Origin of the sequence: Staphylococcus sp. HMSC056G08 (assembly GCF_001812305.1) — a bacterium.
GTDB lineage: Bacteria > Bacillota > Bacilli > Staphylococcales > Staphylococcaceae > Staphylococcus > Staphylococcus simulans.
In genome coordinates this window covers 23,989-132,263 of record NZ_KV808528.1, presented here as the reverse complement: position 1 = coordinate 132,263, position 108,275 = coordinate 23,989, and the positions used below count along the sequence as shown (strand labels likewise).

Sequence of the window (108,275 nt, the reverse complement as noted above, 5' to 3'; positions counted from 1 at the left end):
TATCACCAGTCCTAAATAGTATAGAGCCTTTTATTTGATATCTCGCTTACTACACATATATTACCGCTTCAAAATTTGCTACAATAATAAAGTAAATCAACAAAAATAGAAGGAAGGTCAATGCATATGTATCAATTATTAGCCGTATGTCCAATGGGTCTTGAAGCTGTCGTTGCAAAAGAAGTTAACGCATTAGGCTACGAAACAACAGTGGAAAACGGAAGAATATTTTTCGAAGGCGATGAAACTGCAATTGCCAAAAGTAATTTATGGCTGCGTACTGCTGACAGAGTCCGATTAGTCATGGGACGCTTTAAAGCAACAACATTCGAAGAATTATTCGAACAAACCAAAGCATTACCTTGGGAAACAATCATTACAGAAGATGGTAATTTCCCAGTACAGGGTCGAAGTGTTAAATCAACGCTTCATAGTGTACCTGATGTTCAAGCAATCGTGAAAAAAGCAATTGTTGAACGCTTAAAAGATGCCTACGCACATAAAGGATGGTTAGATGAAACAGGAAGTAAGTATCCTTTGGAAGTCGCAATTCATAAAGACGAAGTACTTTTAACAATTGATACTTCTGGTTCAAGTTTAAACAAACGCGGATACAGACTCGCACAAGGTGAAGCGCCAATTAAAGAAACATTAGCTGCTGCGTTGATTCGCTTAGCTAACTGGGATGGCAACACACCTTTAATCGATCCATTCTGTGGTTCAGGAACAATCGCAATTGAAGCATGCTTAATTGCACAAAATATTGCGCCTGGCTTTAACCGCTCATTCGTTTCAGAACAATGGGATATCATGCCTGATGATCTATACGAACAATTGCGTGACGAAGCAGATCAACAAGCAGATTACGACAAAGAAGTTGAAGTCTATGCGTATGATATTGATCCTGAAATGGTAGACATTGCGATACGTAATGCTGAAGAAGTAGGATTGAGTGAAGTCATTCAATTCGGTGTCAAAGATGTGAATACTTTAGATATCCATACCGATCAACCTATCGCATTAATCGGTAACCCGCCATACGGTGAGCGTATTGGTGATAGAGAAGAAGTTGAAGAAATGTATCGCTATCTTGGTAAGTTGATGCGTCAGCACAAAAACTTATCAGAGTACATTTTAACAAGTAATAAAGAATTTGAATTTTTAACACAACAAAAAGCAACAAAACGTAGAAAGCTCTTCAATGGTTATATAGAATGTACGTATTATCAATATTGGGCTAAGAAAAAGTAAATAGTTTGAAAAATTGGGGTGACTAGGATGAATCAAGAATTTAAACGCGGCATAGTATACTCCATAATTGCCTATATCCTTTGGGGAACATTACCAATTTATTGGTCGTTGCTCAATGATATCAGTCCGTTTGAAATTCTCGCTTATCGTATTATTTTATCCATGATTTTTATGGTTGTATTAATCATGGCAATGGGAAAGAGTTCACAATTTATAAGTGGCATTAAAGCCTTAACAACCAAACAGCTTTGGGCTATTATTCTAGCCGGCTATATCATTACAGTAAACTGGGGCACATTTATCTGGGCGGTTAATAATAATCACGTACTCCAAGCGAGTTTAGGTTATTATATTAATCCACTCGTCAGCATTTTACTTGCGATGATCTTTATGAAAGAAAAATTCAATAAGTTAGAATGGTTAGCAATTTTCCTTGCTTTTATTGGTGTGCTATACATGACGTTAAAAATCGGCGAGTTCCCGGTTGTTTCGATTATTTTAGCAGTGTCATTCGGATTTTATGGCCTGCTTAAGAAAATTGTACCGATTGATGCTTTAAGCAGTATTACATTTGAATGTATCGTTACAACGCCAGCAGCTTTGATTTATATCGTTTATTTATGGATCTCACATCAAACAACCATTGGTATCAACATGCCGACATTCTGGCTATTGTTCTCAGGGGCTATTACAGCGATTCCATTAATTTCGTTCTCTGCAGGTGCAAGACGTATTCCTTTATCATTAATGGGATTCATTCAATATATCGGTCCGACATTAATTTTTATTTTAGGTATTTTTATTTACAGAGAACCTTTTGATACAAATCAATTCGTTACCTTTATCTTTATTTGGGCTGGAATTATCGTTTACAGCTTATCTCGCTACTTACAAATTAAGCATGCGAATAATCCAGGTCTTTAAAATTATGATGCATTTGACTAAATATCAGTCAGATGCATCTTTTTTATTCTCCGCAACATCGATTTTAATCCTTTAGAGTAAAGCGCTTTTAGTATACAATTAAAACAATGTTATTTATAAAGGGGTACATAATCTATGACGAGTAACAACCAATTAGATATTTTATATAAATTAAAAAAAGAAGTCGAAAAATCAAACCATCAAGATTTGGTCCATATTATCAACCAAGTCATTAAAAAAGTTTATCTAGATCAATACACATTAACATTTGTCGGCCACTTTTCAGCAGGCAAATCTACATTAATCAACTTACTACTAGAACAAGAAATCTTACCAAGTTCACCTGTACCGACAACCAGCAACACAGCAATCGTCAGTGTCGCTGATAAAAGTGAAATTATCGCAAACTTAGAAGGTCAAAAATATACACGCTTGAATAATTATGATGAAGTGAAGCAATTAAACAGACAAAATGGGGATGTAGAGTCTGTAGAAATTCGTTTTGAATCTGATAAATTCGAAAAAGGATTCACCTTACAAGATACACCAGGTGTAGACTCAAACGTTTCATTACACCAAGCATCAACAGAACAATTCATGTTTACCAGCAATATTATTTTTTATACAGTAGATTATAACCATGTTCAATCCGCAATGAACTTCCAATTTATGAAACGTTTGAATCATGCAGGCATCCCAGTAGTCTTCGTAATAAATCAAATCGATAAACATAATGATGAAGAGCTTTCATTCGATGCTTTCAAACAAAATATTCAGCACGCGGTAGATGAATGGGACTTAGAACTTCTGAAAACATTTTATGTTTCTAAGTATGACCACCCAGAAAATCAAATTAATGCACTGTCTGATTTCTTAATCGAACAAGATACACATCGCGAGTCTATGGAAGACTATATTGAAAGAATCACACAGTTTATTACCGAAGACCAAAAATCATATATTCAAGCTGAAATGCAGGATATTTTAGCAAACTTAGATATTGATGCTTCACAATTTGACCAAGCTTATTTAAACTTCCAACAGAATCAATCTGTTAGTGAAGAAGCACAGTTGTTAAATGATCCAGATAAGCTCTATAAATATTTAAATTATCAACGCAAAAACATTTTAGAAAACGCATACTTAATGCCGCATGAAATGCGTGAAAAGATTCGTCTCTACTTAGAGAGCCAAGTAAAAACATTCAAAGTTGGCGGATTCTTTAATAAGAAAAAGAAAACTGAAGAAGCTAGGGAAGAGCGTTTACAAAATGTAATGACAGCGTTACAAGATATTGTAAATCAACAAATCAGACAGCCTATGCGAGAAGATATGTCATTCTTAACCCGCTTCATCAACCAAACAGACGTCAACCAATCTATTTTAAATCAGCATTATGAAATACCATCCTCACTTGTCACAGATTTATACCAAGAACAAATGAGTATCAGTAATGCTTATGTATTAAACTTCTGTGACGATGTCGTTAAAGCTATTCATCGATTTATTAAAAAAGAATCTGAACCTCTATTAAAACGTGCTATTGAAAATGCTGAAACACAACATGTCGACGATGAAGAAGAGACGGATCAAAATGATTATGAAAAATATATTGAGTTACGTAAGCTGCGTGAATCACTCATCACAAGAAATTATCAACATTATTATATTCACTTATATGATTCATTAGATAAATTGATTGACCGTACAGAAATCACATATACAAAAGAAGAGCTAGAAACACCGAAAAAACAACTGAACCAAACTAAACAAAAAACTGAGTTAAAATCTGATATCGATATTGAAACAATTAAGCAAGGTATCGATATCATTGATCCTGTTCCTTTATTTGAACAAACCAAATCTGATTTAAAGGCTGCTATTGAACGAATGGATCAACAAATTGTGAAAATCGGCGTCTTCGGTACATTCAGTGCCGGTAAAAGCAGCTTAATCAATGCGTTACTAGGTGAAAATTATTTAGTAAGTTCACCAAATCCTACTACAGCAGCAACAACAGAGCTCTCATATGGTAATTCAAGTGCAATCACTTTAAAACAAGCACCTCAATTACTCGCGGAATTAAATCAATTAGTTGAATCTCAAAAATTCCATTTTGAGAGTTTAGAGGACTTTAAAGCAACAGATACAACAGAATTAAAACATTCATTGAAGAAAGAACAACTTGCTTTTGTTAATGCGGTTAAAGAACAATTAGATTTATACCAAAATATGATTCAAGATGGTTACCATCACGATATCAGTCAGGATGAAGTGAAAAAGTGGAGTGCTCAAGATGAATATGCTGCGTTTGTGGAAACTGTTCATTTAAACTTACCGATAGACTGGTTGAAAAATAAAATTATTGTAGACTCTTTAGGTCTATATTCAAATAACCAACGTCATTCTAATGAAACAGAAAAAATATTAACATCATCTGATTTGATTTTATACGTAAGCTATTTCAATCATTCATTTACTGATAACGACAAAGCATTTATTGAGTATATGAAAGAGATGAATCAACTCAATGAAAATCAAACATTCAAGATGATTATTAATGCAGTAGATTTAGCAGAATCAACAGAAGATTTAGAAGCTGTGGAAGATTATGTCAGCGATGCATTACAACAAGTAAATATGCCTGCTGATATTTATAGTGTTTCTAGTCGACGTGCATTAAAAGAGGGCGATGAAGGGCTAAATAAACTAAAAGATAGTCTAGATTACTTTGCGAAGGTCGAATCTAAGGTTGTTTTACAACAACAAATGAAAGCGCAACTTGAACAAATTAGTGCCTCTTATACACAAATGTCAGAAGACTATCAAAACAACCGTGAAGAAATGGAAACGCGTCAACAAGAAGTAAGAAAGATTGAACAAAAAGGCGCGATTCCAAATACGACTTTAAAAACGACTAAACAACATGTTTATAACGAAGTTGAAGATCAAGTATATCACTTGAATGAACGCTTAAAAATTCAATTGTTTGATGAAGTTCGTACAGTATTCAACGGGCAAATGACTAAAAACAATGACTTTGATGCTGAAAAACGTGATGCAGTTAAAACATATCTTGAACAAATCCATGGCAGATTGTATATGGAACAAACTTTAATTGCTGAACGTATTAAAAAATTCTTTAATAAGCAACTGGAAGATCAACTTGCACCTATTGTTAAGCAATTGAATCAATTGCATATTTTATTGCAGCCACACTTTGAGATTGAAATGGATAAAGATAAAATTACAACGATGCATATTGATTTTAATGAAATGTTCGAACATCTTCCGAAAAAATTGACGAAAAAGCGTTTGTTGCAACTGAAAGCACAAAAAGAACTACAAGAGCAAATCACAATGGAAACGGTTGACTTGTTGCAAAACAACATTAACCAATTACGACAAGAGTTAGAACAACAAGTGTCTAAGATGGGCAAGATTGCAGATCAACAATTAAATGAGATTTCAAATGAAATACATGAACAAGCAAGCGCATTATTAAGCGTTAAAATTGATAATAGCTTGATTCAACAAATTGATGCGGCTAACCGTCAATTAAAAGAAATTATTTAACTTAGAAAGAGGAAGTAGTATGACAAACAAAGTATTGCTGGTAGATGGAATGGCGTTATTATTCCGCCATTTCTATGCTACAAGCATTCATCATCAATTCATGAGAAATTCAAACGGAGTTCCGACTAATGGCGTACAAGGGTTTGTTCGTCACATCTTTTCAGCGATAGATGATATTCAACCGACACATATCGCTGTATGTTGGGACATGGGGCAACAAACATTTCGAAATGAAATGTTTGCAGATTATAAACAACATAGACCAGCACCGCCTGATGAATTGATACCACAATTCGATTTAGTTCAAGATATTTCAAACGCACTTGGGTTTGTTAATATTGGAGTTAAAAATTATGAAGCCGATGATGTTATCGGAACGTTAAGTAGAAATCTTTCAGAGGATAATGAAGTTTATATCGTTACAGGAGATAAAGATATCTTACAATGTATAAATCCTAATGTTGAAGTTTGGCTGACTAAAAAAGGATTTAATATTTATAACCGTTATGATTTAACACGCTATCAAGAAGAATATCAATTACATCCGCTTCAACTCATCGATATCAAAGCGTTTATGGGAGATACCGCTGATGGTTATCCTGGCGTCAAAGGAATTGGTGAAAAAACAGCACATAAATTAATCTTAAAATATCAGTCTGTAGAAAATGTCATCAATCACATTGACGAATTGACACCGGCACAACAAAAGAAAATCATCAGCCAATTAGATGATTTGAAACTTTCAAAACAACTTGCAGAAATCCACACTAATGTACCATTAGATGTAACAGCATTATTTAATCAAATGCAGTATCATCTGGATTTCATTGATATTTTCAATGTCTTAGATACTCACGATTTGAAAGTGTCTAAGAAATTTATTGAAAGAGAATTCTTACCATTTTAATCATTCAAAACAAAAGCGGGAGGGCGTTTCACAGTTAATAACTGTGGAGACGTCCTCCCGCTTCTTTTATTTTAATTGCTGATAGAGCGCTTGTTGCGCATGATGATTGGCTTCTTTATTTTGTGCTCTAGGAATCCAATCAATCAGACATAAATCAAATGCTTTCATTTTCTTCGCTGCTTCAACTAAATAACCTTTAAACTTCTTATTCTTAGCAAAGCCTTTATCTAAACTGTCAGTGATCAGCTTAGAATCGGTATAAATTAATGCTGTAGATACATTTAATTCTAATGCACAGTCTAAGGCAAAATTAAAAGCTTGCCATTCTGCTGAATGATTGTCAGTAGGTGCGATATCTTGCGTGAAAGTTTGATGGTTACTCTCTTCAATAATTGTTGCTGCAATAGATGCTGGTCCTGGATTACCTTTAACTGCTGCATCAAAAAATATTTTAGCCATACATCATTCCATCCTTAATCAAAATATTATATTATCTATACCCTTAATCAGTAACCTTCATCTTTGGATTGAATTTTACCTTTTCGGTACATTGATTTAGCCCAGTAACCAAATGGCACATTAAAGATTGTAGCAAGTAGTTTTAAGAAGTAAGTCGTAATAAAGATTTCAAAGACTGCACCTGCTGGCAGCAAACCAATAAACGCGATACTTACAAAAAGGGCAGTATCAATAATAGAACTTAATGTCGTACTCCCATATGCACGAATTGCAAATGTGCGATCTGACTTGAATACTTTTTTAATCGCATTGAAGATAAAGACATCGATATGTTGTCCGATGATATAAGCGATAATCGAACCTAACGCGATTCTAGGTACTATATTGAAAATTGTACTTAGCGCTTTTTGTGCCATATCTTCTGGAGCGGGAATAAAATGTAATGATAGTTGCATTAAAATTATCATCACTAATGATGAACTAAAGCCCATCCATACTGCTCTTTTAGCTACTTTACGTCCATAGATATCGTTTAAAATATCCGTCGCTAAATAAATAGACGCAAACATTACATTTCCTAAAGTCGCAGAAATCGTAAAGATGTCTACAGTTTTAATTACTTGAATGTTAGCAATTACAGTTCCGATAGCTACCCAAGCAATCAAACCTTGCTTACCGAACAAACGATACATTGCGACCATTAATGTAAAGGTCACTAGAAAGGCAATAATACCTAATATTTCATTGTAAAACATAATTAACCTCCTAAATTTTGTTAATGCGGGTGTTTAGAAACCGCAACTCAACTCATATATTCTATAGAAATCGTACATTAAATGCAATAGCCATTTAGTTACAACTACAAAGTAGAGAGATGAAGTTAACCGTGTCGCATGATATAATGAGGCTAAATTAATCGTCCTTAAACCATTTAAGGTGTTATTAATTATGTAAAGGGAGTGACGATTATTTTTTCAAAATCCGAAAAAAGAGCGCTTGATTCCATAGATGATTTATTAAGCACTTACTGCAAAAATTGTGAATTAAAAACATATAATCGTAAAACAAAAGGGAAAACATATGCACATCATTTTTGTATTTACGAATGTTCAGTAGGTAAACAAATCAAGCAATTTGGTAACGAACTACAATAATTGGGGGTTATTTTGATGGGAATCGTTCGTATTGAACCGACACCAAGTCCGAATACCATGAAAGTGGTATTGAATAAGAAAAGAGAGGACAATCAATCCTCCACCTATACAAAAGTAAAAGAAGGCCAACCTGATTTTATCAATAGACTTTTAGAGGTTGAAGGTGTTAAATCCATTTTCCATGTCATCGACTTTTTAGCTGTGGATAAAGCACCAAAAGCAGATTGGGAGGCATTACTGCCTAATATTACAGCTGCAATTAGTAATGAATCTGAAACTGAAACAAATGATACACCTGCACCTGATGAACATTTCGGCGAAATTAAAGCGGAAGTGCTCAAATTTAAAGGTATCCCGTATCAGATTAAACTCACTACTACTAAGGATGAAGAACGCAGACAATTACCAGACTACTTTGTCGATACAATGCTAGCAGCACAAAAAGATGATGACAATGTAGTATTTATGCGTAAGTGGGAAGATTTAGGTACGCGTTATGGCGAACTAGAAGAAGTTATGGATAATGTTGAAGAAGAACTTGTCGCACTATATCCTGAAAATAAACTTAATGAATTAAAACAAGAAGCATTAAATACAGATATTGTGGTTCCAACAGCACACTATCAACATGTGACAGTTGATGAATTTAACGCGGCAGAAGATTGGAAAGCGCAACTTAGAATGTTGAAGTCTTTCCCAACACCAACCAAAGAAGATTATCCTCTTATCGAAGCTGCATTAAACCACCCTAAAATTCCAATTCGACGCGAAGCTATTGTGCTAGCAAGTATGGTAGAAGATGAGTCAGTTCTTCCATATATGTACCAAGGTTTACAGGATAAAAATCCTGGTGTACGCCGAACTGCCGGAGATGGATTAAGTGATTTAGGATTTAAAGCAGCTTTACCAGAAATGGAGAAAGCTTTAGATGATCCACAAAAGATTGTGCGTTGGCGTGCCGCGATGTTTATTTTTGATGAAGGTGGCGAAGCACAATTACCAGCTTTGAAAGCACATGAAGATGATGACGCTTACGAAGTGAAGTTACAGATTCAAATGGCCATCTCTCGTATTGAAAAAGGTGACGAAGCACTAGGATCTGTTTGGAAACAAATTGCTAACCGTAATAAATAAGCGGAATTAGGATGAATCAACAAATTAATTAGATTACATTTCTGATTATTTCATGTAAAATAAACTATAAATGAACAAGGAGTGTATATTATGAATCCGTATGAAGCATATATGCAAGAACTCGCACAAGGTATGCGTAGCGAGTTAACACAAAATGGTTTTGAAAGTTTAGAAACTGCAGAAGCAGTTGATCAATATATGGACAATGTAGGTGCTGAGGAAACTACATTTGTTGTTATTAATTCAGTATGTGGTTGTGCAGCTGGATTAGCTCGTCCAGCAGCTGTAGCAGTTGCTGAGCAAAATGATAAAAAGCCTGATCACAAAGTAACTGTCTTTGCAGGTCAAGATAAAGAAGCAACACAAGAAATGAGAGAGTTCATACAACAAGTACCTTCAAGTCCTTCTTTCGCTTTATTTAAAGGTACAGAATTAAAACATTTTATGCCTCGTGAATATATTGAGGGACGCGATATTCAAGATATCTGTATGGATATCAAAGATATGTTTGATGAAAACTGTTAATCAATTTGAATTGATTTCATAATCGAAGGTACGGGACAATATTTGATGGCTGAATCAGTCCATCAATTGTCCCATTTTTTATAATTGGAGATACATACGATTTGAGGAGGAGATAGGTATGAATTCATTCGACGAAGCATATCATGACCTATGTAAGGAAATTTTAGCTATCGGGAACGAACGCGATGATCGTACACGTACTGGTACCATTTCAAAATTCGGTCATCAATCACGCTATGACTTAAGTAAAGGCTTCCCTTTATTAACAACTAAAAAAGTATTCTTTAAGTTGATTGCGACTGAGCTGATTTGGTTTATGAAAGGCGACACAAATATCAAATATTTACTAGAATACAACAATAATATTTGGAATGAATGGGCATTTGAAAACTATGTTGAATCAGAAGATTATCATGGCCCGGACATGACGAATTTCGCACATCGAGCATTACAAGATGAAGCATTCAACGAAGTTTACCAACAAGAAATGGAAAAATTTAAATCACGCATTCTAAACGATGATGATTTTGCGCAAAAACACGGCAATTTAGGGAATGTATATGGTAAGCAATGGCGAGATTGGGTTGGTGCAGATGGTCAACATTATGATCAACTTGCTACAGTCATCGAACAAATCAAAACTCACCCTACATCTAGACGTCACATCGTATCTGCATGGAACCCAGCAGAAATTGATACGATGGCATTACCGCCATGTCATACGATGTTCCAGTTTTATGTACAGGACGGCAAACTAAGTTGCCAATTATATCAACGTAGTGCAGATGTATTTTTAGGAGTTCCATTTAATATCGCAAGTTATAGTTTACTAACACATTTAGTAGCAAAAGAATGCGGCTTAGAAGTCGGTGAGTTTGTGCATACGATTGGTGATGCGCATATCTATTCTAATCATATCGATGCGGTCAAAAAACAATTAAGTCGTTCAAGTTACGAACCACCTCAATTAAAAATCAATACAGATCGTTCAATTTTTGATATTCAATATGAAGACTTGGAGATTGTAAATTATCAATCACACCCAGGTATTAAAGCACCTATCGCTGTATAAAAACAATTAGAATTTTTGAAAGGGGATAAGAATATGACGCTTTCTATTCTTGTTGCGCATGATCAAAACAGAGTAATCGGTAAGGATAACCAACTACCATGGCATTTGCCTAATGATTTAAAACATGTCAAAAAATTAAGTACTGGCAATACACTCGTAATGGGCCGTAAAACATATGAATCTATCGGCAAACCGCTTCCAAACAGACGTAACGTCGTTTTAACACGTGATGAATCTTTTCATCCTGAAGGTGTAGATGTCATACACAATTTTGAGGATATTTATGATTTGCCTGGCCATGTCTTCATTTTCGGTGGCCAAGCATTGTTTGAAGAATTTATCGATAAAGTAGATGACATGTACATTACTGTCATTGAAGATAAATACCAAGGAGATACGTTCTTCCCACCTTATACCTTTGAAGATTGGGAAGTTGAATCTTCAGTTAAAGGAGAACAAGATGAACGCAATAAAATTCCGCACACGTTCTTACATCTTGTTCGTAAAAAGTAATAGGAGGTATGGAAATGCGTAAAAAAATTGTCACAGACTCAACAACAGATTTACCTCAATCATATCTAAAAGAGCACGATGTTCATGTGATTCCTCTTAATTTAACGATTGAAGGCAAATCTTATATCGACCAACAAGACATTTCTTCTGAACGTGTAATTGAGTTAATAGAAGAAGATGTAGATATCAAAACCAGCCAACCTCCTATTGGTAAATTTATTGAAATGTACGATGAATTAGGAAAAGACGGCTCAGAAATCATTAGTATTCATATGACATCTGGATTAAGCGGTACGTATCAAACTGCGTATCAAGCTAGTCAAATGACTGATTCAAAAGTTACAGTTATTGATTCAAAATCCATTTCATTCGGCCTTGGTTTCCAACTGGAACATATTGTTGAATGGAATAACGAAGGGTTATCAACAGAAGAAATTCTTAAAAAATTAAAACATTTACAAAGCAATATCAAACTCTTTGTAGTGATTGGCCAATTAAACCAACTGATTAAAGGCGGACGTATCGGTAAAGCTAAAGGTATGATTGGTAATATGATGCGTTTAAAACCAGTGGGCATTCTTGATGATGGACAAATTAAAATCCTTCATAATGCACGTACGCAAAAGTCGAGTATTCAAATTATTAAAAAAGAGCTTGCTCAGTTCATTGAAAATCATTCGATTAAAAAAATCGGCTTAGCTCATGCAAATGCATTAGATTTTGTAGATAAGTTTAAACAACAATTTGCGATTGAAGAAAATAATACTGAAGTTGAAATCAATACGACAACACCAGTTATTTCAACACATACTGGACAAGGTGCAGTAGGATTCGTTGTCTTGCGTCAATAATCGATAATTCTCATGAAAATCATCGGGTTAAAGCAAACTAATAGAAAATAAAGTGCAGTCATGATAAATTTAGAATTGACTAAACGCCGAATGGAGGTAATATTTTGGCATATGCAACATTAGCTGGCGGTTGTTTCTGGTGTATGGTAAAACCATTCACATCATATCCTGGTATTAAGAATATTGTCTCAGGATACAGTGGCGGCCACGTAGAAAATCCAACTTATGAAGAAGTATGTACGAACACAACAGGACATGTTGAAGCAGTACAAATTGAATATGATCCTGAAATCACTTCATTTGAAAATATATTAGATGTTTTTTTCAAGACGTTCGATCCAACAGATAATGGTGGACAATTCTTCGATCGCGGTGAAAGTTACCAACCGGTCATTTTCTACCATGACGAAGAACAAGAAAAAGCTGCACAATCTAAAATCCAGCAGTTAAACGAACAAATGATTTTTAATAAACCTGTGATCACACCGGTAAAACCATATAAAAACTTTTACCCGGCAGAATCTTATCATCAAGATTATTATAAAAAGAATCCAATGCATTATGAACAGTATCAAAAAGGTTCAGGAAGAAAAGACTTTATAGAAAGACATTGGGGGGAGCAAAATGCTTAAAAAAAGTAAAAATGAATTAACAGATATGGAATATCTTGTTACTCAAGAAAATGGTACAGAACCTCCTTTCCAAAATGAATATTGGAATCATTTCGAAAAAGGTATCTATATCGATAAACTTTCAGGCAAACCACTATTCACTTCAGAAGAAAAATTTCATTCTGATTGTGGTTGGCCAAGCTTCTCTAAAGCTCTAAGTGACGATGATATCATTGAACTTGTAGATAAGTCATTTGGTATGGTAAGAACTGAAGTACGTTCTGAAAACAGTCATTTAGGTCACGTTTTCAATGATGGACCAAAAGAAACAGGCGGATTAAGATATTGTATCAATTCAGCTGCTGTACAATTTATTCCTTATGATAAATTAGAAGAACTTGGATATGGTGATTTGATTCCACATTTCAAGAACCAAGGAGAGAAATAATATGTTTAAAAAATTATTTGGCAAAGAGGATAAAGTAGATAAGTCAATCGAGGTTTATGCACCGATTTCTGGTGAATACGTTAAAATCGAAGATATTCCAGACCCAGTATTTGCGCAAAAAATGATGGGTGATGGCTTCGGTGTTAATCCAAGCGAAGGTGTCGTTGTTTCACCAATTGAAGGTAAAGTTGACAATATCTTCCCAACTAAACATGCGTTAGGTTTAAAAGCTGATAACGGTTTAGAATTATTAATTCACATCGGTCTAGATACAGTTCATTTAGATGGTGAAGGATTCAATGTATTAGTTGAAAGCGGCGATACAGTAAAAGTTGGAGATCCACTAGTTGAATTTGATTTAGACTATATTGGAAATAACGCTAAATCAGTCATTTCACCAATTATTATTACTAATACAGATCAAGCAGATAAAATCGATATCCACCCGCAAGATCAATTAGTTAAAAGTGAAACAAAAGTAATTGATGTGACAATGGGTTAATGAAAGATTATTCATTTTATCAATTTGCGCTTACTGTGCGAGGCAGACCTGATGAAAAAGGTCAATTAGCAGAACAGATTTTTGATGATTTAGCTTTTCCAAAACATGAGTCAGACTTTCATACATTGTCAGACTATATAGAGACTGAAGCTTCTATCAGTTCACCAATGTATGTATTTGATGACTTATTTGATGAATATCAGGAATGGTTAAAATTTTAAATTTTTGACGTAGGGTTGGTGTGAGGCACCAGCCCTTTTATTTTTTATATAGCCATATATAAGTTGATGAACGTGCTGAATTTGGTAAAATTAATTATCCATTCAAACTAGAACTTATTTATGCACATCAACGTAATTTAAGAAAGGGGCATATCCGAGTGACACAACATAATGATGAAACTAATCAACCTTCAGATGAACAAGACTCAAAAAAGGCACCTAAGTTTTTTAAAATTAAAAGATGGAAATTCATCACATTTAGTATACTCGCATTGTTGTTAACGATTATCCTTACAGTCTTTGCGACAATCGCGATAGCACACAAATTTTCAGGGCTAGACGACTCACAAAGAAAATCATTCAGTAAAGTTGAAAGTACATATCAAACATTAGCCAATGATTACTATAAAAAACAAGATTCAGAAAAATTATCTGAAGCTGCCATTAACGGTATGGTTAAATCATTAAAAGATCCTTATTCACAATATATGACAAAAGATGAAACCAAATCATTTAATGAAGACGTTTCAGGTGATTTCGTAGGTATCGGCGCTGAAATGCAGCAACGTAATAAAGAAATCAGTGTAACCAGCCCCATGAAAGGATCTCCTGCAGAAAAAGCAGGTGTACAACCCAAAGATGTTTTAACTAAAGTAGATGGGAAATCTATTAAAGGTAAGTCACTGACAGAAGTAGTCAAAATGGTACGTGGTAAAGAAGGTACTGAAGTTACGTTAACTATTAAGCGTGCCAACCAAGAGCAAAACATTAAAATCAAAAGAGAAAAAATCCACGTTAAAAGTGTTGAATACAAAAAAGAAGGCGATGTTGGTGTCTTCACGATTAATAAATTCCAAGAAGATACAGCCGCTGAATTGAAAACTAATATTATGAAAGCACACAAACAAGGCGTACGAAAAATTGTATTAGATTTACGTAATAATCCAGGCGGATTATTAAATGAAGCCGTTAAAATGTCGAATATCTTCATCGATAAAAATAAACCGGTTGTGAAGTTGCAAAAAGGGAAAGAAAAAGAATCGGTGAATACTCCGACCGATCCATTAAAAGAAGCAAAAGATATGAAAGTATCTATCCTTGTCAATGAAGGTTCAGCCAGTGCTTCTGAAGTCTTTACTGGTGCAATGAAAGACTATAATAAAGCGAAGGTTTATGGTGAAAAGACATTTGGTAAAGGTATTGTACAAACCACACAAGAATACTCAGATGGTTCGTTATTAAAATATACTGAAATGAAATGGTTAACACCACACGGTACTTATATCCATGGTAAAGGAATCAAACCAGATGTCGAAATTGCATCTCCTAAGTATCAATCATTATCAATGATTCCTGATGACAAAGTGTTTAAAGAAGGCGATCAAGATAAAAATGTCAAATCTATAAAAATCGGTTTAAAAGCTTTGGATTATCAAGTTGGAAAAGAAAACAATGACTATGATGCAAAACTCAAATCTGCAGTTGAAGATTTCCAAAAAGATAATCAATTACCAGTAACAGGCAAATTTGATAAAGAAACGAATCAAAAATTCGCAGAAAAGTTAGTAGATAAAGCGAATAAAGATGATGAAATGTTAGATACTTTAATCAAAAAATTAAAATAAAGGGGCACAATTTATGATCAGAAACGCATCACAAGAAGATTTAAATGCGGTAGCCGCATTGACAGAAGAAGCCAAAAAAATTATGGCAGAAGATAATAATCCACAATGGGATGAAGCCTATCCATTACTAGAGCATTTTGAGGAAGATATTACAAATAAATCATTATTTGTATTAGAAGAGGAGAATACAATTTATGGTTATATTGTTATCGACCAAAATCAATCAAAATGGTATGATGAACTAGAATGGCCGATAGATAGAACCAATGCTTATGTCATTCATAGACTTGCAGGTTCTGCTAATTATAAAGGCGCAGCAACAGCATTATTTAACTTTGCTGTTGAACGCGCGTTAGATCACGGCGTTGATGTGTTACTCACTGATACGTATGCTGCGAATCAACGCGCGCAAAACTTATTTGAAAAATTTGGTTTTCATAAAGCAGGCGAAGCCAATTTAAATTATCCTCCTTACGATAAGGAAGAATCATTCTATGCCTATTATAGAATTTTAAAATAAGAATAGAGGTATTTATCATGACAAAAATTGCATTTACTGGCGGCGGAACAGTCGGACATGTTTCAGTCAATTTAAGTTTGATTCCAATTGCGAATGAAAGAGGTTACCAAACTTTTTATGTAGGTTCTAAAAATGGAATTGAAAAAGATATGATTTCATCACAATTACCAAATACACCGTACTTCCCGATATCCAGCGGGAAGTTACGCAGATATTTATCATTTGAAAATATCAAGGATGTATTTAAAGTACTCAAAGGAATTTTAGACGCACGTAAAATCTTAAAGAAACAAAAACCAGATTTACTTTTTTCTAAGGGAGGATTTGTATCTGTACCTGTAGTCATCGCGGCACGTTCATTAAATATCCCGGTGATTATTCACGAATCAGATATCACTCCAGGTCTTGCGAATAAAATTTCTCTAAAATTCGCAAATAAAATCTATACAACATTTGAAGATACATTAAAATATCTGCCAAAAGCAAAAGCAGATTTTGTCGGTGCAACTGTTAGAGATGACTTAAAACAGGGTAACAAAGAAAAAGGTTATCAACTGACAGGATTTAACGCTGAGAAAAAAGTGTTATTAGTCATGGGCGGCAGTTTAGGCAGTAAAACGATTAATGATTTAATTCGACGCAATCTTGACGAATTATTAAAAGATTATCAAATCATTCATCTAACTGGTAAAGGACTACTTGATTCATCTATTCAAAAAGAAGGTTATCGTCAATTTGAATTTGTGACGAGTGAATTAACAGATTTACTCGCGATTACAGACATGGTAGTCAGCCGAGCAGGTGCTAATGCAATCTATGAATTCTTAACATTAAACATTCCTATGTTGCTGATTCCATTAGGATTAGACCAGTCTCGTGGCGATCAGATTGATAATGCAAAATATTTCCAATCTAAAGGGTATGCGCAAACATTACCAGAAGATGAAGCTTCTCAACAAAAATTCATGGATGCGTTAAAAGAGATTGAAAATAATCGTTCAACTATTGAACAACAAATGTCGAACTATCACCAGCTATTTACTAAAGAAGATTTATTAGACAAGATTCTTAAAGATACAAACCAAAAGGAAACGAGGGAAAGCTGAGTTGAGTCGAGCTAAAAGAATTTCACTGATTCTAGTATTTACATTGATATTCAGCGCGATTGCTGTGTTCCATCAAAATAGAATCGGTAATTGGATTGATACAGAAGTCTATGATTTTATTTATGCCTCACACAGCATCATTACAACTAGTATTTTTATGGGTGCAACTTGGATAGGCGAAGTATGGTCAATGATCTTCCTTTCACTTTGTGTTGTCGCATTTTTATTAATGCGTAAAATGCAAATAGAAGCTTTATTCTTTGCGATTGTGATGGCAGTTTCAAGTATCTCTAATCCAATTATGAAAAACACAATTGATAGAGAGCGTCCTACTAAATTAAGACTTGTAGAAATTGGTGGCTATAGTTTCCCAAGTGGCCACGCGCAAGGTTCTACATCTTTCTTCGGTAGCTTGATTGCAATTTCAAGCCATTACTTACACGGGACACCTCGTGTGATGATGACTTCATTCTGCATCTTCATGATTGCGATGATTTGTATGTCTAGAATTTATTTAGGTGTACATTATCCTACTGATGTCATTGCAGGCGTGCTTGCAGGTGCTGTATGTATTTTATCTGTATCATTATTGTTCAAAGGTAAATTCAAAGCCTTTGCTAAATGAGAATTAAAGTGAGATTAAGTGCTGCTTAATCTCACTTTTTTAATTTATAATAGAAAAAAACCGATTCTGCTTAATTGAGAATCGGTTAAGTATGTCACGTTACTTTTACTGTAACGTCAGTATTTACGGGCATATATAAAAGGGGATAAATCGAAAATGACCAATCCAATTAAGAACGAAATGTGGGGGGGATGTCTCATTTGTGATTGATAATCATTTTCAATTACTATTATACATTATTGAGAATGGTTGTCAATTAGAAATCAAAAATAATTTCACTTTTTTATTCAACTCCATATTTTTGTCACAATTAATCATTTGATTCGTTTCATTCGTTCTTAAACGTTTTGATTATGATAAAATCATGATTGAGGTGCTTTCAATGACAAAAATATTAATCGTAGAAGATGAGCAAAACTTAGCTCGATTCATTGAATTAGAATTAGTACATGAGAATTATGAAGTTGATATTGAAAATGATGGTGCAGAAGGATTAGAAACAGCATTAAAAAAAGAATATGATCTGTACTTACTCGATTTGATGTTGCCACATATGGATGGTTTAGAAATATGTAAGAGAATACGTGAAGTCAAATCTACTCCAATTATTATCATCACAGCAAAAGGTGATACATATGATAAAGTAGCAGGTTTAGATTATGGTGCAGATGATTATATCGTAAAGCCATTCGATATCGAAGAACTATTAGCACGTATTCGTGCAACATTAAGACGCCAACCAGCTAAAGACATCATCGATATTAAAGGCATTCAAATTAATAAAGAAGCCTTTCGTGTTACGATTGATGGTCAAGAGGTTGAATTAACTAAAACCGAATATGACTTGTTGCAGTTGCTTTCTGAAAACTTAAATCATGTCTTGCAACGTGAACAAATATTAAATCATGTTTGGGGTTATGACAGCGAAGTAGAAACCAATGTAGTGGATGTTTATATTCGTTATCTGAGAAATAAATTGAAACCGTTTGGTAAAGAAAAGGTAATCGAAACAGTACGTGGTGTCGGTTATGTGATACGCAAATGAAGCAACGAAAATTAAAAACTCAATGGATGCTAATTACTACGAGTATTACGTTTTTGATTGTTTTCATTTTCAGCTTAGTCATCATTTACTTTTTGAGCATCACTTTAAGAGACAGTGAAATTAATGATGCAGAAAAAAGTGCTGATAACGTTTCTGCTTTACTTGCGACGAAATCTTTGGTTGATATTAAACCTTTAGATTTAAACGCATCACTTGGTAATTTCCAAAAAGTGATTCTGTTTGATAATGACAAACAAAAGATAACCGAAACATCGACTATGAGTGATTTTATTAATAGCACAAAAGGTATTGAACCTTCTCAGTATCACAGTGTTTACGTGCAACGTATTAAAGATGCAAACTTTTTAATCGTTTCTCATCCAGTCGAAACTGAAAAGTTTCATGGTTATTCTGTGATTATCCATTCGCTCGCAAGTTATGATAGTGTTATGCATTCATTAATCATCTTATCGGTGTTATTTGGTATTATTGCCATTATTATTACTGCCACTATAAGTTATATCTTTTCTGCACAAATCGCAAAACCTATTACAATTATGGCTAACAAAATGCGTAAAATCCGTAGAGATGGTTTCCAGGAAAAGTTAGAACTACCGACAGAATACGATGAAACAACTGACTTGATTGATACATTCAACGATATGATGATTCAAATTGAAGAACTATTTGATCAACAACGCCAGTTCGTAGAAGATGCTTCACACGAACTGAGAACACCGCTTCAAATCATTCAAGGTCACTTAAATCTTATCCAACGATGGGGTAAGAAAGACCCAGCAATTTTAGAAGAATCATTAGATATAACAATCGAAGAAATGAATCGTATTACCAAGTTAGTAGAAGAGCTGTTACTATTAACGAAAGAATCTACCTATAAAGATGCTTTAGATGTAGAACCTGTTGATGTGAATGACGAGATTAAATCTAGACTAAAATCTCTCAAACAATTACATCCTGATTATAGTTTTACATTTACACCATCAGTGAAACCAATATGGCTGAATATTAATCGTTATCAACTTGAACAAGTATTGCTTATCTTTTTGGATAATGCGATTAAATATGATACAAGAGAGAAAAGAATAGAAATTTGTACTGCACTTAAAAATAGACAAGCAACTATTGAGATTACCGATCATGGTTCAGGCATTCCTAAAAAAGACTTAGACTTTATCTTTGACCGTTTTTATCGCGTAGACAAATCACGTTCTAGACAACGTGGAGGTAATGGTTTAGGATTATCGATTGCTCAAAATATAGTGAATTTACATGGCGGTACGATTCAAGTTGAAAGTGAGGTTGATACGTTTACTACATTCAAAATTACCTTCAACGTATAATTACATTTTAATGATAATTCGTCTATTATTGTACAATATTATATTTAAGGTTATATATGTGTATAAAGAGCCGTCATATCGGCTCTTTTTCATGCCATCAAATCGTCATTCTCCCTTTAATTTGTGAACATTTAATGATATTATTTATTTGTAAGCGTTTCAATATATTGTGGAGGGAGTAATATGACGAAATATACACAGGTTAGTGAAGCACCTGTAAATTTCGGAGCTAACTTAGGGGTAATTATTGATTTATACGATCAATATCTACAAGATCCAACTTCTGTCTCTGAAGATTTACAAATTCTATTTAGTACAATTAACAATGACAACAGAGAGGTGGCTGCAGCACCTTCATCAAGTTCTGATGATATGACAATTAAACAAGTTATGCGTTTAATCGATAACATCAGACAATATGGGCATCTGCAGGCAGATATTTATCCAGTCAATCGACCAGAACGTAAAAATGTTCCTAGATTGACACTTGAAGATTTCAATTTAACAAAAGAAGATTTAGAGCAAATTTCTTCAGGCATTGTGTCAGATCATTTTTCTGATATTTATGACAATGCCTATGAAGCAATCCAACGCATGGAAAAGCGTTATAAAGGGCCGATTGCTTTTGAATACACACACATTAACAACAATAAAGAACGCGCTTGGCTCAAGCGACGTATTGAAACGCCATATAAAGCAAACTTAAATAAAAGCCAAAAGCTAGAATTATTCAAGACATTAGCACATGTTGAAGGTTTCGAAAAATATCTTCATAAAAACTTTGTAGGGGCAAAGCGATTCTCTATTGAAGGTGTAGATACCCTTGTGCCAATGCTGCAACAAATCTTAAGTCGTGCAGCTAAAGAAGAAATTCAAAATATTCAAATAGGTATGGCACACCGTGGACGCCTCAACGTTTTAACACATGTGTTAGAAAAACCTTATGAAATGATGATTTCTGAATTCATGCATACTGATCCAATGAAGTTCCTACCACAAGACGGCAGTCTAGAATTAACTTCAGGTTCAGCATGGACAAGTGACGTTAAATATCACTTAGGCGGTACGAAAACAACAGACACTTATGGTATAGAACAACGCATTTCATTAGCAAACAACCCAAGTCACTTAGAAATCGTGTCACCGGTTGTATTAGGTAAAACACGTTCTGTACAAGATGACCGTCATCAAAGCGGCAAAGTACAAACAGATTTCAGCAAATCTATGCCGATTTTAATTCATGGTGATGCTGCTTATCCAGGACAAGGTATCAACTTTGAAACAATGAACTTAGGCAACTTAGAGGGGTATTCAACAGGCGGTTCATTGCATCTGATTACTAACAACAGAATCGGTTTCACTACAGAGCCACAAGATGGTCGCTCAACAACATATTCTACAGATGTTGCTAAAGGTTATGATGTACCGATTATGCATGTTAATGCAGACAATGTTGAAGCAACAATTGAAGCAATTGATATTGCAATGGACTTCAGAAAAGAGTTCAACAAAGATGTTGTTATCGATTTAGTCGGTTACCGTCGTTATGGTCATAACGAAATGGATGAACCATCTATTACAAACCCAATTCCTTATCATGCCATCCGTAAGCATCCAACTGTAGATCACATTTATGGTGACCAATTGGTTGAAGAAGGCATTATCTCTGAGGATGAAAAGAATGACATCTTAGATGATGTTCAAAAAGAACTACGTGCAGCACATGATAAAATCGATAAAAATGATAAAACAACAACACAAGATATGTCTAAACCGGACAATGTTGACTTACCGCTTCAACCTGATGATCGTCAATTTGATTTCGAAGAATTGAAATCAATCAATGATGCATTATTAACATATCCAACAGGTTTTGAAGTCTTGAAAAAACTGAACAAAGTTTTAGAAAAACGTAGAGAACCATTTGAAAAAGAAGATGGTTTAGTAGATTGGGCACAAGCTGAACAACTTGCATTTGCGACAATCATGCAAGATGGCACACCAATTCGTTTAACAGGTCAAGACAGTGAACGTGGTACTTTCAGTCACAGACATGCGGTATTGCATAACCCTGATACTGGCGAAGAATATGTGCCTTTACAACATGTACCAAATCAACGTGCATCCTTCGATGTTCATAACTCACCGCTATCTGAAGCAGCTGTTGTAGGCTTCGAATACGGTTACAATGTTGAAAACAAGGGTACTATGAATATCTGGGAAGCTCAATACGGCGACTTTGCGAATATGGCACAAATGATGTTCGATAACTTCTTATTCAGCAGTTATGCGAAGTGGGGCGAACGCTCAGGTCTAACATTGTTCTTACCACATTCATATGAAGGACAAGGTCCAGAGCACTCATCAGCAAGATTAGAGCGTTTCTTACAACTCTCAGCTGAGAATAACGCGACTGTCGTAAATTTATCTAGCTCAAGTAACTATTTCCACTTATTACGTGCACAAGCAGCAAGCTTGGATACTGATGCAATGCGTCCACTAGTTGTCATGTCACCGAAAAGTTTATTAAGAAATAAAACTGTAGCTGACACAATCGATAAATTTACACAAGGCCATTTCGAACCTATCTTGCCAGAAGAGCATGAAGCAAGCAAAGTCAAAAAAGTGATTTTAGCTTCAGGTAAAATGTTTATTGATTTGAAGGAACGTCTGCAAAAAGAACCGGATGAATCGATTTTATTGATTGCGGTAGAACGCTTATATCCATTCCCAGCTGACGAAATCAAAGCAGTTATTGATCAGTTGCCAAACCTTGAAACAATTGCATGGGTTCAAGAAGAACCGCAAAACCAAGGTGCTTGGTTGTTCGTATATCCTTACTTAAGTGATATCGCTAGCGATCAATACGAATTGCAATATAGCGGTCGTATTAAACGTTCTGCGCCAGCTGAAGGTGACGGAGAAAATCATAAACTCGTTCAAAAATCTATTATCGAAGAGAGTCTTAACAAAAATTAGGGGGAAATTAGTATGTCTGAGATCGTAGTTCCAGAGTTAGCAGAATCTATTACAGAAGGTACAATAGCTGAATGGTTGAAGAATCCAGGTGATTCAGTAGACAAAGGTGAAGCTGTTGTCGAATTAGAAACAGATAAAGTCAACGTTGAAGTTGTATCTGAAGAAGCAGGTGTTTTACAAGAACACTTAGCAGAACCTGGTGATACTGTTGAAGTAGGACAAGCAATCGCAACTGTAGGGGAAGGCAGCGGCAGTTCATCATCTTCAGCTTCATCTGATGACAAAAAAGAAGAAGCACCAAAATCTGAAGACAAATCAGAATCAAAATCTGAACCAGCAGAAGCTGACAAATCAGAAGAAAAAGAAAGTGCTTCTAGTGACCAACGCGTCAATGCAACACCATCTGCACGTAAATATGCGCGTGAAAAAGGTATCGACTTAGCAGAAGTTGCTTCTAAAGGTAACGATGTTGTACGTAAAGATGACATTGATCGTCAACAACAAGGTAACCAAAAACAAGCTGAGCCAGCGAAATCAGAAGCACCAGCTAAACCACAAAGCAGCACACCAAACAAACCAGTGATTCGCGAAAAAATGTCTCGTCGTAAACAAACAGCAGCTAAAAAATTATTAGAAGTATCTAATAACACAGCAATGCTGACTACATTCAACGAAGTTGACATGACAAATGTGATGAACTTACGTAAACGTAAAAAAGAACAATTTATCAAAGATCATGATGGAACAAAATTAGGTTTCATGTCATTCTTCACAAAAGCAGCCGTTGCAGCATTGAAAAAATACCCTGCAGTGAATGCTGAAATTGATGGACAAGACATGATTACTAAACAATTCTATGATATCGGTATTGCGGTATCTACAGATAATGGTTTAATCGTGCCATTCGTACGTGACTGTGATAAGAAAAACTTCGCAGAAATCGAAAGTTCAATCGCAGACTTAGCAGTTAAAGCACGCGACAACAAATTATCACTTGGTGATTTAATGAACGGTTCATTCACTATCACAAACGGTGGTATCTTCGGTTCAATGATGTCTACACCAATCATTAACGGAAGCCAAGCAGCTATTTTAGGTATGCACTCAATCATCACGCGTCCAATCGCGATTGATAAAGATACAATTGAGAACCGTCCTATGATGTACCTTGCTTTAAGCTACGACCACAGAATTATTGATGGTAAAGAGGCAGTAGGATTCTTGAAAACAATCAAAGAGCTTATCGAAAGCCCTGAAGATTTATTATTAGAATCTTAATCTATAAAGTAAATCATATTACAAACCTTGATACGACGGCAGTTTTGCCGTCGTTTTTTTATGTTTATTTTTGAATTTCGAAACAAAAATAAGCAGCGTGATTGATTTAACTCATTAAAATCAATCATCGCTGCTTTTAATTCTATAACATATTGAAAACGACAAGTTCTATAATCGCAAGGATGACAAATACGATACATAAAACTCCGAAATGTTGCTTTTTAAACTTCGCATTTTCTTTAATTCGACCTGTGAAGTAGTTAATACCGGAGTATGCTGCTACAAGTATCGTTAAAGCGAATAATATCCAGAAAGTAAGCATTATTAATCATCTCCTTTGATCCAAATTTTCAGATCAAACACGCCTTTTCTAATCCTATATACTATTACTATACCTTATTTTGACTGAATTCATTCATTGAACACTTCATCATACAAAAACCACTTCATTTAAGTTATAATGAATGAGAAATCACAAAAGAAGGTGTGGGTAAAATGGCAGGTTTACGAAGTGTCACAATAGGTACTCGAAATCTAGAACAATCAATTTATTTATTTCATGATATTTTAGGATTGAATTATGAAAGACAAGGTTCAAAAAATGCAGTACGTTTTGGTGATGCATTTTTAAGTCCGGGTACAAGAATACACTTTATTGAAGTACCAAACTATTCGACAGAAAATAATCATGTCTTAAGTGTCGGTTTAAGAACACCATCAGATTTAGGATTAGAAGAGTATCAATCAATTTTAGACCAAAATGAAATCAAATATGGTGACGTTACTGAAATGAATAATAATAAACATTTTGAATTTAAAGACGGTAACGGACAATTCTTTGATATCTATTCTAATGAAAATAATAGTGGTGTACCATTAGGTATGCCTACCGATGAAGGTACGGTGAATCCGCTTCACCAAATCCAAGGACTTGGACCAGTGATTGTTCAAGTTAACGAAATGTTGCTGACTTCATCGATTTTATCTAAAGTATTCGGCCTTGATCATTTTGCTGAATACACACCGACTACAGATGATGACTTTAAAGTACAAGTATTTCGAATTGGAGAAGGCGGCTTAGGTGGAGAATTACACATCTTCCAAGCTACAGAACCAATTAATTTACCAGAATATGGTTCGGTCGAACAAATCGAATTTAGTACGCAATCTAAACAAGAATACCGCAATGCGGTCCAACAGCTAGAAACAATAGGCATTCCATATCAAACACTTGAACAACAAGATTCAGAATCAGTTCGTATTACAGAAAATAGTGGATTGTCATTCATCTTAACTTTAGAAAAAGCATAACCTGCACAGAAAGGATTGTGAACATATGTTACACGAAGAATGGAAAGATAAACAACCAATTAAAAAGGTAGAAGTACTGCATACAGACGCTAAAAAATTTACAGTATCTGATATGTTGACTATTGGAAAACAATACGATGTCGTTAACGAAACTGAAGAATATTATCAAATCATTGATAACTCAGGTAAAGTTGGCGGTTATTATAAAGAGTATTTTAAAGAAGTTTAATAAGCAATTTGAATTAAATATTCGATTAGGGACTTGGGCACAATGATGTGCCTCGGTCTATTTTTTGATGTATGAAAAGGAGAAATTTTAAATGGCACAACATCAGTATATTAATGCCGATAAAACAGTATTTGGTGACGCATATGCAATGATGCGCTTAAATAAAAACATTTTATTAAAAGGACCGACAGGGTCAGGTAAAACGAAACTCGCAGAATCATTAAGTGAAGATATTAATATTCCAATGCATCAAGTCAATTGTTCTGTTGATTTAGATGCTGAAAGTTTACTAGGTTTCAAAACTATCCAAACAAGTCCAGATGGCAATCAAGAAATTGTCTTTATTGATGGACCTGTTATCCAAGCGATGAAAGAAGGACACATTCTATACATTGATGAAATCAATATGGCGAAACCTGAAACACTTCCTATCTTAAACGGTGTGCTAGACTATCGTCGCAGTCTTACAAATCCGTTTACTGGTGAAATTATTAAAGCAAAACCTGGTTTTAATGTCATTGCAGCAATTAACGAAGGTTATGTAGGTACATTACCAATGAACGAAGCATTAAAAAACCGTTTCGTTGTTATTCATGTAGACTATATTGATGGCGAAACATTAAAAACAGTTATTAAAGAACAAAGTCGCTTAGACGATGATGCACTTATTTCAAAAATTGTCGCATTTAATGAAGACTTACGTACTATGACAAAACAAGGGCAAATTTCTGAAGAAGCTGCAAGTATTCGTGCATTGATTGATATGAGTGATTTAGCAACAGTCATGCCGATTGAACGTGCAATCCAACGTGCGATTATTGACAAGTTAGAAGATGAACGTGAACAACAAGCGATTATTAATGCAATAGAATTGAACTTTTAGTGAGGGATTTTTATGACCAATCGATTTATCAAGTTTAATGATGAAATCTTAGACGCTAAAAAAGTGATGATGTTGCAAGACCTTGCACGTTTACTTTTGGAAAATAATCAAACGCATGTCAAAATTCAAAAATTCCCTTATTATGATCCGATCGAAAATGAATTAATCGCTAGTGTCTTCTGGACACACCGTCCAAGTCATATTGAAATTACTGGACTAAAGACAGATGTTTTACTTGCGACCTATGGTTATCGATTAATGGATGAATTTATTGTGAATGAAGTACTAGATAATCAAGAATTTAAACATCCAAGCTTCTTTAAACAAGTCTTCAAGCTATTAGAAGATATGCGTGTGCTAAATGCGATTGTTAAAATTCGCCCAAGTATGAAAGATGCAATCGCTTTGCGCAAACAAATTCGTCTTAACTATACTGAGTCACAAATCAGTGTTTATCGCACAAAAACAACTTATACTGATTTAATCTTCTTATATTTAGAGAAATCACTATTAACTGAAGACTTTTATGAAGTGCCTAGTATTAGACCTGATTTAGATCCAATCTTACAAAGTATGTATATGTATCTGCCGAATTTCTTTATGAACTACACATCAGAAGACAATAAGTTCTTAGCTGAACGTATTATGTATCAGCTTGATGACTTATTAGATGAAGACATGCTAAATGAGTATTATTACATTCCACGTAAAGTTTATAAAGAAATCCAAGCTGAAACTTTCGATGACCTTAAACGTGTGGATGCAGCAAATGTTGACGGTAAAGATGACACAGATGAAGATGATGACATCGAGACAGCTGAAGCTGACACCAAAGCACAAGACTCTAAATCGCAAGGTGGTTCTTACCTAGAAATGGAACTCCATGAAGGCGAGAACAGTGAAGCTGTCAGTGATAATGACAACGCACGTGAAGGTGATGCTTCTGATGATATGACAGATATGATGACTAAAAAGGGTAAAGGATCAAATGAGACCATAGATAATGAGTCGGGTGGCCAAACAGGTGCTTCATCACAACCTTTTGCCTTAAAAGGTATCAATGAAAATGTGGAAATTAAATGGAATGTGCCGGAAATAACAGCTGAGGATCGTGCAGCATATCACGAAGTAGAACGAGAAGTACAATACGAAATCAAGGATTTAACACAAATCATTGAAAAAACGATAGAACGTGAACAAGTTGATGAACGTCATAATCTGACTAAAGGACGTTTACAAAGAGACTTAATCAATTGGTTTATTGATGACCAATATAAAATGTTCTATAAAAAACAAGATTTAAGTCGTTCCTTCGATGCGACATTCACATTACTTGTTGATGCATCAGCAAGTATGATTGATAAAATGGAAGAAACAATCAAAGGTGTCGTATTATTCCATGAAACCTTGAAAAAACTGAATGTAAAACATGAAGTTTTAGCATTTAATGAGGATGCATTTGATGCTGATGACAAATCGCAACCTAATATTATTGATGAAATTATCAATTATAATTATTCTATCGGTTCAAAAGACAGCGCTAGAATAATGGAATTAACGCCACAAGATGATAATAGGGATGGTGTCGCAATCAGAATTGCAAGTGAACGCTTATTAAGCAGACCGCATCACCAACAATTTTTAATCATCTTTTCTGATGGTGAACCTTCAGCATATAATTACGATCAAGATGGTATTATTGACACGTACGAAGCTGTTGAAGAAGCTAGAAAATATGGTGTTGAGATATTTAACGTATTCTTAAGTCAAGAAGAAATTACTGAAGATATTGAACGTACCATCCATAATATATATGGACAATACGCTTTATTTGTAGAAGGTGTTGAGAACTTACCGAGTCAACTTTCACCTTTATTGAAAAAACTATTATTGAAGTCTGTCTAAAGACCTTATACAATACGCATACAAAACACAATAAGACATTATCTTGTTGATTGTATGCGTATTATTTTGTTTTAAAATTAGTAAAATGACATATTTCACTGATTATGTAACAAATTTCGCGTGATACTTTTTAAATTTTCTGAAAGTTTATATGGCAATTCCTAGTGCATTATGCTAAAATAAAGCAATATTTAAGATTTATAGTAACAGAAGGAGCACATCAAAATGAATAAAAACACATGGATTATCGGGTTTACCTTGTTTGCCATCTTCTTTGGCGCCGGAAACCTTATCTTCCCACCAAACTTAGGACTAGATAGCGGTCATTATTTCTGGCCAGCTATTCTCGCATTTGTATTAACGGGAATCGGGCTTCCGTTATTAGGTGTGGTAGTAGGTGCTTTAGATAAACAAGGTTATATCGGATCATTTAATAAAATATCACCTATTTTCTCAGTAGTATTCCTAGTGGCTATTTATTTAACAATCGGACCGTTGTTCGCAATTCCGCGTACAGCGTCAACATCATTTGAAATGACTGTTACACCGATCATTAATACAAGCAGCCCAATTGCGTTATTTATTTTCTCAGTTATTTATTTCGCAGTAGTATTATATCTTTGTTTGAGTCCCGGTAAAATGATAGACCGTATCGGTTCATTATTAACGCCAGCATTATTGATTACAATCATTGCTATGATTATCAAAGGATTTATGGACTTCGGTGGTAATCCATCTAGCCATGGTACAGAAGCATATACATCAACATTAACTGGTTTCTCTCAAGGTTTTACACAAGGTTACCTTACAATGGATGCAATTGCCGCAATTGCTTTCTCTATGATTGTAGTAAATGCAGTTAAAGCAACAGGAGTGACACATGCTGATACAATCTTCAAACAAACAGCAATGGCAGGCGTAATTGCAGCAGCTGGTTTAATGTTCATTTATATTTCTCTAGGTTATATCGGTAACCATATGGTTGTATCTCCAGAGAAATTAAAAGATTTAGCAGCACATGACCAAAACGTCGGTACATACTTACTGACTACAATTGCCGGAACTGGTTATGGTGAATTTGGTAAATACTTATTAGGTATCATCGTTGCACTTGCTTGTTTAACAACAGCATGTGGACTTGTAGTATCAGTAAGTCAATACTTCAATAGTATTTTCCCTAAAATCTCTTACAAAGCTTATGTATTAGGCTTTACTGGTATCAGTTTAGTACTTGCTAACTTAGGTTTAAACCAAGTTATTCAACTTTCAATTCCAGTATTGATGATTTTATATCCAATCGGAATTACAACTGTATTATTAATTTTGATGGCACGATTTGTTCCAATGAAACCAATCGTCCAACAATTTACAATTATTGTGATTACAATTACATCATTAATTAGTGTAGCGGTTGCTAAAGAATGGATTCATTTTGGAGCTTGGAGCAAATTACCACTTGCTAGCAACAGCCTAGAATGGTTCCCAATTGCGATTGTAGCTGTAATTATCGGGTACTTAATCAGCTTAGGCGCAAAAAATCAAAAACCAATCGTTTACGAAAAAGAATAATTCTATAAATCTAGAACGGGAGTGTACAAACCATACGTACACTCCCGTTTTCTATTCTTATTCGTTTTCTATATCTACATACAATAGTTTTACTTTGTCTTTTAACAATTTAATTTCAGCAGGCGTATCAAATAATATTTCTCCATCAATGTCCATTTTAGTATTTGGAGTCGTTTCTAAAGTTGCTTCATCAGTGGATACTAATGTGATATTCTCAGTGATATCATTCCAATTCATACTGTCTTTCACGTGGAAGAAATCCTTAATTAAACTCATATTATGATTTTTGAATAGGAAGATATTCATTTTACCATCGCAAGGGGATAAGTCTTCTAAAGGAATTCTGCTTCCACCGACAAAATTACCATTTGCGATGAGAATCATGGATGTTTCTCCTGAATAACTTTCACCATTTGCTTTAACTTCATATTTATAGGTTTCAGGATCAGCAATTACTTTTAAAGTAGTAAAGATATAACTTAACTTACCAAAAACTTTCTTACTGTTTGAATCTACATTTTCTGCATTTTCTACCATCATACCGATTCCGGCAAAGTTTAACGCAATATGACCATTAATATCTAATACATCAAAAGATTTCACTTTAGCTTCAAGCAATTGTTGTGCTGCTTGTACAGGTCTAGCAGCCAAATTTAATGTTTTAGCAAAATCATTAAACGTTCCGCCTGGAATAATGCCGATAGGAATATTCAACTCATTTTTTACGACGCCGTTTACTAACTCATTAACTGTACCATCGCCGCCTAAGATAAAGAAGATATCATATGAATGGTCATCATTTTGAGCTACAGTATCACAAAACTTTTTAATATCTCCTTCTTCTTTACTTAATTTAATTGTTAAATCATCACACATTTGAACTAAGCTTTCTGTTACTTGTCCAATAGATTTATACAGATTGCCTTGACCTGCAGCTTGATGATAAAACAAAACACCTTTATTGAAGTGTTGTGTCATTAGTTACCAGACTCCTTTGAACTTATCTCGTTATACTTACCCAAAAATTAATATTGTTCAATCATACAAAAGAAAAAACGATTATCTTTCACCAAAACGGTAGGGGAGATAATCGTTTTTGTTTGTTATTGTACTTTATTTTCTTTCATTGTTAATAAGCGTTCTTTCATATCCGCTTCTAAATGTTGCAATTCTTGTTCAGCTTGTTGACGTTTTTCACGACCTTCAGCTTGAATTTGCAATGTTTGTTCAACTGTTTCAATAATATTCTCGTGTGTTGATTTTAATGTTTCAATATCAACAATTCCACGTTCATTTTCAACAGCTGTATCCACTGCATTTTGTTTTAACAACTCTGAGTTCGCAGTTAACAGGTCATTGGTAGTATCAGTAACTGCACGTTGGGCTGACATTGCTTGTCGTTGACGCATCAATGTTAACGCAATAGCCATTTGGTTTTTCCACAATGGAATACTTGTCAAAATGGAGCTTTGAATTTTTTCGGCAAGTGTTTGGTTCACATTTTGAATCATACGAATTTGTGGTGCAGTTTGTAGTGATATTTGTCTAGATAACTGTAAATCGTAGATACGTTTATCTAAACGATCAGCAAATTGTTCTAAATCAGCTACTTCTTGAATATCCATTTGATTGCCTGATTCATATGCCTTTTGTCTTTTCTCAGGTAATTCTTGTTCTAAGATTGCTTGTTTCTTTTCTTGTGCCGCTGCAATATAAAGATTAAGTTCTTCAAAGTAGTCTTTATTTTGATTATATAGACCGTTTAATAATTGAATATCTCTGTTCAATCCATCTTTATGATTTTTTAATTCAACAGAAATACGGTCTACTTGAGAGCCAACTGATTGCATTCTTGAGAAAATTTCATTCGCAGAAGCTTTAGCGCGTTTAAAAATTTTCTTTATGAAAGAATCTTTTTCTTGTTTAAAGTCATCGGGTTGTACTTCTTTAAGTTTTACCATTAATTGATTTAATGTATCTCCGATAGGGCCTGTATCTTTAGACTTTACTTCAGTCAGCATTTTATGTGCAAAAGTCGACATACTAGATTGTGCATTGGAACCGAATTTCATCAGTGAGTCATAATTCATCGGTTCAATCTGATTTGCCAACTCTTGAATTTTCTTTTGTTGTTCTGGCGTGAAATCTTTATTAGCCTCCATGAGTGTCTGGTCATTTGAAATCTGGCTCTGTAACTCTGGATGTGTCGGCATTTCATTTTCGTTAGCCATTAATCATGCTCCTTTCTTTGTAAGTGACGTTGTTGCTCTATTTTATTCATTTCCATTTCAACATCAAGACGTGTATAGTCTTCTTCATTTAATCGCTTTAAATCTGCAACTAAAGTTCTTTTAACTTCATCTAAGGTAATACGTGTTTGTTCTAACTTTTGTTTTTCTTCTTTAGATTTTGCTGGCATTTTTGCCAATCTTGTATAGCTTTCAATCAGGTTCAACGCATTATCTAAGTGCGAATAGAAAAAGCTATCAACAATAAAGAACTTTTGTGGTTGCTGTCTCACCGTAAAATATATCGTTCGTGCTAACCTATGAATTTCGTTAACTTGCTTGAAATCTTTTATTGATCGCACGTTGATAAAGGATTTTAGTAGTTTTCTAACTTTTGTTTGCGCATTATTTAAATGGTGACGCACAAATCTAAAGTCTCTTCGTGTTAATCCTATTTCATTTAAATATTTTTTGGATGTGAAAAATTGAGTAGGAAGGTAAAAAGCAAAGAATGCTGCAATACCGATTCCTAAATCATATACAAATAATATATCGAATGCATAAATACTTGTGAGCCAAGCGACAATAGCAGCTGGAACACCTACAAGTGTTCCATAAATTCGAGAAATATAATATCTCAATTTACATCTTCCTTTTTAAATAGTTCTAAATCTTTCTAAAGATGAATCTGTATCTAGATGTTCAATGTTGTAGTCTGTGACATTGGAAGCAGGGGAAGCACCCTCGATTATCGCTTGTGTGAATTGTTCGAGTTCTTGTTCTTCACCTTGGGCATATATTTCTACATATTGCTCAACATTTTGTACTGTTCCTGTAATATGATATTTTTGTGCAAGGCGTTCAGTAAAATAACGGAATCCGACACCTTGTACTTGTCCAAATACTTGAATTTTTCTACGTTGCATAAGATCACCTCTTTGTTTTATTATACGAATTTTCAGGGCAAAAAACTAATATTTACTACACAACCCAATATCTATAAATACAAACACATTTCTTGAAATTATCTCTTCAATAGTTAAGAATATAAAGAGAAATGATTTTCTAAAAAGGGGATTTTAAAGTGTGGACAGTCAATATAATCAGAGCTGACTATGAGGGATGGTGGTTGTTCGATGATTGGCGCGATAATATCTATGAACAATTTCAATTTGAACAATATGAGGATATGCTTAAAAAATACAGAGAACTGATTTGTTTGTCTAAAATGAAGTTTGATAATTTCATAAAAGGTAAGTACAACATTTATGCATTCTACAATAATTGTGATATGGGGTTTTGTGAAGATTGCGATGAAGATATGCAAATATTTTATAGCTTTATCGTATTATATAATAACGAAGTATATTACGACCTCCCAATTATTGACTAATTATTTTTTACTATTTGTATTGCAATGATATGGGGAATGCACTATAATGGGTTTTAAGCAATAGTTTTATTCCATATTGCAAAGAATATTTAGCTCAAACACATATAGAACATACCGATAACATTGCTTTTGCGTAATCTGCAACTAAGGGTGGTATCGTAAGATTTATATTGAGTCATGAACAGTTATTAACCCACCTGCAGCATATACATAAGACTGTTGAAAAGTGATTAGAATGATATAGATATCAAGATTTACTTTTGTGGTTTTACAATACTCTAATTATCGTAAGTATTTTTTGTAATATGCGAATAAGCATATTGAATTTTAGTCTTGGAGGTTTCACAAATTATGAAACAAGGTACAGTTAAATGGTTCAACGCTGAAAAAGGATTCGGTTTTATCGAAGTTGAAGGAGAAAACGATGTATTCGTACACTTCTCAGCAATTAACCAAGAAGGTTACAAATCATTAGAAGAAGGTCAATCAGTAGAATTTGAAGTAGTTGAAGGCGACCGCGGTCCTCAAGCTGCAAACGTTGTTAAACTATAATTAATAGATGGCTTTTATTGATTATTAAACACTTTACACTTTGTAAAGTGTTTTTTTCTTTGTCTTTTTCCTTTTTTGGCTTTATCTCCAATATAAAACGGAAGGGAAAATTAAGATAATGATACATTGTTGTTTCTTAGAAAAGAGTGATTTTCTTCTGTTAATTTAGTAAATCTCGTATAATACAAAAAAACGAACTGATCTCATCTCAGTTCGTTTTTTACATTTATGATTTATTTTACTTTTGTATCATTAATAATTAATTGACGTAGTGATTGACGTTTGATAACTTCTCTTGCTTTACCATCTTTCACAAATAACACTGCAGGTTTCTGCATTTGGTTATAGTTAGATGACATAGAGTAGTGATATGCACCTGTTGATAATATCGCAAGGTAATCGCCACGATGAACAGATGAAGGTAATTTCACATCTCGCGCAATAATATCGCCAGACTCACATAATTTACCAGAGATAGTGACTGTATCGTCCGCTTCTTCATCACGATTAACTAATAAGGCATCATACTTCGCACCATATAATGCTGTACGGATGTGATCACTCATACCACCGTCAATAGATACATATTTGTTAATACCAGGAATTTCTTTAATTGTACCGACTTCATAAAGCGTTACACCAGCTTCTCCCACAATAGAACGTCCTGGTTCAATACCAATTGTTGGTAGTGGATAATCTGCTTCTTTCGCAATATCTTTTAAAGCATCTGTAATTTCTTTGATACCTGACTCGATAGGGAAGCTGACATCACCTTCAACATAACGGATTCCGAAGCCACCACCAATATTTAGTAAATCCACTTCTAAATTCAAATCTTTTAACCATTTAATCACAATTTTAGCTGTTTCAATCATTGCTTCTGTGCCTTCAATTTGAGAACCAATATGGAAATGGATACCTTTTAAGTTTAATTTATCGCTATTTTGAATTTTTTCAATCGCTTGATCTGCTAAACCATAGCGAATAGATAAACCAAATTTACTATCTTCTTGGCCCGTTTGAATAAATTCATGGGTATGTGCTTCTACACCAGGATTTACACGTAGTACAACATCAGCTGTTTCTGATGCATATCTATTAATTAATTCGATTTCATCTAAAGAATCAATCACGAAATAACCGATTTTACTTTCTAATGCATAACGAATTTCGTGTTTTGTTTTGTTATTACCATGGAAGTGGATGTTTGCTGGGTCGTAACCGGCTTCTAAAGCAGTATAAAGTTCACCTTCAGATACAACATCTAAGCTTAATCCTTCTTCTTGTACAAGCTTAACCATTTGTAGGCAAGTAAATGCTTTTGAAGCATATGAAATATTATAATCAAGGCCGCTAGCTTCAAATGCTTCTTTATATCTGCGCATTTGATTACGGATTTGGTCCTCATCATAAACAATCAGTGGGGTACAGAAGCTTTGAGCAATCATTTCTAAACTTGTGCCACCCATTGTTAATTTACCATTTTTATATTCTACAACCATTTTATCGAATCTCCTTTATCAAAGAATCATGGTTTAGCGCACTTAATTGTTCAGAGTTCGCGCCGACACCTTTAAACGTATATTCATCAATACGCATATCTTCATTATATAGTATCACTTCATCTTGTGCAGTAACGGTTTCATCAACCGCAACGAACATATGACTCATCATCAAAGCTTTGATAGGGTAACGTTTACCATTAATAAGGGCTTCGTGTTTTGCTCTGGTTCTTAAAATACCGTCACCGTAACCCATATCAACAACCGCAAGTTTTGTATGATCTTGTTCGACTTCATACGCAAAGCTATAGCCGCAATAGTCACCTTTATTTACATCTCTGACTTGAATCACATTACCTTTAACAGTAAGTGATTGACTGATAACGTCTTCTGATAAGCTGCTGTAAGGTCTTGAGCCATATAAAGCAATACCGACACGTGCATGCGTGTGATGCGGTAAAAGTTGTTGTTCTTCTCGATAAAATGAAGCACTGTTTTGTGCATGAATTAAATCAAAATGATACCCCTCAGAAAGTAATGCATCGACAACGTCAACCCACGCTTGTTTTTCAATACCATATTCAGGAACATCAAATTCATCTGCGTAACCAAAATGTGTCCATAAACCACTGATAATCATCTGATCTTCATTTTGGTTATTCGCATGATCTTCAAGTACTTCTTTAATTTCTTGTATGGTTTTAAGCCCAGAACGATGAAGTAAGTTCTCAAATTCTAAGTGAACATGGATACCTTGTAACTCTTCTTTATATTGATAGTAATAAGTTAAAGAGGGCAGGGTCATGTGAATATGATTATCTCTTACCGCATCAAAATCATAAACAGCGTTCATTAAAAAAATCGTCGCATTTGGCGCAATTTTTCTGACACGAATAGCTTCAGCAAGTGAAGTTGTGCTGAATGTATCAATGCCAGCTTCTAAAAAGGCTTCTACAGAAAATTCTAACCCATAGTTATAAGCATTGTTCTTCACAACGGCCATTAAATTTTGGTTATGACGTACTTTTTTCGCATTATCTATAAATTGTTGACGGTTTACCGACCAAATCGCTGTCATGAAGAAACCTCCTTGCCATATTGGAATAATAGATTTTCATAATAATCCGCAATACGGATTAATTGTGCTTCGTCGAAGTTAAGTTTCGGTGTATGCAAACCATGTACCCAGTCATTTGCTTCATTACGAATACCGACAAAAGCAAAGTAACTTGGCGCAATTTGGCTATAGAAACTGAAATCTTCACCGAATAAATAAGGTTTTTCTAATTCTACTACATTAAAGTCCGTATCTTTTAAAGCTTTAACGACACCATCATGTAAAGTAGGGTCATTAAAAGTAGGTGGGTAACCTTCTTCAAACTTCACTTCGCAATTAACACCAAATAATAATTGTATACTTTGCGCAATTTTAGACATTTGATCTTTTACTGCTTGTAGATCATTTGTGTCATACGTACGAATTGTACCTTCTAAGTAACCTTGACTAGGAACTGTGTTAATCGCTTCACCAGCATTAAAACGACCAATATGAACTATATTTCTTTGTAAACCATTCAAATGATATTGTTGAATTTGACTCACTTGGTTTAATACATGGATTAAACCTTCACCACATGAGCGTCCTTGTTCTTTATTCGCAACGTGGCTAGATTGTCCTTTTAAGAAGAAGCGATATTCTGTGGCACTCGCAGTAATTTCTTCATTCATAATTGTTACAGTGCCTTCATCATTAAACGGCATAACATGGATACCAAAAACCGCTTCGATTGGATGATGATCAAATGCACCAGCTTTGATCAAACGGTTAGCACCTGCGCCTGTTTCTTCAGCAGGTTGAAAAATAAACACTACATTTTGCGGTAATTCGCCTTTGTCAAATAAAGCTTTGCATCGTCTGACAAATAAGAGTAGGGCAGTTGTATGGCCATCATGTCCACACGCATGCATCACATTTGCTTTTGAACTTTTAAAGTCGATGTCATTTTCTTCATCAATCGGTAAAGCATCAATATCGGCTCTAAACGCAATTGTATGATTACCGTTACCTTTTAAGTGTGCAACGACACCTGTTTCTAAAGGACGTTCATAAGGTACGCCGATAGATTCTAAAAAAGCGATGATATGATTCGTTGTTTCGTATTCTTCCAAACTTAGTTCTGGGTTTTGATGTAAATGGCGACGATGTTGTGTTACAAATTCTAATTCAGTTTGTGTCATAATATCCTTCCTTTTGTCTTACTTAATAATATGTATAAAAGGCGTATGTGAGGCTCTGCAAAACGCACACGATACGCCTTTTTTGATTTATTTAATAGTTGTTAACGTCTGGTTTTTGATTAGTCATTTAATTTACGTAAAGCAGATACGATTTCACGTTTAGAATCTTCAACTTCAGAAGTTTGTTTGATTACTTTCGCTGGTGTACCTGCAACTACAGTACCGGCTGGAACGTCTTGTGTCACAATTGCACCTGCAGCAACAATTGCGCCTTTACCGACACGAACGCCTTCTAAGATAACTGCATTGGCACCGATTAATACATCATCTTCAATTACAACAGGGGATGCACTTGGTGGTTCGATAACACCTGCTAATACAGCACCTGCACCGACATGTACATTTTTACCTGTTGTTGCACGACCACCCAATGTCGCACCCATGTCGATCATTGTACCTTCGCCAACTACCGCACCGATGTTGATTGTTGCGCCCATCATCACAACTGCACCATCTTCGATAATCGCTTGTTCACGAATGAATGAACCTGGTTCAATACGCGCGTTTGTATGACGTAAATCTTTTAGTGGAATCGCAGAGTTGCGACGATCCATTTCAATTTCTACATCTTCAATGTAGTTTTGATATTCGTCATAGAATTTATCCCAGTCATCTGCTTCACAGAAAATCACTTTAGAATCTTCTCCGCCGAATACTTTAAATGATTCAGGGAATTCTACGTTTTTGAACGCTCCGTTAATATAAACTTTTAGTGGTGTTGATTTTTTCGCATCACTAATATATTGAATAATCTCCTCAGCTGTTAAATCTTTTGCCATGGTAAAAACCTCTCCTTTGTTTAATTAATTATTTAAATTATCAAATGTATAATACCCATTTGGTTTAGAAACCAATCGCTCAGCGGCTGTAATTGCACCGTTCGCAAAGATATCTTTTGATTGTGCACGATGTGTTAATTCAATCGTTTCATCGACACCAGCAAACAATACTTCATGTTCACCAACAATTGTACCGCCACGAACAGCACTAATTCCGATATCTTCAGGTTTTCTACGTTCAGTTGTTTGTGAGCGATCATAGACAGGATTTACTTCTTTAATATCTTTGATAACATCTAACAATTTAATCAATGTACCACTTGGTGCATCTACTTTTTTATTATGATGTGCTTCGATTAATTCGATATCGTAACCTTGTAAAAGTGGTACGGCAACTTCTAATAATTTTGTCATGACATGGATACCATAACTCATATTTGCACTAAAGAAGACTGGCATGTCTTTACTTAATGCTTGTAGTTTTTCTTGAATTTTTTCTTTTTCACCCGTTGTAGCTACAACAACTGGTAATTTGAAATCTTGGTCTAATAACGGTAATAATAATTCCGGATTAGAGAAATCAATCGCTACTTCAGCATCTTTTGCTTCACTGATTTGTGAATAAGTAGGGTAGGGATAGTCATTTTCAGGATCTGGAACGATAACACCTACAATTTCATGTCCTTGCTCTTCAGCCAAACGTGCCACACGTTTGTTCATTGCACCATATCCGATTAACAAAATTTTCATTAAAGTTCACCTGCTTTATATTTGGCATATGCTTCTTCAAGTTGTTTACGGTCTGATTCTTCTAAAGTCACTAACGGTAAACGTACTTCGTAGTTACCGAATCCTTCAACAGCAGTAAGTGCTTTGATTGGGATAGGGTTAACATCTACTGATAACGCATTTAACAAACGGTTAATTGGTTCGAAATCTTTATCAATTGATTCGCCACGTTTTGCTTTTTCATAAAGTGCTTGGAAATCACCAGGAATCGCGTTTGCGACAACTGAAATTACACCATGGCCGCCTTCAGCGTAATAACGTACAACATTGTCATCGTTACCGCTATATAATGAGAACTCAGATAAGTCTAAGCGTTCTTTTAACGCACGGTGATGTTCAAAATCATTAGTCGCATCTTTCAATGCTACAATATAAGGATTTTTCGCTAACTCAACCATTGTTTCTACATCAATTCTCATATTTGTTCTTGATGGTACATCATATAAAACAACAGGTAGTTCTACTGCATCTGCCACTGTAGTGAAGTGGGCGATTAAACCACGTTGGCTTGTTTTATTGTAGTAAGGTGTAATCAGCATAATTGCATCTGCACCTAATTCTTTAGCACGTAATGAAGCATCTAAAGATTTTTTAGTTGAGTTTGTACCTGTACCAGCAATAACAGTTGCTCTGCCATTCACTTGTTTAATAACTGCTTCTAATACTTTTTCTTTTTCATCTTCAGTTAAAGTAGGGTTCTCTGCAGTTGTACCATTTACAATAATCGCTTGGATATTATTGTCTAATAAATAATTAACATGTTTCTCTAATGCTTGATAATCGACTTCATTATTTGTGAATGGGGTCGTAAGAGCTACCCCAACTCCTTCAAATAAACGACTCATATTAAGAAACTCCTTTCATTGATAAAACTTGTTCTAAAATTTGGACTGTATTCAATGCTGCGCCTTTAAGTAAGTTATCTGATGTTACCCAAATATGGAATGTATTATCTAATGAATCGTCTTTACGGATACGACCGACAAAGACTTCATCTTTACCAGTAGAATAAACAGCCAATGGATATTCATTATTTTCTGGATTGTCTACTAAGACAACACGATCATCGTTTTCAAATAGTTCTTGAATTTCTTTTACTGTCGCTGGTTTATCTAAAGTAACGTCCATTTCAACACTGTGGCTGTCTTGTACAGGTACACGCACACAAGTTGCTGTTACTTTTAAGTCTGGTAAGTTTAAGATTTTACGTGTCTCATCAATCATTTTTTGTTCTTCTTTTGTATAACCATTTTCTAAGAAGACATCAATGTGAGGTAACACGTTGTTATAAATAGGATGAGGATAAGTTTTTGGTTCTTCTCCTTTTTCTCCATTTAATAAATCTTCACGGCCAGCGTAACCTGAACCTGATACTGCTTGATATGTTGTATAAGCAACACGTTTTAAACCATATTTATCTTGTAATGGTTTTAAAGGTACCACTGATTGGATTGTTGAACAGTTAGGGTTTGCGATGATACCTCTTGTAAATTTAGGTTCATTGACTTCTGGTACGACTAAATCGATATCATCATGCATTCTCCATTGACTTGAGTTGTCGATAACAATGGCTCCCGCTTCTTCAAAAATAGGTGAGAAGTGTTCACTTGTAGCGCCCCCAGCACTCATCAATACATAATCAAAATGTTCGCTTGCAGCGTCTTCTGTTAGTTCTTGAACTGTATATGTTTTACCTTGAAACTCGATTTCTTTTCCTGCTGATCTTGCTGAAGAAAATAATACAAGCTCATCAAATGGAATATTTTTACGATCGATTGTCTCTAACATTTTGCTTCCTACTAAACCTGTTGCACCTGCGATTGCTAATTTTGTCATATTCAATTCACTCCATATTATTATTTAAGAAAGTCGTTAATTCTTTCTTGAGTTTCTGATTCTTGCTGCTTTCCAACTTTTAAATATCAAATGTTTCATAAAGTTGTTTGACTGCACGTTCTCCGTTATCAGCATCGATAACATAAGAGATACTGATTTCAGATGTCGTTGTTTGATAGAACGGAATACCTGCATTAATTAAACTGATGAAAGCTTTCGATGCGACACCTGACATATCTCTCATACCTGATCCAATCAAGGAAATCTTTGCGTAGGCATCATTTAAATTATAATCTAAAGCTTGATAACTTTCTGACAATTTGTTAAAAATACCTTTGATTTGTGTCAAATCAGTATCTTTAATTGTAAATGAGAGCTGTAACCCTTCAAGGTTGACGATTTGAGAAATCATATCAACATTGACTTGTCCTTCTTCAAGTAAAGTAAATAAATCTGTTAAGAGCTTATTATCAGATAGGGGATAGCTGATAGTGACATGCATCATTTTGCTATCTAAAGCTACGCCCGTTACTGCTTTTTTCTCTAGTATTTCTGTTTGTGACATAATCCACGTTCCTTCCACATTTGATAACGTTCTTCCTAGATACAATGGAATGTTATAGTTATTTGCGAGTTCGACACTGCGTGTTTCTAAAACCCCAGCACCCAGTGCGCTCATTTCCATCATTTCTTCGTAAGAAACTACACTTAAACGTTTGGCATCTTTATAAATACGAGGGTCAGTCGCATAGACACCGTCAACGTCTGTATAAATTTCACATGGTGTTTGATTGGCTGCTGCTAATGCAACTGCTGTCGTATCCGAACCACCTCGGCCAAGCGTAGTCAATTCAAGTTCATCATTGATACCTTGGAACCCGGCTACAACAAGTACATCATGCGTTTCAAATGCTTTATCAAAAGTATCAGGGTTGATTTCTGCAATCCTGCTTTTGAGATGATGTCCAACTGTTTTAATTCCGGCTTGATATCCTGTCATGGCTCTTGCTTGAACGCCTATATCGTTTAGCACCATAGACAAGTAGGAAACAGTTTGCTGTTCACCAGTTGTTAATAAGAGGGCAAGCTCTTGTTGTTTTGGTTCGCTGGTCAGCGCAGCTACATTTTCCATTAATTGGTCAGTTGTTTTTCCCATTGCACTGACCACGACAATAAGTTGTTCGTCATTTTCAATTCTATTTTTCAGCATTTCAGCAATATTCCTAATTTTCGTAAAATCGCTGACAGACGAACCGCCGAATTTTAAAACACTTCTCTTCATTGCTTTACATATCCTCCTCGATAGTAGGGGAGAATCACATATATAAAAAGAGCAAGTCCGGAATGCGAACTTGCTCGTAAATTTATATACAAGTGATGCACTCCATTATTTGATAATAATGACAGACCCTTAGCTCTTAACCTGAAAGTCCAACAATCATAACTCTGCATTTATGATTATTTCGGCATCTCACCCTTTCCTTACCAACTGCAACAGACAGTAGGCGTGGCAAGTACTTATGATTGATGCGCCTCATCAAAAAACTATTCAATTAATTAGTATGTATCACATTATACATAGTTTCCATTGAGATGTAAACCAGAAATATATGATTTTTGGAAATTTACTGAAAAAAGCCTAAATTCCGAAAGTATTTACTAATTAAGTGTAATTTATACTTTGTTTTTTTCATCGTCTATTATCAATTTTTTAGCTATATACTCTATATAGACTGAACTGTAGGGATTAAACATAGAAAAAGAGGTTAGGATTTTTCACCTAACCTCTGCATAATTTCTAGCTTAATACACCAGTTTCTTTTAGGTACTCTTCGTAACTGATTTCTTTAGAAAGGGCACCTTGTGGGTTTAAGTCGATCACACGGTTTGCGATTGTGTTAATAAACTCAAAGTCATGTGATGTGAAGATGATTGAACCTTTGAATGATTTCAATCCATCGTTGACTGCAGTAATACTTTCTAAGTCTAAGTGGTTTGTTGGTTCATCCATTAAGAGAACATTCGCACTTGAAAGCATCATTTTACTTAACATGCAACGTACTTTCTCTCCACCTGAAAGGACACTTGCTTTCTTCTTCACTTCTTCACCGCTGAATAACATACGACCTAGGAAACCACGTAAGAATGTCTCAGTTTGTTCATCTTCAGGTGCATATTGTCTTAACCAGTCGACTAATGTCATATTCACACCATCGAAGAATTCTGAGTTATCTTTAGGGAAGTACGTACGTGAAGTTGTCACACCCCATTTAACTGTACCTTCATCTGGTTCCATTTCTCCAGCTAAAATTTTAAGTAATGTTGTTTTCGCAATTTCGCTATCTCCAACAAGTACAGCTTTATCGTTAGGGAACATTGTAAATGAAATGTTATCTAAGACTTTTTCACCGTCAATTGTTTTTGATACGTTTTCTACAAATAATAAGTCATTACCGATTTCACGTTCTGGTGAAAACTTCACGAAAGGATAACGACGAGATGATGGTTGAATATCATCTAACTCGATTTTTTCTAATTGTTTCTTACGGCTTGTTGCTTGTTTAGATTTAGAAGCGTTCGCAGAGAAACGTGCAATGAAGTCTTGTAATTCTTTAATTTTTTCTTCTTTTTTCTTGTTTTGTTCTTGCGCCATTTTTTGAGCAAGTTGACTTGATTGATACCAGAAGTCATAGTTTCCGACATACACTTTGATTTTACCGAAGTCTAAATCAGCAATATGTGTACATACGTTATTTAAGAAGTGACGGTCATGGGAAACTACAATAACTGTATTTTCAAAGTTGATTAAGAAATCTTCTAACCAGCTGATTGCAGGGATATCTAAACCGTTGGTAGGCTCATCAAGTAAAAGAACATCAGGTTCACCGAATAAACTTTGAGCTAATAATACTTTTACTTTTTGGTTGTTTTCTAATTCAGACATCTTTTTATCATGTAAATCAGCAGGGATGCCTAGACCTGATAATAATGTTGCTGCATCTGCTTCAGCATTCCAACCATTCATTTCTGCGAATTCGCCTTCTAATTCTGCAGCACGAATACCATCTTCATCACTGAAGTCTGGTTTCATATAGATTTCGTCTTTTTCTTTCATCACTTCATATAAACGCTCGTGACCTTGAATCACAACATCTAATACGCGCTCGTCTTCATAAGCAAAGTGATCCTGTTTTAAAATCGCAAGTCTTTCGTTTTTACCCATTGAAACATGACCTGTTTGTGAATCTAATTCACCAGAAAGTATTTTTAAGAAAGTAGATTTACCTGCACCGTTTGCGCCAATCAAACCATAGCAATTACCTTCTGAAAATTTGATATTTACATCTTCAAACAATTTACGATCGCCAAATCGCAAACTTACATCAGTAACTTGTAACATGAATTTCCTCCATTAATTGATATTTCTAACGCATGAATTATACCACACAAATACGTTTCTTTCGATATATGGCGGTTAAACAAACATAATTCATCTATATTATAGAAAGAATCAATAGAAGTTCTGTCTATAAAAATGTTAACCGTGTTATAATATGCCTAATACAGAAAGTGGAAGGAGTTATTATGGCTTTAAAAGATAACGATATTATCGGTACAATTGAATTTCTCAAAGTAGTCGGTTTGAATGGTTCAACATACCAATTAGCAGGCCCAAATGGCGAAGAAGTGAAACTCAATCAATCAGAAGTAAATGAAGAGGATGACCTGGAAATAGGTGAAGAATATAGTTTCTTTATTTACCCAAACCGTTCTGGCGAATTATTTGCGACTCAAAACATGCCAGACATCACAACAACCAAATATGACTATGTTAAAGTACAAAAAACAGATCGCGATGGTGCGAAAGTAGATGCAGGACTTCCTCGTGAAGTTTTAATCCCATGGGAAGATTTACCAAAAGTTAAATCATTATGGCCGCAAAACGGCGATGAAGTGCTTGCGACATTAAGAATCGATAGTGAGAGACAAATGTTTGCGCGTCTCGCTTCAGAAACGATCGTCAGTCAAATGTACACACCTGTACATGATGATTCACTTCAAAACAATATTATCGAAGCACGTGCCTATCGTGTATTAAAGATTGGAAGTTTCTTACTATCTAAAGATGGTTATAAAATCTTTGTACATGAAAGCGAAAGAAAATCAGAACCTAGACTAGGGGAAGCAGTCAATGTGAGAATTATTGGTCATAATGAAAAAGGCGAGTTGAATGGTTCATTCTTACCATTGGCTCATGAACGTCTTAATGATGATGGCCAAGTGATTTTTGATTTACTTGTAGAATATGATGGAGAACTGCCGTTTTGGGATAAATCAAGTCCAGAAGCAATCAAAGAAGTGTTCAATATGAGTAAAGGGTCATTCAAACGTGCAATCGGTCATTTATATAAGAAGAAAATCATTAACATTGAAACAGGCAAAATCAGCTTAACCAAAAAAGGGGAAGCGATTGCTGAATCAGAAAACCAATCTTAATAATATGAAAAACATTGAAACTAGGGTGCACTGCATCCTAGTTTTTTCTATTTTTTGTAATCTCACTGTAAAATAAGCACCTAAAAGAGCGATTTTTACATTCAAAATCAAAGCCACGCAATTTATTTCTCCTTTTTTCAAATTTTTTACAGAAATTTTCAATCTAATTTCCATTGAGCAATTATGAAGGGCATATTAACGAAATATTAAAACGTTGATGTGACGCGGTTTATTATGCATTTGTAAACTTTGTAAAGATTGTAAATTTAATCTGATTTCTCATTCACTGTATATTTACAATTCCTCTATTTGTAATTAACAATCCGTCTGTAATATAGGTGTTGAAAGTAATTACATACAGCTTGAGCAAACAAAAAAATCATAACGCTCAAATGTTTATTTTAGGAGGATTTCTTATCATGAAAAAATGGCAAGTTTTAGGAACTACAGTAATTGGTGCTTCATTATTATTAGGCGCATGTGGAAACAGCGGCGGCGGTAGCAGCGACAGCGGAGATAGCAAGGATAAAGAAGTCAAAGGCGAAGTTAAAGGTGACGGTTCTTCAACTGTAGGACCAATTATTGAAATTTTAAATGAGAAATTTGCTCAAAAATATCCGAACGTTACGGTTTCATCAGGCACTTCTGGTACAGGTGGCGGTTTTGAAAAATTCATCAATAACGAAACTGATTTCTCAAACGCTTCACGTCCAATCAAAGATGAAGAGAAAAAGAAATTAGAAGAAAAAGGCATCAAATACTCTGAATGGAAGATCGCTAAAGACGGTGTAACAATCGCAGTCAACAAAGACAACGATTTCGTTAAAGAGTTAACAGTTGATGAGTTGAAAAAAATCTACTCTGGTCAAGCTAAAACTTGGAAAGATGTTAACCCTAAATTCCCAGCTAAAGAAATCAAAGCATTCTCACCAGACCAATCACATGGTACTTACGATTTCTTCAGTGAAGAAGTTATGAACAAAGAAGATATCAAAGCTGAGAAAAACGCAGATACAAACGTTATCGTACAATCAGTTAAAAATAACAAAAACGGTGTAGGTTACTTTGGTTACAACTTCTACGAGCAAAACAAAGATTCATTAAAAGAAGTTAAAATCAAAGGTAAAGACGGTAAAGCAATCGAACCAACTAAGAAATCTATCCAAGATGGTTCTTACGCATTAAGCCGTGACTTATATGTATACACTAACGACAAAAAACTTAAAGACAATAAAGGTCTTAACACATTCATCAAATTTATCTTAGAAGATAAAGGTAAATCAGCAGAAAAAGCTGGCTATGTAGCATTACCTGAAAAAGACTACAAAGATCAACTTAAAAAACTAGAAGATTCAACTAAATAATCACAGCAGTACTCAAGTTAAACTTCCATTAGCAGTGAAACTTTCAACTTAAGTTTCGCATCTCATAAGCACTTGTCCACCCGAGCTGTGTCTCGGGTGTGCTTGTTTTAAGACTTATTCACACAATCAAATTGTTTAACACTTATTATTTTTCCAAGGGAAGGAAGAAGGGAATTATGAAATCTCAACACAACGTTAGAGAAATGATTGCTCATAACCAAAGAAACAAAAAAGGTGTCAGTGACAAACTTGTTCCTATTGTTTTAGCGATTATCGCAGTGATATCGATTCTTACAACAATTGGTATCTTATTTACTCTATTAACAGAAACTATTACATTCTTCACACGTGTATCTATCGTAGAATTCTTGTTTACAAGAGAGTGGAACCCATTCTCTAGCGACCCGAAATACGGTATTTGGGCATTAATATTTGGTACGTTGAAAGTTACTGTCATTGCGACACTCTTTGCGGTACCTATCGGATTAGGCGCAGCGATTTATTTGAGCGAATATGCATCAGACAGAATGCGTAAAATTATTAAACCTGTACTTGAAATTTTAGCAGGGATCCCAACAATTGTGTTTGGTTTCTTCGCATTAACATTCGTAACACCAATGTTACGTAGTATCTTCCCTGAATTAGGAAGCTTCAACTCAATTTCACCAGGTTTAGTTGTAGGGGTTATGATCATCCCATTAATCACAAGTTTAAGTGAAGATGCGATGGCATCAGTACCGAACAAAATTCGTGAAGGTGCATTAGGATTAGGCGCAACAAAATTTGAAGTTGCGACAAAAGTTGTTTTACCAGCAGCCATTTCAGGGATTGTCGCTTCAATTGTTTTAGCAATCTCAAGAGCCATCGGTGAAACAATGATTGTATCTTTAGCAGCAGGTAGTACACCAGATGCAACATTTAATTTAACTGGTTCAATTCAGACTATGACAGGTTATATCGTACAAGTTGCAACAGGTGATGCAACATTCGGATCTGATACATATTACAGTATTTACGCTGTAGGATTTACGCTTTTCCTTTTCACACTTGTAATGAATTTAATCTCTCAATGGATTGCAAAACGTTTCAGAGAGGAGTATTAAGATGGCGACTACAACAACTACAAACCAAAGTGGCAGCAGCAGAGCACTGGTTAACCAACAACAAGTTGAAAAGAAATTATCATCTCGTTTAACTAAAAACAAAGTGTTGAAGTGGGTATTCTTCGCTTGTACTTTAATCGGACTTATTGTGCTAGCAGCATTATTAATCGATACATTAATCAAAGGGGTTCCTTATTTAAAACCATCATTCTTTACGAACTTCTCATCTTCAATGCCTTCAATGGCAGGGATTAAAGGTGCATTAGTTGGTACATTATGGTTAATGATTACAATCATTCCTATCTCAATCATTTTAGGTGTAGGTACAGCGATTTATCTTGAAGAATATGCGAAAGATAATGCATTCACAAGTTTCGTTAAAATCAGTATTTCAAACTTAGCTGGTGTACCTTCAGTTGTATTCGGTTTATTAGGACTTACGATTTTCGTTCGTGGTATGGGAATTGAATCTTTATCACTAGGTAAATCAGTCATTGCAGCCGCTTTAACAATGTCATTACTGATTTTGCCAGTAATCATTGTATCAAGCCAAGAAGCAATTCGTGCTGTACCTAAATCAGTACGAGAAGCAAGTTATGGATTAGGCGGCAACAAATGGCAAACAATTTACAAAATTGTTTTACCAGCTGCATTACCTGGTATCTTAACAGGATTCATCTTATCGTTATCACGTGCATTAGGTGAAACAGCACCATTAATCTTAATCGGTATCCCAACAATCTTATTACGCTTACCAACTGGTATCTTCGATATGTTCCAAGCAATGCCGATTCAAATTTACAACTGGGCAAAAATGCCGCAAGAAGCATTCCAACATGTCGCATCAGCCGGCATCATCGTTTTACTTGTATTGTTACTAGCGATGAATGGTTTAGCGATATTCTTAAGAAATAATTTCAGTAAAAAATACTAATTGATAAATTGAAGCTCACGAATAATAATTGATCAAAGGAGTTTTGACAGAATGGAAAAAGTTCAAGACAGAAAACAAGGACAAGACAAGGCAAAGCTAAATGAAGAGTTACAAAGCCACGCGTCAGAACGTACAATTAAAGTAGAATCATACTCTAATGAATCGTCTAAAATTAAAACAGATACAAATAAAGAAATTGTTTACTCAACTCAAAATTTAGACTTATGGTACGGTGAAAACCACGCATTAAAAAATATTAACTTAGATATTTTAGAAAACAATGTCACAGCGATTATCGGACCTTCAGGTTGCGGTAAATCAACGTATATCAAAACATTAAACAGAATGGTAGAACTTGTACCAAGTGTTAAAACAGCAGGTAAAATTCTTTACCGCGGCAACGATATTTTCAGCAATAAACAATCTGTTGAAAAATTACGTACAAACGTAGGTATGGTGTTCCAACAACCGAACCCATTCCCGAAATCAATTTATGATAACATCACATATGGTCCAAAAATCCACGGCATCAAAGACAAGAAAGTCTTAGATGAAATCGTTGAAAAATCATTACGCGGCGCAGCAATCTGGGATGAATTAAAAGACAGATTAAACCAAAACGCATATGGTTTATCAGGTGGACAGCAACAGCGTGTATGTATCGCTAGATGTTTAGCAATCGAACCTGATGTAATCTTAATGGATGAACCTACATCAGCACTTGACCCGATTTCAACATTAAAAGTTGAAGAATTGGTTCAAGAATTAAAACAAAAATATTCTATCATCATGGTAACGCATAACATGCAACAGGCAGCACGTATTTCAGACAAAACAGCATTCTTCTTAAATGGTTACGTAAACGAGTACGATGATACTGATAAGCTCTTCTCTAATCCTTCTGACAAACAAACAGAAGACTACATTTCAGGACGTTTCGGTTAATGACTGTTATCCGTCAGCATTATGAAGAGCAACTAAAAGACTTAATCAAAGATTTACGTGCTTTGGGAATTAAAGTCTACTTCAGTATCGAAAAAGCGGTTCAATCTTTAAATAAAGAAGATCGAAATTTCGCTCGCCAAATCATTAAAGGTGATTTGGATATTAACCAATTAGAAGATGAAATCAATGAAAAAGTTGTGATGTTAATCACAAAACAACAACCGATTGCGACAGATTTACGTATGATGATTGCTGCATTAAAAATCGCATCAGAATTTGAACGAATCGGTGATAATGCCGCAAGCATTGCGAAAATCCGTAAACGTGTAAAAATCACTGATCATTACATTTTAACGCGTTTAAAAACAATGGGTGATTTAGGGTTGCTTATGCTGAAAGATTTAGATACAGCATTTAAAAATAAAGACGTAACTTTAATTCTTGAAATTATCGAACGAGATAAAGATATTGACGATTTATATAAAGACATCGTAAATACAACTTATTTAATCGATAATGATCCATTTGTGGCAGGGCAAGCCCATTTAGCCGCAAGACATTTAGAACGTATGGGAGACCATATCGCAAATATCGCTGAAAATATTTACTACTATATTACTGGCGAAGCTTACGAATCAATGGTCTAAAAATATAAAAACAGGGAGAACACTCAATGCGAGCGTTCTCCCTGTTTTATTTGTGTATTTCAACAATATATAAAGCTTGATATGAACTTTTCTTATGATTGTTGGTTAATTTCTTCTGTTAATTCTTCAAGTTCATCTACAAGACTGCTGATATAACTGATTGTCTCACGCAGTGGGGCATCTGTTGTAATATCAATACCTGCTGTTTTTGCTAAGTCTACAGGTGATAAACTGCCGCCAGCTTTCAAGGTATTCAACCAATCTTCTACTGCAGGTTGTCCTTCGTTTTTAATACGTTGTGACATCACTGTACCTATTGTTAAACCAGCAGAATACGTATATGAATAGAGTCCCATATAGTAGTGTGGTTGACGCATCCAAGTCAACTCTGCTCCTTCAGAAATTTCAACTGCATCACCAAAGAAGTCTTGATAAACTTTGCGTGTAATATCATTAAGTGTAGAGGCTGTTAATGTTTCATCTGCATCTACTAAGCGATAAACTTCTCTTTGATACGTTGCTTCTAATAAGTGCGTCACCATATTGTGATAGTATGTTCTTGAAATAATAGAACCGATTACCCAACGTTTAAATTTAGGGTCATTACTGCTTTCAAAGAGATAGTTCGACATTAACATTTCATTGGTAGTAGATGGTGCTTCTACAAAGTACATAGACGCTTCTGATTCTAAGAAGTTTTGATGACTTTGTGCAAGATTGAAATGACCTGCATGTCCTAATTCATGTGCTAATACAAAGGCTTCATTCATTTTACCAGTCCATGAGATAAAGACATAGCTATGAGAAGCATATGGACTTGCACAATAAGCACCTGTTTCTTTACCTTTATTTTGCGCAAAATCTATCCAACGATCATCATAAGCAGCTTGTACCATGTTCAAGTAGTCATCGCCTAAAATACCTAATGCATTATAGATATAGTTTTTAGAATCTTCAATTGAGATTTCTGGATCGTATGATGGATCAATAGAGACTTTCAAGTCTTCAAATTTCATATGATCAAAACCATGTACTTTTTGAAGTAATTTCGCATATCGTTGCATGACAGGTGCTAATTCACTCATAATGACATCAATTTGACGGTCATACATTTCTCTTGTCACTTCTTGTTCTTCCAACAAGTAGTCAATGACTGAATCATAGCCTCTTAAATCCGCTTCAATCTTCTCTTGTTGTACATGCGTATTATAAATCGCAGCTGTCGTATGTTGATATTTACGTAAAGCTTCACTGAAATGTTTAAAGCTTTTACGTCTGAATGTTGTATCAGGATTATCTTCATATTCATTTTCGAAAGTAGGGTAGTCTAATGGATATGTTTTACCTTCTACTTCAAATGGCTCAAAATGAATATCCAACATTTTAGTGATACCGTACATATCATAAGATGCACTGAATGTCGGTGATAAAGCTGCTAATGTTTTTTCCACCTCGAATGACAATTGGTGTGGTTTACGACGTTTCAATTGTTTTAAATAATGTGGATAAGGTGTATCAGCAATCAATTCGTCGATTTGCGCATCAGATAATGCGAGAATTTCTGACTCAACAAAAGCAAGTTGACTCGCAATTTTTCCGTATGATGTACTAAGTTTAGCACTCAATTTTTGACGGTTCGGATCAGTAGTATCTACACTGTGATACATTTCCGCGTAATTACCTAAACGATCAATTTGAACTAATAAATCTACAAATCGAGGTAATGCTGCTTTCACTTGTTCTACTGAATCTAAATGATTTTCAAACGTCTTATTGAACGCAAGTGTATCACTTAATACTTCTTCTAATGTTTGATAAAATGCTTCATCACTTTCAAATAAATCCGATAAGTCCCATTTCTCTTGCTTAGGAATATCTTTTCTTAATGGTAATCCTTGGCTCATATAGAATTCCTCCTGCAATCTTAATAATTGTTATGAGTAAATTATACATCAAGCGATTCACGAAAGCATCTAGCACAAGCTTTGATTTATTTCATGTTTTAATCACTTTACTGTACAATATGTATAAAGCAAACGATTAAATTCTCATAGAAATGAGAGGAGTAAGTATATGACGATTTCTGATATGCCGAATTATTTATGGATTACGATTGTAGCAGTATTAATCGTAACTGTCTTTTTCGGACTCGCTTTAAGTAAATGGGTAGCACCTGCAGTATTAACATTTGTAGTACTGGGCGTGCTTGCATTCTTCTTGCCAAACTTTTTTGATATCACATATCAGCCATTATTAGGGTATGCTGCGTTTATGGCAATTATCAGTTTAATTGAAAGTTTCTTAGTCTGGTATTTCACACGCGACTTCAGACGTCGCCGTTTAGAAAAACGTCTTCAAAAAGAGCTGCATGAACATGAAGGCAGACGTTCACGCATACATGGATTCCGCAGAAATAAATAAATATATTTAAAACAAACAAGGCTGTTTTCTAAGCAGTCTTGTTTTATTTTGTTTATACTATAGCGCCAACGCACTCTTCTTTTAAAATGAATATTTACGTATTATAATTAAACAATAATGCCTATAGATAGAAAGGAAGTGAACAGCATCTCAAAAGATGATGTTTAAACTTACATAACATAACTTTAACTGAGATGTCTTTCATGAAACGATTACTTACATCACTTGCTGCAGGTGCAGTCATACTTGCTGGATGCAGTAATAGCGGAGGTTCTTCATCAGCTGATGATCAATTAAAAGTCGAACTCCCTCTAAAAACGACAACACTTGCACCGTATGATACAGATGTTCCTGTTACAATTGGAGCGGCTGAAACATTATTTAAAACAACAACGAAAGGTGAAATTAAACCACACCTCGTTAAATCATACGACCAACCATCTGATGATACATTAACTTTCACCTTAAAAGACGGCATTAAATTCCAAAATGGACATGCCTTAACAGGACAAGCTGTCAAAGATAGCTTAGAGCAAGGTTTGAAAAAAAGCGACCTACTGAAAGCAACATTACCTATTGAATCTATTAAAGCTGAAGGCCAAAAAGTAACGGTTAAGACTAAAGGTGCGTATCCAGAGTTGATTTCCGAACTTGCGAGTCCTTTTACCGCTATTTATGATACGAAATCCAAAACAGATATCAAACAAACACCTGTCGGTACAGGCCCATATGCCATTAAAGATTTCAAACGAACACAACAAATCAAATTAAGTCAAAATAAAGATTATTGGCATGGTAAACCAGAATTAAAATCTATGAAAGTTACCTTTAATGAAGATGGCAGTTCAAGAACAGAACATGTACTCTCTGGTCGTACGGATGTCACTACTAATGTACCTGTAGATAAAATCAACAGCGTCAAAAAATCAGATAAAGCAAAACTAGAAAATACTTCAGGTTTCAGAACATCACTATTACTTTACAACCACACAAGTCCTAAAATGACTAAAAACGTGCGAGAAGCATTAGATGCTGTGATTAATCGCCAACAAATCAGTGATAAAGTCGCTGATCATTATGCAGCACCAGCCAATGGTCCGTTCAATACAAAACTAGATTTTATTAAAGATAAAGCCATTCCGAAACAAGATATCTCTAAAGCCAAAGCACTAATGGAAAAAGCAGGCTATTCAGAGAAACATCCATTAAAATTGAATGTTTCATCTTATTCAGGCAGACCTGAACTGACTAAAATCTTACAAGTCATTCAATCTGATGCGAAAAAAGCACATATTCAAATTAAAATTCAAAACGTAGATGATATTGAAGGCTTCTTGAAAAACAAAAAAGATTGGGATGCCTCTATGTATAGTTTCGGTACGATTCCTAGAGGAGATACAGGTTACTTCTTTAATATGGCATATAAAAAAGATGGTGCAGTGAATAAGGGCGCTTATCATAATCACAAAGTAGATCAATTGATTGAACAATTGAATCATACTGTAGATAAAAATGAGCGTCATCACTTAACAAATGAAATATTAGAAGTATCAAAGCAAGATATTCCAAATAGTTATATCCTTTATAATGACCAAATCAATGTGATGAACCAAAAAGTCGAAAATGTTCAAACGACACCAGAAGGTATTTACCTGATTGATGAAAAGGTAGATAAACGAAAATGATAATTAAACACTTACTCTCTAGAATAGGACAAATGATCTTAGTATTATTTGTCCTTTCTACTATTACATTTATATTGATGAAACTTTCGCCTGGTGATCCAGTCAATAAAATGCTGCATTTAGATGTTGCGAATGTATCTCATGACAAAATTGAACAAGCCAGAGCACAATTAGGATTAAATCAACCGATAATTGTACAGTGGTGGGAGTGGTTTACACATATCTTACGTTTGGACTTCGGCACGAGTATTCAAACACAAGAGCCAGTACTGAATGAACTATTATTCTTCACACCACCCACACTCACTATCGCATTTGGTACATTATTGATTACGTTGTTATTATCTTTAACACTTGGAACGTTAGCTGCTGTTTATTATCACACTTGGATTGATCGTACCATTCGTGTGTTAACTTCAGCTTTTGTTTCAATTCCTTCATTCTTTTTAGGAATGTTACTGATTTATTTCATAGCACAAAAATTAGAGCTATTACCAGCAGCTGGTATTGATACGCCTGCAGGTTATATTTTGCCTATTATCGCGTTAAGTATCGGTTTAAGTGCGTATCACATTCGCTTAATGCGTTCGACTTTAATTGATTTATATCGAAGCAGGGAAGTGAAAGCATCACGTGCACGTGGCATGTCAGAAAGTTATATTCTATTTAAAGACATCTTCAAACCTGCTTTGATACCCGTGATTTCTATTATCGGTATGTCTATTGGCGGTTTAATCGGAAGTACTGTTGTAATCGAGAATTTATTCGATATACCGGGTATCGGTTATTTCTTAGTTGAAAGCATTCGTTCGAGAGATTATCCTGTCGTTCAAGGCGCTGTATTAATGATAGGCGCCTTTGTGGTGATTGGAAATGCGATTGCGGATATCATTATCTTATTCTTAGACCCGACACAACGCTATAAACATTTGAAACCTAAATCTTTATGGTCACGTAGAAGAGAAGGGCGAGTGAAACAATGATGAAACTGACGAAACATAATATCATTTTTTATATTTTCGCTATCTATTTGCTTTTACTCATTCTTCTTCAATTTACAGTAACAAGTAACCAAGCATTAACGGTACATTTAAACGATGCATTACAAAATCCAAGCCTACAACACTGGCTTGGGACTGATGATTATGGCAGAAATTTATTTGCGCGACTCGTGATAGGTGCACGTTATACACTTGCGATTACACTGCTAACAATTGCTTTAATCGTAATAATAGGTGTACCGCTAGGTTTGATTGCGGGTTATCGCAAAGGTATCTTAGACACCATTATTATGAGAATCATTGATATTGGTTTAGGTATCCCTGACTTTGTCTTAATGATTGTATTTGCGAGTTTCTTTAAACCAAGTATTTGGAATTTAGTCATTGCCATTACAATCATTAACTGGATGACTTATACGAGAGTAACGCGTACGATTGTAAATACAGAGATGGACAAAAATTATATTAAACTAGCTCGTTATTTCCATGTGCCAGGCTATGTAATTATCTTTAAGCACTTATTACCGCAAGTGCTTCCTTCATTAATCGTCTTGATGATTGTAGATATTGGTAAAATCATCCTATATATTTCATCACTTTCATTCTTAGGGTTAGGCGCACAACCACCTTCACCAGAATGGGGTGCGATGTTAGCGGCTGGTAGAGATTTCTTTACTGAACATCCGATTATGTTATTAGCACCTGCAACATTGATTTCCATTACTATTTTGCTCTTTAATTTGGCAGGGGATGCATTGCGAGACCGTATCTCAGAAAGAAGGGATATTCATGACTAAAACCTTGATGCAATTGAATAATTTGAATATCACCGATCAACAGAAACGTCCCTTAATACAGCATTTAAACTTGTCTATTATAGAAGGTAAAGTGAATGTATTAATCGGTGAAAGTGGTTCAGGCAAAAGCTTAACCGCAAGTGCATTAATCGGTCAAACGCCTAGAGAATTAAAAGTATCTTATAATCAATTCTATTTTGAGAACCAACCCATTCAATCTATTAAACCATTATTAGGTAAACAAATTGGGTATATCTCACAAGATTATGCGCATAGTTTTAATAATCACACCCGTCTTGGCAAACAATTAAGTGCCATATATCGTACGCATTATGCTGTTTCTAAACAAGAAGCATTAGAACATATTGAACGCGCCTTGAATTGGGTGAATTTAGACAGCAATAATATCTTATCTAAATATCGTTTCATGTTATCAGGTGGACAGTTAGAACGATTGTATATTGCGAGTGTTTTAATGTTAGAACCTGATTTAATTATTGCGGATGAACCTGTCGCATCGTTAGATGTATTAAATGGCCAACGTATTATGAAGCTGATTAAGCACTTAGCTGAAGCTCACAATACAACTTTACTGTTAATCACACATAACTTAACACATGTGATTCAATATGCGGATGAAATTAATGTTATTAAAGATGGAACCATCATTGAAAGTGGACCTATATCGCAATTTAAAGAAGGTAATATTGCTGGATATACAAAGCACTTGTTAAATGCGAGAAGTCGCTTAATACGAAAGGAAGATACGCATGATTAAAATTAAACATCTCAGTTTTGCGTATGACAAAGCAGATATTCTTCATAACATTAACCTCAATATTCAAAAGGGCGAATTAGTAGGGATTATCGGTGAATCAGGCTCTGGTAAAACGACATTAATGAACTTGATTCTAGGTGAATTAACGCCTGTTCAAGGCACAATAGATATTAATTCGACTCGTATCTTGCCAATTTTTCAACAAGCGACACAGAGTTTCAATCCAAAGTTAACAATTAAAGCATCATTAATAGAACCTTTAAAATACTATGCGAATGCTGAACACTCATTTGACCAAGTTGTATCACCTTTAATGTCACAATTAGACTTAGATAGCCAACTCTTAACGCGTTATCCAGATCAAGTCAGTGGGGGGCAATTACAACGATTTAATGTATTAAGAACGGTTATGTTGCAGCCTGATGTTTTAATTTGCGATGAAATCACATCAAGTTTAGATGTTGTTGCTGAACAAAAATTAGTCGAAAAGCTTAAAGCCATCCATAATCAACAACAAACAACAATGATCATTATTTCTCATGATATAGCAATGTTAAATCAAATTGTTGAACGAATGATTGTCATTCAAAACGGTCAAATTGTAGATGATTTTAGAACTGAACAATTATTTGATGAATCACGGCATCCATATACTAAAGAACTTACAGCTGCTTATAACGAAAATTAAATTACTCATATAGTATCCAGGTACAAAAAGGTATCTGGATACTATTTATGTAATATCTTAGATTATGTAAACTAGAGACAGATCAGCTGATTCAACTAATGACCAAGCCTTAATCAAAGCTTTTACATACTTAAATCCATAACTTGCTATATGTACGAATTTACCTAAATTAAAATACATAAAAACAGCTTTTTTGGTTTAGAATTTGAGGAAGTTCAAACTAAAGCAAACAAAGACTCAAACACAAATTACAAATCATGACCAAGCAACATAAACATAACAACAAAAGTATCAATACATACACAATAGAGTATAGGTAAAACCACTTCTTCTGCTCAATACATAACTTCCTATAACATATATTATGTAAACTAAAAGAACAAAAAGAATAGTTACATACAGCTACCTCGCTTTTATGGTCATATTTACCATATATTCAGTTTTACTAACTTATATTATTTTCTGCATGCAGTCATTAACTAAACAATTCTCTAATTCATTTTAACTTGAACTGACTTATCTTAATTACCGTGGATCTTCATCTTAATTTATTCAAACTACAAATCTAAGTTCAAATCACATATCTCATTATTATAAATCAGTTTAGTCATTTCTAATTGCTATTATGTAACGCCATTGGTATTTGTCCATCATATCTAATTCTCATTGCAGCTCAGAGCGTCTCTCAGCATCTTATTTTATAATAAATACCTTATTTACGTTCACATTATCCATCTTTGACATTACTTAAATCAATCCAGTTTAAACATCGTTAATCATACCATTTTAATTATAACTACTTAGCGTCATCTGTATGATTATCCGTAATGTTAATTCTCGATGCAATACAGAAGCTCTCTCAGCATTCAAATTTTCCAATAACTGCATTTATAATGCTTAAACACCAATATCTAAACATACTCAGTCAATCCTTATATGCAATATTTTAAATACAATAACACTAACTAGTTTACATAACATAAATATATTTAATTCTATCTTTTACAGTCATTTAGCTTTCCAAACAACTAAACCTCTTAATTTTTAGCTATTTATCGCTAAATAACTGTATACATTAATCACTTGATGCTAAAATCGATGAACGTTTTAACACGCTGAATCAAAAAGTTGATAATAAATTTAATACATTAGATGGTAGAATTGTTAAACTTGATACAAAGTTTGACGGTTTCCAAAAAAGCTCAAATACTCAGTTCAAATGGTTAATGACAACTATGCTCAGCATGATTCTAATAGTTCTTGGTGTATTTGACTTACTTTATATAACGTTTTTTATATTTTGAGGCTTATTTTAAGTCACTTAATCCCCTGATTTATAACTCCTCTCTTTCTTTATGTTTTTGTGCACATACGAGAACTTTCTTACCTTTTTAAGCAAAGAATATCCTATTTAACTTCACTTTAAATACCATTTAATTATACAATTTACTTCTTTTGTTGATTATCATCTTATTTTAACTGTTTATGAATTTTTTAACATGTAATTTTTCGTTAAAGGGTATATACTAATGTATATATTTCATGAAAGAGGTGTTAAAATTGTCTACTAATCACATTAGATGGTCAAGTTTAATCATCGGTTTATTATTCGCATTGATTGGAATTTTAAGCGTGAGCTTCCCTGTCGAAAACTTAACAGTCATCACTTGGTTATTCGGGATTTTCTTCATATTTAATGGTATTGCTGAATTATTCTTCAGACGTTTAACAAAAGCTTTTGTAGGTATTGCTAGCGGCTGGTTAATGATACTTGGTATTCTTAATATTATTTTCGGTATTTTATTTATTGTTTTTACTAATGTAGGTCAAGTCGCAATTATTTATATGCTTGCATTTTGGTTTATCTTTTCATCTGCATTAGGTGTCTTTACTGTGACACCAGTAGAGCGTACAAATAAGGTATATCACTTTTTCTCATTACTTGTTAATATCATTGGTATTATCGCAGGTATCATTTTATTGTTCAATCCATTAATAGGTGCATTTTTAATCGCTTTCTTTGTTGGTTTCACTTTCCTATTAATCGGTTTGAACTATGTCTTTGACGCATTTGCGCACTAATTAAATCAAAAAACGTGCTTTCTTCAAAATTTGATGAGGAAAGCACGTTTTTTATTATGTTAAGTTACTTCTTAAAAGCATTTATTTTTTTACTTTTTGACGGATGTTATTCAACGTATTGAAAATCCAATATTTCACTTTTTGAATTGGTTTATAGAAATCTCCGATTAATTCTTCAATTTGTACATTGAAGCCGCGTTTGAAGCGGTACACACCGTAGTCTTCACTATCTTCAGTGAAATCACCTGATAAACCATAGAAATTATAACGATCATAACCATGTTCGAAGCAATAGTTAATCATGAACCAATGCATCATATAAGGTCCCATGTATTGATTATATTTCTCTGAAGAACCACCAGAGAAGTAGTTCACTTCATAGGCATTTGCGAAATAAACGCCTGCAGCTAAATCTAAAATTGAACCATCTGTTTGACGCAATTCGCTCGCTTTCAGCAATTCTTTTTGGTCATGTTCAATTTGTTTATCCAACTCTGAGATTTTCTTCAATTGTTTATCAGATTTATTTTCTTTCGACATCATTTGATCACGACGGCCTTCTTTATCATTTAATGACTCTTGTAGCGATGTGATGTACTCATCTAAATCAATATAAGCTAATGGGATTAATACTTTATCACCATAGTGCTCAATGAAGTTTTTGAAGTACTCATCTGTTTTTGAAACGAAACCAGCACGTTCTTCAGTTTCACGGTATAACTTGAAGAATTTATCTAGTTCGTCTTCACCTAAGAAACGAACTTTTACCCCATAATTAATTGACTTATTGATATTACGTTTACGTTGGCTATCAAATTGTTTTTTAAGAGAGGCTGGTGTTTCGTCTTTAAGATCTAAGACACCCATCCAACGCACTTGGCTTGAAGTGTCGTATTTTGTTGTGAAGCCGTGGTGATGGTAACCGTGTGATTTAAATAAGTTCACAAGTGCATCATTTTGTTCACGACTTGGGAATGGGTTTACGTCTTTATCATAAATTTGGTAAATCCAATATGGATCTAATTTCACATATAAGCAATTATGCTGACGTAAGTATTTCTCTAACTCACGTAAATAAAACTCTACAAGACCTAAATCGCTATAGTCCATCACCGGACCACGGTTTGAATAATAAACATAACTTCCCATTGTAGGAATTTTAGAGAATAAACTTGCTGCAATCACACGGTTGTCGATGTCTTTAATCCCTAATAATACAACTTCAAAACCGTCTGCTTCTCTTGTGCCGATATTTTCTTTCGTTTGAAAATAATGGCTTTCTAGCGATGGATTCTGCACAAAATTGTCATATTCTTTAACTGTCAACTCTGTAAATTTCATTTCTTTATTTCCCTTCTACCTTATGTTTATCTATCTTTGATTTTCTTAAGCGTTGTATAAAGTTTATACATCGGCTTATTAATCGGTGCAATAAAGTCTCCAACATATTCAATTACATCTGCGTTAAATCCTTTTTTGAACTTCACAACGCCTGCATCCTCAGCGTCTTCAGTAAAGTGTCCGCTGATACCATAGAAGTTATAACGATCGATGCCATGGTTAATCGCATAGTTGATCATTTCCCATTGCACTGCATAACTTCCCGCAAAGTGACGGTATTCATTTGCAGTACCACCTGCATAATAAACAACTTCAAATGGATTAATAATAAAGAATCCAGCTGAAATCGGTAGTTCATTACCATGTTTTTGTTGTAAGTCGCGTGCTTCAGCAACTTTTTGATGATGTGCTTCTAATTGTTGTTCAAGGTTTTCTTTTTTGCGTGCAGCTTTTTGGTTCTCAGGATTCTTATTCAAGTCTTTCTCAGCTTTATTGATTTCTTTTTCTAAATTCTTTTGTTCAGCGTTCAATTCATTAATATACTCTTCAAAATCAATGTAAGCCATCGGTACTAAGACACGATCTTTATAGTGTTTTAGTCTGTGATAATAGAAGTCGTCTTCACGATCATCAAAGTCTTTCGCTTCTGCAGTATCTTCCATAAATTTACGGAAAATATGCATTTCATCTTCACCTAAGAAGCGGACTTTAACACCATTACGTTTTACTTTTTTCGTATTACGTTTACGTAGACTATCCATACCTTTTAAAACATCTTGTGGTGTTTTATCTTTTAAATCTAATACAGAATGGAAACGAATTTGAATAATCGGATCAAAGCCAGTTGTAAAGCCTTGATGGATATAACCCAATTGTTCCATTTTATCAAATATCCAATCATGACCGGCATTTCCTGTAATCTCACCATCATGGTTACGGTATTGATATGGTAAATATGGGTCTACTCTTAAATATAATGCATTGTATTGTTTAACATATGCCTTTAATTCTCTAAAGAAGTAATGGACTAATTCTTTATTATCATAATCAATGACCGGCCCACGGTTTGAATAGAAATATTTAAAGAATTTCATTACTGGCACAGCTGTAAGTAAACATGCTGCAATGACATTGTCATCTTTGTCTTTCACCCCGACAAGATGTGTTTCTGTACCTTCTGCAACTTTCAACTCATAGTTGCCTACCATTTGTGTAAAATGGCTATACGGCATTTTATCTGTAAAATCTCCAAATTCAGCTGTAGTTAAATTGGTAAACTTCATAATTTCAATAACTCCTAATTCGTATTCTCTATCTTTTAATTTCTTATTGGTATCAATTTTCAATCTTCATTATTATACAATACCCAAAAGGAAAACTAAAATTGAAACCTTTCATTTCTGTTGTTTTATTATGTATGTTAAGCAAGAATTCAACTTCTTACAACTATTCTGGTTCGCCTTTAAGTAAGTACCTTGTGTAATAACCTTGCTTATCTATCATAACACGCACACGTGTCAAACCGTTATCAAAACCACTATATATAAAGCGAAAATCAGAGTCTGAGACAGACCCTGATTTAAAAAAACATTTTATGATTGTGCAGTTGTTTTATTTTCATCTAATGCTTTACGAATACTTTGTAAGTAACCTCTTGTTGTTGCTTCTTCGTCATTTGCGAAACGTTTGACGATTTCACTGCCAATGACTGCACCATCAGCGAAACGTGTCACTTCTGCGACTTGTTCTGGTGTTCTGATACCGAATCCTGCTACAACAGGTACATTTGCTTTTTCTTGAATGAATGCAATTTTTTGTTGTAATTCTGGGTGGAACGCTCCATTATCTCCAGTTGTCGCATTCATTGTTACAGTATAGATGAATCCTTCAGCATGTGCTGCGATGTGTTCAATACGTTCGTTTGAAGCGGTCATAGCAATTAATGAGATGATATTGACTTTGCGATCAGGGAAACGTGCTTTGAGTTGTTCTGCAAGTTCAAATGGTAAATCCGGAATAATTAAACCGTATACACCTGCTGCCTCACAGTCTTCTAGAAATGCTGCTTCTCCATAATGTAATATCACATTATAGTAAGTCATTAAGACATATTTAGACCCTTGTAATTCATCTTTATGTGCTTTAAGCTCATCTAAAATCACGCGTGCACTCATACCTTCTTTAATTGCCTTACTGCCTGCATCCATAATTGTTGGACCATCTGCGACAGGATCTGAAAATGGTAGGCCGATTTCAACAATATCTGCCCCTTCTTCTTGTAAGACTTTTAAATTATCAATGAATTTTTTGTTACCCATAATATAAGGAATAAATAGTTTACTCATGACCTTCACCTCGTTCTTGTGTATATTTACGAATTGTATCCATGTCTTTATCTCCTCGACCTGAAACAGTAACAACAATAATTTCATCTTTGCCCATTGTCGGTGCTAATTTTTCTACGTAACTTAAGGCATGTGCACTTTCAATTGCTGGAATAATGCCTTCTGCTTTCGTAAATCTGATTAAAGCTTCCATCGCTTCTTCATCTGATGCACTTGGGTATTCCGCACGACCAATATCATGGTAGTAACTATGCTCAGGTCCAATACCTGGATAATCTAGACCCGCTGAAATAGAGTGTGCTAAACCGATTTGACCGTTGTCATCTTGTAATAGATACATTTTCGTACCATGTAAGACACCAACAGAGCCTTTACCGATTGCTAAAGCATGTTTTTCTGTGTCTTCACCTTCACCTGCAGCTTCTACACCATACAATTTTACGTCTTTATCTTGTACAAAAGGATAGAACGTACCAATTGAGTTAGAACCGCCGCCTACACATGCAACTACTGCGTCAGGTAAACGACCTTCTTTTTCTAAAATTTGTGATTTAATTTCATTGCCGATGACACTTTGGAAATCACGAACCATTGTTGGGAACGGATCTGGTCCTAATGCTGAACCTAATAAATAGTGTGTATCGTCAACGTGGCTGACCCAATATTGTAACGCCTTGTTCACCGCATCCGATAATGTACCTTGACCATCTGTCACAGACACTACTTTGGCACCTAATAATTCCATTCTGAATACGTTCAATGCTTGACGTTGGATATCTTCTTCACCCATGAAAACCACAAGTTCCATATCAAAGAGTGCTGCTACGGTTGCACTGGCTACACCATGTTGGCCTGCACCTGTTTCAGCAACCAATTTACGTTTGCCCATACGTTTAGCTAGTAAGGCTTGACCTAAAGCATTATTAATTTTATGTGCGCCTGTATGGTTTAAGTCTTCGCGTTTTAAATAAATTTTTGCGCCACCTAACTCTTCTGTACAGGATTTCGCATAAGTTAAAGGTGTTTCACGTCCTACATAATCTTTTAAATAGTAATCTAATTCTTGTTGGAATTCGGGATCATTTTTAGCTTCATCATAAGCCTGTCTTAATTCTTGAATCGCTGGCATTAATGTTTCTGGGACATAGCGTCCGCCATAATTACCAAAGAATCCAAGTTCATCTACTTCAGTTTGAATGGGTTGTGTTGTTTCGTTCGTCATTTTTATCTCTCTCCTTAATATAATTTGAAATTTGTTTCATTGCTTGTGAATCTTTTCGACCTTCTACTTCAATGCCACTTGCGATGTCGAATCCTGTTGTTTGAATATCGAGTTGTTCGAATTGTTGAATCTTCTCTAAATCCATACCGCCTGCCACTAAATACGGAACATCTGAGAGTTGTTTCAGTAATTGCCAATCAAATGATTGACCAGTGCCGCCATAATGGATGGAAGGTGTATCGATAATAAATAAATCTACTTCGTTTCGATAAGTTTCAATGGCTTCAACTAGTTCAGAACTTGCTGGAAGTGCTTTGTATATTTGAATGCCAGGATATTGTGAGTTGCACCATCGTAATAGTGCAACATCTTCATGTCCGTGAAATTGAATCGTATCAATATTTGTTTCTTCTATAAGTTTTGCAACAATTTCATTTGTTGGATTAACGACCACTACTACTTTATGAATCTTTTCAGGTACAAGTTTTGTTAATTGTGCAATGTCTTCTATACTTTGATGACGTTTACTTTTGGGATAGTGGATAAAGCCTATCGCATCTATATCATTCTCTATGGCTCGTGTAACATCGTCTTCTGATTGAAACCCGCAATATTTTAAGAACATCTTACTGCTCCTTTTTTAACTGTAAGCTTGGTAAGAATTGAGATAAATCATCACACTTCATAAGTGATTCACCAACTAAGATGCCATCTATACCTGACCTTACAATTTTTTCGACGTCTTCTTGTGTATGAATGCCGCTTTCTGAAATATAGTAATAACCATCTTTTTTATTCTCTAGTATTTCATTAGTGTGTTCGACATTCGTCACAAAACGTGTTAAATCACGGTTGTTTACACCAATAATATCTGGCGCAAGTTGATAAGCTCTCGCTAATTCTTGCTTACTGTGTACTTCTACTAACACATCTAAATCTAAAGACTTCGCATATTGATAAAGTTCATGCATTTGTTGATCATCTAAAATATTGACGATGAGTAAAATGATGGATGCACCTGCACGATATGCCACATCAATTTGAATCGGTTCTATCATAAAGTCTTTACATAATACAGGTAATGTCGTTTCTTTTGTAAGTTTATTTAAGCGTTCATAACTGCCGCCGAAATAATATTCATCAGTCAGGATAGAAATTGCTTGTGCACCGTAGGCTTCATAATCTTTAACTTGTTGTGTCAAATCTCGATCAGGTAATTTCTTAACTGAAGGACTTTTAGATTTAATTTCTGCGATGACTGATAAATGACTGCGTTCTTTTAAACGTTCACTTAATTTCTTTTTATATTTAACATTGGTTACTGGAAGTGTACGTAATAAACGATCATAGTACCCTTCTTCTAATAACGATTTCTTATATTCAACAATGTCATCCAATATAGTCATACACTTGCCCTCCTGTTTTTTTATATTGAGCAAAAGCTTTACCTTTATCGATTAATTGTTGTGCTAATGTCACACCTTCTTGAATCGAATCTGCTTTTTCCGCGACATATAATGCGATACCAGCATTTAATACTACGACGTCACGTTTACTTGAATGATCTTTGCCGGTTAAAATATTTAAGGTAATTTCTAAGTTTTCTGCAGGTGTGCCGCCTTTTAATGTTTCATTACTTGCTGGTGTTAAGCCCACATCTTCAGCATTTAAATGATAAGACGTAATACCTGTTTCTTGGTTCACTTCATAAATAATGTTTTCTCCAGACAATGTCGCTTCGTCCATTCCGTTTGCGCCGTGTAACACGATGGCACGTTTTCGACCTAAGTCATAGAGTGTTTCAGCCATTGGTTTCACAAACTCTGGATTGTAAACCCCTACGACTTGATACTCTAATTTGTATGGATGAATCATAGGTCCTAAGATGTTAAAGATGGTTGGACCTTCTAACATTTTGCGAATCGGTTGGATATATTTCATTACCGGATACGTGTCTGTCGCATTTAAAAAGGCTAAACCTGTTTCTTGCATTCTTGTTTCAACATCAGCGACTTGCGAACTAGCGATTCCCATTTTATTGAGTAAGTCACTGCTGCCTGAAGCGGATGTGATACTGCGGTTGCCGTGTTTTAGTACGTTGACACCTGCTGCAGCGACGATGAAAGAAGCGGTTGTTGAAATATTGAAGCTATTTGATTTATCGCCACCTGTACCACATACACACATAGCACCAGGGTAAACCGGTTGTACAGGATACATCGTTTGAATCATTGCTGCTACTAAATAAGTGACTTCTGTTTGATTTAATGGGCGAGCAGTATAATCACGTAACAATTCTGCTTTTGTTTCATTATCAATATCCGGGTTTATTAACGTTTGGATAAATGTATTAATGTCTTGTTGCGTTAAGTTCGGTTGTGTTTGGATTTTTTGAATAAGTGTCATGGCTGCTAGCCCCTTTCTCAACGAGTTTAATAAAGTTATGAATAATCTCAGTTCCATGTTCAGTCGCAAAAGATTCTGGATGATACTGGATACCATAATGTGGTTTATCTTGATGTTCGAAAGATTGAATACAATCCGTTGTTTCTCCTGTAATAACTAATGATTCTGGGAATGTTTCTGGATCGCTGATGAGCGAATGGTAACGCATGATTTTAAATGCTTCAGGCAACCCTTCGTATAAGACTGTCGGTTTTAATTGGTGCATCGTATCAATCTTGCCATGTAAGACACTGACACCTTGGATAACATGTCCTTTGTAGTAACATGTCAAAGCCTGTGCACCTAAGCAGATACCTAAAATCGGCAAGTCTTCAAAATGTTTAATAATACGATTTAAGTCGTCTGTATCTTCAGGATGACCAGGTCCCGGTGAAATAATCACCGCATCTGGTTGTAAGTCAAAGACTGTCGGATCATCAGGGTATTTCACCACGACATCTGTGTAACCTGCTACGATATTCACTAAGTTATAAGTAAATGAGTCATAATTATCTACGATTAATATCATGGTGTAACCTCCAATAAGCTTTTCGCTTTAAGTTTCGTTTCTTCTAATTCTTTTTCAGGTATTGAATCATATACAACACCACATCCTGCCTCTACATCTACATACGTCTCATCAATTAACATCGTGCGAATCGCTAAAGCGAAATCTAAATCGTGATTGCAGTTGATATAACCGACACCACCGCTGTAAACGCCACGTTTATACGGATGTGCTTCATAGATACGTTCAATTGCTCTGAGTTTTGGTGCACCCGATACCGTGCCTGTTGGTAATAAGCTTGCGATAATGTCCATAGGTGACATTTTTTCATTTAGCTGCCCAGTTACGACACTAACGATATGCATCACGTGTTCATATTTTTCAATTTCCATTAAACGTTCAATTTTAGATGTGCCTGTCTTACTGACACGATGAATATCATTTCTTCCTAAATCTACTAACATACGATGTTCACTTAACTCTTTTTCATCACTTAACAATTGCTGTGCATTAGCTTCGTCTTCTTCAGGTGTTTGTCCCCTTTTGATTGTTCCGGCAATTGGATTAGTAACAACTTCATTACCTTTAACTTTGACGAAACTTTCAGGTGAACTTCCGACGATAATCGGTTCATCGATATTTAAGTAATACATATATGGACTTGGATTTTGACGTTTCAACTTACGATACAGTTGATAAGATAAGTCATGTAATTTATCGCCGAACTCATGTTTATAACGATAAATTCTTGAAGGAACAACTTGGAACATATCTCCCTCAGTAATTAACTGTTTAAATTTTGAAATATTTCGAATAAATTGATTATCCTGAATATTCGGAATAATATCTTTTTGACTTGGCACAAAAGAAGTATCCGGCTGATACAATTTAACATTTTGTAAAGCATCTATTTGTTGGTTTACTCTTTTTTCAATCGCTTCAGGCGGCTCATTCGAGAATAAGTTTGTAGATATCACATACAAGTATTCTTTATAATGATCAAATACATATACATTTTCAATCATGTATAAATGAACATCAGTTTGATTTGGTTTGTCAGCTACTTGTCTTTTCTTTAGTACTGGAAATTCATGTCTGACTAAATCAAAACTACATGAGCCGATAAATCCTGAAATAAATGGTAGATCTTTTAATAAGTCCTCTTCAATCTCTGCGTAATAGCTTTGAACATAATCTTTAAGTCTTTGATAAGGTTGTTTCGTTTCTGTGATTGTTTGTTCTGGTGTTTTTATTGTAAGTTCATCTTCAGTCAATATCACCTCACCGTATATATCAAAGGCAACGACTGAATAACGACCTTTAGTTTTATTTTGACTTGCACTTTCTAAAATAATTTTTCGCTCTGCTAATTGTGCTAATGCTTCAGGGGTAATATCAGCATTTAATCTCTTGTATACTACATCCATTATGTTAATTCTCCTCCCATAATAAAAAGCGTCCTTGTTTGTTGTAACAAGGACGCTTTTGGCGCGGTACCACCTTTATTAGCCATCAGTTTGATGACCCACTCATACTTGATTGAATTGTCAGCTTCCAACAAAACCCAATTCATTAGGCAGCGAGGTTAGTTTGCATCAACCACTAACTTTCTGAATTTACTCTAACTGCTTAACTACTTCATTTTATCTCTTCACTGTATTTCTCTTTTTCTTTTTAACTCAATATAAAAACACCACAATAACGCTCTTCCGATAAGGACGCGTTACCGTGGTGCCACCTTAGTTCAACATTTTCATGTTCTTATTCATTATTTAAATTGTTGATCTTGCACATTAAAAGCCCAATTCACATTATATGTCGTACTGATTTACATCAACCATCAGTTTTCTGTGTGCTACAAATCATATAAGCTACGTTTACTTCTAACGTCGTTTGCAATGTACTTTGAATAATACACGCTCTTTTTTGGGTTGTCAACACATAAATTCAAAAATTCTAACTATTTCGAATTAATCTTCAACCATTTCTGAATAAAGATAGACTTCAAGTAAACGTTGTGTCGCTTTGATTGAATCAAGATGCGTACGCTCTAACGCATGTGAAGATTCGATACCCGCACCAAATAAACCGTGTTTTATATCTGCTCCTGCGCGTAACGCAGCTGAAGCATCTGATGTATAGTAAGGATAAGTATCAACTTTGTATGGAATATTATTTTCTTTCGCCAATTGTGTAAGATGTTGGCGTAATTTTTTATGATATGGTCCTGATGCATCTTTAGCACAAATCGACACTGTATATTCGTCTGACGTTTGACCATCACCTAACGCACCCATATCAAATGCGATATATTCATTCACTTTACCTGGAATTGACGCATTCGCACCATAACCAATTTCTTCATTATTTGAAATAAAGAAGTGTGTCGTATAAGGCAATGTTTTATCATTGTTGCTATAGTCTTCTAAGAAATCCATAATCATCGCAACACTTGCCTTGTCATCTAAATGACGAGATTTAATAAAGTCATTCTCTGTAATGATTGTTCTAGGATCTAAACTTACAAAGTCCCCTACTTCAATACCTAATTGGCGTGTATCTTCTTCATTATGTGTTACCGCATCAATTCTGATTTCCATATGTTCTTTATCTCGTGGAATATTATGGTTGTCTTTATAAACATGAACTGAAGTTTCATGTAAACAAATCGTGCCTGTATAGTTTTTACCTGAATCTGTATGAATCGTACAGTATTCACCTTCAATTGCGTTGAACGCATAACCGCCAATTAACTCAATACCTAAGCGACCATCTTCTTTAATTTCTTTGACCATTGCGCCTAAAGTATCTACATGTGCAGTAATACAACGATGATCTACATCATTTTCACCTTTAACTGTAATCATCAATGCACCTTTATTTGTCACATAAGTCGGATACCCTAAATCCTCCGCAAAAGATTGCACATACTCTATAGCTTGATAAGCATCACCTGATGGGCTTGGAATTTCAGTTAATGTTTTAATAGTTTCAAAAATATTTTTTGACATAAAAGACCCCTCCTTACTCTTATTGTACCGATTAATTTTCCAAATAGAAATTGAAATAGATAAGTGAAAGACCTTGCACCATTTGAAAATATACACTATAATATCGCTATTCTGAAAATTTAGACAGAGGTGAGTCTTTTGACTAAAAATATTTTATTTGTTGGTTTAGGTTTAATCGGAGGCAGTTTAGCTACTAATTTCAAGTACTTTCATGATGATGTCAATATCATCGCCTATGATTCTAATCCAAGTCAACTTGATAAAGCCCTATCTATTGGTATTATTGATGAAAAAGTATTAGATTATGAAGCAGCAGTAGCAAAAGCAGACATTATCATTTATGCAACACCTGTCCAACAAACCGTTCAATATCTAAAGACTCTTACAAATTTGTCTACAAAACCTGGGTTGATCATTACAGATACTGGAAGCACTAAAGGGACAATTCAAGCCTTTGAAAAACAATTACTAGCAGAGAACATTCACTTGATCGGAGGACATCCAATGGCCGGCAGCCACAAATCAGGCATCTTAAACGCTAAAAAGAATTTATTCGAAAATGCTTACTACATGCTGGTGCATTCAGAAAAAGACAACGATGCAGCTTCAGAAGAAATTAAACAGTTACTCCAAGCCACACGTGCAAAAGTCATTGCTACATCACCTGAAGAACATGATTTTGTGACGAGTATTGTCAGTCATATTCCTCATATCGCTGCAGCATCTTTAGTCAATTTAAGTTTAAATCATGATCAAGATTCCCCGTTAATTAAACAGTTAGCAGCTGGTGGTTTCCGAGATATCACACGTATTGCCAGCAGCAGTCCTGAAATGTGGAGCGATATTATGCATGAGAATAAAACATATATCTTATCTGGTATCGAAGAATGGCAAACACAACTCGCCCTACTTGCTTCACAAATCAAAAATGACGATAACGAAGGTATTTATCAATTTTTCGAACAAGCACGTGAGTACCGTAATCAGTTACCAGCGAAAAAACCAGGTGCTGTGTCTAGTTCTTACGAATTATACGTCGACATCCCTGACGAACCTGGTATGATCAGCAAAGTAACATCTATACTAAGTTTACATAATATTTCTATAAGTAACATTAATATTGTGGAAGTCAGAGAAGATATCTATGGTGCATTACGCATCAGTTTCAAAACACCTGAAGATCGTGAACTTGGCATTAAAGCCTTAAATGAATTCGATACTTACAGTCTATAAATCATTAAAAGCTCCCTTCAAAGCATACATCAAGCTTTATAGGGAGCTTTCTTTACATTTTATGGCCTGCCATAAGACCTAAGCGTCCGTATTTCGTACCAGCATCTGTATAAGAGATGGCTTTTGAAACAATACCTTTACCATATTTTTCTTGTAGTTGATCAATTGCTTTCGCTAAAGCTTCACTTCGTTTTCTTTCATACTCATCTACAAACAGATTTAATTGTTGGATACCTTCAGGCACAAATTGTGTTAATGAAACACTGAGCGTGCGATAAAGCAGCTCTTTTTCGCATAATTGATTTGCCCACTTTTCTACGCCTTTCCAAATCTCTTTTTCCAAATTTGTCGGTTCGTCTAATGTGAACTGTTTATGCACGCCTCCACCATCTTTATAACCAAAAGAAAAATGAATAGTACGTGCACGCATTTTACGTAATCTAACGCGCATTGCTACATCTTCAATTAACTCTTGCATGACGACTTTCGCATCTTCATACGTATAGTCGTGCATTAATATCTGACTCTTACAAATCGATGGATTGGTAATTTTATGTTTCTCCCGTATTTTACTTTGATCAATCCCATGTGCATGCAGATGTAAATCAATCCCTTTAATTCCGAAATCTCGTTTTAAGTATTGATAAGGATAATGTGCTAAATCACCAATCGTAAATATCCCACGCTTATTCAATTTCTTTTCGGTACGTGTATTGATCCCCCAAAACTTATGCAACGGTTGGATATTCCATAACTTCTCTGGCACATTTTGATAGCGCCATTCCGCAATGCGATTATCATTATGTTTTGCTTCAATATCCATCGCAAGTTTACTCAGCAACATATTTGAACCGATACCGATTGTACAGTATATCTGTGTCTGTTCATAAATTTCTTTCATCAATTTGATACAAAATGAATGGACGGTACTACTGAAGCGATGATAACTGTCTGTCACATCCATAAAAAATTCATCAATACTATACTGATGCAAATCTTCAGGTGGTACATACTGCAAAGCAATTTTAGAAATCATAATCGAAACGTCCAGATACTTACGCATACTGGGATTAATAATATAAATATCATTGCGGTGCGGAATTTCAAACAATCTTGAACCTGTGGTTATACCGATGGCTTTTAATGGCGGTGTTGCTGCTAATACAACAGAACCTTGTCGTTTTGTATCAGCGACCACCGCAAGCTTTGTCTTTAAAGGATCTAAACCTTTTGAGATACACGATACACTCGCAAAGAAGCTTTTTTGGTCAATACATAAAATATCTCTATCCTCTAATAAATGGTAATCATACATTGTAACACCCCCGCTTCTGATACTTTTAGTATATACGAACATTTGTTCTTATTCAATACTAAAGAGAACAAATGTTCTCCTTTAAAAATTATTATATTCCTAATCTCTTCGATACATTAGTGGTATAATAAACTTACATCAAACAAGGGAGGCGTTCTCATGCCATTAGTAAACATTAAATTAATCGAAGGTCGTACAGACGAACAATTAAAAGCATTAGTGAAAGAAGTAACAGATGCTGTAGAAAAAACTACAAATGCTGATCGCAACGCTATCAGTGTAGTATTAGAAGAAATGAAACCAACACATTACGGTGTCGGCGGCGTTAGAAAATCAGACCAATAATAAAAAAGGTGAGCAGCAGTTAATCATTAACACTAACCGCTTCTCACCTTTCTTATTTTACCTCTCTATCTCCTCTTTCACCTTTACCTCTCATCTATTTCTATCCTCTTTACTACTTACCTCTCCTTCACCTTAACTTCCTTCGTTTCACATCTCTATCCACTTTACATACACATACAGACCACCCACACCGCTTTAAACGTAAAAAACAGCCGACATCTATATGCCGACTGCTTTCTACTCAATCCATATATTCCATCAATATGAACCAAAGTACTGCGCTGTTAATTTTGTCCTTCTTTTTTCTTGTTGCTGTTATCATTGCTGTTGTCATTTAAAAATTCTTCAATTGCCTTTTTATTCGCAGGCTTATCTACTTCTAACGCACTGCCGCTTTCAGGTGTTTGAATATCTTGATAAGTTCCTTTCATTGGAACCGTTAATGTCTTCACGTCTTTATCACCGCGGATACCGAAGTTCATACCTGTTTGAATTAACGCAGAGTCTGGAATATCTGTATTCAGATAACCACGTAAAATACCTGCGACTTTAGGTAATTTAAAAATCGCACCTGGTTTTGTCATTTCTTGTTTTAACGCTTGAATCACTTGTTGTTGTCGTCTGACACGACCAAAGTCACCTTCAGGGTCATGACGAAAACGTGCATAACCTAATAACTCTTTACCATTTAAATTATGATGCCCTTTTTTCAGTGAGACACCAATTAATTCTGACATATCTTTCTCTACATCAATCGGAACACCATCAGGAGCTAACTCATCGACCATTTTCTCGAAACCTTCGAAATCCACGACCGCATAGTATTCAGGGTTGATACCATAGTTTTCAACCAAAGCTTTTCTTAAAAGCTCAGCACCGCCTAATGAATAGGCTGCATTAATTTTATAGTCTCTATATCCTGGAATTTTTGCGTATGTATCACGCATCACAGAGACCACTTTCATTTTTTTATGAATATAGTCATATTGTGCTACCATGATAGAGTCTGTTCTAGATTTACCGCCATCTGATTTGTCTGCCCCTAAGAGTAAAATAGAAATCTTACCGTCGTTTTTAACAGGACCGTTAAACTTCTCTACTTTCATATTTGAATTATGTTTTTTCGCATAATTAATACCGCTTCTATACCCAGACACCGCATATACAACCATAATAATAAATACAATTAAGATACCTAAAATCACAAACGGAAGTTTGCGCATGCGTTTCTTGGTGCGTTTCGGAAGCGGTTGTTCGCCACTGCTTCGTTTATAATTGTCATTATTCGTTTCATTTGTCATTTTAACCAACCTTATACTTCAAAATTAACAGCCTATGTAATATAATTAATACATACTAAAGTTATATAATTTTCTTTTAAAAATCAAGTATTTTCTAAGCAAATGGTACTAAGGTCCCATAAAAAGAAAGGATAGATTGAATGAATATCAATACAGCTTATTTTGCCGGGGGATGCTTTTGGTGCATGACTAAACCTTTCGATACCTTTGATGGTGTTGAAAAAGTTACATCCGGCTACATGGGAGGCACTGTTGATCATCCCACGTATGAACAAGTTAAAACAGGTCAAACCGGTCATTTAGAAACCGTTAAAATAGAGTACGACGTTGCCTTAATTTCATACAATAAATTACTTGAGATTTTCTTTTCAGTCATCGATCCTACCGACGCTGAAGGTCAATATCAAGATCGAGGCTCACAGTACCGTACAGCTATATTCTATACTAATGAAGACCAACAAGAAACCGCTGAACAATATATCGAGTCATTAAAATCAACTATCAACAAAGATAAAGCTGTTGCGACGAAGGTTTTACCTGTTGCGACATTCTATGAAGCAGAAACATATCATCAAGATTTCTATAAAAAGAATCCAGAACGTTATCAAGAAGAACAAGCACAACGTGAAGCCATCAAACAACAACGAAAAGACTCATAAGCTGATTCTCATATAAAAATGCGCAAGCTCATCATAATGATTGATGACAGACTTGCGCATTTTTTCTATGCTTTATTTTGTTTTAGAATTGATTCTGCTGTTTGGTCTGCATTTGACCAACGCGATGCATACATCATATCCGTCCAGTTTTGGAATAATTGTTGCGCATAAGAAATCCAATGGGCTGGCAACAAGTCTAGAGAATCTCCTCTGAAGTAGTTTTTAGGTTTAACTGCGGTTTCTTTAGACTTATCACTATCACGTTTAAATTCATTTAACAACGTATCATTCTCATATTCAAAATGACCGCCGATAAATAAATCTGTTTGATTGCGATTAGAGATAAAGTCTATACCCGTATACGGACTATACGTAATCACATTTAAGTCTTCTTCTTCCATGACTTCTCCTGGATCCATATAAGAACCTCTAGATTGCGGAATAATGTATTCTGGTATTTCAGATAACGCAGGATGTGCTTGTAAAATATGATAGCGATAAATTCCAGTGAGTTTCTTTTTAAACATTCGCTTATGAATACCGTAGCGATAATTCAAAGCAAATTGCGCACCCCAGCAAATAAACAAACGTTGTTTCACATGTGTATTCGACCAATCAAAAATCTTTCTTAATTCTTCGATGTAATAGACTTCAGAGAAATCAAGATGTTCTACAGGAGCCCCTGTCATAATCATGCCATCGTAATGGCGATGTTTGACAGCTTCAAACGTTTTATAATACTGTTCTGCATGATTATAAGAAGCAGACTGCGATTTGTGAGTAACCGGATAGATGAAGTCAACATTAATTGCGTGGCTCGTCAAACCAAGCAGTCTCAGCAACTGTCTTTCAGCATCTTGTTTCACCGGCATCAAATTAACAATCAATAAATTCAAACCTTCAGGTATACGCTTCTCTTTAAATTCGATTTGCTCTGTTTTTAGTACAGGCAGAATCGGAACGCTATCAATAAACAACATCTTAAATCGAGTCTAATCCTTTTTCTAAGTCAGCGATAATATCATCAATATGTTCAAGACCGATAGACACACGGATTGTTTCAGGTGTAATACCTGCTTTCAATTGATCTTCTTCATTTAATTGTGCGTGTGTTGTAGAAGCCGGATGAATCACTAATGATTTCGCATCGCCGACGTTCGCAAGTAAAGAGAAGAGTTCTAAAGATTCGATAAATTTAATGCCTGCGTCATAACCGCCTTTGACACCGAAAGTGAAAATAGAGCTTGCACCTTTAGGTAAATATTTTTCTTTTAAATCATAGTATTCGCTTGATGGTAAGCCTGCATATTTAACCCATTCAACTTTGTCATGGTTTTCTAAGAATTTCGCAACTTTTTCTGCGTTTTCAACATGACGTTCAACACGTAATGATAATGTTTCTAAACCTTGTAGTAATAAGAAAGCATTAAATGGAGAAAGTGCTGCACCTGTATCACGTAATAATGTTGTTCTGACTTTGAATGCTAAAGCAGCTGGTCCGAACGCTTCAGTGAACACTAAATCATGATAAGATGGATCAGGTTCTGTTAAGCTTGGGAATTTATCGTTTTGTGTCCAATCGAAGTTACCGCCATCAACGACAACACCACCCATTGAAGTACCATGACCACCAATAAATTTAGTCGCTGAATGTACCACAATGTTCGCACCGTATTTGATTGGTTGGATTAAGTATGGAGAAGCAAATGTATTATCAACAATTAATGGAATACCCGCTTCATGTGCAATTTCTGCTAATTTTTCGATATCTTCAACATTACCTTCAGGGTTACCGATTGTTTCAATATAAAGTGCTTTTGTATTCTCTTTAATCGCATTTTTAACTTCATCACAGTTTTTACTGTCTACGATTGAAACATCAATACCGAATTTAGGTAACGTATGTGCAAATAATGTATGTGTACCACCGTATAACGTAGAGCTTGCGACAATGTGATCACCTGCATCTGCAACAGTTTGAATCGCATATGTGATTGCAGCCATACCTGAAGCTACCGCAACCCCAGCGACACCGCCTTCAAGTTCTGCTACACGTGTTTCAAACACTGCTACTGTCGGGTTTGTTAAACGTGAGTAAATATTACCTAATTCTTTTAAGCCGAATAAGTTCGCCGCATGTTGTGTATCATCAAATGTGAAAGATGTTGTTTGATAAATCGGTACTGCTCTCGAATGCGATGCTTCATCTACCTCTTGTCCTGCGTGTAATTGTAACGTTTCGAATTTAAAATCATTTGTCATGTTCATTTCCTCCTTAAATGTAAAAAACGAGCCTACCTGAAAAAGATAGACTCGCTACGGGCTTATCTTTCAGGTCTTCACCTGCTGGAATTAGCACCTAACTTAAATAGGTTGCCTGGTATCGTAGGGCCAGTCCCTCCACCATTCTTGATAAGTTTTTTTATTAATTTATTCAGAGTATAGACTGAAATTCAGACAATGTCAATAGACTTTTCTTAGTTTTCTGAATTTTGGATTAAAATAAAATATTTGGATAACAAAATTTACATACGTTTAATCGTAAACCATTAAAAAAAGACCGAGACCTTTTTTGGCCTCGATCTTTATATGCACCTTGCAGTATGAAACCGTTCAACTAGTGTTTAGAGCGAATCACTAACAATACTTTAATCATACTTTGCCATAAGGAACTGTGTCTTGAGTAAACTAAATATCGTGGTTCCCACTCTGGTTTGAATTTGTCTTTATAACGTCTTAAACCGCTGAAGCGATATAACGTATTAAAGTTATCAAAGATTTTACCTGCGACACGTTCATTCCAATATGAGTATTCATTTTGACCGACATTGGATAAGGTCGCCATACCCATGTTAAATGCTTTGTAGCCTTTTTCTTGGCTCCATAACAACATATGCAGATAGAGCGCATCCATCAACGGTAAATCTACATCTGGCAACCAACGAATTAAATCTACTGAAATGGAATCATTGTAATACGTCGGCATTAAACTGCAGAATGCGATGACACGGCCATTTTCTTCTTTTAGAATTCCAATCGGTGCTTTTGATAAATAATCATGTGTGAAACGGCCGACTGAGAAATGCATTTCATTTTTGCCGTCTAACCATTGATCACTAATATCTTCCAACTCCTTAAGGAATTCATCTGTATATGGCGGTTCTATAATCTCAAATTGAACATTTTGGTCTTCTAGTTTATTTAACGTTGCTCTGAATCCTCTGCGTTTTTTACCAGAAGTTGTAAATGTTGTTAAATCAATGACCGCTTCTTCACCCAATTTAAAGAACTGGTTACCAAAATCATGATATAGCGGCATATGACGATTTGTCGCTTGATAGAAAATCACTTCATAACCCAAATCTCTAGCATAATGGTACAACGATTCAAACAAATCATTAAATCGTTTAGGGTTACCAATCGGATCACCTAATACCACAATACAATTAAGTTTAAAGCGATACATCACAAACGCTTCTTTTGATTCATCCATATACACTGTTTTATCTCCACTATGAAGCAAATGGCTTAAATAGTTGCCGCCGAATTTTTCGATAATCGCTTCACACTGTTCGATATCATTGGCTGGATAATCTTTACGATACGCATTTTCAAATAACCAGACAATAAACGTCACGATAATAATAACCACAAGAATGGTCAACCATAAGTAATAACGTAACATTGAGTTATCTACTTCAATACGGTAAGCATCTACCGCATCTAATACAAAGACAATCATATAGTGATTCAGTGTCAACATAACAACACTAATAATCAGCATTGAAACTATATGGCGTAAACGAATCGGACGTTTTAGGACTTGTGCTTTCATAAAGGCATAAATCAATAAACCAAATACCACAAGCAACCACGTAATTAATAAAAATGAGGTATTCGTATACACTGTAATCACAAAGATCAACACGATAGAAACCATCGCAAATAATATGGCTCTGCGGCTTTGTTTAAAGATACCGCGAACATTCAACATCAGAATTAAACAAGCACTCGTATGAATCGTCACCACAATATAATAAAACATATGGTTCGGATCATATAAGCCTTCATAAATAATACTGACGTTATTTAAGATAAAGACTAAACTCGTAAACATGACCAGTACCGCTAAAGAAAGCGATGGAATTTTAGAAGTGATGGATTTTTGATATGAAAATAAAAATGAAGTCACTTCTTTTGCTGGTGTATAGTACTTCGATTGTTCAATATAACGTTTAGCTGAAGTACCAAATTCAAACATTGATAAGATTAACGCAATAATCACTGGAATGATATAATACGCAAAACGATATAACATCAACGCTAAGACAATTTTTTCTTCTGGTAAATTCAAGTGCTTCAAGCCGACTAAAATCACGACATCAAATGCCCCGAAACCACCAGGAATAAAACTGATTAACCCGGCAATCGCCGCAATAATAAAGATACCGACAAATGATGTGAATGACACATCTAAGTTGACAATTCGTAATGCAAAATAGAGTACAAAACTTGCGGCTAACCATTCCACACCTGACACTAGTGTTAAATAGACACCTGTAAAACGACGAGACGGTTCTACTGGTTTTTTAATTGTTATAAAGATAAATACAGGCAAGAAACATGCGACCACATAGAGTAAAACATGTACTACTGGATAATCATTCAGTAAATGTTTCGCATTAAAGACATGGGTCACGACTAGAATCGACAGCATGCTTAAACCAGTCAACATCGATAATAAAACCAATGAAATATAATGCAATAACGTTTTCGTATCTTTCACGTAAGGTTTATAGACTGATAGACGTGCACCTGCACCTATAAAGCCTCCAAATCCGATAATAGAATTCAACGCATTGATAATATAGCTGACACGTAATACTTTAAATAAAGACATTTTCAATTTTAAAGTCCGTACCATCGTCACATCATACAGGCTTAATAATAATATAGATAAGCCACCAGCAACTAACAGACTCGTTAATTCAACACGATTCAATTTTTCAAACAGTACAAATAATTTTTTAAAGTTCATGGTTGAGAGTTCTTTGTATAAAGTCGTCACAACTAAGATAAAAAGAACAGTCGCAAACACAATTTTCGCACCGGTGATTAATCGACCTTTTAATTGTTTTGACATTGTTTCCCTCAATTCCTCACACCATTTCAAGCAATTCATGAAATGATTTATAATATACCAAAATGTTACCACATAACTATATGTCAAAGCACCAAAAAAATAAGACATGACACCTAACAAAAGTGTCATGCCTTATACGTTACTTTACTTCAATTGATTATTCGGATTATCTGCCCACTCATCATCAGCAACTTCATAAGGTCCTGAATCTTGACCATAATAACGGTTATAACGACGTTTATACATACCGAATAAGTGTGTGACTAACACTTTAATGACCGCATAACCAGGAATTGCGAGAATGACACCCACAATACCAAGTAAATTACCTGCACATAATAATACAAAGATAATTGTCAAAGGATGAATCTTTAATGTTTTACCCATAACGTTAGGTGAAATAAAGTGACCTTCAATAAATTGAACTGCTGTCCACACAACAATTAATTTTACTAACATAATCGGTGATGTAATCAACGCCATAATAATAGCTGGAGAAATTGCGATGGTTGGTCCTAAATAAGGAACCACACTCGTGACTGCCGCAATACTCGCTAAAACTAAGCTGTAATCTAAACCGATAATCGAATAACCGATAAAGAGTAAGATACCGATACAAAATGATACAATGATTTGACCTTGGATATATGAACCTACTTGTAAGCTCATGCTTTCAATTACTTCATGCACATCTTGACGATATTTCGGTGGCATCACTTTTGTTAAACCTGCTTTGAAGCGATGACCATCTTTTAAGAAGAAGAAGAGTACGAATGGTGTTGTGACGATAACCACACCAATATTCACAACCGCTTCAGCGATTGACATAATCTTCGTTCCGAAACCATCAAAGAAATCTGAAACCATTGTCGGTACTTTCTTCGCTATTTTATCAAGCTGATCTTGAATTTGCGTATAGAAATCAGACATACCCGCAAAATGCGACCAGCTAGTTACTTGATCAACCATTTCATTAAATTTATCTACATAACGTGGGAAGTTATGCGCGAACGTTTTGATTTGGTCGCTAATGACTGGAATTAGTAAATTAACTACTAACGCAATCACCGCTGCAGCGAAACAAAACAGAATAATAATCCCCCATAGTCTTGGGATATTATAACGTTCCATAAATTGAATAACTGGATTTAACAAGTAGAATAAGATCAAACCTAAAATAACCGGCGCTGCAATCGTATTGAATATGATCACAAACGGGTGGAATATGTACGATACTTTATCAAATATAAATATTGTTAATCCAATCATAATCAACATCAGAAGACCGAACATCAAGTTCTTACCTCCGATAAATCTCATAAACCGTGTTTCACTCAGCGAAAAACGCTTCGGTTTATCATTATTTTCCATGTACTTCACCATTCCTTGCTATTGATTAATCATATTTTATCGCTATTTTATAAAAAAAGAAACTTTTTATTTATCATTCCCTTCAACGCTACTCTTTACCCCTAACCCTAAAAATAAAAACTGATGCCTAAAAGAATTTAGACACCAGTTTGTGTTTGTTTACTATGGTTTGACTATAGCGATTTTATCCCCATGAGTCACTTCACCTTCATGAACCAACTCTATTTCTGGTTGTTCTTGATTTGTGACGATAATCGGTGTGATAGTACTATCCGCATGTTTCTCAATATAATCTAAATCTACTTTCATCAACGGTTGGCCTAGTACAATTTTATCCCCTGCTTCAACTAAAATATCAAAGCCTTGGCCTTCCAATTTAACGGTTTCTAAGCCGAAATGAATTAATAATTCTACGCCGTCTTTAGATTCTAAACCCAGTGCATGTTTGGTTGGGAAGATCATCTTCACTGTACCATCAAATGGTGCGTAGACTTCACCTTTAGATGGTTGAATCGCAAAACCATCTCCCATCATTTTGCCAGAGAAGACTTGGTCAGGTACCTCTGAAAGTGGAACGACTTTACCTGTAATCGGCGCATAAATTACTGCACCGCCCTCAGCTACAACTTCTGCTGTTTCTGTATCTCCATCTTCTGTTACTGTCGTTTCTAACGGAGACGTAATCTTGCCATCCATAATCTGTTGCATATCATGTTTGATTTGATCTGACTTCGGTCCGAAAATCGCCTGCATATTATTGCCGACTTCAAGGACACCTGATGCCCCTAAATCTTTTAATTCTTGAACATCCACTTGAGACTTATCATTCACTTCTACACGTAAGCGTGTAATACATGCATCTAAATGTTTAATGTTGTTTTTACCACCCATCGCATCTAATACTTTAAATGGTAATTCACTCACTGACACGTTCGTTTGTGTCACTTCTTGATCTTCACGACCTGGTGTTTTCAAGTTCATTTTCTTAATTAAGAATGTGAATAAGAAGTAGTACACAACTGCATAACAAATACCGACTGGAATCACTAATAACGCATTGGAACGATCCCATGATAATAAGCCATATAAAATATAATCAATAAAACCGCCTGAGAAGGTCATACCGATTTTAACGCCTAATAAATGCATAATTAAGAATGAAGAACCTGCTAAAATGACATGTGCGACATACAGAATCGGCGCTACAAATAAGAATGAGAATTCTAATGGTTCTGTAATCCCTGTTAAGAATGCTGTAAGCCCTGCTGATAACATTAAACCTGCGACTACTTTTTTACGTTCTGGTTTCGCTTGACGATAAATCGCGAACGCTGCTGCTGGCAAACCGAACATCATAAATGGATATTTACCTGTGGTAAAAGCCCCTGCCGTAAACGGTACACCATCTTGGTATTGTGCCATCCAAATACGTTGGTCACCACGAATTAAGTTACCCGCTTCATTTGTATAATGTCCGAACTCAAACCAAAATGGTGCATAGAAAATATGATGTAAACCAAATGGAATAAGTGAACGTTCAATAATCCCGAAAATAAATGTCGTTAAAGCTAAGTTTTTACCTAATAAGAAATTAGATAAGTTATTTAAGCCATCTTGAACAGGTGGCCATACAAAACTTAAAACAATCCCTGTCACGATTGCGACTAATGATGTAATAATCGGTACAAATCGCTTCCCAGCAAAGAATCCTAAAAATTGAGGAAGTTGAATGTTGTAGAAGCGGTTGTAACATATTGCTGCTAAAGCCCCGATAATAATCCCGCCGAATACACCTGTTTGTAAGGTCGGTATGCCTAATATCAAAGCATGTGCCGGGTCTTTTGCTGATTGTCCTAACGTTTTAGCCCCTTCAGCATAAGAATAAATATCATCAATTGTAATACCTACGACTTTACCCATGGTCGCATTCATAATTAAATAACCGACTAGTGCCGCAATACCAGCAACACCATCACCGCCTGCTAAACCAAGTGCTGTCCCCATCGCAAAGAGTAATGGCAAGTTATCAAAGATGACCTGACCAGATACTTCCATAATCTGGCTGACCATCTGAATATAATGATTTTCCATCCAAGGTGCGTAGTGTAAGATTTGTTCGTTGTGCATCGCATTACCGAACGCCAGTAAGATCCCAGCTGCAGGTAAAATCGCCACTGGCAACATTAAGGCTTTACCAATACGTTGTAATTGTCCAAAAAAGAATTTGAATAACTGTTTCATAGATAACCTCCTTGTATAAAAAAGCACGAGCTAGAAACCTCCTAGAGTTTCATAGCTCGTGCTCAATGTGCATGACGCATCGATTAAAGTGTCTAAGGTGTTGTTTCTGTGTAGCTGTTTCTATTTAATTAAGACTGCTTTATCACCATGGTTAACATGGCCATGTTGTAACACTTCTAATGTGCGATCATTTAAATTTGTAACGACGATTGGTGTAATCGTACTTTCAGCATGTTCTTTAATGTAATCTAAGTCGACTTTCATTAAAGGTTGGCCTAAAACGAAGTTATCGTTTTCTTTAACTAAGATGTCGAAACCTTGACCTTCAAGTTTAACAGTTTCTAAACCGAAGTGAATCAATAATTCCACGCCATCTTCTGATTCAATACCAATCGCATGTTTTGTTGGGAAGACCATTTTCACAGTACCGTCGAATGGTGCATAAACATCACCATTATCTGGTTTGATTGCGATACCGTCGCCCATCATTTTTTCAGAGAATACTTTATCTGGTACTTCTGTAATATCTACTAATTCACCTGTAATCGGTGCATAAATCACTGCGTCACCTGTTTGCGCTACTTTCGTTGTTGCATCACCTTCATCAATCACTGTAGTTTCTTCAGGAGATGTGATTTTACCATCCATAATCTGTTGCATATTATGTTTGATTTGATCTGATTTCGGACCAAAGATCGCTTGCATGTTGTTACCGACTTCAAGCACACCTGAAGCACCTAAATCTTTCAAACCTTGTACATCTACTTTTGCTTTATCATTTACTTCTACACGTAAACGTGTAATACATGCTTCTAAGTGTTTGATGTTAGATTCGCCACCCATCGCGTCTAACACTTTGAATGGTAATTCATTTGTTGAAACTGTTGATGTCTGCATTTCTTTGTCTTCACGACCTGGTGTTTTGTAGTTCATTTTTTGGATGACGAAGCGGAAGATAACATAGTAAATAACCGCATAAATTAATCCAACTGGAATAACTAACCACCATTGTGTCTTATTCGGCAAGATACCGAGTAAGAAGAAGTCAATAAATCCACCAGAGAATGTGTAACCTAAGTGCACATCTAATAAGTAAAGAATTAAGAATGATAAACCATCTAACACTGCATGAATGAAGAATAATAATGGTGCTACGAATAAGAATGAGAATTCTAAAGGTTCAGTGATACCTGTTAAGAATGATGTCAAAGCACCAGATAACATTAAACCAGCAACCACTTTTTTATTTTCTTTTTTCGCTGTTTGATAAATCGCAAGTGCTGCTGCTGGTAAACCGAACATCATAACTGGGAATTCACCTTGCATGAATTTACCTGCAGTTAAAGGTACGTTATCACGAATTTGTTCGATAAAGATACGTTGGTCACCATGAATGATTTGACCCGCCAAGTTTTTATATGAACCGAATTCAAACCAGAACGGTGCATGGAAAATATGGTGTAGACCAAACGGAATCAATAAACGTTTAATGAAACCGAATAAGAATACAGCTAATCCTGTATTTGATGCTAATAAACCTTCACTGAATGCGTTTAAGCCACCTTGGATAAATGGCCAAACAATCGCCATTGGAAACGCTAAAATAAATGATAGCGTCGCCATCATAATTGGTACGAAACGTTTCCCTGCGAAGAACCCTAAATAACTTGGCAGCGAGATGTTATAGAACTTGTTATAACACCAGGCCGCTAAAGCCCCGATAATGATACCGCCGAACACACCCGTTTGGAGTGTCGGAATTCCTAATACTGTCGCAAAACCTTTTGCAGCATCTGCTGCTTTTTCAGGTGTTACATTTAAGAACATTCCCATTGTTTTGTTTAATACAATAAAACCGACGAATGCTGCGATAGCTGCAACACCATCTCCGCCGGCCAACCCGATTGCGACACCTAATGCGAAGATAATGGCCAAGTTATCAAAGATAATCCCACCGGCACCTTCCATCATTTTCGCAACGTTTTGAACACCTTCTACTTTAATAAAAGGCAGTAAACTTTGAAGCGCATCGCCTTGAAAGGCGTTCCCTAATGCTAAAAGTAAACCCGCTGCCGGTAAGATCGCAACAGGAAGCATTAACGCTTTACCAATACGTTGCAATTGACCGAAAAACTTTTTCCACATAAAAGTTTCCTCCTAAATTTATAAAGTTGTAAACATCACCTAGCGACATAGCAGCAAAGAAAAAAGGCATGAGTAATAAAAGCTGGAAGTACGACCAACTTTCATGACTCATGCCTAATCGAATTAGTTACACGTTATGATTTTGATTTTTATTCGCAAAATGATAAATATGCAACGTCAGATACGAGAGTTCCGCTTCATAGACAGGAACTTCAAGATGCTGCTGCATCATTTTAATGATTTTAACAGCTACATTATAGCACACGGGATAATGCGCTTTCAACATGTTTCCGAAATCTTCATTGACTTGAATAGTTTCACCTTTTTGCAAGCGTCTGATTAAGAACTGGATATGGCGGATAAAACGTTGATAGATAATCGAACTTGTATCAATTGTATAACCTAAATCATGTTCCATAATTTGAACACTTTTATTGATAATCTCATTCGTCAATCTTACTTCGCTTAAAGTTAAATCATCTTTACTGCTTGCGATATGTAACGCGATAAAGCCGATTTCATCATCTGGAAAATCAATATCTAACAAGCCGTTTAAATGCTCTATCACTTGAACCGCAATTTGATATGATTCAGGGTATAGCTGTTTCGTTTCAATTAAGAATGGATTTTTAATAAATTGCTGCTGTTTGATACGTTTATACGCAAACAAGATATGATCCGTTAACGCGACGACTAAATCATTATCATCAACTGAGCGATCCGCTTTCGTGATGATATCAATCGCTTCAATAATTGATTGTAAAACATCATCATCAGCCATCTCTACTAATGCTTTATAATGTTCTTGTTCAGATTTATGTTCTAATTTATAAACTTTATCAATCATTGCTTTGTCAGATAAGCGCATCCCTTTTTTCTTATTAAAACCGATACCTTTTCCGATAAGAACGACTTCGTGCTGTTGTGTTTCATCTTTACAGATGATGACGTTATTATTTAATGCTTTCTCTATCACGTAGCTGCTCATGAAGATCACCTTTTCTCCTCAATACTCTATCCTATTCATTATAGCCCATTTCACTATTGATAGCGCTGAATTAGAAATTATTTTACCATATCCTTGTACATACTTGGACTATTTTTTATTATTTCATGTTTTTCTTCTCTAGAAATACAATAATTTGTCATTTTTTATACTTCTAAAAAAATAAAATCCCTTATCAACAACACATGATGTGTGTGATAAGGGAAGCAAATGGTTGAATCTCTTATTCAACTCATACTCTATTTATTATTTTTTACGTGATAATTGTTTAGCTGGATCGCCCCAACATTCAATACCAAATAAATTGATTTCCAAGTTCTCTGGCTTGAAAATTGGTTTCTTACCAGCTTTACGTTGGTCATGGTAATCTTTCATCACAGCCAGTGCAATGTTAGACAAGGCAATGATAGAAATAATATTGACGATTGCCATTAAGCCCATGAAGACATCCGCAGTACTCCATACTGTTTCTGTTTTCACGACTGCACCAAAGAAGACTAATAATACAACTAAACATCTGAAAATAAATAACACCGTTTTATTGTAAGATAAGAATTCAATGTTAGATTGACCATAATAGTAGTTACCGATAACAGATGAGAATGCGAACAATGTAATTGCGACAGATAAGAATATACCGCCTGCACTGCCTAAGTGTTCGTTCAATGCTGATTGTGTTACCGCAACCCCTTGTGGTGCACCTTCACCAAATTGTAAACCGCCGTATAATAAAATAACGATTGCTGTTGCAGTACATACTAAGATTGTATCGAAGAATACACCTAATGACTGAAGTAAACCTTGCTTTACTGGGTGTGGTACAGCTGCTGTTGCTGCCGCGTTCGGCGCAGAACCCATACCGGCTTCGTTTGAGAATAAACCACGTTTAATCCCTTGTAATACTGCCGCACCGACTGCACCGCCAGTCGCTTGTTCAATCCCAAAGGCACTCTTGAAGATTGTTAAAATCATTGGAATGATTTGGTCATAGTTCATGATTAAGATGACTAATACCACACCAATATAAATAATTGCCATAATCGGAACGATATATGAAGACAATGTTGCAATACTTCTTACACCACCGAAAATGATAATTCCTGTTAATACTGCAAGGACAATACCTGTTACGACTGGGCTGATATGATATTGTGTTTTCAATGATTCTGCAATGGTATTGGCTTGTACTGTATTAAACACAAAAGCGAATGTAATCGTAATTAATACCGCAAATAAGACACCTAACCATTTTTGATTCAAACCTTTTGTCATATAGTACGCTGGTCCCCCACGGAAACCGCCTGCTTTATCAGGCACTTTATAAACTTGTGCTAAAACGGATTCTACAAACGCACTGGCAGCACCGATAGACGCGATGACCCACATCCAAAAGACTGCACCAGGACCACCTAAGACAATCGCAGTCGCAACACCGGCAATATTACCCGTACCTACACGAGATCCTGCACTGATTGCGAAAGCTTGGAAAGGTGAAATCCCTTTTTCACCGCTATCTAATGTTTCAGGTTTTTCCACTAACGCTCTAAACATTTCTCCAAATGACGTAAACTGTATAAACCTGGAGCTGATTGTAAAGAAAAGTCCTGCAGTCAGCAGTAAACCGATTAAGTATTGTGACCAAATCAGGTCATTCCCTACTTCAACAAATGCTTTAAACCAACCAGGTACTAAACTATCAAAATCTTTCACATTTATTACCTCATATTCTGTTAAATATTTATGTATATCTGATACATAACAATGGAATATATCGACTGCTTTCTTCAATATACACCACTTAAATAAAAAAAATACCAAGAGGCAGGATTCTAAAAGAATGTGCTACCACTTGTTATTTCATTTGATTTACTCTATATTTTATCATCTTAGCAATTATCTGACTATATTTTTTTGAAAAACCTTATCCTTCACAAAGAAAAGCTGTTCAAATTAAAAGGGATATACGTCCCTTTTTTGAACAGCTTTTCTTCATTAAATTTATGCTTCAGGTTCACTCATATCTGATACAGATAATGCTTCAACATCTCCGAAGCTATCTACATCAACCACAAATGATCCATTTGTATATTGTTCTGTTAAATGTACATCTCCGACAGTACCTGTGAAAGTATCCTTGTTTGAATACAATGTATACGTCGCAGCTGGATTTTCAATCACATCAGCACCTACGATACGATGCGGTTTACTTTTTAGTTCTTTCAACAGTTTAATACCGCGCTGTGCACGTTTAGCTTCTGTTAGCACTTGATAGCCGATACGTTTAACTGCACCTCTTTGTGTTGCCATTAAAATCGTATTATCAGGATGTACGACTTGTGTCATCACTACGTAGTCATCATCTTTAAGGTTAATCGATTTTACCCCTGCAGCACGTAAACCAGTACTTGATAATTCATCCGAACTATAAGTTAATGACATACCTGTATGTGTAATGACTGAGAGTAATTGCGGTGATTCAATACGCATCACATTAATCACTACATCGTCATCTTTTAATTTCATCGCAATCAGCGGTTTATTGAAACGTGTTGTCTTAAACAGACCTAACTCACTTTTCTTGATCATACCGTTTTTCGTGGACATTAAATAATCCGCTTCTTGTTTGAAATCTGGTTCAGTAAAGACATCAATGACACGTTCATCATTTTCTATCGGCACAAGTTGTGAAATATGCTGACCAAGGTCTTTCCACTTGATATCAGATAGTTTATGCACCGGTAAGTAGAGATAACGGCCTTTATCTGTAAAGACTAAAGCGATATGTTGCGTATTCGTTTCTACGTAACGTAATAAGCTGTCGCCCTCTTTTAATCCGACTTCTTCTACTTTATTCGCATTGAAGCTTCGGATTGAAGTACGTTTGATGTAACCATCTTTAGATAAACTTAAAATTGTTTCCTCACTCGGCACAATCACTTCTTTAGAGATTTTAATTTCAGAAATCTCTGCTTCAATACGAGATAAACGTTCTGATTTAAAACGTTTACGAATCTCTTTCAATTCATCTTTAATCACGTTTAATAAAGCATCGTGGTTATCTAAGATATGACGTAAGCCTTTGATTTGCTCTTCTAATTCTTTATGTTCCGCTTCAAGCGCCACAATATCAGTGTTTGTTAAACGATATAATTGCAATGTCACAATAGCTTCTGCTTGTTCTTCAGTGAAGTCAAACTCTGCGACTAAATTATCTTTCGCATCACGTTTGTTTTTAGATCCGCGGATAATCGCAATGACTTCATCTAACACAGATAAAGCTTTCATTAAGCCTTCAACAATATGCATACGCTTTTCAGCGTGGAACAAGTCATAGCGCGTACGTTTCGTCACAACTTCAATTTGGTGATTCAAGTAACTATCGATAATTTGGCGGATGCCCATTTGTTTAGGGCGTCCTTCACTGATTGCGACCATGTTGAAGTTATAAGAGATTTGTAAATCTGTATTTTTGTATAAGAAGTTCAAAATCGCTTCACTATTAACATCTTTTTTCAATTCAATCGCAATACGTAATCCCGTACGGTCTGTTTCATCACGTACTTCGACAATACCATCCACTTTTTTATCTGCACGCAATTCATCAATCTTTTTGACTAACGCACTTTTATTCACTTCATATGGAATTTCAGACACTACTAATTCTTGTCTGCCGTTACGTAACGTTTCAGTTTCCACCATAGAGCGAACAACAATACGTCCTTTACCTGTTTCATATGCTTTTTTAATACCGTCGACACCTTGAATAATGCCGCCAGTCGGGAAATCCGGCCCTTTTATGTGTTTCATTAACTGATTCACTGTAATATCTGGATTATCAATGAACTTCAAAGTTCCATTAATGACTTCACCTAAGTTGTGCGGCGGAATATCTGTCGCATAACCTGCAGAAATCCCTGTGGAACCGTTCACTAATAAGTTAGGGAAACGCGCAGGCAATACCATCGGTTCTGTTGTAGTATCATCATAGTTCGGCACAAACGAAACTGTTTCTTTATTGATGTCGCGTAATAATTCTTCAGAAAGTTGACTGAGTTTCGCTTCGGTATAACGCATCGCAGCTGGCGGGTCATTATCGATACTCCCGTTATTACCATGCATTTCAATTAACACATGACGCAATTTCCAGTCTTGACTTAAACGCACCATCGCATCATAAACAGAAGAGTCGCCATGAGGGTGGAATTGTCCGATAACATCACCGACTGTTTTGGCACTCTTACGGAAGTTTTTATCAAATGTATTGCCGCTTGAGTACATCGCATATAATATACGACGTTGTACCGGCTTTAAACCGTCTCTGACATCTGGGAGGGCACGTTCTTGGATGATGTATTTACTGTAGCGGCCGAAGCGGTCGCCAATGACATCTTCTAACGAAAGGTCTTGGATGATTTCGCTCAATTTACTTCCTCCTCATCGTATGCTTCTTGATCTAGAATTTCGATTTCATCATTTTCTAGAATACTTTGATCTTCTTGCATACCAAATTGTACATGTCGTTCAATCCAATCACGACGTGGTGCAACTTTATCACCCATCAACGTCGTCACACGTTTTGATGAACGAACTTCATCTTCAACATTAACGCGAATTAACGTACGCGTTTCTGGATTCATTGTAGTTTCCCACAATTGGTCAGGGTTCATCTCACCTAAACCTTTATAACGTTGTAAGCTGAAACCTTTGCCTAATTGTTTTTGAAGATTTTCTAGTTCATCATCTGTCCAGGCATATTCTACTTTCTTCGCTTTACCTTTGCCTTTTTCTAATTTGTAAAGTGGCGGCAAGGCAATAAAGACACGGCCTGCTTGTACAAGCGGCTTCATGTATTTAAAGAAGAACGTTAATAATAAAACTTGAATATGTGCACCATCTGTATCGGCATCGGTCATAATAATGACACGATTATAGTTGCTGTCTTCTAATTTGAATTCAGTTCCTACACCTGCACCGATCGTATGAATAATAGTGTTGATTTCTTCGTTTTTGAAGATATCTTCTAAACGTGCTTTCTCAGTATTAATAACCTTACCACGTAATGGTAAAATAGCTTGATATTTGCGGTCACGACCGAGTTTAGCGGAACCACCTGCAGAGTCACCCTCTACAAGATACAGTTCTTTCTTCTCTGTGTTTTTACTTTGTGCTGGTGTTAACTTACCAGACAATAAAGTATCTTTGCGTTTGTTCTTTTTACCAGAACGTGCATCTTCACGTGCTTTACGTGCAGCTTCTCTGGCTTGTTGTGCTTTCACTGCTTTTTTGACAAGTGATTTAGATAATTGTCCTTTTTCTTCTAAATAGAAAGGTAGTTTCTCTGCGACTACACTATCTACTGCACTTCTTGCTTCCGCCGTACCTAGTTTAGACTTCGTTTGTCCTTCGAATTGTAATAACTCTTCAGGAATACGGACAGAAATAATCGCTGTTAAGCCTTCACGAATATCATTACCATCTAAATTTTTATCTTTAGCTTTTAATTCACCAATGCGACGCGCATAATCATTAAACACACGTGTCATCGCAGTTTTAAATCCGACTTCATGTGTACCGCCGTCTTTAGTACGTACGTTATTGACAAAGCTTAAGATACTTTCAGAATATTGATCATTGTATTGGAAAGCGATATCGACTTCGATACCATTGGCTTCTCCTGAAAACGTCGCAACATCATGTAAAACTTCTTTGCCTTCGTTGACGTAAGACACGAATTCTTTGATGCCGTCTTCATAATGATAAATTTCTTCTCTTTCTTTACCAGAACGTAAGTCTGTTAAAGTGATTTTTAGATTTTTTAAAAGGAAGGCTGATTCTTGTAGGCGTTCGCTTAATGTATCAAAATTGAATGATGTGGCTGATTTAAAGATTTCTGGATCAGGTTTGAACGTTACTTTCGTTCCTTTTTTACGTGTTTTTCCTTTTTTCTCTAAACCAGTGGCAGGTAATCCCCCTTTATTAAAACGCTGTTCATAAATAAAGCCGTCTCTATAAATTTCAACGACTAACCATTCACTCAATGCGTTAACTACGGAAGCCCCTACACCATGTAAGCCGCCTGATGTTTTATAGCCGCCTTGGCCGAACTTACCGCCGGCATGCAAGATTGTGAAGATAACTTCGACTGTCGGTTTACCAGATTTATGAATCCCCGTCGGCATCCCGCGTCCGTTATCTTCTATTGTGATACTATCGTCTTTATTGATAGTCACTTTGATTTCATTACCATAACCGTTCAATACCTCATCTACTGAGTTATCTACGATTTCATATACTAAGTGGTGTAAACCACGTTTATCGGTTGACCCAATATACATTCCTGGTCTTTTACGGACTGCTTCTAATCCTTCAAGTACTTGAATAGAATCGTCCGAATAGTTTTGTCGTTTATTTGTTGCCAATCGATTCTTCGCCTCCTACAAACGTACGTTCGTTTATAAAACATTACAATAAACATTCTTACTTAAATCAAATCAAAATGCAAGTCAGAAATTGATTTGCATACGATAACATTTTACAACCTAACGAAAAAAGATTTCTTTCGATAAAAGATTTTGTTACTATGAAAATCGAACATTGTCGCTTAAACTATATATAACGAGAATGTGTCGTGAAAATAACAGAACAGTCCACTTCAAAGTCTTGGAGTGTGGTAAAATAACGTTATCGTCAATAAAGGAAGTGTCAAGGTCAATGATGATTGTACTCATGCTGCTGCTCGCCTACTTAGTAGGTTCATTCCCAAGCGGTATCATAATCGGAAAATTATTTTTCAAAAAAGATATAAGACAGTATGGAAGCGGTAATACCGGTGCTACTAACAGTTTTCGTGTGTTAGGACGACCAGCCGGATTTGCTGTAACTTTCTTAGATATATTTAAAGGTTTTATTGTAGTTTTCTTTCCACTATGGTTCCCAATCCATACGACAGGACCTATCAGTGAGTTCTTTACACATGGTATGATTGTCGGTGTATTTGCGATAGTCGGACATGTTTTCCCAGTCTTTCTTAAATTCAAAGGCGGAAAAGCTGTCGCAACCAGTGCGGGTGTCGTATTAGGTGTTGCTCCGATTTTACTCTTAATCTTAGCAGCTATCTTCTTTATTACATTAAAACTGACTAAATACGTATCCTTATCAAGTATCGTCGCAGCTATTTGCTGTGTCATCGGATCACTCATTATTCAAGATTATATCTTATTAGGTGTCAGCATCATCGTTGCTGTCTTATTGATTATCAGACACCGTACAAATATTATAAGAATCTTCAAAGGTGAAGAGCCTAAAATTAAATGGATGTAAACCACAAACCGGGACAAAATGTGTTCCGGTTTTTTATAACTATACAAAATTTTGTCAAATCCGTTCTATACTTTTTAAAGAAATTGAGCATTTAAGGTTAATCATGGTGTTATAACGGTTATACTCTTATATATAAATCTTTATATGCAGCATAATATTTGGTAATAATGAGAGGAGTTTTACCATGGAATTGAAATTGACAGATAAAGCAATCAACTGGTTCAAAGATGAGTTTGAATTACCTCAAGAAGGAAAAGCCATTCACATCTTTGTGCGTTATGGCGGAGAACCTCAAATCAAACAAGGTTTCAGCCCTGCATTCAATATTGATAACCGCAATGATCAACCCATTGAAATTGGATTTGAACAAGACTATGACGGTGTAGACATCATTATTGCCGAAAAAGACTTATGGTACTTTGAAGATGTATCAATAACTATCGATGTTGATGACAAAGATGAAATTACTTTCAAATTTTAATAGCATCTCTAAACACATATAAAACTGGGGCATTCATATGTCCCAGTTTTTTGCGTTCATTTAATTATTGAATCCCATCAGTCACTTCAAATTGTTCGCCAGCTTTGTTTCGTTTTTCTACTTCTTGATAGACTTCGTGCCAGTCTGGGAAATAACGATCTAAACGAATCGGTGTATGCGTATCTTCTGTCATACATATCAGCTCAGTTGAACCTGTTGTCGCAATTTCTCCTTTTTCGTTATAAATTTCATAACGATATAAAGAGCGTAAACGTGAATAGCGTTCTACCCATGTTTTTATTCTTACTTTTTCAGGATAAGTCACAGGTTTAATAAACTTCACATCTAAGTGCGTGACTGGAGAAATGATGCCACGCGCTTCCATATCGGCATAATTAAAGCCAAGCTTGCTTATATAGTCTGTACGAGCAACTTCAAACCATGTCGCATAGTTCCCATGATAAATAAATCCCATTTTATCAGTTTCTTGGTATCTTGCTTCTATTTCAGTAATACTGTATATCATTTTTACGCCACACTTTCTATTCTCATTCCATGTTTTATCATAGCACAAAATGAAGAGGCTAAGACAGTTTCACACCATCTTAGCCTCACATCAAGTTCTATCAAAATAAGGTTGAAGCCTTACGCATTTGCTAATTTATTACGTAATACAAGTTGTAAGATACCGCCATGACGGTAGTAGTCTAATTCAACTTGTGAATCGAAACGAGCGATTACATCGAATTCGATTGTTTCGCCATTTTCTTTTTTAGCAGTTACTTTAACTTTGTCATGTGGTTTTACAGATTCATCGATGTCTACTGAAATTTCTTCAGTACCATCTAATCCAAGGCTGTCAGCTGAGTCGCCGTCTTGGAATTGAAGCGGTAATACACCCATCATTACTAAGTTAGAACGGTGGATACGTTCGTAGCTTTGTGCAATAACTGTCTTAACGCCTAGTAAGTTTGTACCTTTAGCAGCCCAGTCACGAGAAGATCCCATACCGTAGTCGTTACCTGCTAAGACAACTAATCCAGTACCGTCTTCTTTGTATTTCATTGCCGCGTCATAGATTGGCATTACTTCGCCTGTAGGCCAGTAAGTTGTGAAGCCGCCTTCTGTACCTGGCGCTAATTGGTTTTTAATACGGATGTTTGCGAAAGTACCTCTTACCATTACTTCGTGGTTACCACGACGAGAACCGTATGAGTTGAACTCTCTGATTGGTACGTCATTTTCTTGCAAGTATTGACCTGCTGGCGTATCTTTACCAATTGCACCCGCTGGTGAAATGTGGTCAGTTGTTACTGAGTCACCGAATTTACCCATCACGCGTAGATCTTTAAGCGGTTCGATTTTTCCTGGTTCTTTTGATAAACCTTGGAAGAATGTAGGGTTTTGGATATAAGTTGAGTTAGGATCAAAGTCGTATAATGGTTGATCCGTAGTTTCAATTTCATTCCACATTTCGTTATTTGTGTATACATCTGAGTATTCTTCACGGAATAAGTCAGGTGTAACAGTGCTTTCAACAGTATCAGCAACTTCTTTGATTGATGGCCAGATATCATCTAAGTATACATCGTTGCCATCTTTGTCTTGACCGATTGGGTCATTTTGTAAGTCGATATCTACAGTACCTGCTAAAGCATATGCCACAACTAATGGTGGTGAAGCTAAGTAGTTACCTTTTACTAATGGGTGGATACGACCTTCGAAGTTACGGTTACCAGATAATACAGAAGTTACAAGTAAGTCTTCACCTGAAATTGCTTTTTCAATTTCTGGTAATAATGGACCTGAGTTACCGATACATGTCGTACAACCATAACCTACTAAGTTAAAGCCTAATGCATCTAAGTACTCTTGTAAGCCTGAATCATCTAAATAGCCAGTTACAACTTTAGAACCTGGTGCAAGTGATGTTTTCACGTACTCAGGTACTTTCATGCCTTTTTCAACTGCTTTTTTCGCAACTAAACCAGCACCTAACATTACATATGGGTTAGATGTGTTTGTACATGAAGTGATTGCCGCAATAGCGATATCACCTGTTGTCATTTTAGCAGTGTGGCCATCTGCGAATTCGATTGTTGCTTCTTTATCGAATTCAGATTCGTCGAATCCGAAACCTTGGTTGCCTGCTGGTGCAGTCACTGCTTTTTCGAATTCTTGTTTCATGTCGCCTAATTTAATTAAGTCTTGTGGACGTTTAGGACCTGATAAAGAAGGTTCTACAGTAGATAAGTCTAATTCAAGAACATCTGTGTAAGAAGGATCTTCTTTTTCCACATCGAAGAACATATGGTTTTGTTTCAAGTATTCTTCAACTAATTCAATTTGTTCTTCAGTACGGCCTGTTAAACGTAAATATTTTAATGATTCTTCATCAACTGGGAAGAAACCACATGTTGCACCGTATTCAGGTGCCATGTTAGCGATTGTAGCACGGTCAGCTAATGGTAAGTGTTGAACACCAGGACCATAGAATTCTACGAATTTACCAACTACGCCTTTTTTACGTAACTCTTCAGTTACACGTAAAGCTAAGTCAGTTGCTGTTGCACCTTGTGGTAATTGGTTTTCTAAACGAACACCGATTACGTCTGGAATTGGGAAGTATGAAGGTTGACCTAACATACCTGCTTCAGCTTCAATACCGCCGACACCCCAACCTAATACGCCAAGACCGTTGATCATTGTCGTATGAGAGTCAGTACCGACTAATGTATCTGGGAATGCTACTGTTTCACCATCTACGTCTCTTGCATGTACAACGTTAGCTAAGTACTCTAAGTTAACTTGGTGTACGATACCTGTTGCTGGTGGTACAGCATTGTAGTTATCGAATGCTTTTGTTGCCCAGTTTAAGAATTGGTAACGTTCGAAGTTACGGTGGAATTCTAATTTCATGTTTTGACGTAATGCATCTGGATTCGCATAGCTGTCTACTTGTACTGAGTGGTCAATAACTAAGTCTACAGGTACTTCCGGGTTAATTTTATTAATATCGCCGCCTACATCATCCATTGCTTTACGTAATGAAGCTAAGTCAACAACTGCTGGTACACCTGTGAAGTCTTGTAAGATAACACGAGATGGTTTAAATGGTACTTCACCTTCAGCGCCATCACCGAATTTCGCTAATTCTTTAATATGGTCATCAGTAATTACGAAGCCATCCTCTTGGCGTAATACCGATTCCAATAGTACTCGAATTGAATATGGCAATTTGTTGATTTTAGTTAAACCTTGTTCTTCTAATGACTGCAAATCGTAAAAAGTATACGTATTGTCGTTTAAAGTAAACGTTTTCTTTGCTTGCTCTTTTAAGTTAGAAGACATCTAAATCCCCCCTGATTAATATTATGCCTTTACTTAGATTGTATATTGATATGATAGCGAATACAACTGATATTCATTAAAAACCAAATGTTCATTGTTTTTGTTTTATAATCAGTATGTATAAGTATATCTTATCATATCCGCTTCATGTAATAAGTATCTATTATGTATTGAGAATAATTTTCATTTATTTAGCCTAAATAAAATTAAAAATGCGCTGCCTTTCAATTTAATAATTGAAAGACAACGCATCTATAATTCAATTAAGAATCAAGATTTTGTGATTGTTGACGTACTTTACGTTTTTCTAGAATATCTTCTTCATAATCTTGTTGTGAATATTTCACATATTCTTCTAAACGATGCTTATTAGGCGTCAATGTTAAGCCTAAGAACTTACGTTCACGGTTCGCATCTTTGTAGAAGGCAATCATCATTAATATGATCACAATGGAGAATGGCAAGGCACTGATAATCGCTGCACTTTGCAGTGAGTTTAAGCCTGTATCTCCACCTGAGAATAACAAGATGAACGCGATTAATGATTGCGCAACACCCCAAGTTACTTTAATGTATGATGCCGGTTCTAATGAACCATAAGAAGTCTGCATACCTAATACGAATGTAGCTGAGTCTGCAGAAGTAACGAAGAATGATGCAATCAATAGTAACGCAACAATTGATAATATAATGCCTAAAGGCAAGTGATTAAATACTGCGAATAATTGTGTCTCAGGTGACATTTCAAAGATTTCTTTGTGTTTTTTACCAGTTTCAATACCTAGTACACCAAACACACTGAACCAAATGAAGCTGACTAATGCTGGTACTAATAGCACGCCTGAAACGAATTCGCGAATTGAACGTCCTTTAGATACACGCGCAATGAACACACCTACGAATGGACTCCAGCTTAACCACCAGCCCCAATAGTATAGTGTCCAACCTGACATCCATTCACGTTTTTGTGGGTTTAATGCTGCTGTATCAAAGCTGTTGGCTAAGAATGTGTTCAACAAGCTACCTGTTGAGCTTGTCAACATGTCTAAGATTAGAACAGTTGGACCAATAATTAATGCAACAATCATTAAAATTGTACCTAAACCGATGTTTAAGTTACTTAAGTATTGGATCCCTTTACTGATACCAGACCATGCTGATGCGATGAACATGATAGTCACAACAACGATAATAATACCTTGTACCCAAACATTGTTTGGAAGGCCGAATAAGTAATGTAAACCACCATTGATTTGTAGTGCACCCATACCTAATGATACTGCTACACCAACAACAGTCGCGAAGACTGCTAATACGTCAATGATAGTACCCACAGGTCCATCTACTTTATCTCCTAAAATAGGACGTAAAGTCTTAGATAATAAACCTGGTTCTCCTTTTCTGAACTGTGCATAAGCAAGTGCTAATGCTACTACACCATAAGTTGCCCATGCATGGAAGCCCCAGTGGAAGAACGTAGAACGTAACGCTTCAGTATAGGCTTGAGCTGTTTCAGGTTTCGCATTTGGCGGCGCCGCAAAATGTCCCATTGGTTCTGCTGCACCATAGAATACTAAACCGATACCCATACCGGCACTGAATAACATCGCAAACCATGAAATCGTATTGAATTCAGGTTTGTCATTAGGCTTACCTAGTTTCAGTTTTCCAATTGGACTGAAGATAAGGAAAACACAGAAGAATACTAGGATTGTAGTTAAGATTAAGTAATACCAACCCAATTTATCGGTAATCCATAGTTTGATTGTATTCGTTACATGATCAAACTGTGATGGGAAGATTGCACCAGCGAGTACTACAATAAGTACAATAATTGAAGCGTAAATAAAGACTGGTGAGAGCTTCTTACCTCTTTGAGAAGAATCCATAATCAATTACTCCCTTTCTGATTTATTTTGTTGTCAATGATATGCTTTTGATATTTTATAACAAAATATCATTTTAGTGAAAAACCAAGTATAATCATAACAAAATCAAGTTGTATAGGCAAATTTAGGAAAATTGATTATACAATCGTATAAAAATCAATTTTATTAAAAATACATTGAGCAATAAACAACTTGATTTCTTACATTGAAATTATACATTACTTTAACATACCCTCTTACCAGATAAAAAACTAAGAATTTTTAACTTTTTTTAAGCAAACGCTTACTATTAGTAAAAAATCCAACATCTAAAAAAATGTATTTTATTACTTAAAACATTAATGTATAATTAACTTTAGTAAATTTAGGAGGACATACTCGTGTTTAAAGAATTTAAAGAGTTTGCGTTTAAAGGAAATGTATTAGATTTAGCTGTCGCAGTAGTAATGGGAGCTGCATTCAATAAGATTGTTACATCACTTGTCACTTATATTATTATGCCGTTAATCGGTTTGATTTTCGGAACAGTAGATTTTGCGAAAAACTGGTCAATGTTCGGTATTAAATATGGTTTATTTATTCAATCGATTATTGATTTCTTAATCGTCGCTTTTGCATTATTCTTATTCGTTAAAGTAGCTAATACAATGATGAAGAAAGAAGAAGTTGAAGAAGAACCAGAAGAAAATACAATCTTATTAACTGAAATCAGAGACTTACTTCAAAAACAGAACAACCCATCTGATCAATAAGATTTAGCACAAAATAAAAAGCAATGCCGCAATTTTAATAACTGTGGCATTGCTTTTTTTATTGAAATCTAAATTCTGCATGGCTTTGATAACCATTTGAATGAATCTGTAAAATACTTGGAATGCGTTGTTTTAACTCGCTGACATGAGAAATAATCCCCACCATTCGACCTGATGTTTTAATATTAATCAATGTATCCAATGCTGTTTCTAACGTTTCTTGGTCTAGCGTTCCAAATCCTTCATCGATAAAGATAGCTTCTAACGTAATACCGCCAGATTCTTGTTGTACCACTTCACTTAAGCCTAACGCTAAGGCTAATGCAGCTTGGAAAGATTCTCCGCCTGACAATGTACTAATCGGTCGTGATTTATTAGAATACCAGTCAAAGACTTCTATATCTAATCCACTGTAACCTACTGACACCGCTTCACTTCTCACCAATTTATACCTTTGATTTGTCATCTGGAAGAAACGTTTATTCGCATTATCAATAATCAAATTCAAGTAATATCTCAACACAAAGTTTTCTAGTGTTAATTTTTGAATATTTTTTCCAGATAAAATTTCTGAAAGTCTGAAAATCTCTTCTTGATCAGCTAATTCTTGCTGTAACGTTGTTATATTCTCTTTTAACGCCTTAAATTCTTTTTGATTAGATTGGATTTTGAATTCATGTTCATTTACTTGTCGCGTTTGCACATTTAACTTCTCTTTCGCCTCTTGAAGTTGCGCTTCCAAACTTTCTAAATCTGGTTCAGGTTGTCCTTGTATCAATTGTTTTAAATTCTCAATTTGGCTGGCTAGTTTAACTTGAGCGTCACGGAAATCTTTAATTTCTTGTTCAATAGATGCTTTCTCACTCATTTTATCCAGAACATTTTTTACTTCATCTGGTGATTGAATACCTAGCGTTTCCATTTCTTTATTAGACTGTGTTTCTTGATTTTTGATTTGTTCTGAGAGTTCTGATAGACGCTCATTAACACTTTGAAGCGAGTTTTGTTTTAATGCAAAGTCTTGTTCAAGCTCTCTTATTTTTTCAGTTAACTTTGTCTGTTGTTTTTCAAATTGATGAACTTCTTTTTCTTTAGTTTCATAATCATTTTTAAACGCCACTACATCTTTATATTCAGTATTTGATTCAAACGCTTTAATCAGTTTTTGCTGGTTCGTCAATTCAGCTTGTTGATTGGTCACTTTTAACTGTAATGACTGAATTGCTTCTTTAGTTTGTTGTTTTTGCTTTATTTTCTCTTCAAGTTCAGCATTAGCTTTTTGTTGTTGTTGTTTTTGGGTTTCTGTATCTTTATATTGCTCCCTTAATGTTTCTATATCCACTTTGGTATTTTCAGTGCCATGTGTTTCTTCAAACGTATTGACTGCTTGTTGCTCGAATTTTATTTCTGTATTGAATTCGGCTGCTTTAGCTTTTAATTCATCTCTTTGTTTTTGTAAGTTTTCCAGCTCATGTCGATAAGCTCTTAATTGTTCGTAATCTACATGATCTGACAGTGATGTAATTTCATGACCACAAATTGGACATTGATCACCAGGTTCTAACATAGATTGTAATTTTCGAATCATTGTTTCTTGATTGTCTAATTCTAACTGATGTGTATTGAATGCTTTGATTTTTTCTTCTAGTTCATTTAAGGCCGTTTGATTTTCTTCTTGCTTTGTTTTTAGCCGTTCAATATTTTGTATTTGCTTTTGATATGTCGTAAAGGCAGTTTGATATTGTTCAGCTGCTTTAATTTCATTGTCAATTTCGAACAGTTTCTGGGTTAGTTGATTTACTTTTTCGTAATCCGGTTGAACTGTTTCATGACTTGAATCAAGTTGTTTTAAATGTGCTTGATGTTCATTTAATGCATCTTCTAGTTGTTTCACTTCAACTGTCAGCTCATCGATTAATTTATAAGCACTTTGATATTGAGATGCATTTTTATAAAAATATTGAGTTTCACTTATAAAATGTTGTGCTTGTTCGATTTGCGATTGATTTTCTTGTAATTGTTTTAACTGTTGTTTACTTTCTTCTAATTGCGTTGCAGTTTGTTTTAACTGTTTAGTTAAATTTTCAGATCTTTCTTGCGTTTGTGTGTAATCTTCACGCGATTGTTCAAGTGTCGTCAAAATTTGATGTAAAGGACGCACTTCACTCATTTGTTTTAAAAGTGTTTCTAACGATTCAATATGTTGTACTTCATTTGTTAAGTTTTGATACTTTTCTTGTTCTTGTTGTAATGCTTTGATGTTTTGATTCAGTTCAAGTGCTTTACGATACGTAGCATCTGCTTTTTCAAATTCATTTTGTTCTTTTTCTTTTTGTTTTGTCAGTTGTTTTAATAATGTTTCAGCTGTTGTTTCAAATTCTGGGATGTATAACATCAATTTATCTGTTTGAATACTTGGTGTTGTTTTCAAATTATCTAAATGTTCATCTTCAAAAGTATCTACATTTTGCCAATGTTGCGCAATTGTTTGATAACGTAATTCAATTTGATGTTTTTCATCTTTAATCTCTTCTTCTAGTTGCTTTTTTAGGTGGTCAAAACGTACTGTGTTGAATAATGTACGTAAAATTGTTTGTTTCTCAGAACTTTTAGAGAATAAAAACTTTTTAAATTCACCTTGCGGCAAAATAAATAATTGTCTGAACTGACTGGCATTAAAGCCTAATAATCTGATCAGATACTCTTTTCCTTGTCTGATTCGACTTTCTATAAGTTCATAGCCGTCATTTTTCCACTCGTAAATTAGTGCTTCGCCTTTTGTCTCGTTTTTATTTCCTTCTTTCACAAAGGGTGCTTGTCGGACGACTTTAAATAAACGATTTTTCAATCGAAATTCAAATGTGACAACCATTGGTGATTTACCATCTGCGAAATGGCTTCTAAGCTCTTTGCCTTTTCTGCTTTCTAAAGAAGCTTCATCAAATAAAGCATAGACTATCGCATCAAATAACATAGACTTTCCTGAACCTGTTTTACCGCTGATTAAAAACAGTTCGTTATCCTCTAGTTTAGAAAAATCTATTGTTTCGTCTAAGAAAGGCCCGAAGTTTTCTAAATGTAATGTCAATGGTCTCATGCTTCTTCACCTCGATTCATGCGATTTAACAGGTCATTAATTTTTTGTTCTTGTACTTTGCTTAATGATTTTTGTGTCATGCTTTCATAGAAATCTTCAATAATTTCTTTATCTGTCATTTGTTTAATCGCATTTTGCGTTTCATGTACTTCAAACGTTTGACTCTGATTAGATAGTGCTAATACGTTAGGATAGATTTGTTTTAAATTCATCATCGGATCATTAACATGTGAAAGTTGAGTTAAATTGAAATGGATGTAGTTTTCTTTATTTTTAACTTGTGCATTTTCTTGAATTGCTTCTTCATAAGTGGTATCAACGACTTCTAATTCTCTCAATGGTTTGAGTGGAATGAAAATAGATTCAATGTATCCTTCTTCATCTACAGTTAATTTACGATAACCTTTTGCTTGTTTCGTTTCTGAAAATGAGTACTGTAAGAGTGAGCCACTGTAATGAACAAAATCTGATTGAATACTGAATGGATGATGTAAATGGCCTAAGAGTACGCTATCAAATTGCTTCATAACATTTTCCGGTATTTCTTCAACTGTTCCAATAGATAACTCACGTTCTGAATCTGACTTTATGCCGCCTGAAACAGTCAGATGACCGACTAATATATTAGTTTGATTAGAGTCTAATTGTGCTGTCATATGTTTTAAACAACATTGAATTGCTTGATCGTAGGACTTCAATTTTTCTTCTGGATAGAAATGCTGAATTTCTCCTAAAGTTGCGTATGGCAACATATAAAAATTCACACCATTAATCGTAATCGGTTCTGCAATGCGGTCTAAATTGGTGCGAATATATAAATGCGTATGCTCAAACCAGCTAGCTCCATAATTCAATCGTGTTCTGCCATCATGGTTACCGCTAATAATGATAAGTGGGATATTTAATGTTAAGTTTAAAGTTCTTGTTGTTTCTTCTAATAATTTAACTGTTTCTTTATTTGGATAGCTCGTGTCATACAAGTCACCTGCAATGACAATGACGTCTGGTTGTTCTTCTTTCATCGCATCAATAAATTGGTTTAAAATGTAACGTTGGTCCTCTAAAAAAGATTGCCCATTTAAAATTTTACCTAGATGCCAATCGGCAGTATGTATGATTTTCATCTAATCACCTCTTTTATTGATTATAATACAAAACGTCCATCCCTTTATAGAGAATAGACGTTCATCATTGACTACTTATATAGCTTTTGAAATTTTGCAAAGGTATACACCATCCCAGCAATAATCGCTGAAATAATACCTATAACATGTTTGAGTTTCACTCCGAGTCACCTCTCTTTATGCTTATTTCTTACCCAAAATAAAAATAAACGATGCTTTACCAATCATTGCAAAACATCGTTTAAATTATATTTATTGTTTTATTTACTATTATCCATCAATCAGCTATTTGTTTTCTTAATTTTTTATATTTCATCAACATCGCAATTCGCCATGGTAAAATCATTGAAAATGCCAATAAGAAAAACATACCGCCGAGTTGACCTGGATCAATTTGACTGCTGATGACAAGTTTCATAACAGTACGAATCACTAGCAAGGAAATCAAAATGATTGGAAAGGCTTTCGAACGTTTCATATAAATCTCTTTGCCTTTTATCTCGAAACGAGATGTCCAAATCAATACAATTGAGAACATCAACCCAACTGCCATTGCTTCAAGTGCTTCAAGTCCTGTAATTCTAAAATAAGGAATAACATACATCAGTGCACCTGTAGACATAAAAATCGGCGGCAATATGAGTTTCTTCTCATTGACTGGATATTGTTGTGCTTTCATTCGTAATATAATAACGCCGATACTCATTAAAAATGCGACACCGACTGAGAATATAAGATATAACACCGTGACACCTTCTTTTCTACATTAAGTCTATCCTGAGAAATCATTTCATAGTATATCATTTTGTGTCTATATTTCCATATCAAAACGATTGAAAATGTATAAATACAAATAAAAAGAAAGCTATATGCCGCTGCACACAACTTTCTTTTTATAGATACTGATTATTTCATTTTTTGATCCATGTTTTTGTTCATCATCGTCATCATTTGATTGATTTTCTTTTGAGATGGTTTTTGGCCCATTTGCATCATCATCATACGTAACATCTCTTCGTTGATAGGAGGATTCTTTTTAAGATAATCCATCATATATTTTCTTGCTAGGAAGAATCCACCAACTAAACCGATGATAAGTGCAGCAATGATTAATAAAATTGCTATCCAAGTTGCCATTGTCTCACCCACTTTCTTTATCCTTTAGCATTTTACTAAAATAATTTCATCTTTTCAAGTTGAATCGATACTAAAATATAAGAATAAGAGCTATTCCTAGCTCATTGAAACGCTAACCGCTATTTTGGGTGTTTCAATTGTAGAATAGCTCTTATCTTTATCTTAATCCAAAACTTATAGGTTATTCAAAAGTTTTAAAACATTTTCTTTAGTGAAGTCATATTTTTCAACAACTAATCCGCCTGGTGCACTTGCGCCGAAACGATCGATACCTAGTACTTCGCCTTCTAAGCCGACATATTTATGCCAACCTAATGAAGAAGCCATTTCAATCGCTAAACGTTTTTTAACTGTTGGTGGGATAACTTCATCTTGGTAAGATTTTGGTTGTTGTTCAAATGCATGCCAGTTCGGCATAGAAACAACACGTACTGAGTTACCGTTATCCGCAAAAGTTTTTGCTGCTTCTACGGCTAAGCTTACTTCTGAACCAGAAGCTAATACAAGATATTCTGGATTTTCTTCAGATTCATATACTACATAAGCACCTTTACGTACACCTTCTTCTACTGTTTCTTTAGAAACATCTA

95 protein-coding genes, 1 pseudogene and 2 riboswitches are annotated in these 108,275 nt (G+C 35.2%); of the genes and pseudogenes, 49 read left to right on the top strand and 47 right to left on the bottom strand.

Translation table 11 applies throughout. The features are described from left to right. Positions 1-126: 126 nt before the first annotated feature. From HMPREF2846_RS12500 to HMPREF2846_RS12485, 4 genes are all read left to right on the top strand, one after another. Positions 127-1,251 carry a THUMP domain-containing class I SAM-dependent RNA methyltransferase gene (locus HMPREF2846_RS12500; protein WP_070626760.1) on the top strand — a complete coding sequence of 375 codons (1,125 nt, stop codon included), beginning with the start codon at positions 127-129 and terminating at the stop codon, positions 1,249-1,251. A gap of 27 nt (positions 1,252-1,278) precedes the next feature. After that, a complete protein-coding gene (gene rarD / locus HMPREF2846_RS12495) occupies positions 1,279-2,175 on the top strand; it encodes an EamA family transporter RarD (RefSeq protein ID WP_002480949.1) in 897 nt (298 codons plus the stop codon). A 135-nt stretch (positions 2,176-2,310) separates the two neighbouring features. Next, a complete protein-coding gene (locus tag HMPREF2846_RS12490) occupies positions 2,311-5,751 on the top strand; it encodes a dynamin family protein (RefSeq protein WP_070626758.1) in 3,441 nt (1,146 codons plus the stop codon). Positions 5,752-5,770: 19 nt separating this feature from the next. Then, entirely contained in the window at positions 5,771-6,658 is an 888-nt protein-coding gene (locus tag HMPREF2846_RS12485) for a 5'-3' exonuclease (protein WP_023015204.1), read from the top strand. Positions 6,659-6,724: 66 nt separating this feature from the next. Here HMPREF2846_RS12485 and HMPREF2846_RS12480 read toward each other — a convergent pair whose 3' ends face one another. Both HMPREF2846_RS12480 and HMPREF2846_RS12475 read right to left on the bottom strand, forming a co-directional pair. Further along, positions 6,725-7,117 (bottom strand): ribonuclease HI family protein, encoded by a 393-nt coding sequence (locus HMPREF2846_RS12480; RefSeq protein ID WP_070626757.1) that lies wholly within the window; start codon positions 7,115-7,117, stop codon positions 6,725-6,727. A 47-nt stretch (positions 7,118-7,164) separates the two neighbouring features. Then, positions 7,165-7,872: a queuosine precursor transporter gene (locus HMPREF2846_RS12475; RefSeq protein WP_002480945.1), complete on the bottom strand. Its 708-nt coding sequence runs from the start codon at positions 7,870-7,872 to the stop codon at positions 7,165-7,167. A gap of 204 nt (positions 7,873-8,076) precedes the next feature. On the opposite strand from HMPREF2846_RS12475, the gene HMPREF2846_RS14000 reads away from it, so the two are divergent. The 19 genes and pseudogenes from HMPREF2846_RS14000 to sucB all read left to right on the top strand — a co-directional run bounded on the left by HMPREF2846_RS14000 (position 8,077) and on the right by sucB (position 24,687). Further along, positions 8,077-8,271 (top strand): zinc-finger domain-containing protein, encoded by a 195-nt coding sequence (locus HMPREF2846_RS14000; protein WP_081600395.1) that lies wholly within the window; start codon positions 8,077-8,079, stop codon positions 8,269-8,271. Positions 8,272-8,286: 15 nt separating this feature from the next. Then, positions 8,287-9,405 carry a conserved virulence factor C family protein gene (locus HMPREF2846_RS12470; protein ID WP_070626756.1) on the top strand — a complete coding sequence of 373 codons (1,119 nt, stop codon included), beginning with the start codon at positions 8,287-8,289 and terminating at the stop codon, positions 9,403-9,405. Positions 9,406-9,495: 90 nt separating this feature from the next. Then, positions 9,496-9,930 carry a bacilliredoxin BrxA gene (gene brxA, locus HMPREF2846_RS12465; RefSeq protein ID WP_002480943.1) on the top strand — a complete coding sequence of 145 codons (435 nt, stop codon included), beginning with the start codon at positions 9,496-9,498 and terminating at the stop codon, positions 9,928-9,930. A 118-nt stretch (positions 9,931-10,048) separates the two neighbouring features. Next, positions 10,049-11,002, top strand: a complete 954-nt coding sequence (locus tag HMPREF2846_RS12460; RefSeq protein ID WP_002480942.1) for a thymidylate synthase — start codon at positions 10,049-10,051, stop codon at positions 11,000-11,002. A 33-nt stretch (positions 11,003-11,035) separates the two neighbouring features. Beyond that, positions 11,036-11,515 (top strand): dihydrofolate reductase, encoded by a 480-nt coding sequence (locus tag HMPREF2846_RS12455; protein WP_002480941.1) that lies wholly within the window; start codon positions 11,036-11,038, stop codon positions 11,513-11,515. 14 nt (positions 11,516-11,529) lie between these two features. Then, entirely contained in the window at positions 11,530-12,366 is an 837-nt protein-coding gene (locus HMPREF2846_RS12450) for a DegV family protein (RefSeq protein WP_002480940.1), read from the top strand. Positions 12,367-12,470: 104 nt separating this feature from the next. Then, the gene (gene msrA, locus HMPREF2846_RS12445) at positions 12,471-12,998 is read left to right on the top strand and encodes a peptide-methionine (S)-S-oxide reductase MsrA (protein WP_070626755.1); all 528 of its coding nucleotides are present in this window, start codon (positions 12,471-12,473) and stop codon (positions 12,996-12,998) included. Beyond that, positions 12,991-13,425 (top strand): peptide-methionine (R)-S-oxide reductase MsrB, encoded by a 435-nt coding sequence (msrB, locus tag HMPREF2846_RS12440; RefSeq protein WP_002480938.1) that lies wholly within the window; start codon positions 12,991-12,993, stop codon positions 13,423-13,425. Before msrA (HMPREF2846_RS12445) ends, msrB begins: the two co-directional genes overlap by 8 nt. Position 13,426: 1 nt before the next feature. Further along, positions 13,427-13,927, top strand: a complete 501-nt coding sequence (locus HMPREF2846_RS12435; RefSeq protein ID WP_070626754.1) for a PTS sugar transporter subunit IIA — start codon at positions 13,427-13,429, stop codon at positions 13,925-13,927. Then, positions 13,927-14,148, top strand: coding sequence for a YozE family protein (locus HMPREF2846_RS12430; protein ID WP_002480936.1), 222 nt, complete (start codon positions 13,927-13,929; stop codon positions 14,146-14,148). Before HMPREF2846_RS12435 ends, HMPREF2846_RS12430 begins: the two co-directional genes overlap by 1 nt. Before the next feature lie 158 nt (positions 14,149-14,306). Next, entirely contained in the window at positions 14,307-15,773 is a 1,467-nt protein-coding gene (locus HMPREF2846_RS12425; RefSeq protein WP_083310003.1) for a S41 family peptidase, read from the top strand. A gap of 13 nt (positions 15,774-15,786) precedes the next feature. Continuing rightward, positions 15,787-16,293, top strand: a complete 507-nt coding sequence (locus HMPREF2846_RS12420; RefSeq protein ID WP_002480934.1) for a GNAT family N-acetyltransferase — start codon at positions 15,787-15,789, stop codon at positions 16,291-16,293. Between the two features lie 17 nt (positions 16,294-16,310). Continuing rightward, positions 16,311-17,399, top strand: a complete 1,089-nt coding sequence (locus HMPREF2846_RS12415) for an undecaprenyldiphospho-muramoylpentapeptide beta-N-acetylglucosaminyltransferase (RefSeq protein ID WP_023015209.1) — start codon at positions 16,311-16,313, stop codon at positions 17,397-17,399. Position 17,400: 1 nt separating this feature from the next. Next, the gene (locus HMPREF2846_RS12410) at positions 17,401-18,024 is read left to right on the top strand and encodes a phosphatase PAP2 family protein (protein ID WP_070626752.1); all 624 of its coding nucleotides are present in this window, start codon (positions 17,401-17,403) and stop codon (positions 18,022-18,024) included. 156 nt (positions 18,025-18,180) lie between these two features. Beyond that, positions 18,181-18,322 (top strand): annotated as a pseudogene (locus HMPREF2846_RS14815) (hypothetical protein); the annotation flags it as partial. 84 nt (positions 18,323-18,406) lie between these two features. Next, positions 18,407-19,069, top strand: a complete 663-nt coding sequence (locus tag HMPREF2846_RS12405) for a response regulator transcription factor (RefSeq protein WP_002480931.1) — start codon at positions 18,407-18,409, stop codon at positions 19,067-19,069. After that, positions 19,066-20,430 (top strand): HAMP domain-containing histidine kinase, encoded by a 1,365-nt coding sequence (locus tag HMPREF2846_RS12400; protein WP_023015211.1) that lies wholly within the window; start codon positions 19,066-19,068, stop codon positions 20,428-20,430. Before HMPREF2846_RS12405 ends, HMPREF2846_RS12400 begins: the two co-directional genes overlap by 4 nt. Before the next feature lie 183 nt (positions 20,431-20,613). After that, positions 20,614-23,409: a 2-oxoglutarate dehydrogenase E1 component gene (locus HMPREF2846_RS12395; protein ID WP_057510512.1), complete on the top strand. Its 2,796-nt coding sequence runs from the start codon at positions 20,614-20,616 to the stop codon at positions 23,407-23,409. Positions 23,410-23,421: 12 nt separating this feature from the next. Then, on the top strand, positions 23,422-24,687 hold the full coding sequence (gene sucB, locus HMPREF2846_RS12390) for a dihydrolipoyllysine-residue succinyltransferase (protein WP_023015213.1): 1,266 nt from the start codon (positions 23,422-23,424) through the stop codon (positions 24,685-24,687). Between the two features lie 142 nt (positions 24,688-24,829). On the opposite strand, the gene HMPREF2846_RS12385 is transcribed toward sucB, so the two are convergent. Next, the gene (locus HMPREF2846_RS12385; protein WP_002480927.1) at positions 24,830-25,009 is read right to left on the bottom strand and encodes a hypothetical protein; all 180 of its coding nucleotides are present in this window, start codon (positions 25,007-25,009) and stop codon (positions 24,830-24,832) included. A 173-nt stretch (positions 25,010-25,182) separates the two neighbouring features. Here HMPREF2846_RS12385 and HMPREF2846_RS12380 point away from each other — a divergent pair, with 173 nt between their 5' ends. From HMPREF2846_RS12380 to brnQ, 5 genes are all read left to right on the top strand, one after another. Next, positions 25,183-25,998 carry a VOC family protein gene (locus tag HMPREF2846_RS12380; RefSeq protein ID WP_002480926.1) on the top strand — a complete coding sequence of 272 codons (816 nt, stop codon included), beginning with the start codon at positions 25,183-25,185 and terminating at the stop codon, positions 25,996-25,998. A 25-nt stretch (positions 25,999-26,023) separates the two neighbouring features. After that, complete coding sequence (locus HMPREF2846_RS12375) at positions 26,024-26,227, top strand: DUF6501 family protein (RefSeq protein WP_002480925.1); 204 nt, start codon at positions 26,024-26,026, stop codon at positions 26,225-26,227. Positions 26,228-26,318: 91 nt separating this feature from the next. Next, positions 26,319-27,110, top strand: coding sequence for an ATP-binding protein (locus HMPREF2846_RS12370; protein ID WP_002480924.1), 792 nt, complete (start codon positions 26,319-26,321; stop codon positions 27,108-27,110). 12 nt (positions 27,111-27,122) lie between these two features. Beyond that, on the top strand, positions 27,123-29,015 hold the full coding sequence (locus HMPREF2846_RS12365) for a vWA domain-containing protein (RefSeq protein WP_057510515.1): 1,893 nt from the start codon (positions 27,123-27,125) through the stop codon (positions 29,013-29,015). Between the two features lie 225 nt (positions 29,016-29,240). Further along, the gene (brnQ, locus tag HMPREF2846_RS12360) at positions 29,241-30,584 is read left to right on the top strand and encodes a branched-chain amino acid-like transporter carrier protein BrnQ3 (protein ID WP_070626751.1); all 1,344 of its coding nucleotides are present in this window, start codon (positions 29,241-29,243) and stop codon (positions 30,582-30,584) included. Between the two features lie 57 nt (positions 30,585-30,641). Here brnQ and HMPREF2846_RS12355 read toward each other — a convergent pair whose 3' ends face one another. The 4 genes from HMPREF2846_RS12355 to HMPREF2846_RS12340 form a co-directional block, all read right to left on the bottom strand. Further along, positions 30,642-31,562 (bottom strand): diacylglycerol/lipid kinase family protein, encoded by a 921-nt coding sequence (locus tag HMPREF2846_RS12355; protein WP_002480921.1) that lies wholly within the window; start codon positions 31,560-31,562, stop codon positions 30,642-30,644. A gap of 125 nt (positions 31,563-31,687) precedes the next feature. Further along, entirely contained in the window at positions 31,688-32,815 is a 1,128-nt protein-coding gene (locus tag HMPREF2846_RS12350; protein ID WP_070626750.1) for a toxic anion resistance protein, read from the bottom strand. After that, the gene (locus tag HMPREF2846_RS12345; protein WP_002480919.1) at positions 32,815-33,453 is read right to left on the bottom strand and encodes a 5-bromo-4-chloroindolyl phosphate hydrolysis family protein; all 639 of its coding nucleotides are present in this window, start codon (positions 33,451-33,453) and stop codon (positions 32,815-32,817) included. The genes HMPREF2846_RS12350 and HMPREF2846_RS12345 overlap by 1 nt, the downstream gene beginning before the upstream one ends. Positions 33,454-33,468: 15 nt before the next feature. After that, positions 33,469-33,738: an acylphosphatase gene (locus HMPREF2846_RS12340; protein ID WP_002480918.1), complete on the bottom strand. Its 270-nt coding sequence runs from the start codon at positions 33,736-33,738 to the stop codon at positions 33,469-33,471. 158 nt (positions 33,739-33,896) lie between these two features. On the opposite strand from HMPREF2846_RS12340, the gene msaA reads away from it, so the two are divergent. Continuing rightward, the gene (gene msaA, locus HMPREF2846_RS12335) at positions 33,897-34,205 is read left to right on the top strand and encodes a regulatory protein MsaA (protein WP_023015218.1); all 309 of its coding nucleotides are present in this window, start codon (positions 33,897-33,899) and stop codon (positions 34,203-34,205) included. A 351-nt stretch (positions 34,206-34,556) separates the two neighbouring features. Beyond that, a complete protein-coding gene (gene cspA, locus HMPREF2846_RS12330; RefSeq protein WP_001831260.1) occupies positions 34,557-34,757 on the top strand; it encodes a cold shock protein CspA in 201 nt (66 codons plus the stop codon). A 233-nt stretch (positions 34,758-34,990) separates the two neighbouring features. Here the strand turns inward: cspA and lysA are convergent, their stop codons facing one another. The 9 genes from lysA to HMPREF2846_RS12285 all read right to left on the bottom strand — a co-directional run bounded on the left by lysA (position 34,991) and on the right by HMPREF2846_RS12285 (position 45,361). Beyond that, entirely contained in the window at positions 34,991-36,259 is a 1,269-nt protein-coding gene (gene lysA, locus HMPREF2846_RS12325; RefSeq protein WP_070626749.1) for a diaminopimelate decarboxylase, read from the bottom strand. 1 nt (position 36,260) lies between these two features. Then, on the bottom strand, positions 36,261-37,337 hold the full coding sequence (locus HMPREF2846_RS12320) for an alanine racemase (RefSeq protein ID WP_057510519.1): 1,077 nt from the start codon (positions 37,335-37,337) through the stop codon (positions 36,261-36,263). Then, a complete protein-coding gene (locus HMPREF2846_RS12315; RefSeq protein ID WP_070626748.1) occupies positions 37,334-38,497 on the bottom strand; it encodes a M20 metallopeptidase family protein in 1,164 nt (387 codons plus the stop codon). Before HMPREF2846_RS12315 ends, HMPREF2846_RS12320 begins: the two co-directional genes overlap by 4 nt. Before the next feature lie 119 nt (positions 38,498-38,616). Then, positions 38,617-39,336, bottom strand: coding sequence for a 2,3,4,5-tetrahydropyridine-2,6-dicarboxylate N-acetyltransferase (gene dapD / locus HMPREF2846_RS12310; RefSeq protein ID WP_002480910.1), 720 nt, complete (start codon positions 39,334-39,336; stop codon positions 38,617-38,619). 24 nt (positions 39,337-39,360) lie between these two features. After that, positions 39,361-40,086 (bottom strand): 4-hydroxy-tetrahydrodipicolinate reductase, encoded by a 726-nt coding sequence (gene dapB, locus HMPREF2846_RS12305; RefSeq protein ID WP_002480909.1) that lies wholly within the window; start codon positions 40,084-40,086, stop codon positions 39,361-39,363. Next, positions 40,086-40,970: a 4-hydroxy-tetrahydrodipicolinate synthase gene (gene dapA / locus HMPREF2846_RS12300; protein WP_023015222.1), complete on the bottom strand. Its 885-nt coding sequence runs from the start codon at positions 40,968-40,970 to the stop codon at positions 40,086-40,088. Before dapA ends, dapB begins: the two co-directional genes overlap by 1 nt. Position 40,971: 1 nt before the next feature. Next, positions 40,972-41,961, bottom strand: coding sequence for an aspartate-semialdehyde dehydrogenase (locus HMPREF2846_RS12295; RefSeq protein WP_023015223.1), 990 nt, complete (start codon positions 41,959-41,961; stop codon positions 40,972-40,974). Positions 41,962-42,040: 79 nt separating this feature from the next. Next, complete coding sequence (locus HMPREF2846_RS12290; RefSeq protein WP_002480906.1) at positions 42,041-43,243, bottom strand: aspartate kinase; 1,203 nt, start codon at positions 43,241-43,243, stop codon at positions 42,041-42,043. An 87-nt stretch (positions 43,244-43,330) separates the two neighbouring features. Next, a riboswitch (Lysine riboswitch) is annotated at positions 43,331-43,507 on the bottom strand. A 252-nt stretch (positions 43,508-43,759) separates the two neighbouring features. Then, on the bottom strand, positions 43,760-45,361 hold the full coding sequence (locus HMPREF2846_RS12285; protein ID WP_070626747.1) for an ABC-F family ATP-binding cassette domain-containing protein: 1,602 nt from the start codon (positions 45,359-45,361) through the stop codon (positions 43,760-43,762). Between the two features lie 185 nt (positions 45,362-45,546). Here HMPREF2846_RS12285 and cvfB point away from each other — a divergent pair, with 185 nt between their 5' ends. The 6 genes from cvfB (at position 45,547) to phoU (ending at position 51,451) form a co-directional block, all read left to right on the top strand. After that, positions 45,547-46,458 carry an RNA-binding virulence regulatory protein CvfB gene (cvfB, locus tag HMPREF2846_RS12280; protein WP_070626746.1) on the top strand — a complete coding sequence of 304 codons (912 nt, stop codon included), beginning with the start codon at positions 45,547-45,549 and terminating at the stop codon, positions 46,456-46,458. 419 nt (positions 46,459-46,877) lie between these two features. Further along, positions 46,878-47,822 (top strand): phosphate ABC transporter substrate-binding protein PstS family protein, encoded by a 945-nt coding sequence (locus HMPREF2846_RS12275; protein ID WP_002480903.1) that lies wholly within the window; start codon positions 46,878-46,880, stop codon positions 47,820-47,822. 176 nt (positions 47,823-47,998) lie between these two features. Next, positions 47,999-48,925: a phosphate ABC transporter permease subunit PstC gene (pstC, locus tag HMPREF2846_RS12270; RefSeq protein ID WP_070626745.1), complete on the top strand. Its 927-nt coding sequence runs from the start codon at positions 47,999-48,001 to the stop codon at positions 48,923-48,925. Between the two features lies 1 nt (position 48,926). Beyond that, positions 48,927-49,859, top strand: a complete 933-nt coding sequence (pstA, locus tag HMPREF2846_RS12265) for a phosphate ABC transporter permease PstA (protein WP_070626744.1) — start codon at positions 48,927-48,929, stop codon at positions 49,857-49,859. Between the two features lie 51 nt (positions 49,860-49,910). Beyond that, a complete protein-coding gene (gene pstB, locus HMPREF2846_RS12260; RefSeq protein WP_070626743.1) occupies positions 49,911-50,804 on the top strand; it encodes a phosphate ABC transporter ATP-binding protein PstB in 894 nt (297 codons plus the stop codon). Beyond that, entirely contained in the window at positions 50,804-51,451 is a 648-nt protein-coding gene (phoU, locus tag HMPREF2846_RS12255) for a phosphate signaling complex protein PhoU (RefSeq protein ID WP_002480899.1), read from the top strand. The genes pstB and phoU overlap by 1 nt, the downstream gene beginning before the upstream one ends. Before the next feature lie 92 nt (positions 51,452-51,543). On the opposite strand, the gene pepF is transcribed toward phoU, so the two are convergent. Then, the gene (gene pepF / locus HMPREF2846_RS12250; RefSeq protein ID WP_070626742.1) at positions 51,544-53,355 is read right to left on the bottom strand and encodes an oligoendopeptidase F; all 1,812 of its coding nucleotides are present in this window, start codon (positions 53,353-53,355) and stop codon (positions 51,544-51,546) included. 169 nt (positions 53,356-53,524) lie between these two features. On the opposite strand from pepF, the gene HMPREF2846_RS12245 reads away from it, so the two are divergent. The 7 genes from HMPREF2846_RS12245 (at position 53,525) to HMPREF2846_RS12215 (ending at position 60,903) form a co-directional block, all read left to right on the top strand. Then, positions 53,525-53,872 carry a hypothetical protein gene (locus HMPREF2846_RS12245; RefSeq protein ID WP_070626741.1) on the top strand — a complete coding sequence of 116 codons (348 nt, stop codon included), beginning with the start codon at positions 53,525-53,527 and terminating at the stop codon, positions 53,870-53,872. Positions 53,873-54,075: 203 nt separating this feature from the next. Next, entirely contained in the window at positions 54,076-55,557 is a 1,482-nt protein-coding gene (gene nikA, locus HMPREF2846_RS12240) for a nickel ABC transporter substrate-binding protein (RefSeq protein ID WP_070626740.1), read from the top strand. Beyond that, positions 55,557-56,540, top strand: coding sequence for a nickel ABC transporter permease (nikB, locus tag HMPREF2846_RS12235; RefSeq protein ID WP_371099760.1), 984 nt, complete (start codon positions 55,557-55,559; stop codon positions 56,538-56,540). Before nikA ends, nikB begins: the two co-directional genes overlap by 1 nt. After that, complete coding sequence (nikC, locus tag HMPREF2846_RS12230; RefSeq protein ID WP_070626738.1) at positions 56,537-57,355, top strand: nickel transporter permease; 819 nt, start codon at positions 56,537-56,539, stop codon at positions 57,353-57,355. The genes nikB and nikC overlap by 4 nt, the downstream gene beginning before the upstream one ends. Next, positions 57,348-58,133: an ATP-binding cassette domain-containing protein gene (locus tag HMPREF2846_RS12225; RefSeq protein WP_070626737.1), complete on the top strand. Its 786-nt coding sequence runs from the start codon at positions 57,348-57,350 to the stop codon at positions 58,131-58,133. The genes nikC and HMPREF2846_RS12225 overlap by 8 nt, the downstream gene beginning before the upstream one ends. Further along, positions 58,126-58,821 (top strand): ABC transporter ATP-binding protein, encoded by a 696-nt coding sequence (locus tag HMPREF2846_RS12220; RefSeq protein ID WP_070626736.1) that lies wholly within the window; start codon positions 58,126-58,128, stop codon positions 58,819-58,821. Before HMPREF2846_RS12225 ends, HMPREF2846_RS12220 begins: the two co-directional genes overlap by 8 nt. A 1,560-nt stretch (positions 58,822-60,381) precedes the next feature. Beyond that, positions 60,382-60,903 (top strand): HdeD family acid-resistance protein, encoded by a 522-nt coding sequence (locus tag HMPREF2846_RS12215; RefSeq protein ID WP_023015231.1) that lies wholly within the window; start codon positions 60,382-60,384, stop codon positions 60,901-60,903. A gap of 81 nt (positions 60,904-60,984) precedes the next feature. Here HMPREF2846_RS12215 and HMPREF2846_RS12210 read toward each other — a convergent pair whose 3' ends face one another. From HMPREF2846_RS12210 to HMPREF2846_RS12165, 10 genes are all read right to left on the bottom strand, one after another. Then, positions 60,985-62,244: an aminoacyltransferase gene (locus HMPREF2846_RS12210; protein WP_070626735.1), complete on the bottom strand. Its 1,260-nt coding sequence runs from the start codon at positions 62,242-62,244 to the stop codon at positions 60,985-60,987. Positions 62,245-62,270: 26 nt separating this feature from the next. Further along, positions 62,271-63,527, bottom strand: coding sequence for an aminoacyltransferase (locus HMPREF2846_RS12205; RefSeq protein ID WP_023015233.1), 1,257 nt, complete (start codon positions 63,525-63,527; stop codon positions 62,271-62,273). 309 nt (positions 63,528-63,836) lie between these two features. Next, on the bottom strand, positions 63,837-64,589 hold the full coding sequence (gene trpA, locus HMPREF2846_RS12200; protein WP_023015234.1) for a tryptophan synthase subunit alpha: 753 nt from the start codon (positions 64,587-64,589) through the stop codon (positions 63,837-63,839). After that, on the bottom strand, positions 64,582-65,811 hold the full coding sequence (gene trpB / locus HMPREF2846_RS12195) for a tryptophan synthase subunit beta (RefSeq protein WP_070626734.1): 1,230 nt from the start codon (positions 65,809-65,811) through the stop codon (positions 64,582-64,584). Before trpB ends, trpA begins: the two co-directional genes overlap by 8 nt. Then, entirely contained in the window at positions 65,777-66,436 is a 660-nt protein-coding gene (locus HMPREF2846_RS12190) for a phosphoribosylanthranilate isomerase (RefSeq protein ID WP_070626733.1), read from the bottom strand. Before HMPREF2846_RS12190 ends, trpB begins: the two co-directional genes overlap by 35 nt. A gap of 1 nt (position 66,437) precedes the next feature. Next, on the bottom strand, positions 66,438-67,217 hold the full coding sequence (gene trpC / locus HMPREF2846_RS12185; RefSeq protein ID WP_070626732.1) for an indole-3-glycerol phosphate synthase TrpC: 780 nt from the start codon (positions 67,215-67,217) through the stop codon (positions 66,438-66,440). Beyond that, on the bottom strand, positions 67,201-68,217 hold the full coding sequence (gene trpD / locus HMPREF2846_RS12180) for an anthranilate phosphoribosyltransferase (RefSeq protein WP_070626731.1): 1,017 nt from the start codon (positions 68,215-68,217) through the stop codon (positions 67,201-67,203). The genes trpC and trpD overlap by 17 nt, the downstream gene beginning before the upstream one ends. Then, positions 68,162-68,785 carry an anthranilate synthase component II gene (locus HMPREF2846_RS12175; RefSeq protein WP_070626730.1) on the bottom strand — a complete coding sequence of 208 codons (624 nt, stop codon included), beginning with the start codon at positions 68,783-68,785 and terminating at the stop codon, positions 68,162-68,164. Before HMPREF2846_RS12175 ends, trpD begins: the two co-directional genes overlap by 56 nt. After that, positions 68,782-70,191: an anthranilate synthase component I gene (locus HMPREF2846_RS12170; RefSeq protein ID WP_057510535.1), complete on the bottom strand. Its 1,410-nt coding sequence runs from the start codon at positions 70,189-70,191 to the stop codon at positions 68,782-68,784. The genes HMPREF2846_RS12175 and HMPREF2846_RS12170 overlap by 4 nt, the downstream gene beginning before the upstream one ends. Before the next feature lie 543 nt (positions 70,192-70,734). Then, on the bottom strand, positions 70,735-71,775 hold the full coding sequence (locus HMPREF2846_RS12165) for a M42 family metallopeptidase (protein ID WP_070626729.1): 1,041 nt from the start codon (positions 71,773-71,775) through the stop codon (positions 70,735-70,737). Between the two features lie 138 nt (positions 71,776-71,913). Between HMPREF2846_RS12165 and HMPREF2846_RS12160 the strand changes: the two genes are divergently transcribed. After that, on the top strand, positions 71,914-73,008 hold the full coding sequence (locus HMPREF2846_RS12160; protein ID WP_070626728.1) for a prephenate dehydrogenase: 1,095 nt from the start codon (positions 71,914-71,916) through the stop codon (positions 73,006-73,008). 52 nt (positions 73,009-73,060) lie between these two features. Here the strand turns inward: HMPREF2846_RS12160 and HMPREF2846_RS12155 are convergent, their stop codons facing one another. Then, positions 73,061-74,323 (bottom strand): Y-family DNA polymerase, encoded by a 1,263-nt coding sequence (locus HMPREF2846_RS12155; RefSeq protein ID WP_002480878.1) that lies wholly within the window; start codon positions 74,321-74,323, stop codon positions 73,061-73,063. A gap of 159 nt (positions 74,324-74,482) precedes the next feature. On the opposite strand from HMPREF2846_RS12155, the gene HMPREF2846_RS12150 reads away from it, so the two are divergent. Then, entirely contained in the window at positions 74,483-74,668 is a 186-nt protein-coding gene (locus HMPREF2846_RS12150; protein WP_002480877.1) for a 2-hydroxymuconate tautomerase, read from the top strand. A 284-nt stretch (positions 74,669-74,952) separates the two neighbouring features. Here the strand turns inward: HMPREF2846_RS12150 and HMPREF2846_RS12145 are convergent, their stop codons facing one another. After that, a complete protein-coding gene (locus HMPREF2846_RS12145) occupies positions 74,953-75,969 on the bottom strand; it encodes an LCP family protein (protein WP_002480876.1) in 1,017 nt (338 codons plus the stop codon). Positions 75,970-76,109: 140 nt separating this feature from the next. Here HMPREF2846_RS12145 and msrA (HMPREF2846_RS12140) point away from each other — a divergent pair, with 140 nt between their 5' ends. Beyond that, entirely contained in the window at positions 76,110-76,628 is a 519-nt protein-coding gene (gene msrA / locus HMPREF2846_RS12140; RefSeq protein ID WP_002480875.1) for a peptide-methionine (S)-S-oxide reductase MsrA, read from the top strand. Between the two features lie 65 nt (positions 76,629-76,693). On the opposite strand, the gene HMPREF2846_RS12135 is transcribed toward msrA (HMPREF2846_RS12140), so the two are convergent. The 10 genes from HMPREF2846_RS12135 to parE all read right to left on the bottom strand — a co-directional run bounded on the left by HMPREF2846_RS12135 (position 76,694) and on the right by parE (position 94,953). Continuing rightward, on the bottom strand, positions 76,694-77,608 hold the full coding sequence (locus HMPREF2846_RS12135; protein WP_070626727.1) for a homoserine O-acetyltransferase/O-succinyltransferase family protein: 915 nt from the start codon (positions 77,606-77,608) through the stop codon (positions 76,694-76,696). 1 nt (position 77,609) lies between these two features. Continuing rightward, positions 77,610-78,890 (bottom strand): O-acetylhomoserine aminocarboxypropyltransferase/cysteine synthase family protein, encoded by a 1,281-nt coding sequence (locus tag HMPREF2846_RS12130; RefSeq protein ID WP_070626726.1) that lies wholly within the window; start codon positions 78,888-78,890, stop codon positions 77,610-77,612. A gap of 59 nt (positions 78,891-78,949) precedes the next feature. After that, a riboswitch (SAM riboswitch) is annotated at positions 78,950-79,047 on the bottom strand. 198 nt (positions 79,048-79,245) lie between these two features. Continuing rightward, entirely contained in the window at positions 79,246-81,771 is a 2,526-nt protein-coding gene (mprF, locus tag HMPREF2846_RS12125; RefSeq protein ID WP_070626725.1) for a bifunctional lysylphosphatidylglycerol flippase/synthetase MprF, read from the bottom strand. 144 nt (positions 81,772-81,915) lie between these two features. Further along, positions 81,916-83,142 (bottom strand): AI-2E family transporter, encoded by a 1,227-nt coding sequence (locus HMPREF2846_RS12120; RefSeq protein WP_031262556.1) that lies wholly within the window; start codon positions 83,140-83,142, stop codon positions 81,916-81,918. A gap of 162 nt (positions 83,143-83,304) precedes the next feature. Further along, a complete protein-coding gene (gene ptsG / locus HMPREF2846_RS12115; protein ID WP_070626724.1) occupies positions 83,305-85,383 on the bottom strand; it encodes a glucose-specific PTS transporter subunit IIBC in 2,079 nt (692 codons plus the stop codon). Between the two features lie 120 nt (positions 85,384-85,503). Beyond that, entirely contained in the window at positions 85,504-87,528 is a 2,025-nt protein-coding gene (gene ptsG, locus HMPREF2846_RS12110; protein ID WP_070626723.1) for a glucose-specific PTS transporter subunit IIBC, read from the bottom strand. 127 nt (positions 87,529-87,655) lie between these two features. Next, a complete protein-coding gene (gene glcT / locus HMPREF2846_RS12105; RefSeq protein ID WP_023015248.1) occupies positions 87,656-88,516 on the bottom strand; it encodes a glucose PTS transporter transcription antiterminator GlcT in 861 nt (286 codons plus the stop codon). A 264-nt stretch (positions 88,517-88,780) separates the two neighbouring features. Continuing rightward, the gene (locus HMPREF2846_RS12100; RefSeq protein ID WP_002480867.1) at positions 88,781-90,244 is read right to left on the bottom strand and encodes a glutamine transporter AlsT; all 1,464 of its coding nucleotides are present in this window, start codon (positions 90,242-90,244) and stop codon (positions 88,781-88,783) included. A 288-nt stretch (positions 90,245-90,532) separates the two neighbouring features. Further along, positions 90,533-92,956: a DNA topoisomerase IV subunit A gene (parC, locus tag HMPREF2846_RS12095; RefSeq protein ID WP_070626722.1), complete on the bottom strand. Its 2,424-nt coding sequence runs from the start codon at positions 92,954-92,956 to the stop codon at positions 90,533-90,535. Further along, positions 92,953-94,953 carry a DNA topoisomerase IV subunit B gene (gene parE / locus HMPREF2846_RS12090; protein ID WP_070626721.1) on the bottom strand — a complete coding sequence of 667 codons (2,001 nt, stop codon included), beginning with the start codon at positions 94,951-94,953 and terminating at the stop codon, positions 92,953-92,955. The genes parC and parE overlap by 4 nt, the downstream gene beginning before the upstream one ends. Positions 94,954-95,245: 292 nt before the next feature. Here parE and plsY point away from each other — a divergent pair, with 292 nt between their 5' ends. Both plsY and HMPREF2846_RS12080 read left to right on the top strand, forming a co-directional pair. After that, on the top strand, positions 95,246-95,854 hold the full coding sequence (gene plsY / locus HMPREF2846_RS12085) for a glycerol-3-phosphate 1-O-acyltransferase PlsY (protein WP_023015251.1): 609 nt from the start codon (positions 95,246-95,248) through the stop codon (positions 95,852-95,854). 184 nt (positions 95,855-96,038) lie between these two features. After that, positions 96,039-96,335, top strand: a complete 297-nt coding sequence (locus tag HMPREF2846_RS12080; protein WP_002480863.1) for a HesB/YadR/YfhF family protein — start codon at positions 96,039-96,041, stop codon at positions 96,333-96,335. A gap of 64 nt (positions 96,336-96,399) precedes the next feature. On the opposite strand, the gene menI is transcribed toward HMPREF2846_RS12080, so the two are convergent. The 3 genes from menI to HMPREF2846_RS12065 all read right to left on the bottom strand — a co-directional run bounded on the left by menI (position 96,400) and on the right by HMPREF2846_RS12065 (position 101,575). Beyond that, positions 96,400-96,861: a 1,4-dihydroxy-2-naphthoyl-CoA hydrolase MenI gene (menI, locus tag HMPREF2846_RS12075; RefSeq protein ID WP_002480862.1), complete on the bottom strand. Its 462-nt coding sequence runs from the start codon at positions 96,859-96,861 to the stop codon at positions 96,400-96,402. A 119-nt stretch (positions 96,862-96,980) separates the two neighbouring features. Continuing rightward, complete coding sequence (acnA, locus tag HMPREF2846_RS12070; protein ID WP_002480861.1) at positions 96,981-99,686, bottom strand: aconitate hydratase AcnA; 2,706 nt, start codon at positions 99,684-99,686, stop codon at positions 96,981-96,983. 263 nt (positions 99,687-99,949) lie between these two features. Beyond that, the gene (locus HMPREF2846_RS12065) at positions 99,950-101,575 is read right to left on the bottom strand and encodes a BCCT family transporter (protein WP_002480860.1); all 1,626 of its coding nucleotides are present in this window, start codon (positions 101,573-101,575) and stop codon (positions 99,950-99,952) included. A gap of 380 nt (positions 101,576-101,955) precedes the next feature. Here HMPREF2846_RS12065 and mscL point away from each other — a divergent pair, with 380 nt between their 5' ends. Beyond that, the gene (gene mscL / locus HMPREF2846_RS12060) at positions 101,956-102,327 is read left to right on the top strand and encodes a large conductance mechanosensitive channel protein MscL (protein ID WP_002480859.1); all 372 of its coding nucleotides are present in this window, start codon (positions 101,956-101,958) and stop codon (positions 102,325-102,327) included. 58 nt (positions 102,328-102,385) lie between these two features. Here the strand turns inward: mscL and sbcC are convergent, their stop codons facing one another. From sbcC to HMPREF2846_RS12035, 5 genes are all read right to left on the bottom strand, one after another. Further along, on the bottom strand, positions 102,386-105,424 hold the full coding sequence (gene sbcC, locus HMPREF2846_RS12055; RefSeq protein ID WP_070626720.1) for an exonuclease subunit SbcC: 3,039 nt from the start codon (positions 105,422-105,424) through the stop codon (positions 102,386-102,388). Continuing rightward, on the bottom strand, positions 105,421-106,548 hold the full coding sequence (sbcD, locus tag HMPREF2846_RS12050; RefSeq protein ID WP_070626719.1) for an exonuclease subunit SbcD: 1,128 nt from the start codon (positions 106,546-106,548) through the stop codon (positions 105,421-105,423). Before sbcD ends, sbcC begins: the two co-directional genes overlap by 4 nt. A 277-nt stretch (positions 106,549-106,825) precedes the next feature. Then, positions 106,826-107,293 carry a CcdC family protein gene (locus tag HMPREF2846_RS12045; RefSeq protein ID WP_002480856.1) on the bottom strand — a complete coding sequence of 156 codons (468 nt, stop codon included), beginning with the start codon at positions 107,291-107,293 and terminating at the stop codon, positions 106,826-106,828. A gap of 161 nt (positions 107,294-107,454) precedes the next feature. Continuing rightward, on the bottom strand, positions 107,455-107,685 hold the full coding sequence (locus tag HMPREF2846_RS12040; protein ID WP_023015255.1) for a YneF family protein: 231 nt from the start codon (positions 107,683-107,685) through the stop codon (positions 107,455-107,457). Positions 107,686-107,859: 174 nt separating this feature from the next. Continuing rightward, positions 107,860-108,275, bottom strand: a 416-nt coding sequence (locus HMPREF2846_RS12035) for a transketolase-like TK C-terminal-containing protein (protein ID WP_305366922.1), incomplete at its 5' end; no start/stop codon positions are given.

Coding starts and splice junctions, on each gene's coding strand:
- HMPREF2846_RS12205 (WP_023015233.1), bottom strand. CDS start 63,527: ATGAAGTTTACCAATTTAACTACAGCTGAATTTGGAGATTTTACAGAT.
- mprF (WP_070626725.1), bottom strand. CDS start 81,771: ATGTCAAAACAATTAAAAGGTCGATTAATCACCGGTGCGAAAATTGTG.
- HMPREF2846_RS12340 (WP_002480918.1), bottom strand. CDS start 33,738: ATGCAACGTAGAAAAATTCAAGTATTTGGACAAGTACAAGGTGTCGGA.
- acnA (WP_002480861.1), bottom strand. CDS start 99,686: ATGTCTTCTAACTTAAAAGAGCAAGCAAAGAAAACGTTTACTTTAAAC.
- HMPREF2846_RS12485 (WP_023015204.1), top strand. CDS start 5,771: ATGACAAACAAAGTATTGCTGGTAGATGGAATGGCGTTATTATTCCGC.
- cspA (WP_001831260.1), top strand. CDS start 34,557: ATGAAACAAGGTACAGTTAAATGGTTCAACGCTGAAAAAGGATTCGGT.
- msrA (WP_002480875.1), top strand. CDS start 76,110: ATGAATATCAATACAGCTTATTTTGCCGGGGGATGCTTTTGGTGCATG.
- pstA (WP_070626744.1), top strand. CDS start 48,927: ATGGCGACTACAACAACTACAAACCAAAGTGGCAGCAGCAGAGCACTG.
- phoU (WP_002480899.1), top strand. CDS start 50,804: ATGACTGTTATCCGTCAGCATTATGAAGAGCAACTAAAAGACTTAATC.
- HMPREF2846_RS12380 (WP_002480926.1), top strand. CDS start 25,183: ATGGCAGGTTTACGAAGTGTCACAATAGGTACTCGAAATCTAGAACAA.
- dapD (WP_002480910.1), bottom strand. CDS start 39,336: ATGGCAAAAGATTTAACAGCTGAGGAGATTATTCAATATATTAGTGAT.
- HMPREF2846_RS12290 (WP_002480906.1), bottom strand. CDS start 43,243: ATGAAGAGAAGTGTTTTAAAATTCGGCGGTTCGTCTGTCAGCGATTTT.
- sbcC (WP_070626720.1), bottom strand. CDS start 105,424: ATGAGACCATTGACATTACATTTAGAAAACTTCGGGCCTTTCTTAGAC.
- HMPREF2846_RS12490 (WP_070626758.1), top strand. CDS start 2,311: ATGACGAGTAACAACCAATTAGATATTTTATATAAATTAAAAAAAGAA.
- HMPREF2846_RS12470 (WP_070626756.1), top strand. CDS start 8,287: ATGGGAATCGTTCGTATTGAACCGACACCAAGTCCGAATACCATGAAA.
- HMPREF2846_RS12395 (WP_057510512.1), top strand. CDS start 20,614: ATGACGAAATATACACAGGTTAGTGAAGCACCTGTAAATTTCGGAGCT.
- HMPREF2846_RS12120 (WP_031262556.1), bottom strand. CDS start 83,142: ATGGAAAATAATGATAAACCGAAGCGTTTTTCGCTGAGTGAAACACGG.
- HMPREF2846_RS12150 (WP_002480877.1), top strand. CDS start 74,483: ATGCCATTAGTAAACATTAAATTAATCGAAGGTCGTACAGACGAACAA.
- cvfB (WP_070626746.1), top strand. CDS start 45,547: ATGGCTTTAAAAGATAACGATATTATCGGTACAATTGAATTTCTCAAA.
- HMPREF2846_RS12170 (WP_057510535.1), bottom strand. CDS start 70,191: ATGGATGTAGTATACAAGAGATTAAATGCTGATATTACCCCTGAAGCA.
- HMPREF2846_RS12165 (WP_070626729.1), bottom strand. CDS start 71,775: ATGTCAAAAAATATTTTTGAAACTATTAAAACATTAACTGAAATTCCA.
- dapB (WP_002480909.1), bottom strand. CDS start 40,086: ATGAAAATTTTGTTAATCGGATATGGTGCAATGAACAAACGTGTGGCA.
- sucB (WP_023015213.1), top strand. CDS start 23,422: ATGTCTGAGATCGTAGTTCCAGAGTTAGCAGAATCTATTACAGAAGGT.
- pepF (WP_070626742.1), bottom strand. CDS start 53,355: ATGAGCCAAGGATTACCATTAAGAAAAGATATTCCTAAGCAAGAGAAA.
- HMPREF2846_RS12435 (WP_070626754.1), top strand. CDS start 13,427: ATGTTTAAAAAATTATTTGGCAAAGAGGATAAAGTAGATAAGTCAATC.
- HMPREF2846_RS12420 (WP_002480934.1), top strand. CDS start 15,787: ATGATCAGAAACGCATCACAAGAAGATTTAAATGCGGTAGCCGCATTG.
- glcT (WP_023015248.1), bottom strand. CDS start 88,516: ATGAGCAGCTACGTGATAGAGAAAGCATTAAATAATAACGTCATCATC.
- HMPREF2846_RS12480 (WP_070626757.1), bottom strand. CDS start 7,117: ATGGCTAAAATATTTTTTGATGCAGCAGTTAAAGGTAATCCAGGACCA.
- HMPREF2846_RS12475 (WP_002480945.1), bottom strand. CDS start 7,872: ATGTTTTACAATGAAATATTAGGTATTATTGCCTTTCTAGTGACCTTT.
- HMPREF2846_RS12455 (WP_002480941.1), top strand. CDS start 11,036: ATGACGCTTTCTATTCTTGTTGCGCATGATCAAAACAGAGTAATCGGT.
- brxA (WP_002480943.1), top strand. CDS start 9,496: ATGAATCCGTATGAAGCATATATGCAAGAACTCGCACAAGGTATGCGT.
- HMPREF2846_RS12145 (WP_002480876.1), bottom strand. CDS start 75,969: ATGACAAATGAAACGAATAATGACAATTATAAACGAAGCAGTGGCGAA.
- trpA (WP_023015234.1), bottom strand. CDS start 64,589: ATGAGTAAACTATTTATTCCTTATATTATGGGTAACAAAAAATTCATT.
- HMPREF2846_RS12065 (WP_002480860.1), bottom strand. CDS start 101,575: ATGGATTCTTCTCAAAGAGGTAAGAAGCTCTCACCAGTCTTTATTTAC.
- HMPREF2846_RS12350 (WP_070626750.1), bottom strand. CDS start 32,815: ATGGCTAACGAAAATGAAATGCCGACACATCCAGAGTTACAGAGCCAG.
- HMPREF2846_RS12415 (WP_023015209.1), top strand. CDS start 16,311: ATGACAAAAATTGCATTTACTGGCGGCGGAACAGTCGGACATGTTTCA.
- HMPREF2846_RS12320 (WP_057510519.1), bottom strand. CDS start 37,337: ATGACAGCGATTTGGTCGGTAAACCGTCAACAATTTATAGATAATGCG.
- HMPREF2846_RS12500 (WP_070626760.1), top strand. CDS start 127: ATGTATCAATTATTAGCCGTATGTCCAATGGGTCTTGAAGCTGTCGTT.
- HMPREF2846_RS12375 (WP_002480925.1), top strand. CDS start 26,024: ATGTTACACGAAGAATGGAAAGATAAACAACCAATTAAAAAGGTAGAA.
- trpB (WP_070626734.1), bottom strand. CDS start 65,811: ATGACGAACGAAACAACACAACCCATTCAAACTGAAGTAGATGAACTT.
- HMPREF2846_RS12295 (WP_023015223.1), bottom strand. CDS start 41,961: ATGACAAAATTAGCAATCGCAGGTGCAACAGGTTTAGTAGGAAGCAAA.
- ptsG (WP_070626724.1), bottom strand. CDS start 85,383: ATGAAACAGTTATTCAAATTCTTTTTTGGACAATTACAACGTATTGGT.
- ptsG (WP_070626723.1), bottom strand. CDS start 87,528: ATGTGGAAAAAGTTTTTCGGTCAATTGCAACGTATTGGTAAAGCGTTA.
- HMPREF2846_RS12130 (WP_070626726.1), bottom strand. CDS start 78,890: ATGACAAATGATTTTAAATTCGAAACGTTACAATTACACGCAGGACAA.
- HMPREF2846_RS12400 (WP_023015211.1), top strand. CDS start 19,066: ATGAAGCAACGAAAATTAAAAACTCAATGGATGCTAATTACTACGAGT.
- brnQ (WP_070626751.1), top strand. CDS start 29,241: ATGAATAAAAACACATGGATTATCGGGTTTACCTTGTTTGCCATCTTC.
- nikC (WP_070626738.1), top strand. CDS start 56,537: ATGATGAAACTGACGAAACATAATATCATTTTTTATATTTTCGCTATC.
- rarD (WP_002480949.1), top strand. CDS start 1,279: ATGAATCAAGAATTTAAACGCGGCATAGTATACTCCATAATTGCCTAT.
- lysA (WP_070626749.1), bottom strand. CDS start 36,259: ATGGTTGTAGAATATAAAAATGGTAAATTAACAATGGGTGGCACAAGT.
- menI (WP_002480862.1), bottom strand. CDS start 96,861: ATGATATACAGTATTACTGAAATAGAAGCAAGATACCAAGAAACTGAT.
- HMPREF2846_RS12225 (WP_070626737.1), top strand. CDS start 57,348: ATGACTAAAACCTTGATGCAATTGAATAATTTGAATATCACCGATCAA.
- HMPREF2846_RS12175 (WP_070626730.1), bottom strand. CDS start 68,785: ATGATATTAATCGTAGATAATTATGACTCATTTACTTATAACTTAGTG.
- msrB (WP_002480938.1), top strand. CDS start 12,991: ATGCTTAAAAAAAGTAAAAATGAATTAACAGATATGGAATATCTTGTT.
- sbcD (WP_070626719.1), bottom strand. CDS start 106,548: ATGAAAATCATACATACTGCCGATTGGCATCTAGGTAAAATTTTAAAT.
- nikA (WP_070626740.1), top strand. CDS start 54,076: ATGAAACGATTACTTACATCACTTGCTGCAGGTGCAGTCATACTTGCT.
- HMPREF2846_RS12135 (WP_070626727.1), bottom strand. CDS start 77,608: ATGTTGTTTATTGATAGCGTTCCGATTCTGCCTGTACTAAAAACAGAG.
- HMPREF2846_RS12450 (WP_002480940.1), top strand. CDS start 11,530: ATGCGTAAAAAAATTGTCACAGACTCAACAACAGATTTACCTCAATCA.
- HMPREF2846_RS12365 (WP_057510515.1), top strand. CDS start 27,123: ATGACCAATCGATTTATCAAGTTTAATGATGAAATCTTAGACGCTAAA.
- HMPREF2846_RS12285 (WP_070626747.1), bottom strand. CDS start 45,361: ATGTTACAAGTTACTGATGTAAGTTTGCGATTTGGCGATCGTAAATTG.
- pstB (WP_070626743.1), top strand. CDS start 49,911: ATGGAAAAAGTTCAAGACAGAAAACAAGGACAAGACAAGGCAAAGCTA.
- HMPREF2846_RS12315 (WP_070626748.1), bottom strand. CDS start 38,497: ATGACACAAACTGAATTAGAATTTGTAACACAACATCGTCGCCATTTA.
- HMPREF2846_RS12040 (WP_023015255.1), bottom strand. CDS start 107,685: ATGGCAACTTGGATAGCAATTTTATTAATCATTGCTGCACTTATCATC.
- HMPREF2846_RS12405 (WP_002480931.1), top strand. CDS start 18,407: ATGACAAAAATATTAATCGTAGAAGATGAGCAAAACTTAGCTCGATTC.
- pstC (WP_070626745.1), top strand. CDS start 47,999: ATGAAATCTCAACACAACGTTAGAGAAATGATTGCTCATAACCAAAGA.
- HMPREF2846_RS12210 (WP_070626735.1), bottom strand. CDS start 62,244: ATGAAATTTACAGAGTTGACAGTTAAAGAATATGACAATTTTGTGCAG.
- HMPREF2846_RS12080 (WP_002480863.1), top strand. CDS start 96,039: ATGGAATTGAAATTGACAGATAAAGCAATCAACTGGTTCAAAGATGAG.
- HMPREF2846_RS12190 (WP_070626733.1), bottom strand. CDS start 66,436: ATGTTCTTAAAATATTGCGGGTTTCAATCAGAAGACGATGTTACACGA.
- HMPREF2846_RS12220 (WP_070626736.1), top strand. CDS start 58,126: ATGATTAAAATTAAACATCTCAGTTTTGCGTATGACAAAGCAGATATT.
- HMPREF2846_RS12355 (WP_002480921.1), bottom strand. CDS start 31,562: ATGACACAACACTTCAATAAAGGTGTTTTGTTTTATCATCAAGCTGCA.
- dapA (WP_023015222.1), bottom strand. CDS start 40,970: ATGAGTCGTTTATTTGAAGGAGTTGGGGTAGCTCTTACGACCCCATTC.
- HMPREF2846_RS12385 (WP_002480927.1), bottom strand. CDS start 25,009: ATGCTTACTTTCTGGATATTATTCGCTTTAACGATACTTGTAGCAGCA.
- HMPREF2846_RS12245 (WP_070626741.1), top strand. CDS start 53,525: ATGACGATTTCTGATATGCCGAATTATTTATGGATTACGATTGTAGCA.
- HMPREF2846_RS12155 (WP_002480878.1), bottom strand. CDS start 74,323: ATGTATGATTACCATTTATTAGAGGATAGAGATATTTTATGTATTGAC.
- trpC (WP_070626732.1), bottom strand. CDS start 67,217: ATGACTATATTGGATGACATTGTTGAATATAAGAAATCGTTATTAGAA.
- plsY (WP_023015251.1), top strand. CDS start 95,246: ATGATGATTGTACTCATGCTGCTGCTCGCCTACTTAGTAGGTTCATTC.
- trpD (WP_070626731.1), bottom strand. CDS start 68,217: ATGACACTTATTCAAAAAATCCAAACACAACCGAACTTAACGCAACAA.
- HMPREF2846_RS12430 (WP_002480936.1), top strand. CDS start 13,927: ATGAAAGATTATTCATTTTATCAATTTGCGCTTACTGTGCGAGGCAGA.
- HMPREF2846_RS12370 (WP_002480924.1), top strand. CDS start 26,319: ATGGCACAACATCAGTATATTAATGCCGATAAAACAGTATTTGGTGAC.
- HMPREF2846_RS12460 (WP_002480942.1), top strand. CDS start 10,049: ATGAATTCATTCGACGAAGCATATCATGACCTATGTAAGGAAATTTTA.
- HMPREF2846_RS12275 (WP_002480903.1), top strand. CDS start 46,878: ATGAAAAAATGGCAAGTTTTAGGAACTACAGTAATTGGTGCTTCATTA.